The organism is Streptomyces sp. SCA2-17, assembly GCF_044336695.1.
The window spans coordinates 6,845,038-6,960,380 of the sequence record NZ_CP117521.1 but is presented as its reverse complement, the minus strand read 5'-3'; the positions used below and the strand labels follow the sequence as shown (position 1 = coordinate 6,960,380).

64 protein-coding genes and 2 pseudogenes (1 of these 66 running past the window's edge) are annotated in these 115,343 nt (G+C 70.3%); 29 read left to right on the top strand and 37 right to left on the bottom strand.

The annotated features are described in order from the left end of the window. Positions 1–426 precede the first annotated feature (426 nt). Together PS271_RS30785 and PS271_RS30780 are read right to left on the bottom strand one after the other, a co-directional pair. Complete coding sequence (locus PS271_RS30785) at positions 427–723, bottom strand: GlsB/YeaQ/YmgE family stress response membrane protein (RefSeq protein WP_398386447.1); 297 nt, start codon at positions 721–723, stop codon at positions 427–429. 974 nt (positions 724–1,697) lie between these two features. Continuing rightward, positions 1,698–1,970, bottom strand: coding sequence for a hypothetical protein (locus PS271_RS30780; protein WP_398386446.1), 273 nt, complete (start codon positions 1,968–1,970; stop codon positions 1,698–1,700). A gap of 694 nt (positions 1,971–2,664) precedes the next feature. Here PS271_RS30780 and PS271_RS30775 point away from each other — a divergent pair. From PS271_RS30775 to PS271_RS30765, 3 genes are all read left to right on the top strand, one after another. After that, entirely contained in the window at positions 2,665–3,363 is a 699-nt protein-coding gene (locus PS271_RS30775; RefSeq protein WP_398386445.1) for a 50S ribosomal protein L11 methyltransferase, read from the top strand. Positions 3,364–3,398: 35 nt separating this feature from the next. Then, positions 3,399–4,574, top strand: a complete 1,176-nt coding sequence (locus PS271_RS30770; RefSeq protein ID WP_398386444.1) for a cytochrome P450 — start codon at positions 3,399–3,401, stop codon at positions 4,572–4,574. A gap of 568 nt (positions 4,575–5,142) precedes the next feature. Continuing rightward, positions 5,143–5,859: a chitosanase gene (locus tag PS271_RS30765; protein WP_398386443.1), complete on the top strand. Its 717-nt coding sequence runs from the start codon at positions 5,143–5,145 to the stop codon at positions 5,857–5,859. A 106-nt stretch (positions 5,860–5,965) separates the two neighbouring features. Here the strand turns inward: PS271_RS30765 and PS271_RS30760 are convergent, their stop codons facing one another. Together PS271_RS30760 and PS271_RS30755 are read right to left on the bottom strand one after the other, a co-directional pair. Next, positions 5,966–6,952 (bottom strand): aldo/keto reductase, encoded by a 987-nt coding sequence (locus PS271_RS30760; RefSeq protein WP_398386441.1) that lies wholly within the window; start codon positions 6,950–6,952, stop codon positions 5,966–5,968. Positions 6,953–7,058: 106 nt separating this feature from the next. Beyond that, on the bottom strand, positions 7,059–7,325 hold the full coding sequence (locus PS271_RS30755) for a hypothetical protein (RefSeq protein WP_398386439.1): 267 nt from the start codon (positions 7,323–7,325) through the stop codon (positions 7,059–7,061). A gap of 299 nt (positions 7,326–7,624) precedes the next feature. Here PS271_RS30755 and PS271_RS30750 point away from each other — a divergent pair, with 299 nt between their 5' ends. Further along, a complete protein-coding gene (locus PS271_RS30750; RefSeq protein ID WP_398386437.1) occupies positions 7,625–8,248 on the top strand; it encodes a GNAT family N-acetyltransferase in 624 nt (207 codons plus the stop codon). Positions 8,249–8,644: 396 nt separating this feature from the next. Then, positions 8,645–8,830 carry a hypothetical protein gene (locus PS271_RS30745; protein WP_398386436.1) on the top strand — a complete coding sequence of 62 codons (186 nt, stop codon included), beginning with the start codon at positions 8,645–8,647 and terminating at the stop codon, positions 8,828–8,830. Between the two features lie 146 nt (positions 8,831–8,976). On the opposite strand, the gene PS271_RS30740 is transcribed toward PS271_RS30745, so the two are convergent. The 5 genes from PS271_RS30740 to PS271_RS30720 all read right to left on the bottom strand — a co-directional run bounded on the left by PS271_RS30740 (position 8,977) and on the right by PS271_RS30720 (position 14,756). Next, complete coding sequence (locus tag PS271_RS30740) at positions 8,977–9,468, bottom strand: hypothetical protein (RefSeq protein WP_398386434.1); 492 nt, start codon at positions 9,466–9,468, stop codon at positions 8,977–8,979. A 32-nt stretch (positions 9,469–9,500) separates the two neighbouring features. Next, positions 9,501–10,877 (bottom strand): xylan 1,4-beta-xylosidase, encoded by a 1,377-nt coding sequence (locus tag PS271_RS30735; protein WP_398387130.1) that lies wholly within the window; start codon positions 10,875–10,877, stop codon positions 9,501–9,503. Between the two features lie 81 nt (positions 10,878–10,958). After that, positions 10,959–11,525, bottom strand: a complete 567-nt coding sequence (locus tag PS271_RS30730; RefSeq protein ID WP_398386433.1) for a DUF4328 domain-containing protein — start codon at positions 11,523–11,525, stop codon at positions 10,959–10,961. 262 nt (positions 11,526–11,787) lie between these two features. Continuing rightward, entirely contained in the window at positions 11,788–13,287 is a 1,500-nt protein-coding gene (locus PS271_RS30725) for a transferase (RefSeq protein ID WP_398386432.1), read from the bottom strand. A gap of 140 nt (positions 13,288–13,427) precedes the next feature. Beyond that, a complete protein-coding gene (locus PS271_RS30720; RefSeq protein ID WP_398386431.1) occupies positions 13,428–14,756 on the bottom strand; it encodes a TolB family protein in 1,329 nt (442 codons plus the stop codon). A gap of 298 nt (positions 14,757–15,054) precedes the next feature. On the opposite strand from PS271_RS30720, the gene PS271_RS30715 reads away from it, so the two are divergent. Further along, entirely contained in the window at positions 15,055–15,798 is a 744-nt protein-coding gene (locus PS271_RS30715; RefSeq protein WP_398386429.1) for a hypothetical protein, read from the top strand. A gap of 177 nt (positions 15,799–15,975) precedes the next feature. On the opposite strand, the gene PS271_RS30710 is transcribed toward PS271_RS30715, so the two are convergent. From PS271_RS30710 to PS271_RS30685, 6 genes and pseudogenes are all read right to left on the bottom strand, one after another. Continuing rightward, positions 15,976–17,253 carry a M20 metallopeptidase family protein gene (locus PS271_RS30710; RefSeq protein ID WP_495656767.1) on the bottom strand — a complete coding sequence of 426 codons (1,278 nt, stop codon included), beginning with the start codon at positions 17,251–17,253 and terminating at the stop codon, positions 15,976–15,978. Positions 17,254–17,389: 136 nt separating this feature from the next. After that, positions 17,390–19,327 carry a molecular chaperone HtpG gene (htpG, locus tag PS271_RS30705; RefSeq protein ID WP_398386428.1) on the bottom strand — a complete coding sequence of 646 codons (1,938 nt, stop codon included), beginning with the start codon at positions 19,325–19,327 and terminating at the stop codon, positions 17,390–17,392. Positions 19,328–19,523: 196 nt separating this feature from the next. Next, positions 19,524–19,712 (bottom strand): annotated as a pseudogene (locus tag PS271_RS30700) (response regulator); the annotation flags it as partial. A gap of 156 nt (positions 19,713–19,868) precedes the next feature. After that, entirely contained in the window at positions 19,869–20,711 is an 843-nt protein-coding gene (locus PS271_RS30695; protein ID WP_398387127.1) for a thermonuclease family protein, read from the bottom strand. A gap of 268 nt (positions 20,712–20,979) precedes the next feature. Next, positions 20,980–21,281: pseudogene (locus PS271_RS30690) on the bottom strand (hypothetical protein). 84 nt (positions 21,282–21,365) lie between these two features. Continuing rightward, on the bottom strand, positions 21,366–22,415 hold the full coding sequence (locus tag PS271_RS30685) for an alpha/beta hydrolase (protein WP_398386427.1): 1,050 nt from the start codon (positions 22,413–22,415) through the stop codon (positions 21,366–21,368). 425 nt (positions 22,416–22,840) lie between these two features. Between PS271_RS30685 and PS271_RS30680 the strand changes: the two genes are divergently transcribed. From PS271_RS30680 to PS271_RS30670, 3 genes are read left to right on the top strand one after another with little or no spacing between them, the layout of a single operon-like run. Next, the gene (locus PS271_RS30680; RefSeq protein ID WP_398386426.1) at positions 22,841–22,969 is read left to right on the top strand and encodes a hypothetical protein; all 129 of its coding nucleotides are present in this window, start codon (positions 22,841–22,843) and stop codon (positions 22,967–22,969) included. After that, positions 22,966–24,330: an MFS transporter gene (locus tag PS271_RS30675; RefSeq protein WP_398386424.1), complete on the top strand. Its 1,365-nt coding sequence runs from the start codon at positions 22,966–22,968 to the stop codon at positions 24,328–24,330. Before PS271_RS30680 ends, PS271_RS30675 begins: the two co-directional genes overlap by 4 nt. Further along, positions 24,290–25,543 (top strand): ATP-grasp domain-containing protein, encoded by a 1,254-nt coding sequence (locus PS271_RS30670; RefSeq protein WP_398386423.1) that lies wholly within the window; start codon positions 24,290–24,292, stop codon positions 25,541–25,543. The genes PS271_RS30675 and PS271_RS30670 overlap by 41 nt, the downstream gene beginning before the upstream one ends. Before the next feature lie 345 nt (positions 25,544–25,888). On the opposite strand, the gene PS271_RS30665 is transcribed toward PS271_RS30670, so the two are convergent. The 4 genes from PS271_RS30665 to PS271_RS30650 form a co-directional block, all read right to left on the bottom strand. After that, positions 25,889–26,986, bottom strand: a complete 1,098-nt coding sequence (locus PS271_RS30665; RefSeq protein WP_398386421.1) for a DNA polymerase III subunit beta family protein — start codon at positions 26,984–26,986, stop codon at positions 25,889–25,891. Positions 26,987–27,054: 68 nt separating this feature from the next. Beyond that, a complete protein-coding gene (gene car, locus PS271_RS30660) occupies positions 27,055–30,738 on the bottom strand; it encodes a carboxylic acid reductase (RefSeq protein WP_398386419.1) in 3,684 nt (1,227 codons plus the stop codon). 115 nt (positions 30,739–30,853) lie between these two features. Then, positions 30,854–32,269, bottom strand: a complete 1,416-nt coding sequence (locus tag PS271_RS30655; protein WP_398386417.1) for an MFS transporter — start codon at positions 32,267–32,269, stop codon at positions 30,854–30,856. Positions 32,270–32,627: 358 nt separating this feature from the next. Continuing rightward, positions 32,628–33,587 (bottom strand): LysR family transcriptional regulator, encoded by a 960-nt coding sequence (locus tag PS271_RS30650; RefSeq protein WP_398386416.1) that lies wholly within the window; start codon positions 33,585–33,587, stop codon positions 32,628–32,630. A 198-nt stretch (positions 33,588–33,785) separates the two neighbouring features. On the opposite strand from PS271_RS30650, the gene nadC reads away from it, so the two are divergent. From nadC to PS271_RS30635, 3 genes are all read left to right on the top strand, one after another. Continuing rightward, positions 33,786–34,679, top strand: a complete 894-nt coding sequence (gene nadC, locus PS271_RS30645; protein ID WP_398386415.1) for a carboxylating nicotinate-nucleotide diphosphorylase — start codon at positions 33,786–33,788, stop codon at positions 34,677–34,679. After that, complete coding sequence (locus PS271_RS30640; protein WP_398386414.1) at positions 34,667–35,539, top strand: PhzF family phenazine biosynthesis protein; 873 nt, start codon at positions 34,667–34,669, stop codon at positions 35,537–35,539. Before nadC ends, PS271_RS30640 begins: the two co-directional genes overlap by 13 nt. 106 nt (positions 35,540–35,645) lie before the next feature. Next, positions 35,646–35,939, top strand: coding sequence for a DUF1330 domain-containing protein (locus PS271_RS30635; RefSeq protein WP_398386413.1), 294 nt, complete (start codon positions 35,646–35,648; stop codon positions 35,937–35,939). Between the two features lie 79 nt (positions 35,940–36,018). On the opposite strand, the gene PS271_RS30630 is transcribed toward PS271_RS30635, so the two are convergent. The 3 genes from PS271_RS30630 to PS271_RS30620 all read right to left on the bottom strand — a co-directional run bounded on the left by PS271_RS30630 (position 36,019) and on the right by PS271_RS30620 (position 38,523). Further along, a complete protein-coding gene (locus PS271_RS30630) occupies positions 36,019–36,936 on the bottom strand; it encodes a YwqG family protein (protein ID WP_398386412.1) in 918 nt (305 codons plus the stop codon). Between the two features lie 192 nt (positions 36,937–37,128). Continuing rightward, positions 37,129–37,644 (bottom strand): FHA domain-containing protein, encoded by a 516-nt coding sequence (locus PS271_RS30625; protein ID WP_435844880.1) that lies wholly within the window; start codon positions 37,642–37,644, stop codon positions 37,129–37,131. 201 nt (positions 37,645–37,845) lie between these two features. Next, entirely contained in the window at positions 37,846–38,523 is a 678-nt protein-coding gene (locus PS271_RS30620; protein WP_398386411.1) for a macro domain-containing protein, read from the bottom strand. Positions 38,524–38,704: 181 nt separating this feature from the next. Here PS271_RS30620 and PS271_RS30615 point away from each other — a divergent pair, with 181 nt between their 5' ends. After that, on the top strand, positions 38,705–40,342 hold the full coding sequence (locus PS271_RS30615; RefSeq protein WP_398386410.1) for an ADP-ribosyltransferase domain-containing protein: 1,638 nt from the start codon (positions 38,705–38,707) through the stop codon (positions 40,340–40,342). Between the two features lie 16 nt (positions 40,343–40,358). On the opposite strand, the gene PS271_RS30610 is transcribed toward PS271_RS30615, so the two are convergent. Beyond that, entirely contained in the window at positions 40,359–41,288 is a 930-nt protein-coding gene (locus tag PS271_RS30610; protein WP_398386409.1) for an NAD-dependent epimerase/dehydratase family protein, read from the bottom strand. Between the two features lie 198 nt (positions 41,289–41,486). Here PS271_RS30610 and PS271_RS30605 point away from each other — a divergent pair, with 198 nt between their 5' ends. From PS271_RS30605 to PS271_RS30585, 5 genes are all read left to right on the top strand, one after another. After that, on the top strand, positions 41,487–41,681 hold the full coding sequence (locus PS271_RS30605; protein ID WP_398386407.1) for a DUF1272 domain-containing protein: 195 nt from the start codon (positions 41,487–41,489) through the stop codon (positions 41,679–41,681). A gap of 219 nt (positions 41,682–41,900) precedes the next feature. Then, on the top strand, positions 41,901–42,128 hold the full coding sequence (locus PS271_RS30600; protein WP_398386405.1) for a hypothetical protein: 228 nt from the start codon (positions 41,901–41,903) through the stop codon (positions 42,126–42,128). 324 nt (positions 42,129–42,452) lie between these two features. Next, positions 42,453–43,250, top strand: a complete 798-nt coding sequence (locus PS271_RS30595) for an SDR family NAD(P)-dependent oxidoreductase (protein ID WP_398386404.1) — start codon at positions 42,453–42,455, stop codon at positions 43,248–43,250. A 335-nt stretch (positions 43,251–43,585) separates the two neighbouring features. Continuing rightward, positions 43,586–45,223, top strand: a complete 1,638-nt coding sequence (locus PS271_RS30590) for an ABC-F family ATP-binding cassette domain-containing protein (RefSeq protein WP_398386403.1) — start codon at positions 43,586–43,588, stop codon at positions 45,221–45,223. Positions 45,224–45,310: 87 nt separating this feature from the next. Next, positions 45,311–45,559: a hypothetical protein gene (locus tag PS271_RS30585; protein WP_398386402.1), complete on the top strand. Its 249-nt coding sequence runs from the start codon at positions 45,311–45,313 to the stop codon at positions 45,557–45,559. 68 nt (positions 45,560–45,627) lie between these two features. On the opposite strand, the gene PS271_RS30580 is transcribed toward PS271_RS30585, so the two are convergent. Both PS271_RS30580 and PS271_RS30575 read right to left on the bottom strand, forming a co-directional pair. Continuing rightward, positions 45,628–46,632 (bottom strand): SMP-30/gluconolactonase/LRE family protein, encoded by a 1,005-nt coding sequence (locus tag PS271_RS30580; protein WP_398386401.1) that lies wholly within the window; start codon positions 46,630–46,632, stop codon positions 45,628–45,630. After that, a complete protein-coding gene (locus tag PS271_RS30575; protein WP_398386399.1) occupies positions 46,629–47,273 on the bottom strand; it encodes a diguanylate cyclase in 645 nt (214 codons plus the stop codon). Before PS271_RS30575 ends, PS271_RS30580 begins: the two co-directional genes overlap by 4 nt. Positions 47,274–47,522: 249 nt before the next feature. Here PS271_RS30575 and PS271_RS30570 point away from each other — a divergent pair, with 249 nt between their 5' ends. Then, positions 47,523–48,188: an HhH-GDP family DNA glycosylase gene (locus PS271_RS30570; RefSeq protein ID WP_398386397.1), complete on the top strand. Its 666-nt coding sequence runs from the start codon at positions 47,523–47,525 to the stop codon at positions 48,186–48,188. Positions 48,189–48,359: 171 nt separating this feature from the next. Here PS271_RS30570 and PS271_RS30565 read toward each other — a convergent pair whose 3' ends face one another. Then, on the bottom strand, positions 48,360–48,941 hold the full coding sequence (locus tag PS271_RS30565) for a hemerythrin domain-containing protein (RefSeq protein WP_398387125.1): 582 nt from the start codon (positions 48,939–48,941) through the stop codon (positions 48,360–48,362). Positions 48,942–49,056: 115 nt separating this feature from the next. Beyond that, positions 49,057–49,629 (bottom strand): N-acetylmuramoyl-L-alanine amidase, encoded by a 573-nt coding sequence (locus PS271_RS30560; protein ID WP_398386395.1) that lies wholly within the window; start codon positions 49,627–49,629, stop codon positions 49,057–49,059. Positions 49,630–51,106: 1,477 nt separating this feature from the next. On the opposite strand from PS271_RS30560, the gene PS271_RS30555 reads away from it, so the two are divergent. The 4 genes from PS271_RS30555 to PS271_RS30540 all read left to right on the top strand — a co-directional run bounded on the left by PS271_RS30555 (position 51,107) and on the right by PS271_RS30540 (position 55,718). Then, entirely contained in the window at positions 51,107–51,322 is a 216-nt protein-coding gene (locus PS271_RS30555) for a ferredoxin (protein WP_398386393.1), read from the top strand. Then, on the top strand, positions 51,312–52,691 hold the full coding sequence (locus PS271_RS30550; protein ID WP_398386391.1) for an NAD(P)/FAD-dependent oxidoreductase: 1,380 nt from the start codon (positions 51,312–51,314) through the stop codon (positions 52,689–52,691). The genes PS271_RS30555 and PS271_RS30550 overlap by 11 nt, the downstream gene beginning before the upstream one ends. 29 nt (positions 52,692–52,720) lie before the next feature. Next, a complete protein-coding gene (locus PS271_RS30545; protein ID WP_398386390.1) occupies positions 52,721–53,953 on the top strand; it encodes a cytochrome P450 in 1,233 nt (410 codons plus the stop codon). Between the two features lie 838 nt (positions 53,954–54,791). Next, positions 54,792–55,718, top strand: a complete 927-nt coding sequence (locus PS271_RS30540) for a ParB/RepB/Spo0J family partition protein (RefSeq protein WP_495656766.1) — start codon at positions 54,792–54,794, stop codon at positions 55,716–55,718. Between the two features lie 347 nt (positions 55,719–56,065). On the opposite strand, the gene PS271_RS30535 is transcribed toward PS271_RS30540, so the two are convergent. Together PS271_RS30535 and PS271_RS30530 are read right to left on the bottom strand one after the other, a co-directional pair. Continuing rightward, complete coding sequence (locus PS271_RS30535) at positions 56,066–56,290, bottom strand: MbtH family protein (protein ID WP_398386387.1); 225 nt, start codon at positions 56,288–56,290, stop codon at positions 56,066–56,068. Positions 56,291–56,428: 138 nt separating this feature from the next. Continuing rightward, entirely contained in the window at positions 56,429–57,226 is a 798-nt protein-coding gene (locus PS271_RS30530) for an alpha/beta fold hydrolase (RefSeq protein ID WP_398386386.1), read from the bottom strand. A 396-nt stretch (positions 57,227–57,622) separates the two neighbouring features. Here PS271_RS30530 and PS271_RS30525 point away from each other — a divergent pair, with 396 nt between their 5' ends. Then, positions 57,623–59,506 carry an ABC transporter ATP-binding protein gene (locus tag PS271_RS30525; RefSeq protein ID WP_398386384.1) on the top strand — a complete coding sequence of 628 codons (1,884 nt, stop codon included), beginning with the start codon at positions 57,623–57,625 and terminating at the stop codon, positions 59,504–59,506. 56 nt (positions 59,507–59,562) lie between these two features. On the opposite strand, the gene PS271_RS30520 is transcribed toward PS271_RS30525, so the two are convergent. From PS271_RS30520 to PS271_RS30505, 4 genes are read right to left on the bottom strand one after another with little or no spacing between them, the layout of a single operon-like run. Then, positions 59,563–61,401 carry an FtsX-like permease family protein gene (locus PS271_RS30520; protein ID WP_398386382.1) on the bottom strand — a complete coding sequence of 613 codons (1,839 nt, stop codon included), beginning with the start codon at positions 61,399–61,401 and terminating at the stop codon, positions 59,563–59,565. 4 nt (positions 61,402–61,405) lie between these two features. Beyond that, a complete protein-coding gene (locus tag PS271_RS30515) occupies positions 61,406–62,152 on the bottom strand; it encodes an ABC transporter ATP-binding protein (RefSeq protein WP_398386380.1) in 747 nt (248 codons plus the stop codon). A gap of 49 nt (positions 62,153–62,201) precedes the next feature. Further along, positions 62,202–62,852 (bottom strand): LuxR C-terminal-related transcriptional regulator, encoded by a 651-nt coding sequence (locus PS271_RS30510; protein WP_398386378.1) that lies wholly within the window; start codon positions 62,850–62,852, stop codon positions 62,202–62,204. Continuing rightward, on the bottom strand, positions 62,840–64,078 hold the full coding sequence (locus PS271_RS30505) for a sensor histidine kinase (RefSeq protein ID WP_398386377.1): 1,239 nt from the start codon (positions 64,076–64,078) through the stop codon (positions 62,840–62,842). The genes PS271_RS30510 and PS271_RS30505 overlap by 13 nt, the downstream gene beginning before the upstream one ends. 278 nt (positions 64,079–64,356) lie before the next feature. On the opposite strand from PS271_RS30505, the gene PS271_RS30500 reads away from it, so the two are divergent. Next, complete coding sequence (locus PS271_RS30500; RefSeq protein ID WP_398386375.1) at positions 64,357–64,833, top strand: hypothetical protein; 477 nt, start codon at positions 64,357–64,359, stop codon at positions 64,831–64,833. Further along, positions 64,830–65,216 (top strand): hypothetical protein, encoded by a 387-nt coding sequence (locus PS271_RS30495; protein WP_398386374.1) that lies wholly within the window; start codon positions 64,830–64,832, stop codon positions 65,214–65,216. Before PS271_RS30500 ends, PS271_RS30495 begins: the two co-directional genes overlap by 4 nt. A gap of 59 nt (positions 65,217–65,275) precedes the next feature. Here PS271_RS30495 and PS271_RS30490 read toward each other — a convergent pair whose 3' ends face one another. Continuing rightward, positions 65,276–87,991, bottom strand: a complete 22,716-nt coding sequence (locus PS271_RS30490) for a non-ribosomal peptide synthase/polyketide synthase (protein WP_398386372.1) — start codon at positions 87,989–87,991, stop codon at positions 65,276–65,278. Continuing rightward, positions 87,991–110,313, bottom strand: coding sequence for a non-ribosomal peptide synthase/polyketide synthase (locus PS271_RS30485; protein WP_398386371.1), 22,323 nt, complete (start codon positions 110,311–110,313; stop codon positions 87,991–87,993). The genes PS271_RS30490 and PS271_RS30485 overlap by 1 nt, the downstream gene beginning before the upstream one ends. A 400-nt stretch (positions 110,314–110,713) precedes the next feature. Between PS271_RS30485 and PS271_RS30480 the strand changes: the two genes are divergently transcribed. Continuing rightward, entirely contained in the window at positions 110,714–112,300 is a 1,587-nt protein-coding gene (locus tag PS271_RS30480; RefSeq protein WP_398386370.1) for an MBL fold metallo-hydrolase, read from the top strand. 81 nt (positions 112,301–112,381) lie between these two features. Here the strand turns inward: PS271_RS30480 and PS271_RS30475 are convergent, their stop codons facing one another. Continuing rightward, positions 112,382–112,705 (bottom strand): hypothetical protein, encoded by a 324-nt coding sequence (locus PS271_RS30475; RefSeq protein ID WP_398386368.1) that lies wholly within the window; start codon positions 112,703–112,705, stop codon positions 112,382–112,384. Positions 112,706–112,934: 229 nt separating this feature from the next. On the opposite strand from PS271_RS30475, the gene PS271_RS30470 reads away from it, so the two are divergent. Continuing rightward, positions 112,935–113,390, top strand: coding sequence for a cobalamin B12-binding domain-containing protein (locus PS271_RS30470; RefSeq protein ID WP_398386367.1), 456 nt, complete (start codon positions 112,935–112,937; stop codon positions 113,388–113,390). Further along, positions 113,387–114,700, top strand: a complete 1,314-nt coding sequence (locus tag PS271_RS30465) for a methylaspartate mutase (RefSeq protein ID WP_398386366.1) — start codon at positions 113,387–113,389, stop codon at positions 114,698–114,700. The genes PS271_RS30470 and PS271_RS30465 overlap by 4 nt, the downstream gene beginning before the upstream one ends. Before the next feature lie 2 nt (positions 114,701–114,702). Here PS271_RS30465 and PS271_RS30460 read toward each other — a convergent pair whose 3' ends face one another. Then, on the bottom strand, positions 114,703–115,343 hold the 3' portion of the coding sequence (locus tag PS271_RS30460; RefSeq protein ID WP_398386365.1) for a thioesterase II family protein. 52 nt of this gene lie beyond the right edge of the window; the window shows 641 of its 693 coding nt (coding positions 53–693); the start codon falls outside the window, past its right edge — the gene reads right to left on this strand; its stop codon occupies positions 114,703–114,705.

Genomic DNA, 115,343 nt, shown 5'->3' with positions numbered 1-115,343 from the left:
CACCACGAACCCCCGCCTGCACGCCGCCATCACCGACGCCTACGCCCTGAACCGCCAGGCTATGGTTCAGCCGGGTCAGGTGACTTCCAGTGGGATGTGAAGGCGTTCAACCCGACCGGTTCGCCGGCGCAGCGGTTGCTCCCCCCCCTCTCCCGCGCACGCGGTGACGGGGCCTTCTTCCCTGTGTGCGCCGATCCGGCGCCGGGCCGACACAGTAGCCTCCACGACCTGGCGCCGGGCGGCAGAGTGCCGTTGCGCCCGGGCGGGACCAGCAGCCGGTTCGCGTGAGGTACGGCCGCTGCTGGGCGAGGTGTCCCGCGCCCAGCAGCGACACACGGACGCATCCGCACCCACTCGTGTCCGGGATGCCGGCTCACTTGCCCACCGCTGATCGTGACCGTGGTGGGGTACCCGAGTGTCGGGGCGTCACGCGTGGGAGCGACGACCGTAACCGTGGCGTCGGTGGTTCCGCCCGGCGAATACCCGGTAGAGGGCGAGAATGATGACGGAACCGACGACTGCGGCGATCCACGTCGACAAGTGGAAGAAGCCGTTGATCGATTCCACACCGAAAATCACCTTGCCGAGGAAGCCTCCCAGCAGGCCGCCGACGATGCCTATCAGCATCGTCACCAGCACGCCCCCAGGATCTTTGCCGGGCATGAGGGCTTTGGCGATCGCTCCGGCGAGCAGACCGATGATGATCCAGGCGAGGATGCCCATGACGCGTCCCTCCTTCGTCGGTAACTGATGAGGCGCTTTACCTGCCGCTTCGCCGTCAAACGGGCCGACCCTGGAAACGCCCCTTCGGTTCGCGTCGCCGCCAGGAACAGGACGGGGCCGGGGCCGAGCGGCTCCGTACCCGTTCGGACGCCAGCGCTGCCGCCGCTCGGCCGGACAGACCGTGCACATCATTGCCACCCGGAACAGTGCCGCACCCCGCCCGCATACGATCCGTCGCTCCCCGAGCACCTTGGATTTCCGCAGGTCCCTGGAAGTCGGCCCGTGGCTCATATGACCAGGACGGAGGGTGGGTGGGTGATCAGCGTGGAGGACCGGTCCGAGATCCGCGGTTGCACCGGGCCGAGAAGATGCCGGTCAGGGCGATCGCCAGGAAGCTGGGTATTGCCAGGAACACGGTGCGGCGGGCGTTGGCCGACGACGCGCCGCAGAAGTGCCGGCGGGCGCCGAAGGGCTCGATCGTCGATGCGGTCGAGCCGCAGACCGCGGACTGCTGGAACTGTGGCCGGATATGCCGGCAACGGTGACCGCCGAGCAGATCGGCTGGAGCCGGAGCATGACCGTATTCAAGGACCGCGTCCGAGAGTTGTGGCCGGCCCTTCCTGCCGGTGGTCCCGGCTTTGCGGACAGCCTATGAACCGGGTGAACTCGCCCAGTGCGACCTGTGGTTCCCGCCCGCGCAGATCCCGCTGGGCTCCGGCCGGGCCGGGTCCCTAACGGTGCTAGGGATGGTGGCCGGCTACTCGCGGTGGATTGCCGCCCGCATGCTGCCGTCGCGCAACGCTGCCGACCTGGTCGCGGGGCACTGGCGGCTGCTGACCAGGCTTGGCGCGGTGCCGACGGTGCTGGTCCGGGGCTACGAGGATGCCGTCGGTTCCTGGCGGCCCTCTCGAACACGCGCCGAGCCGTGTCCGGTGAATCAAGTGACCGACGAAGACGTGGCCCCGTCCATCCGGTCACTTCACCTCCACCGTCGCCTTCCACGGCGTGACGACGAGCGGGCAGAGGTGGCCCTGGTCCGCGCGGCAGTGCCGCTGGGCGCTGAGGGTGGCGGTGCCGTTCTTCACCGCGCGGAAGCGCGCGATGGCGCCGCCCTTGGGAGTCGTGGTGCCCGCGGTCCGGTGGAGCACGGCGGAATCGGTTGCCGGGACGCTCCAGGAGTAGGTGAGTCCATGCTCGCGATAGCCGGTGAGCGTGACCTCGATGTCGTCACCGGTGTGCGCGGACACGGTCCGGCCGTTGTCCGCGTTGGTGAGCGTGACACGCTCGGCCAGTGGGGCCCGGTCGGATGCCCGGCCTTGAGCAGCCGCTGGTGCCGCCGCGGCTGCCGTGACAGCAACCAGGGCCAGCCCCAAACCCCATGGAGCGGCAGACCACTTCCTTCCCACCACGACTCCCCCTATGGATCCCGCCAGGACCGGATGTCCCTCCCGACGTCAACAGCAGATCCATTCTTCCGGCCAGCTCGCATAGGGCAGCGGAGAGTCGGTTCACAACCACCCGATCGAGCCTATGGCACTCGATCCATCGGACACGGCCTGGGCCGTCGGCGCATCCGGTGCGGCGGCCTCTCGGCACCGCCCCCGTCCGCGTAGCGGTACATCGTGGCGCGGGCCCGGTCGGCCGCCGCGGTGAAGGCGTCCCCGAGGTGGCGCGGCCGCTCGGCCGTGAGATCGAGGGCTGGTCCCGGCTCAGCAGGTACTGACGGAACCGGCCGGGGCGGGTCGGCGGTCGGCGTCGCATCACCCGGGCGGGGGAGCGCTCGGGGCGCCCGGGGGGTGCGGGGGAGCCGGGACGCTTCGGCTCCCCCGGCGCATCCGTCGTCGTGAGCCCCCGGGCACCCATGACCGTGGCGTGAGCACGCGTAACCGAAGCACCCTTGAGTACCAGCCGAGCCCACACCGAGCAGGCGGTGCGTATTCCATGCATGAGGGTGCACCGGTCACAGCCCTTCAACGGCTCTTCCGTACGTCCGCGGACGTCTTGTGCCGGCATTACCTGCGCACGCGCAAAGAGTGCGTCACCGTCTCCGTCTGCGGGTTCGTCCTCAAGGTGCCCCCCACGGTGTTCCACCCTCGTGCGTTCCTCACCAGCCGCTTCTTCGCCGAGTTCATCGACGGCCTGGAGTTGCGCGCACAGCGCGTCGCCGACGTGGGGACCGGAACAGGGATCCTCGCGCTCGCCGCCGCCCGAGCCGGAGCCGAGAAGGTGATCGCTTCGGACATCAACCCCCACGCGGCGCGCGCAGCCGCCCACAACGCCGCGGCGAACGGCGCGGGCGCCCGTATCGCGGCCGTCTGCACGGATCTGCTCTCCGGGCTCGCCCCAAGACCTCAGTTCGACGTGATCGTCTCGAACCCGCCGTACTTCCCCGGCGAGCCGCTCGACCTCGCCGACAGGGGCTGGCGTGCGGGCCCCGGGTACCGGGACATCGCCGGCCTCTTCGGCCAGGCCCACAAACGCCTCACCGACCAGGGGCGTTTCTACGTCCTGTTCTCCACCCACGCGGATCTCGCCCGCCTGGGCACTCTCATCGAGCAGGCCGGTTTCCGGACCAAGAGCGTCGCACGGCGCTCCATTCCCTTCGAGACCTTCGTCATCTACCGGCTGGACCGCATCTGATTCGTTGAAGGCGAGGAGTAGTCCTGGACGAGCGTGTGTACCCGTTCCCCGCCAGCCCGTTCGCCGGCGAGCCCCCTGAGCTACCGGACAGGCCGGTCTTCCGGGCCAGGCTGCCGCGGGGCGATCTGGTGTGGGTCGTCACCGGCTACGAGGAAGTGCGCGCCGCACTCAACCACCCTCTGCTCGGCCGCGACCTCACGGCGCGCGACCCCCACATGGGTGTCGAGGCATCCATGACCACCGCCCTGCGCGACCGCACCCTCCTGCTGGACGGCCCGGCCCATACCCAGCTGCGCCGGCTGGCGGCCAAACCTCTGGCGGCCGGCCGGGTGGCCGGGCTGCGACCTCGCATCCGGACACTGGCCGGCCGTCTCCTGGACGACATCGAGGAGGCCGGACCTCCAGCGGATCTCGTGGCCCGGCTGGCCTTCCCCCTACCGTTGGCGGTGCTGTGTGACCTCCTGGGCATCCCCGCACGCGACGGCCCGGCGTTCCGCCGATGGGCCGAGCGTATGACCGCCATCGAGGCGGTCTCCGAGGAGGAGGTCCTCACCGCGCTCGCCGCAATGTTCGACTACCTGACCGAGCGTCTCCAGGACAAGCGCAAGCACCCCGGACAGGACCTCCTCAGCGCCTGGCTGACCGCCCAGGAAGCCGACGACCGGCTCACCGACGCGGAGATCGTCCAGCTCGCCTTCAGCGTCCTGTTCGCCGGGTACGAGTCCACCGCCGCCGCGATCGGCGCGTGCGTCTACGGCCTGCTGCGTCATCCCCGGCAACTCGGCCTCCTGCACGCCTCACCGGACCTGCTCCCCGACGCCGTACGCCAGCTCATGCGCACGCAGCTGGCCACGCCCTACTACCGCGTCCTGCTGGCACGCGGCGACTTCCGCCTCGCCGGGGTGAGCATCCGACGCGGCGATGGAGTGATGCCCCTGACCTGGGCCGCCCAGCGCGACTCCGTACGCTTCCCTGCCGCCGGCTCTCTCGACATCCGGCGCGGCGGAGGAAGCGCACCGGACTTCGTCTTCGGCCACGGACCTCATGCCTGCCTGGGCGCCTCACTGGCCGCCACCATGGTCGAGACGGCCCTGGCCGAACTGCTGCGCCGCCTACCGGGCCTGCACGCCGCGGCCCCGCTGGACACGCTCAGCTGGCACACCGACCGTTTCCCCGGCGGGGGCCTGCGCCACCTTCCCGTGCGCTGGTGACCAGCTGTATCGCATGGACCTCTGGACCTCGAACCACAGGAGGACGTCCGCGATGCCACCTTCCATGCCCGGCGGGGGCATGCCGGGCGCTGCCCCGGTACCGTCCCCCGGGGCACCCGGCATGGTGGCCACAGGTGGCCGGCAATGCGGGTACTCCACGGTGGCCCTCCTTCAGGCCTACGGTCCGGCCAGGCGGGCACCGGCCTCCGCCGACGTCCGCCAGTGTGAACCGCAGCCGCTCGGTCCGCTGACTACGCCACCGGGCCAGCCCCGGTATCCGCTCGACGAAGGTCCGCCGTTCGTTGCAACGATTGCCCACGCGGTTGACGCATGCGACGTGCTCCATCCCGGAGGCCGGGTTGTTTGCGGGGCGGCAGAGATGCCTGGCTAGGATGCCGGAGGGAGGTTTGCCTTGCACGCTCATCACCGCCTCATGCTGCGGACGGCTCTTTTCGCTCTGGCCGTCACCGCCGGAGCGGCCGCTTGCGGTGGTGGCGAGCCCGATACATCAGACACCAGCACCAGTCCCCGGCAGCCGGACAGCACCGCCTCCGCGAGGGCCTTCGGTATGACGGCCGATCAGCGACGCCGGGCCGACCAGTTGGTCAGTGTGTTCGAGAACGGCACACCGGAGATCCAATACGACTACGCCGAGGACCTCCACGACGGACGCGGTGTCACTGCCGGCCGAGCCGGCTTCACCACCGGTGACGGCGACGCGCTGAAGGTGATCCGTGCCTACACCCAGCAGGTCCCGGATAACCCACTGGCCCGCTTCGTCCCCGTTCTGGAACAGCAGGAGGACGGCGGCCCGGGCCCTGGCAGCCTGCCCGGGACGGACTACATCGCCGCCTGGAAGCAGGCGGCGAAGGACCCCCGGTTCCGGCACGTCCAAGATGAGCAGGTCGACGACCGCTACTACAAACCCGCGATGGACCAGGCCGACCGGCTCGGCCTGCGGACCGCCCTGGCCCGTGCCGAACTGTATGACGCCGCCATCCAGCACGGCACCGGCAACGACGGCGACGCCCTGCAGGCCCTCATCAAGCGCACCACCGACAAAGCCGGCGCTCCGGCCGAAGCCGGTGAGAAGAAGTGGCTCGACGCGTTCTTCGACGTGCGAACGGAGGACCTCAACCACCCGAAGAACCCGGAAACCGCCGAGGAGTGGCGGGAGTCGGTGGACCGGGTCAGCGCGATGCGCCGTATCGCCCGCACTGGCAACTACAGCCTCGACGGACCCTTCACCGTGACCGCATTCGGCTCCCGGCACACCGTCCGCTGATCCGCTTCCGACGCCAGGTCGGTCGCCAGTCGGTCGTCGCCACCGCCCGTCGTGGCGGTCCGGTCCACTCGTCCCGTCACAACGGTGGCAAGCGAGGCAGGCAGGGTCAGCCGTTGACGAAGGTGAGGCTCGTTGCGTCGTAGCGGGTACCCGCGATCTGCTCCGGCGGGGCGGCGGCCTCGATGGCGGCGAGGTCCTCGGGGGACAGCTCGACGGCCAGGGCCGCGAGGTTCTCTTCCAGGTAGCGCTGCCGCCGGGTGCCGGGGATGGGGACCACGTCGTCGCCCCGGTGCTGCACCCAGGCCAGGGCGAGCTGGCCGGCGGTGACTCCCTTCGCGTCGGCCAGCTCGTTCAGCTTCGCCACGATGGCCAGGTTCCGCTCGAGATTGCCGTCGGCGAAGCGCGGCTGGGTGCGTCGCACGTCGGTCTCCGCCAGTCCTTCGACCGAGTTGTAGCGGCCGGTCAGGAAGCCACGGCCGAGCGGGGAGAACGGGACCATGCCGATGCCCAGTTCCCGGCAGACCGGGGCGACCTCCGCCTCCAGGTCGCGCGTCCACAACGACCACTCGCTCTGCAGCGCGCTGATCGGGTGGACCGCGTGCGCGCGCCGGATGGTGCCCGCGCCGGCCTCGGACAGCCCGAGGTAACGGACCTTCCCGGCCCGTACCAGCTCGGCCATGGCACCGACCGTCTCCTCGATCGGCACCTGCGGGTCGACGCGGTGCTGGTAGTAGAGGTCGATGTGGTCGACGCCGAGCCGGCGCAGCGACGCATCGCAGGCCTGCCGTACGTAGGCGGCGTCGCCGCGGATGAGGGTGGGCTCGCCCAGGCGGTTGGCGAAGCCGAACTTCGTGGCCAGCACCACCTCGTCGTGGCGCCCGGCGACGGCCCGGCCGATCAGCTCTTCGTTGTGGCCGACGCCGTAGAAGTCGGAAGTGTCCCAGAAGGTCACCCCGAGGTCGAGGGCGTGGCGCAGTGTCGCGATCGACTGCGCGTCGTCCGTCGCGCCGTAGCCGTGGCTCATGCCCATGCATCCCAGGCCCTGGGCGGATACTGCCAGCTCGCCCAGGTACCGGGTGGGGATGGTGGTCATGGTGTTGCCTCCTGATCTCGGAAACCATCTGACCAGGACGCTAGGTGCTGGAGTGCGCTCAAGGTCAAATGAAGGCCGGGGACGGGAGGACCGGCTCAGTGCACGCTCACGTGCGGGCGGATGCACGTTTGGCACGCACGAACCTGGACGTATGCACCGCAAGTGCGGAACCAACGCCCCAGTAGAGCGCGGCGATTGAACTGTCGAACCAGAAGACTCCGGCTACCAGCACGGCTCCACACACCACCAGCACTGTCACCCCGGCACCGGTAAGAACGGCGACCACGTCCCGCCGAACCGGGTCCTTCACCTCGTAGGCGAAGCGGGCAACGAGTGCAAGGAAGCACACCGCAGCCCCCACATGCTCGACCAACCTCATATCGACAGCAACTCCCCTCTCAGACGGCCATCACTGAGGCCAGGCGCTACGCCCCGGTGACAGCCCGGCCGCCACCATCCGGACAACAAGCACCCAGCACACCAAGAACGCCCCAGAAACCAGCACGTCACGCACCGGCCTCACGCCCCACCGCGGGCGGCCTCCTCTCGGTCGAGCCGCGCTCAAAGGAGATGCCGTGCGCCTCAGCGGGACGTAATGTGCACTCCTGGCCGCTGACTATTACTTGGTCGTTGATTCGGCCACGGCTTCGGGAGGACTTGATGGTTGCGGACATGGTCAGGACCTGGGTGGCGGGCTGGGCTCTCTCACGGAGCACTCCCCCGCCGGTCGAGAAGCCCTGGGGGTTCTACGTCGAGGTCGCCGGCAACCCTGCCGAAGTGGGGCGCCATGTCCTCCCGGAGACCGAGGAGTTGTTGGTCCGCCGCGCCGCTGCCTCCGTAGTCGTGCCGCGGACCTGGATGAAGATGCCCGGGGAGCCGGAGGAGATCGAGCCCTGGCTGCCGGAGGGGTGGGTGGTGGCCCGGGAAGAGACCGGGCACCTGATGGCCGTTGACCTCGTAGCCACAGGCCCGGTCGCACCCGAGGGATACACGGCGACGGTGGAGACCATCGGTGCCGTCGTCCACGTCCGGGTGCTGGATGCTGCGGGCGAGCAGGCGGCCCAGGGACAACTGGCGATCCTCGGGGAAGCCGCGGTGGTGGACCGGGTGATCACCTCGGAGACCCACCGGCGGCGCGGGCTGGGCAAGTTCGTGATGGCTACGCTCGCCGACTGCGCCTCGGCCCGGGGCGCCGCGCTCGGCGTTCTCGGCGCGACCGACGACGGACGCGCCCTGTACGAGACGCTGGGCTGGAAGAAACACGCGACCATCGCGGAGTGCATTTACCGGCCCTGACTCCGGGTACGTGCCGCCTCAGCGAGTAAGTTGCGGGCCTGGTGTGCCCGCAACACGTACCCTCGCCGCACCCCCTCCCACCTGCGAATCCTCGTGCTAGGAGGAGGCCGGATCGCCCCTCGTTTCGGCGGCCCCCTGAGCTGGGCGAGGCGGCGTACTTCAGTGCAGGCCTGAACGTGTCGGCCGCGGTGCGGGTCCAGCAGTTCCCGCCCCCTCCGGAAGCCGTTGCCTCCGGTGACGGTACGTACGGCGCGCACGCACCGCTCATCGGGCCGTTCCGACGACGCAGCAAGCCGTTCTTCCGTTACACGGCGCCGGGGCCGTTCGGCGTCGCCGTCGAAGAGGCGCGGGAACATGCTCGCTGGGGTGCCGGCTGTCCCGCGAGGAACCGAAGCGGTGCGCGGCGCCGGTCCCGGCCCCGTGGCGTCGGCCCTCGATCCCGGCGGACTGGCCTGGCTGGCGGACAGGCAGGCGGGCGGCCTCGGTGCCGGCTACCGCTTCGTCCTGGTCGAAGGCGTGGATCCGGCTGAGCTCCCTGGGCGCATCGGTACTGACAGGGAGGGTTCCTGCACGAGCCCGTGACGCAACGGGATGTGGACGGATCCTCCTACAGCCCGGACGCTGATCGGACGGCTCGGCCGGCTGTCAGGGAGGGGACGGAGCGAGTCAGGGGGCCGGAGCCAGGAGCTACTCACGGAGGTTTCAGCCGGCGACCGCGCGATCCGTGCTCACCTCGTCGTGTCGGCCGGGTAGGCGTACACCCGGAGCGGATCGAGGTGCAGTTCGTAAGGGCCCATGCAATCGGCGGCCAGCGTGGCCACGAGGGTCCCGCACGGGCATGCCATGTTGCGGCCTCCGGTTCCGAGTGGTCCGCAGCAGCCCTGGTGGATGCCCAGGGGACTGGTCAGCCGCAGGCCGGGGACGTCCTCCGGGTGCACGATCGCGGAGTCCTTGGGACCTGCGGACACCATGCCGGTCATCTGGGGCGGCATGAGAAGAGCGCGGCTCTCCTGCACATCTACGGCCGGGGAATCCGGTGCCGCGAAGGGAGCGCCCCAAGGTTCGGGGTCGATGGCGTAGCTGCCGCGCGGGACCGTCGACGGCGCGGGCCGAGTCGTGCTGTCAGCGCTGGGGCTCACGGCGACATCGGGGACGGCCGGAAGTTTCCGCAGGTCCGGGGTGAGCTCGGCGCCGCACTTCGCGCAGTAGAAGACCGTCACACCGACAGTTGTATCCCACTCACACGGTCTGCTCAGCGTGTGAGCCAGCGTACTTCGTACGGGGCGAGGGACAGTGGCTGTCCGTCGACTTGGGCTGCTGCCTGGCGGCGTTCGGTGTTGACGACGAGTACGGCTGCGTCGTCGGCCAGGACCTGGATCCTGGTGCCCGGCTCCGTGGTGGCGTCCACATCTCGGAAGGCGGTGCCCGGGGGGAATTCGTGGGCGAAGCGGTTCAGGAGACGGGACATGGGGAGGCCTTGGCCGCCATCGCGGAGGTGGGTGCTGCTCCACAGGCAGCCCGGGCAGTCGTGTCCGGTCTGCTGCGGGTTCCAGTAGAAGGCGGCTGACGCGCCGCTCGCCGCCAGGTGCATCAGCGCGGTGGCCTGCACAGCGGTGCGGTGACGCTCGTGCCAGCCGTCACGGCCGCCGGGCCGGTAGTCTTCGGCAGGCGGTTCGACGTACCACTCGGCCCACCACACGGGAAGCCCGGTGACGTTCCTCAGCCAGCGGGTGACGTCGGCGAACTTCTCGGTGGCGGCGAACTCGTCGGGGATCGTCTCGTGGCCCTCGCGGGTGTAGCTGGACCCGTCGACAACGACGAAGTCGGCGCCTGCCTTGTGCCTGTTCCAGTAGTGGATGACGTCGGCGGAGCGCTGGTCGAGTTCGCCCCAGGGGCCGCGGAGTTCGGGCGAGCGGTCCTCCCGGTCGTCGGCGGGCGGGTCGTGGTCGGCCACTACGTAGGGGCCTCCGACCAGGTTGTCCGGGCTCTGTTTCTTCAGTTCCGCGTAGACGAGGTTGTACAGCTGGGTGTACCCCTCGTAGTTCCAGCGGCGCTTGCGCTCGTCGTAGAAGCCCTTCAGTTCGTTCCATACGAGGAAGTGCTTGATGTCGGGGTAACGGCGGGCGATCGTGCCTGCGAGCCGGGCGAAGTCACCGTAGTGCCGGCGGTCGGGAGCGGTCTCCAGGCGGGACCAGTCGGTACGTCCCTTCCGGCCGCCCTTCATCCAGTCGGGGGCGCCGCACAGGGTGAGGACGGGGGTGGCGCCGGTGGCTCGCATCAGGGCGACGCGCTCGTCGAGGGCTTCGAAGTCGTACCGCCCGGGCGCCGGTTCGGGGTTTTCCGCGCCCCAGCCCATGATGTGCTGGTTCTGCGGCTGGGGCCGGGCCGAGAGCAGGGCGCCCGCCTTGCGGGTGGCCTCCGGTTCGCCGTGGTCCGCGCTGTGCTGGGTGTGGGTGAAGCCCCAGCCCGGCTGGGCAGCCGGTGGTCGTCGGCCGGCCTTCGACGGGCCGCCGCCGCCCGGCTTGCCCGCGGCCGTCGCGAGCGGCAGGGCCGCGAGGGCCAGCGCGCCGCACACGCCGAGCAAGGGAAAGGAAGCCGGCCTCCGTCGCCGTAGCGCCGTACCGGACATCACCGACCATGCCGCGTCAAGTCGCCCCACGACATCCAATACTAGGCGCATAGCCTGGAATGCGTGCCCGTGCCGTCCCGCTCATACGGCCCTGTTCTGCCATGCGGTGATTCGTCTGATGATGAGGATGACCAGTGCGCCGGCCGCCACGTCCAGCGCCGTGAGGAGAGTGGACACGTTCGCGTTGCTCAGTACGTCCTGCTCGGTCTCCAGATGCGAGGCCAGACGCCACTGCACCGGCTTGACGAGGGTGGCGGCCACGAACATCGCCCACCAGGCGTTGACCAGGGTGGCGGGGGCAGGCCGCCGGGGAGCGCTGGTCTGCCAGATGTCCGACACGACCTGGTACGGGTACCACAGGTTGGCCACCGGGGCTATCCACGCGCCCACCACCCAGCCCCGGGAACGGCGGTGCGCAGCAAGGCCGCCCAGCAGTTCGGCGTTGATCCGCGCCCGCCACAGCCAGATCAGGAACGCCACGCCGGCCGCGATCCACGCCGGGAGCGTCGGCCAGGTCACCAGCGCCGAGAAGGAGTCGGCTGCGTCCAGGTCCGCCTCTGTCGCCGTACCGGCCAGGTAGTCGCGGATGACGAAGTAGTCGCGCCAGTTGGCCGCCGATACGAGTATCTCGCGCACGAGCTCCAGCAAGATCAATATTGTTGCGGTGGCGGCCGCGCCGGATACCGGTCTCTGCCGCTGCGTGGCGGCGCCGGCAGGTATTGCAGGGGTGCCTTGCTGCGGGCTGTCCATGGATCCTCCGAGAGAGTCAGGTCCTCTTCAGGTTGTCGAGGCGGACAAGGTTGTCGAGGTGGATGGGTGGATGGGCGGATGGGTGGATGAGGCGGACAAGTGCGAGCACGATCAGGAGTACGACACGGCGGCTGTGCCCGGGGGACGGGTTTCGGGGCGGCTACCAGAAGCCGGCGAGTTGCAGTGCCCGGTACGGCAGGGCCAAGGCCCCGAGCGCGAGGCATCCTTTGCCCAACGTGACCAGCATCCCCATGTCGGCTCGCATGATGACCGCCCGCCTGCGCACTCCCGCGGACGCCAAAGCCGACTTCATGGCGCGGGCCACGTGGCGCGTGGGCGTCATCACCGTCATGGGCACGAGAGACGCCTGGTAGGCGCGGCGCACCCGCCCGCCGCGCGGGGGCGTCGCGCCGGCAGCGGGCTCCACCGGGCACACGTGCGGCGTCCATCCGGGTCCGAAGGCGATGGCGGCAGAGATCCAGGGGTCGCCGTCGCCGGCCGGCGTCTCGCCCAGCCGGGAAGGTACTGGCAGGAGCTCGTCCAGCCGCTCGGCCACACCCGCCCTCCGGCCCGGCACCAGCAGGACCACCTTGTGCGCGGGGTGGCTGGAAACGGCCTGCTCGAGCTCCCACCACAGGCCCTCACCGAGGCCCACGCTCAACACGATGAGCTGGGACAGTTCCATCAGCCGGAGGATCACCGGCTGCCAGTCGTCGAGCGGCAGGTAGAACCGCGCCGCCCCCAGGCGCGGCAGCGGCTCCCCCGGCTTGCCCACCGCGATCACGGGGCCGAAAGCGCCCAGCACCACGGCGAGTTGCTCCTCCCGCGAATGGATGTTGAGGTTCGGCCCGTCGTCGACCTGCGCCGCGCTGTGGTCGTCGGCGAAGCTGCGCAGATAGAGCACGGGACGGCGGCCGTCGGCCGGCAGGGCGCGGACCGCGCCGCGCGCGGACCGCGGGCGCGAGTAGCGCAGGACCAGGAATCCCGCCCCCAGCGCGGCCAGTCCGCAAGGCAGGAGGAGCACTTGCGCCACCAGCGGCATCTTGTAGCCCTGTCGCTGGGCCATACTGACCGCGAAGAAGCCTGCTGTGAACAGGGCGTACCCGGCTCCGCTCGCCGCCACGAACACCGGCCGGCGCCACCGTGGCTGACGCGGGGCGAACCGGCCGACCACCTCGACGATCTCCGCGGCGCCGGCCTGACGGCGGTGCCGCAGCCACAGCGCCGGCGCGACGAGCGCTGCGGCGGCCACCGTCCACCACAGTGTGACCGTGCCCCACGAGCTGACGTCCCGGTCGAGCGCTGCCTGATCCCCTCCGACGTACGCGGTCAGGTTGCTTGCGCTGGCACGGGCGGCGTCGACCTCACCCTTCTCGGTGTGACGGACGGCGGCGGAGACCGCGTAGCGGCTGTCCCCTCGCGGGGCGTTGTCCTCGAACCAGGCCCCGGTCGCACGGATCTCAGCGTGCGCGGACGCGTCTCCCCCGGCGTAGCGGTTCAAGGCAGTGACGAAAGCGGCAGCCTGCTCCGGGGCGCCGCGGAAGTCGTCACGGTCCCGCAGTTCCGTGCCCAGGGAGATCGCCATGTGCAGCGCGATGTAGACGGTGACGACCGCGGCCGCCGTGATCAGCCGGGCGAACGCCCGTAATCCCGAGGACACCCCCAGTACCCCCCTGGCCCCCACCGGACGCCGATGTCATGTCCGGGTCAGGCATAGTATTACCATGGCGCACCGCGGGCCGTGGCCGGTTCCCAGGTACGCGAGAAGGATCGGCACGCGCTCCGCCGTAACCGCTCGGCTCACCGCAAGTGCCGGAGGAAGACGTCGTCTGCCCCATTGGTGTCCTTGGGCACGAGGTTGCCGGCCCCGCTGTCGAACACCACCGTGCGCCCGGACAGGTCGACGCCGAAGTTCAACGAGAACTCGTTCGCCTGAGTCCCGTCGGACGCGACATTGGCGCGCTCCGTCGCACCGGTCCGCAAGTCGCGCACGAAGACGTCCTCCTTGCCGTTGGTGTCACCCGGAACCAGGTTGGACGCACCGGACGTGAAGAACGCGTACCGGTTGTCGGCGCTCATGGCCACGCGCCCGTAGGACATGCCATTGGCCTCGGCCCCGTCGGCCGCCACGCTGAGCCGCCGGGTGACGCCCGTGCGGAGATCCGTGGCGAAGGCATCCGCGGTGCCGTTGGTGTCGCCGGCGACGATGTCGCTGTTGGCGCTCATGAACAGCGCGTAGCGCCCGTCCGGGCTCAGACCGATGTCAGTGAGAACCGCTACCTTCGATCCGGTGAGGGAGTGCGCGGCCAGTTCGGTGCGGCCGGTACGCAGCTCGTGCGCGTAGAACACGCGGGCCCGCGGCCGCGCCAGCAGATCCTTGTCGGCGCCGGCCTGCGGGACCAGGTTCGATGCCCTGCTCTTGAACCCGATGCGGCTTCCGTCCGCGCTGATCACCGGAGAGACGGACTCGCCGTCCCCCTGCGTGCCGTCGGAGGCGACGCTGACGCGTTTGACGGTCCCCCGCCACCGGTCCTTCACGAACACGTCCCGCGCGTTGTTGGTGTCCCCGGGCACCAGGTCGCTGCGAGTGGAGAGGAACGCGACATAGCGGCCGTCCGCGCTGATCGATGGTTCGCTGTTGTCGACGCGGACCTGCTTCGGAGCTCCGATGAGGATTTCGGTGCGCCTGGTCCAGCGGTCACGTACGTACACCTCGGTACTGCCGGTGGGGTTGCCACCCGGTACGAGGTTCGTCGCGTCCGAGCTGAAAACGACATACCGGCCGTTGCCGCTGAGCACCGCGTCCCACGTCGAGCCGTCGGCCGGCGTGCCGTCGGTGGCCACCGCGACCCGCTCGATCCTGCCGGTACGCAACTCCTTCACGAACGGGCCGCCCTTCCGGGAGTCGCCGGGGATCAGGTTGTCAGCCCCCGAGCTGAAGACGACCACGCGGCCATCGCCGCTGATCTTCCCCTGCCCCGACTCGCCGTTCGCCTCCGCGCCGTCGGCGGTGACGCTCACCCGCTCGGTCCGTGCCCGGTGCCCTTCCGTCGCGGCGGCCGCCGGCAGCACCGTCGCGCAGGTTCCTAAGACAGCCGCCACGACGGCCGTTCGTCTGAGATGGCGCATGCGACTCCCCTTGCCTGAGGCGATGGTGGCGTACGGGCCGGATGGTGGTGCACGAGCTGAAGGAAGCCAACAGCCTTGCGAGGCGCGTGGTCAACGAGGAGGAGCCGGCTCCGGCTCGCACCAGCCCTCGGTTTATTTCGCGCCTAAGAGGCTTGACGTTGAACAACTGGGCGTGTTTTTCTTTCAACGTCAAAAGATCTACCCCTGAAAGACCTTCGGGGGGTCCGCACAAGCCCTGCGCCCTGCGCCCTGCCCACGCGGCCCGACTGTTCCCACACGACTCACCTGAGGACCAGAAATGACGACAGCAGACCGTGGAAACCTGAAGCTCTCATACTCCGACGGCCGACCGGCCACCACCGGCATCGAGGCCGTCAACCGCGTACTGCGGGCGGTGGGCGTGCGCGTCAGCCGGATTCCCGTTCCCACGGAAGCCCACCCGATCCTGGAGGCATCCAAGGACCGGGCGCTCTCGGAGGAGGAAGGCACGGAACTGATGTCGCTGTTCAGCATGCACCGGGGGCAGTTGGTGGAGCAGATCGAGCTGGCCGGCCGCCGTCCGGAGACCCACGGCGGCGGGTTCCTGAACACCTCCGAGGCCGGCGTTCCCCCGTACCCGAAGGTGTACGACATGAAGGCGATGGACGCCGACGCCCTGCACGCCGTCCAGGCGCGCTTCGGCAGGCTCCACGTGAACAGCTCTGACCACGGCGTCGGCGTCGACGAAGTGATGACGGTCGTCTCCGGTGGCCCGTGGACGTGGTTCTACCGGTTGCCCGACGGCGTGATCGCCAAGCTGTCGGTGGGCGCGGTCGAGACCGGCGATCCGGCCTGGCGCCTGAGCTACCCCGGCCTGGGCCCCCACGGCGCCTTCCTCGACGCCGGGCACGGCTTGATCGTGGCCTACGTCCACGGCCCTGAGAAGTTCGTCATGCGCTACGAGGAACCGAGCGTGGACGGCGCACAGGTGCTGGGCACGAACCCGTGGATCGACTTCAGCGGCGACGCCCCGCGGCTGCTCGAGGAAGTGACGGCACACTGAGCTTGGCGTCCGGCGTCCGTAGACGTGACATAACAGACGCTCCGCGCCGGTCCGCTCACCATGCGATGACTATGATCCGGGCCGCGGAGGTATCCAAACCGGTGGGGCCCAAGGGGATTGAGTGAGCTGCCATGGGCAGCGTCCTACCACCGGCACGCGCTGCCTCCCTGCCAGCGCTTAGCCCGCCCCGCGTGAGCTGCCGGCGGCGCGCAGGAAGTCCTCGGCGACCGCGCAGTGCAGGGCGACTCCGGCGGCCAGCGCCTCCTCGTCGTAGAGGACACGGTCGGAGTGGTTGTCCGGGGCCGTACCCGGCACGCTGCCGGGTGGGCAGGCGCCCAGGAACACCATCGCGCCGGGCACGCGTTGGAGGACGTAGGAGAAGTCCTCGCCGCCCATCGTGGGGTGGGGGAGCTCGTGCACGCGGGAGGGGCCGAGGGCGGCAGCCGCCGCGTGGCGCACCACTGCTGTGAACGCGGGGTCGTTCTGCACGGTGGGGTAGCCCTCGGGGAGTTCGATGTCGGCGATCGTGCCATGGGCGGCGGCCACTCCCCCGGCCACGCGCGCGATGCCCTCGCGCACCGTGCGGCGGCTCGCCTCGGAGAGTGTGCGGTACGTGCCGGACAGCTCCGCCGTCTCCGGGATGACGTTGAACGCGCTTCCCGCCCGGACCGTGGTGATCGTCAGCACCGCGGGCTCGAAGATTCCGACGGTCCGGGTGATCATGGTCTGGAGGGCCTGGACGATCTCGCAGGCGACCGGGACCGGATCGAGTACCCGGTGCGGGCCGGCCGCGTGCCCGCTCCGGCCCCTGACGGTGATGCGTACCAGGTCGGCGGCGGCATACTGCGTGCCCGGCCGGACGTGAACGGTGCAGCTTTCGTTGCGGGCGTTGATGTGCAGGGCGAACGCCGCATCGACCGCCGTGCCGTCGGCCAGGGTGAGCAGCCCCTCCTCGATCATGGGGAGGGCCCCGCCGCCGGTCTCCTCGGCGGGCTGGAACATGAACACCACCCGCCCCGCCAGCCGGTCCCTGCGGGCGCTGAGCAGCCGCGCGGCGCCCGCGAGCATGGCCGTGTGGGCGTCATGACCGCATGCGTGCATGATCCCGGGCACTTGGGAGGCGAAGTCGAGGCCGGTGTTCTCCTGCTGCGGCAGGGCATCCATGTCCGCGCGGAGGAGCAGGGTCCGTCCGGGGCGCCCGGTGTCGAGCACGGCCACGACCGAGCTCAGCTGCCTGCCGAGCGTTACCGCCAGGCCCAGGCCGTCGATCGCCTCCAGTACCGCCTGCTGGGTACGGGGCAGGTGCGCGCCCGCTTCCGGAACGCGGTGGATACGGCGCCGCAGCGCCACGACATCGGGCAGCAGCTTCCGCGCCTCGGCCAGGAGACCGGAGTCCTGAGGGCCCTGGGAGTTCTGGGAGATCTGCCGGACAGAATCGTTTCCATCGATCGGCACGTGCGCCTCCACTACCTATGGGGCGTTCTCCAGTGCAGGATGCGGCAGCATTCGCCGCTGCTACGAGACCACAGCCGCGTCGGCGGCCTGTCCGCTTACCGTTCGGGACAGGCCGCCTGCGCCTAGCAGAGCCGCGTTACAGCGCGCGCTCCAGGCGGTCCGCCATCAGCTTGACGAAGCGGGCCGGTTCCTTCGGCTGGCCGCCCTCGGCGAGTACGGCCAGGCCGTGCAGGAGCTCGGCGGTCTCGGCGAGCTCCGCGTGGTCCTCGCGCTCCTTGTACGCCTGGTTGAGGCCCTTGACCAGCTGGTGGTCCGGGTTGAGTTCCAGGATGCGCTTGGCGGTGGGCACTTCCTGGCCCATCGCCCGGTACATGTTCTCCAGTGCCGGGGTCAGATCCTGCGCGTCGGAGACGACACAGGCCGGGGAGACGGTGAGGCGCGAGGAGAGACGTACCTCCTTGATGTCCGCGTCCAGCTGCTCCTTCATCCAGCCGAGCAGCCCGGCGTACTCCTCGGTCTGCTTCTCGCGCTCGCCGTCGGCAGCCTCCTCGTCCTTGGGGTCGAGGTCGATCTGCCCCTTGGCGACGGAGCGCAGCTTCTTGCCCTCGTACTCGCCGACGGCGTCGGCCCACACCTCGTCGACGGCGTCGGTGAGCAGCAGCACCTCGATGCCCCGCTCCCGGAAGGCCTCCATGTGCGGGGAGTTCTCGATGCTCTGCCGGGACTCGCCGGTCAGGTAGTAGATGTCGTCCTGCCCGTCCTTCATCCGCTCCACGTACTGCTTGAGCGTGGTCGGCTCGGTGTCGTGGTGCGTGGTCGCGAACGACGCTACGGCGAGGAGGGCGTCGCGGTTCTCCGGGTCGGTGACCAGGCCTTCCTTCAGGACGGTGCCGAACTCCCGCCAGAGCGTGGCGTAGCGGTCCTGGTCCTTGGCCATCATGTCCTTGACCGTGGACAGGACCTTCTTCGTGAGCCGTCGCCGCATCATCTCGATGTGGCGGTCCTGCTGGAGGATCTCGCGGGACACGTTCAGCGAGAGGTCCGCCGCGTCGACGACGCCCTTGACGAAGCGGAGGTACGGCGGCAGCAGCGCCTCGCAGTCGTCCATGATGAACACGCGCTTGACGTACAGCTGCACGCCGCGCTTGGCGTCCCGCGTGAACAGGTCGTGGGGGGCGTGGGCGGGCAGGAACAGCAGCGCCTGGTACTCGAAGGTGCCCTCCGCCTGGAGCCGGATCGTCTCCAGCGGGTCGCGCCAGTCGTGGCCGATGTGCTTGTACAGCTCGTGGTACTCGTCGTCGGACACCTCGTCGCGCGGGCGCGCCCAGAGGGCCTTCATGGAGTTGAGCGTCTCGGGTTCGGGGGTCTCGGCTTCGGCCGCCTCATCCCCCTCGCCCGCTGCGGCAGGGGCAGCGGCCGGGGACTCGGGCAGCATCCGGACGGGCCAGGTGATGAAGTCCGAGTACCGCTTGATGATCTCCCTGATCTTCCACGGGGAGGTGTAGTCGTGGAGCTGGTTCTCCGGGTCGGCCGGCTTGAGGTGGAGCGTGACCGAGGTGCCCTGCGGGGCGTCCTCGACCTTCTCCAGCGTGTACGTGCCCTCGCCGCGCGATGCCCAGCGGGTGCCCTCGCTCTCGCCCGCGCGCCGGGTCACCAGGGTGACCTCGTCCGCCACCATGAAGCCGGCGTAGAACCCGACGCCGAACTGGCCGATGAGCCCTTCCTCCCCGGCCGCGTCCTTGGCCTCCTTGAGCTCCTGGAGGAACTTCGCGGTGCCCGAGTTGGCGATCGTGCCGATCAGGCGTCCGACCTCGTCGTACGACATGCCGATACCGTTGTCCCGCACGGTGAGGGTGCGGGCCTCCTTGTCGACGGCGATGTCGATGTGCAGGTCGGACACGTCGGCGTCGAGCGAGTCGTCCCACAGCTTCTCGAGGCGTAGCTTGTCCAGCGCGTCGGAGGCGTTGGAGACGAGCTCCCTCAGGAAGACGTCTTTGTTTGAGTAGACCGAGTGGATCATCAGCTGGAGCAGCTGACGGGCCTCTACCTGAAACTCAAAAGCTTCGGCCGGCATGTTCGCGAATACCTCACAGGTCCTGTTGCCAGATCTGGATGGAAGACACTGTAAAACACCATGTCAGGACAGTGGCCGGGATGTGGGAGGGGTGGCTGGATCCGGACCCGCCGGCGCTGCCCGGCTCAGGGCTCGGGGACGGCCAGACCCGTCTGCCAGGCCCACGCCGCGATGCCGACGCGATTGGCGCTGCCGAGACACGGGTGAGGTGCGCGGCGCCGGGCCCCGCGAGGAGCCGGGTCAGCTCAAGGCCGTCGATGCCGGACATGCGGATGTCGGCGAGGACGACGTCCGGCCGCAGTCTGCGGGCGAGTTCGAGGGCGCCGGTGCCGTCGACGGCCTCACCGTGGCGACCGGACCGGTGGCGGCGGAGGAGAACCCTTCGACCAGGCCGGTCAGCCGGTCCACGCCCGGCAGGGGCTCGACGAGGGCTGCCTCGGAGCGGATGGCTCCGGATCCGTCCGCAGGGGCAGCGCCGGGCCCGTTCGTCCGGGCGGTCCCGGCTCCCTCCGTCCAGGCGGTGCCGGAACCGTCCGCGAAGTCACTTCTCGGTGAAGAGGAGTTCCTCGGAGGGATGCGTCATCCTCACGGTCTCACCGTTGGTGATCTCGACGACGTTGTGCAGGCCGGTTTGGAGGGGAGCCGACGTGTCGGAGGCCGAGGTATCGGCGGCCGACAAGATACGGAACTTGTCCGCAGCCCCGCCCAGGTACGCGGGGAAGCAGGCCAGCGAGGTGTTGCCGAGCGAGAGGTACTCCTTCAGCCGGCGGAACAGTTTCGGAAGGATCACCGCGTCATCGGTGATGGAGGACATCCCGGTGATCTTCGCGCCGGTGAGGGTCACGTCGCCCAGCGAACCGCTCGTGGTGTTCCACACGCCCTTACCGGGGTCGGCCTTCGCCTGCTGGACGGCCGCGGTCAGCTCGCCGCGCAGATCCGCGGGCAGACCCGCGTAGAACGTGGGATACGCCAAACCCTCCGTGAGCAGGTGGTGATTAGCCGTCTTCTTCAGAAGTCCCGTCTTCACCTCGATCTCGTAGCCGCTGGGCCCCGGCGGGGCGCCCCGGCCGATGAGTGCCACGCAGCGGCCGAAGACGTCGGTGCCCCGGGTGAGAAGGAAGCCCGGGACCGTATCAGGAGTGGCGGAGATGTTCTCGTGGCCATTGCTGGGATCGAGGGTGCGCCGGATGTCGCTGAAGCCGAGCCACGTCAGCAGCGCGTCGGTGGCGGCATCGCCGAACTTCCGTGGCTGACGTACCTCCGTCCCGTAACTCCCCGAGTAATGGGTCTCCAGCGCGTCGATGCCTTCGAGGCGTACATCGACGTGGCCGTCCCTCTCCGGCTCCAGTTTCTGGCGTCCGCGGACGAGCTTCCACTCGCCCACGTAATCCGGAATGAACGGGACGGTGTCCCCGTCAGGCCTGGTGCGGCCTGAAAGATGGAATGCCCCCTTGATCAGCAACATCGGCATAGCAAACCCCCATGAACGCCGGAACGCCGGAACAGGCCGCATACCTCGCCCAGTGCTTCGCCAAGAAGCACTTCGCCAAGCACCCGCAAGGCGGTCACACCGAGGAAAACCCGGTTCATTACCATGCTGCGACCGGCACGGCACGTTCGCCATCCGAGAACCGGGCCAGGAGCAGGGGGTCTCAGCTCACGGCGCGCTTCACGAGCTCGGCTATGCGCGCCTCCACCTCGGGCGTCACCGCCGTCAGGGCGAACCCGGCCGCCCACATGGGGTCCTCGTCGAGCTTCGCCTGGTCGCTGAATCCGAGCGTCGCGTAGCGCGCCTTGAACTTCTCTGCGCTCTGGAAGAAGCAGACGACCTTGCCGTCCAGCGCGTACGCGAACTGCGGCGCGCCGCCGCCTTCAGCTCCCGGGCGTGGTCTTTCATCGCGGCCCGCTCCTCGGCCGTGAACACCTCGAACGCGCTGTTTCCGGTGCTGCTCATGACGGAACTCCCCCTTGAGGACCTTGTGTGCCGAACCTTGAAAGGAACCCTAGCCCTGCCCACTGACATTCGACCGGCGTCTCCTCAGGTGCCGGGTCGGTGAGCCGCTCGCCCCTTCCTCGTGGCGTCCTGGGCAGGGAGACGTTGGAGCCAGCGGGTGCGGGCGTTCTGGGCGTCCTGGGTGAGGGCCGCTTGTGGGGCCAGGCTGTCGAAGCCGTGGTAGGCGCCGGGCCATACGTGCAGTTCGGCCTGGCCGCCGGACTGCCAGATCGCGTTGGCGTAGGCCACGTCCTCGTCCCGGAACATGTCGGCCGAGCCGACCTCGACGTAGGCCGGGGGGAGTCCGGAGAGGTCCGTGGCGCGGGAGGGGGCTGCGTAGGGCGGCAGGTCGGCAGTGCCGTAGCGCTCGCCCAGCAGGGCCTTCCAGGCGGTCGCGTTGGAGGTGAGGTCCCACGTGCCCAGGCCTGTCATCTGGTGGCTGGAGAAGGTGCTGTTGCGGTCGTCGAGCATGGGGCACAGCAGCAGTTGTCCCAGGGCGCGGGGACCGCCGCGGTCTCGGGCCAGGAGGGCGAGGGCCGCGGCGAGTCCGCCGCCGGCGCTCTTGCCTCCGATGACGATGCGGTCCGCGTCGATGTCCAGTTCGGCCGCGTGGCCGGCCGCCCAGGCCAGTCCGGCGTAGCAGTCCTCCAGGGGCTGCGGGTACTGCGCGTGCGGCGCCAGCCGGTACTCGACCGAGATGACGGCCAGTCCCAGCGGCAGGGCCCACTCGCGGAGCATCCGCGGAAGCACGGACCAGGCGTTTCCCATGATCATTGCGCCCCCGTGCATGTAGTACAGCAGCGGCAGCGGGCCGGCGAGCCCGGACGGTCGCGCGCTCACGAGCGTGACGTCCGGTCCGTCCGGCGGCCCCGGCACGCGAAGCTCCTCAACCTCGAAACGGCCGTCGGCGCGCAGGGCCTCGGTCGTCGGTCTGGGCCGGGTAGCAGCATCCCGCTCTTGCCGGGCCTGGAGGTTGTCCGGCGTGAGGGGCTCCCTGGGCTCCTTGCTACCGGGCCTCAAGGCATTCAGCACGGCGTCCAGTTCGGGGTCGAAAGGGGGCACCGCCTTGGGCTGCGAGGCGCGGCCGGCATTCATGATCCGTCCTCCGGTCGGACGGCCGGCCATCGTTCCTCGCAACCGTCGGCACAGCTCGCCTGTGCGTACGTGCGCCGGGAGAGTATTCGCTTGAAGCCCATACGGCGTAGCCAACCACACCGCCCGACGGCAACCACACCATCCGACGGCGCTCTCACCGCCCTCCGCACGCGGGCCCGGAACCTCCCGACGCTAGTTGGCCGTCGCCGCCGGCTCCACCCGTAAGGGCGTGATCATCTTCATAGGTCACAACCGCCGAACCGGGGGTAAAAAGAACGGACCGCTGGGTCCGTTTTTGTAGGTGCGGGTCGTCGTGACGTCGATGTCGGTACCGCACGAAGCAGGGGGCCGGCAGTGGTCGCTGGTTCGCGTTCGCTGGAGTCTTGGCCCCCTCGTGCGGTGCCCGGACCGTACGGAAGGCACACATGACAGACCATATCGTCACCCTGGGCTGGCACCGCAACGGCCTCCTCACCGGCAGCGCGGCGCCCTGTGTACGCGTGCCGCACGCCCTGGCTGCCGGCCGCGGGGAGTCCGTGCGGTGGTGCGCATGAAGCGATCCCGTACGGCTGAGGCCGGGGAGATCGCCGGCGACGGCCGTCCGCTGAGTTCCCGGCAGCTCACCGCGCTGGTGGTGGCGCGGGCGACGAGTTGCGCGGGCTTCTTCGCCGTGCTGCCCTACCTCGGGCTGTGGCTGGTGGACTCCCGCGGCCTGACCGGGGCCGACGCCGGCCTGGTGGTGGGCGCCTCGATCCTGGCGAACCGGGCCGGCGGGGTGCTGCTGGTGCCCCTGATCCACCGCCTGGGCCTCAAGGCCTCGGTCGGCGCCGGATATCTGGGGGCGGCCCTCGCGTTCGCCGTGCTCGGAGCGGGTCTGCGCCTGCCCGCCTACGGCTGGCTGGTGCTCGCCGCGCTGGCCGGACTGTCCCTGGCGATGGCGACAACGGCCATGAAGGCCCAGGTCGCGGCGTTCCCGCCCGATCAGCGGCTGCGCGGGTTCAGTTACCTCAACATGGCCGTCAACGCCGGTTCCGCGGTCGGACCGGTCATCGGCGGCGCCCTGCTGGAGTGGCACGCCGGCTGGCTGCCGCTCGCGGCGGCGGTACTCGACCTGGTGGCCCTGGCCGCGGTGCCCGCGCTGCCGGGCGCGTGGCGGGCCTCCGAGCCTGCGCGGCAGGCCACCGGCGACGACGGCGAGAAGGACCGGGGCCGGTGGCTGCCGCAGCGTCCCTTCGTGGCCTTCTCGCTGCTGGTGTGCGGCACGTGGGTGGCCTACGCGCAGGTCTTCGACGTCCTTCCCGCCTACCTCGGCGACGCCATCAGCACCCGCGACCTGGGACTGGTCTTCACCCTCAACGCCGTCCTGGTGGTGGCCTTGCAGGTGCCCGTGTCCGCGTTGTCCCGCCGGGTGCTGAGCCGCCCGCACGCAGGCTTCGGCCTCCTGTGCACCACGGCCAACGTGATCCTCGCCGCCGCAGTGCTGCTGTTCGCCTTCGGCCGCACGGGCGGCCTCGGGCTGATCCTCGCCGCCATGGTGCTCTTCACCCTGTCCGAACTGGTGTGGAGCCCCCTCTACGACGCCCAGGTGAGCGAGCGCCGCGGCAAGCTGTCCACCACAGCCGCGTACGCCCTCGCCGGCGTGGCATGGGGCGCCGCCGAATCGGCCGGCGCCTGGCTCGGCACGCTGCTGGTGGTCCGCCCCGGCGAGGCGGGAGTGCTGTCACCGGCGGCGGCACCGTACTGGGGTGCGGCCGCGCTCGCCCTGCTCACCGGTCTCGCCATGTCCTGGAGCGGCCGCCGTCGTACGCCCGGCACCCCGCTCAGCGGTCACGAAAGGAACTCCCCCTCCGATGACAACTCCCATAACAGCTCCCGTGACGACGCCCATGACGTGGATATGCCTGCTCGGCCCTAGCACCACCGGAGCCCGGGCCATCGCCCTGCACGGCCACCGGCCCGTCGTGCTCGCGTCGCCGGGCGAGGCGGTACCCCGCGAAGTCACGGCCCACGCCGAGCGCGTCGTCTTCTGCGACATCACCGACCACGACGCGGTCAGATCCGTCGTCGACCGCCTCACCGCGGAGCTCGGGCCGCCGCGCCTGGTCGTCTCCTTCACCGAACACGCCCAGGAGGTCAGCGCCCGCATCGCCACCGGCCTGGGGCTCACCTCCGTCTCCCCCGCGGCGGCCGCCCACGCCCGTGACAAGGCGGCCATGCGCCGCCTCCTCGCCGACACGCCCTACGCGTGGCCGTACGCGGCCGGTACCGCCGACGAGGTCGTCGCCGCGGTACGCGCCGAACCCGACGGCGTCTGCTGGATCGTCAAGCCGGCCGACGGGGCCGGGAGCGCCGGGGTTGCGGCGCTGGAGTCGTATGCGGACCTCGAAGGGTGGCACGCGAAGGTCACGGCCAGGCAGGGGCCCCGTACGCAGGGGACCTCCGGCGAACAAGCCGGCGCGGTCCGCTACATCGCCGAGCACGCCGCGACCGGCCCCGAGTACAGCGTCGAGGCGGTCAGTGCGGCCGGACGGCACACCGTTCTGGCCATCACCGCGAAGCAGACCACCGGCAGCCCTCGTTTCGTCGAGACCGGGCACGTCGTCCCCGCTCCCCTGCCGGAGGAGGACGGTGAACGGCTGAAGGAGGCGGTGCGCTGCGTCCTGGACCGGCTCGGCATCCGCCACGGCGCCAGCCACACCGAACTGCGGCTGGACCCGGTGCACGGTCCCGTCGTCATCGAGACGCACACCCGGGTCGGCGGGGACTGCATCCCCGAACTCGTCGCACTCGCCACGGGCCGGGATCAATACGACCACGCGATAGCGGCTCTGCTCGGCGCGGAGCCTGCGCAGCCCTCGGCCCCGGCCGCGCCGGCAGCGGCCATCAGCTTCGTCACGCCCCCTGCCCCGGGCACCCTCACCGGCCTCTCCCTCGCTCCCGCGCACGGCGTCCTTCGCTGGCAGTTCGACCAGATGCCGGGCGCCGACCTCGCCGAGCTCCGCAGTTCCTACGACCGCATCGGCTACGCGATCGCCCTCGGCGGGACCCCGGCGGAGGCGATGCGGACCGCGGCCGAGGCCACGGCCGGTGTCCAGCTCCACGTCGCTGCCCCTGCGCCCTCCCTCTGACGAGCCGCCCCTGCGCCCGTCCGGTCGCCCGGTCCCGTGACGGTCGCGGTGGGGCCACCCCGGCGAGCGCAGGGAGCAGCAGGTCCTGACCTAGCGAGCGAAGCCTAGGAGGAAGCCGGCGAGAGAAACTACCGGAAGGAGAAGGGGTGCCAGAAGCATGAACTCACCTTTCACGGAGGGTGGTTGTCACCGCTGATTGCCCATGCGGACGAGCCGTCACGCGCCGTGTCCCTCGTACGGGGCCGGACGTATCGTTCCCCCGCCTCCTTGTTCGGAGCCGATGCCGTGACCGGCGGCGGCGCCGGACGCCACGCGTCTTACGCTGCACGTATGTAAAGCCCCCTCTCACCCGTTCTCGTTCGCCGACGTGTCGTGAACCGGCATGACCAAGGTGGTGAAGCTTCCCTGGTCCGCGGAGCGGACGATCACGGGCTCGGACGGTGACGAGATTTCCAGCAGTACGTCGGGGCCGACGCCGGCGTCGAGCGCCGGCAGGAGGACTCCCGGGTCGAAGGCGATGCGCACCGGCGGGCCCGTGCAGATGGCGGAGAGTGCGGAGGGCACCGAGCCGCGTGTTGCGAAGGTGAGTTGCTGCTTGTCAGTGCGTAGGGGCAGCGGCCCGTCGTGTCCGCCGGCGGCGATCACCGTGCGCAGCGCGGTCCGGTCCGTGATGATGCGGTGCCGCGCGGCCGGCAGGTTGTCGAGGATCATGCGGTAGTCCGGGAACGTTCCGTCGGCGGTCGGAAGGTCGCGTACGGCCATGTCACTGTGCAGCCGTACGCCCTGCTCGTCCGCTTCGATGCGGATTTCCGGCATACGCAGGGCCCAGGACGCGGCCTTCTTCAGCTCCTCCGCTTCCACCAGGATGCGGCACGGGGCGCCCTCGACGGCTCCGGTAGAGGCAGGCCGCAGCGCGCGGACCGACAGGCGGTAGCGGTCCGTGGCGACGAGCCGGACTTCCTGGCGGTCGAGTTCGATCAGGACGCAGCCGAGTGCCGGAAACTCCTCCCGTGCGGGAGTGGTCGCCACCGACGGGGCGACCTGGCGTACGGCACTGGCGAGCTCCGCTCCGCCGAGCCGTACCGCGGCAGTACGGTGCACACCGCCCGGCAGGTCGCGGAGGATCTCCTCGATCGCGGAGCGGGCCGACGCCGCGGTCTCGCGCGCCCGTACGGCGTGCCCTTCCAGCACCTCGCGGGCTTCCTCGTCGAGGACCACCGAGGCGTCGGTGAGCGGCATTCCGGCCTCGCGCAGCCGCCGGACCAGGACCGCCCGGGGTTCCTGGTCCGCGGCGTAGTAGCGGTAGCCGGTCGCGTCGTCCACGTGGGCGGGGCGCAGCACGTCGCAGTCGTCGTAGAAGCGCAGGGCGCTGGGGGCCAGCCCGACCCGGCGTGCGAAGGCGCCTATGTTCATCAGCGCGTCAATCTCGTCCATCTCGTCCATGGCTGCGATTTTCGGCCTTCAAGCAGCTTGAAGGTCAAACCCCGGCGCCGCGCTGCTCGCTCACGTGGTCAGAGAAGGCCGAGCGCCTTCAAGTCCGCAACGCACTTGCCGATGAATTCCGCCGAGAGTGACGGTATGGCGCCTCCGCCGACACCGGAGTCGGCGACGGCAGTGATGAACCGTTCAGCGGGCACCATGGAGCTCGTTCTCGGCTCGGTCGGGCGGGCGTACGCGCGCATCAGGGGAAGCATCGACAGCCGGCGCTGGTGATCGGGAAGGCCTCTCAGAGCCGCCTCGAAGCGGACGCGCCACTGTTCGTAATCGTCGAACCGGGTGATCGGGTGGCCCGCGCGGATGAGCCAGTCGACGATCTCGTCCAGCGAGACGTCGTCGTCGTTGGTGTTGACGCTGTTGTACGTGACATAGCCGTCGCCGGAGCCGTAGCTGCCCTGGCTCCGCGCGCTGAGTGAGGCGATCGCTTCGGCTGTGAAGTCGACGGGCAGTCCGCTGTAGTGAGCGCGCCGGCGGTTGCCGTTCGCGTCGAGCCGGTGGAAAGAGCGCGGTGCCATGCCCGTCGCGACGACGCTGAGGATCAGCCGGGTGAACCGGTCGGGCAGGTTCAGCTGTCCGGGCAGGCGGCTGTGGGCGAGGATCATGTCGGGGCGGAACACCGTGACCGGCAGGCCTGTTCTGTCGTGCGCTTCCCGGAGGAGGACCTCGCCGGCCCACTTGCTGGTGGAGTAGCCGTTCGCGTCGGAGTCGTTCAGTTGCCGTACCGGGGAGGCTGTACGGACGTCGGCCGTCTCCTCGAGGAACATTCCGTCGGGCATCATCGCGGCCGCGATGGTCGACACGTAGGCGAATGTCTTCATCCGGTGGGTGAGCGCGAGCTCGATCAGCTCGGCTGTCGCGACGACGTTCGGCTCGAAGAGCCGGCTGTACGGGAGTACGTGGTTGACGAGGGCGGCGGAGTGCACGATCCGGTCGGTCCCGGTGGCCAGCCTGTCCCAGGTCGTGCGGTCGAGGCCGAGCTTCGGCGCGGACACGTCCGCGGCCAGGACCTCCAGGTGCTGTGCCGCGACGGCGTCGAACCAGTCGGTCCGGTCCGCGGCCGCGCCGCGCAGGCACTGGAGGACGCGGTGCGCGGCGGCCGCGTCGTCGGCGCCGCGGGCGAGGACGGTCAGGCGGGCGCCCGCAGCGGCGACGCGCTCCAGCCACTGGACGGCAAGGAACCTGCCGAGGTATCCCGTCGCTCCGGTGAGCAGGACGTTGCCGGTCGCCGGCGGATCGGTACGGTCCGGTGCCTTGGGTTCCCGAAGTGTCTGCGGCGCCCGCGCCAGGACCTGCTCGCCGAGGAACCGGTCGAGGGTCAGGTCACCCGCCCTCACCTCGGTGGATCCGCGACCGTGCACCGACGCGAAGGTGGGACGGGACGTGACGGCCGTTCCTGGTGCCGCGCCGAGGGTGAGGCGGTCCGCGATGCCGGCGAGCGTCGACGTGGGGCTCAGGACGGCCTGGACCGGGACCTCGGTGTCGAATATCTGCTCAAGGACCGTCGAGAAGGCGAGCGCTGACAGGGAGTCGCCGCCCAGGTCGGTGAAGGCGGCCTCCGGCACGACCGTCGACGCGGGGTGTCCGAGGGTGATCTGGACCGCGGCGAGGACCGCGTCCAGCGGCTCAGCGCTCCGGCCGGCGGCCCGCAGTGCCGCGATCCGCCCGGCCCTGCCGTCGGCGATGTCCGCGTACCGCTGCTCCAGCTGTGCGCCGTAGCGCTCCTTGAGGGCGGGGCGCAGGAGCTTGCCGACCCCCGACAGGAGACCGTTCTCGATCGTGAAGGGCTGCGGTTCGAGGATGACGTCGTACGGGACCTCGTACGAGGCGAGGCCGGCGTCGCGGGCGAGCTCGTGCATCGAGTCGAGGATCCTTGCGCGGGCCGCGGCATCGTCGTCCGGCCCCGGCCCCGGCCCCAGCCCCAGCCCCAGCCCCGGCCCCGGCTGCTCCCGGTCCGTGACGACCACCGCCAGCAGGAACGCCTGCTCACTGCTCCCGTAGACGTAGATCTGCGAGATGTACGGGCTGGTGGCGTACAGCGCCTCCAGCTTGGACACGGCGACGAACTCCCCCTGGGAGAGCTTCACGACGTTGTTGATCCGGTCGACGTAGACCAGCCGGTCGGGTGCGAGCTCGGCGACCACGTCACCGGTCTTGTAGTAGCCGTCCTCGTCGAAGGCGCGTGCGGTGACCTCGGGCTGCTTGTAGTAGCCCTGCACCAGCCCGGCCGACTTCAGGCGGAGCTCGCCCCGGGGGTGCGGCTTGTCGGTGGCGAAGTATCCGAGCTCCGGCACGTCCACCAGCCGGTAGTCGATCACCGGGGGTCGGCGCACCTGCTGGTCGACGACGACCGGCCGGGTCGTCTCCGTCGACCCGTAGCAGTCGACGACCTTCGTGCCGAGGACCGAGGCCATGAACGTGTGCATCTGCGACGACAGCGGCGCGCTGCCGCACAGGGCGCTGACGATCCGGCCGCCGAGCATGTCGTCGCGTACCCGGGTGAGGGCGGTGGCTTCGGCGTCCGCTCGGGCGAGGCCGGTACGGGAGAGGCTGCCTGTACGAGAGAGGCGGTCGGCTTCGAGGAGGTACCGCTGGTGGACCATGTCGCAGATCCTGGGGACCAGGCTCAGCACCGTGGGACGCGCCAGGCCGATGTCGTCGAACAGCGTCGACATGTCGCTGCGCGCCGTGAAGAAGCCGATGCCGCCGGAGGCGAGGCCGGAGATCAGCCGGGCGCGGCCGTTGACGTGGCTCATGGGCATGTAGTGCAGGACGATCGTCGGCACCGGCCTGTCACTGCCCGGTGCGGCGTTCGGCATGCCGGCGCGGCTGTTCTGCCACATCCGCGTGATCATGGATGCGGTGTACATCGCGCCTTTGGGAGCGCCGGTGCTTCCGGAGGTGTAGATCAGGCCGGCCAGGCGGTCCGGGTCGCGGTCGTCATGGGGTTCCAGGGCGGGCAGTTGCCGGCCGCGGCTCAGCTCCTCCTGGAGCGACACGACGGGTGCTCGCCCGCTCAGCTTGTCGGCAGCTGTCCGTAGAGTTTCGCGGTGGTCGTCCAGGCGCGGGTCGTAGTCGAAGACGACGAGGCGTTCGATGGAGTCGGTGGCCAGGACGGCCTCGGCCGCGGCGTCGAGCGACGCGAGGCCGGCCGCGAGGATCCGCGGCTCCGTTTCGGTGAGGATGGGCGCCAGTCTCGCTGCGGACCATCCCGTGGGCAGCGGGACCGACACCGCGCCCAGGTACATGCAGGCGAGGTCGATCGTGGCGTAGTCGGTGCTGGTGAATCCGAGCACCCCGATGAAGTCGCCGGCGCGCAGGCCGCCCGGTACGCAGCCGGCCCAGGCGGCGGCGAGGCTGCCCACCTGCTGCCACAGTTCGGCGTACGTCACGGTCTCGAAGTGCGGGAGGAGTTCGGCGGTGCGGCGGCCGGTGACGGGGTCTTCGACAATGCGCTCGGCTCTCCGTCCGAGCGCCGGGCGGTCGGCATAACCGCTCATGGCGGCCGAGATGGTCCCGATGAGACTGCCGTCGGCGCGGCCGACAGCCTCGACAACGCTCGGCGACGGGGCGGCGCGGGCGAATTCGGGGTCGCCGGTGTGGAGTGCGTCGATGCGGGAGGCGATGGCGCGGTGCGCTTCGTACACGGACTGGTGCTCAGACGGGTGCCCGGAGTGCTGCTCAGCGTGGTGCTCGTTCATGCATGTCCTCCGTGGGTGAGGGAGCCGGCGCTTCGGGGCACCGGCCGCGCGGACGTCGCGGTGGCCTTGCTCTCGCTGCTCTCGCCTCTCTTGCCTCCCTTGCTTCCTTCTCTTGCTACGTGGTCCGAGGGGCTGCTGGAGCGGACTTCTGAGCGACCTGCTTCCGGCCTGCCAGGCCGATGGCCACCGCCATCAGCACGTACGCCGCCACGGCCGCGAGCGCCGGTGCGACGATGCTGTCCCCGGACTGGAGACCACCGAGCAGGGCGATGCCGATCGTGGTTCCCGACTGCCGGGCCGCCGACAGCAGCCCGCTGGCGATCGCCGAGCGGTGCGGCGGGGCCGAAGCCATGACCAGGGAGATCTGGGGGACGGTCGCGAGGCCGAAGCCGAGTCCGATGAAGACGAGCCCGATGCAGGTGCCGATCGGGGCCTGACTGCCCAGGAAGACGAGCAGCAGCCCGCCGGCCAGTGACAGGGCGACCGCGGTGACCAGAACCCGCAGGGGGCTGTGCTTGGCGTTGACGCGCCCCGCGACCAGGGGCATGAACGTGATCGGCAGCGCGGACGGCAGGAAGCACAGGCCGGTGGTGACCGGTCCGTAGCCGCGCACCTGCTGGAGGAAGACGCTGATGGAGAACACCAGGCCGTAGTAGCCGAGGAAGAGCAGGAGGCCCACCATGACGAAATTGCCGAATCCCGGGGCCCGGCGCAGGTCCTTCGGAATCATGGGGAATGCGTAGGTGCGCTGTCTGACGACGAATGCGGCGAGCGCTACGAGGGCGGTCACGTATGCCGCTACGGGCAGGGGCCGGGTCCATCCCAGTTCGCGGCCTTCGGTAAGCGCCAGCGCGACGCTTCCGAGGAAGACGATGCCGAGGAGCTGGCCGGCGATGTCCTGGCGCTCTTTCTTCGTCTCGGGTTCGCCGCGGGGCATGTGACGTGCCGACAGCCACAGGATGGCCAGGACGACCGGTATGTTGACGAGGAAAATGCTTCGCCAGCCGACCGCGGAGACGAGGGCGCCCCCGAGAACGGGACCGAATGCGACCGGGCTTCCGGCGACCGTCGCCCAGATGGCGATGGCTTTGGCTCGCTTGCCCGGGTCCTTGTAGGTGTCGGTGATCAGCACCAGGGTGGCGGGCACGAGCAGGACCGCACCGAGTCCTTGCAGGACCCGGGTGGCGACGAGTACGGAACCATTGGGCGCGACTCCGCAGAGCACGGATGCCAGCCCGAATACGCCGATGCCGATGCGGAACGCGGGGACGGAGCCGAATCGTCCGACCGCCGCGGCTCCGGCGAGCACGAGGCTCGCGAGAACGATGACGTACGCGTCGACGACGAGCTGCATCGTCGCCAGGCTCGCGTGCAGGCTGGAGCGCATCGCCGGAATCGCGACGTTGACGATGCTGATGTCGATGACGAGCATTCCGTAGCCGAGGCAGGCAACTACCAGGACGCGCCGGGGCCTTACGGGGGCATCTCTCGCGTTCGGCGTTCGGCTGTCGAGACTGGTCGAGTTCGTCATGATGCGGCCATTTCGCAGAGACAGTGGGCCTATTGATCTTGTTGCGGAAGCGTATGCACGGCGGTACTGGCGGCGTCAACCACCGAGTCATGAGGCGGACCGAATACGACCGATAAGTTCAACTCGAGGTCCTGGCATATCGGATCCTCTGATTCCATTCGGAGGCTGGTGCTCCACCAATTGGGGGGGGAGGTCACGACGCATGCCGCAACGTACAAAGAGAAGGCCGACCGCCATGAGAATCCGCACTGTCCAAAGATCCTCACGTCAAGCACGTCAGGCGCCCCGAGGTCGGCGATCTCACGCTGGTCATCGAGGTCGTGTGATTCGGCGACGACGGCCAGCGGATGACGGCCTATCAGGCTGAGCCCAGCAGCGCCGACGAGGTGGCGCTCGGGGAGCTCGCCGCGCGCTGACCGGGGCCACCGATGCCGCCGTCATCAGATGACCGGCCGCCCGAGCGAGCCAACAACCCCGCCCAAGAACTGCCGCCAAGAGTGACCAGGACGAAGCGTTCGCGCGGCGGGTCGGACGCGAACGGTCGCCATGCCATCCCGGTGTCCGCCGTGACGGCGCTCCGGGCTCGCAGAGTGATCAGGTTCTGGCTGTTGCGCAGGTGGTGGCGGTACAAGGCCCGGCTGTGCGCGTCGGCGGTACGTAGCCGTGGCGACCAGCCGTGGCCGGCGAGGTGGCCCAGGACGCCTTCGGTGAAGTGCGGGTTGCGCTCGGTCGGGAACCACAGCAGTTCCTGGCCCGCGAGGTCGTCCCAGGACAGGGCCGCGTGGTCGGCCAGCGGGTGGTCGGGGCGCAGCAGCACGCCGAGCGGCTCGTCGGCCAGGGTCAGCATGGCCAGGTCGTCGATGTCGTGGAAGACGCGCATCACCCCGAAGGCCAGGGTGCCGGTCCGCAACAGGTTGAGCTGCTGCCCGGAGTCGGCCTCGGCGAACTCGACGTCCAGGGATCCGTCTTCGGCCAGGACCCGCTCGACCCGCGCCAGCAGGTGCTCCGGAACGGTGCCGCAGACCCCTATGTGCACCGGAGAGCGCGCGTCGCGCGCCTGCACCAGCGACGACTCGATCTCGGCCAGGGCACGACCGGCGCTCGCGTACAGGATCCGGCCGCCCTCGGTCAGCTCCATCCCCTTGGGCCTGCGGTGGAACAGCTTGGCCCCGACCCGGCGTTCAAGGGCGCTGATCTGCTGGCTCAGGCTGGGCTGCGCGATCCGCAGCACCCGTGCGGCCTCCGTCATCGTGCCCTCCTCGGCGACGGCGACGAAGTAGCGGAGATGACGAAGTTCGACGCCTTGGTGGTCGTGCATGTCCGCTCCCTGCTCTCGCGATAGGTCCGAGCCTATGGGATGGCCTCGTGGGCCTATTGGCGTGGATCGGACCGCGTGGGTTTAGCTGGGGCCGAACCATCGGTCCGGTCCTGTTGAACGGAGCAACACGTCATGGACGATCCCTCTCCACGGCCTCGTCGGTACGATGATCAATCTCTGAGAGGTGAGGAACCACCCATGAAGATCGCCGATTTCCCCGCGTCGGCGGCGCGGGCCAGTGTGGCCGCCGCCGTGACGGAGGACAGGGCCGCCGACGACATCACCACCTTGTGGAGCGTCCCGGCCGATCTGATCGCCACCGCCGAGATCAGCACCCGCCGGCCCGGTGTCGCCGCCGGACTGCCCGTGGTCCACGAAGTCTTCGCCCAGACCGACCCGGAGGTCGAGGTGGAGACTCTGGTCGCGGACGGCGAGCGGGTGCAGGCCGGGGACGTCCTGGTGCGGCTGACCGGACCGGCTCGCAGCCTGATCACCGCCGAGCGCACGGTGCTGAACTTCCTCCAGCGCCTGTGCGGCATCGCCACGGTCACCGACGGCTTCGTCCAAGCCGTGGCCGGAACCCCGGCGCGGATCCTGGACACCCGCAAGACCGCCCCGGGGCTGCGGGCGCTGGACAAGTACGCCGTCACCGTGGGCGGTGGCAGCAACCACCGGCTCACCCTGGCGGCGATGGTCCTGCTGAAGGAGAACCACATCACCGCCGCGGGCGGGGTGACCGCGGCGATCCACGCGATCCGGAAGGGAATGGCCGATTCCGGGATGAGCGTGCCGATCGACGTCGAAGTGCAGACCGTCGCGCAGGCCCGCGAAGCCATGGAAGCGGGAGCCGGCTGGCTCATGCTCGACAACATGGAGGTGGACGACATCGAAGAAGTGATGCGCATGAGGGCCGGCCGTTCCGGCGGTTCGGAGATCCTCCTGGAGGCCTCCGGCAACGTCACCCTGGACCGGGTTCGCGCCCTTGCCGATGCCGGCGTCGACCTCATCTCGATCGGCGCCCTGACGCACAGCGCGCCCGCGCTCGACCTGACGATGCTGATCACGATGGACGCGGTGCCATGCCCGAGGTGACGATCATCGATGCGTGCCGGCGGCTGGGCCAGGGCGGCAGTCCGACCGCCGTTCTCGACGACGCGCCCTTCACCGATGCCGAGCGACGGCGCATCCCTGCGGCGACAGGCACCTCGCACGCGGTCTTCATCGCTGCGGTGGACGGCGAGGATCAGGCTCGGCCGTCGTACCGGCTCCGGTTCTTCACCAGCGAAGGCGAGTTGCCCGCCTGCGGTCACGGCACGGTCGCCGCACTGGCGCTGCTTGCTCTGCGCCACAGCGGCGACGCCGATTACCGGGCCGCGCTGCACACCACAGGTCGCGTATTCGAAGGCTGGGCGAAGCGAGAACACGACGGCCTGACGGCCACTTTCGACCCGGGCCCGATCAGCCTGCGGGAGGCCGGGGAACCCGAACTCCGGGCCATCGCGACCGCCCTCGGCCTGACGAGCAAAGACCTTCCCGACGGCGCCTGCGTGGCCTCACCCGGCCGGCCACGGCTCCTGATACCCGTGCGATCGCGCACCGTGCTGGCCGAACTCCGTCCGGACTTCACGGCGCTGCGCCATGCCTGTGACCGCTACGGACTGCTGGGCTGCTACGCCTACTCGATCCCCGATGCGGGCGGCCGGGCGGCGGCCCGGATGTTCGCCCCGTCGATCGGCGTCCCCGAGGATGCCGCCAACGCCAACAGCACCGCATGCCTGGCCGCGTATCTCGCCGATCAGGGCGTCACCGGCATCGCGGTCGACATGGGCGATCACCTCGGCCACCCGTCCACGATCATCGCCAACGCACAACGCAGCGCGTCCGGCACCCTGATCCGCCTGGGCGGCGCCGCAGGAATCGCGCGCGCCGTCCGCATTCCCCGGCTCGGCTGACACGAAGGCGACTCGCGGTGGCCGGCAGACCAGCGAGGACGGCCGCGACGCTCCTCCGAGACCAACCCGTACACCAGATGCACTCATCCCCACACTGGAGGTTTCCATGCCCAAGGGCTACTGGGTCAGCGTCTACCGCACCATTTCAGACCCTGAGAAGCTGGCTGCTTACGACGAGCTGGCCCCTCTGGCCGTCGAGCCCGGGGGCGGCCGGACCCTCGTCTGCGGCGGTCGGGTCGTGGCGTATGACGCCGGAATCGCCGAGCGCACCGTCCTGGTCGAGTTCGACAGCTTCGAGCAGGCCGTCGCGGCGCGCGAGAGCGCGGCCTACCAGGAGGCGCTGGTCGCCCTCTCCGAGGGCGTCGAGCGCGACTTCCGCATCGTCGAAGGCCTCGACTGACCGAGGTCCGGTCGGATGCCACCGTCCCGCCGCAGGTGGAATCACACGTCCAGGTGACTACTTGCCGGGCGGCCGGCGTTCAGCAGTCGTAGCGGTACGAGAAAGGCATGCCGGGGCAGGTGGGGCAGGTGGGGCAGACGAAGAAGTACATGCCACCGAGGCCGCCCATCTCCATGCCGTGACCGATGGCGTCGAAGACCGCGGGGTCGGCCTCGGTCCGCCACGACGGCTCCTGGCCGTCGGCCCGGTGCTCATCGAGGGGGAGCCACCGTCCGTAGCCCGGTTCGGTGGCGGTGATGCTCAGGAGGTGTTCCATGCGCCGGCCGCAGGCACAGTCCGGCCAGTTGGGCGGCTGGGTCCATCCCGGGTAGCCGCCGACCTTGCTCTGGATGGTGGTGGCGACGTCCCAGTACGAAGAGCCGAGTCTCTCCTCGAACGCCTCGAAGCGTCCCTCCAGAGTCTGAGAGAGGCCCGGAGGCATGTCCCAGTTCGGGTACTCCACCGCCTTGGTCGGCGAGACCGTGGACGGCTGGGGCACGAACTCCTCTTCGTACTCGTACGGCCGCGGCGGCTCCGTCAGTATCCCCGCTCCTGCCGCGGTGATCTCGTGTTCGCTGCGCCAGTACAGCTCCGGCCGTGCGGCCGGCACGTCCCCTTCGTGGATCAACGGGCACCACAGGATCTGCAGGACGTCCCGGCCCGGCGGGAACAGCAGCTCGGGCACGTCCCGCGCATACAACTGCGCGACGGGCACCATCGCCACGGGCTCCGGCCCGACCACGTCGACAGGCTTGCGCAGCGGCTTCCAGTGATCCGGCTCGGAGCACGTGGGCCACGACTCGTCGGCCGGCCACAGCAGCGGGCCGCCGATGGAACTGTCGTACACGCCCGGGGCCCCGCTGCGGGGGTACAGCAAGGTGGTCTCCCGGGCGAGACCGGCGAGCTCGGGTATGAGCTCCTCCACGTTGCAGGGAGCCGGAGGAAGTCTGCGGGCCATGATGTGCTGGTGCTCCTGGTTCGGACGGCATCGTCCTGTGTGTCGCTGCCGTCGGATGTTTCGATGATCGATCGTGGTGCGGCCCGGGCGGAGGCCGGCACCTGGTACCTGGTGCCTGGCGATAAAGGGCGGTGGCAGGCCGCCCTCTGCCTACGGCCTCTCCTGCCGGATCGGCAACGGATCAGCACATCGTCAGACCGACAGACGGTAGCCCAGGTCACCGAAGGCCACGTGGTCGCCGGGGCCGACGCGTACGGAGCCGGCGATGCGCAGGCCGTTGACGTACGTGCCGTTGCGGGAGCCGAGGTCCGTCAGACGCCAGCCGTGGTCGAGCCAGCGGAGTTCCGCGTGCCGGCGGGAGACCGTGTCGTCCGCGAGGCGCAGGTCGGAGACCGGGGCCCGGCCGATGGTCAGCGGCTTCGTGCCGGGCTCGGGGAGCCGGAGGCCGGGGAGTCGCGCGCCGCGCCATGCTCCGCGCACACCGGCTCCGAAGGAGGACAGGCGGCCCACCATCCGCAGGACGAAGTCCGAGAACCGCCCGCGGGCAGGGAGGTCGGCCATGGCGAGCTCGATCTCGGCACTGGTGCGGGCGGTCAGGACGAGGTCCATGCGACGCATGAACGTGTCGTGGGAAAGCCTGCCGTCGCCGGTGCCGTCGCGCAGGATCGCCAGGGCCCGCTCCCGGTCGGCCTCGGAAGGCCGTGTCACGCGCGTACGGAACTCAGAAGACGCCATAAAGGTGATTCTCGGGTTCTCGGACCGCCCTGTCCACAACATCATTGACTCGCCCACCACCCAGCGGCCATCGAGCCGCGCCAACGGCCCTAAAGACATGGCCGTTTCCCTCATCCGCTGATGGAAACTCAGGCACTCCGTCCTCCCTCCCCCCCCCGGGGCCGGGCGCCTCGGTCAGCGGCGCGACGTGGTGCGCCGCGGCGGCGCGATGCGTACCGGCTTTTCTTCGGGCGCGTTCTCGATGTCGTCGAGCTGGGCGACGATCGTGTTCCGCAGGTCGTCGTAGTCATCGAAGCGGTAGTCGTGGAACAGCGTGTAGCCCGTCCACATCAGGTTGGCGCACACCCGGGCCGGCACCCGGCCGGTCTGCGCGCCCATGCCGACCAGGGCCACCGACTCGATGCTGCCCGGCGCCTCCTCGTTGCGCCGGTGGATCGCCTGGAACGCGGCGGCGCACGCCAGGGCCACGTTCAGGGTCTCGCTGACGTTCTCCGAGGAGTGTTCCATCGTGGGCGTCGATATCAGGAACTTCGGATTGACCGCTCCGGACGGAACGCACACGGCGCTTCCCACCGGAAGGCTTCCCTCGTACTGATCCCGGATCGCCCGCTGCACGCGCAATTGGATGCCCGCTCCGAGATACCGCTTGATGGCCGCGTCGACACCGCCGTCCATCCGGCCCCGGGAGTTGGTCGGGGTGACCCAGGCGTCGGCCTTCTCATCGATGATCGAGCCCTTGCGGATCTCGATCCCGGGGGTGCCGGCGAACGCCGCCCGCCACGCCTCCACCACCGACGCGTTGAGGTCGGTCAGCACCACCTTCAGCGACGACTGCGCACGGTCCATGGTCATGCTCCACTCCGATCGGGAATACGGCCCATCAATCGTCGATGACGCTACCGCGCCCCACTGACAAGGGCGTTCCGGCCGGGGGCCGCTGTCAGACCCGCTCGGTATAACAGTCGGGTCCAGCACAGCTGTGAGGTCCGTCGGGCATCCGACGGGCTCCCACGAACCCCGGAGTTCCGTCACCATGAGCGATGCCCACCTCCCCTCGACGCCCGCCACGCCCGACCCGAGCGACCCGCTGGCCCTCGCCGAGCTGTTCAAGGGCGGCGGTGAGCCGTGGCTTCCGCTGCTGAAGCCGGTCATCGAGGCGCAGCCGGACGCGGCCGCGTTCATCGGTCCGGGCCGCGCCCCGGAGGTCGTCCCCGTCCGCGAACTGACCTTCCAGGCGCTCAAGCCCAACCCGCCGCACAAGTGGAAGGTCGTCGTCTTCGGTCAGAACCCGTACCCGCGGCCGGAGAGCGCGACCGGCATCGCCATGTTCGACAACACCTTCCACGACTGGAAGGACAGCCAGTTCGGCAGGGTCGTCAGCATCCGCTGCATCATCAAGGCGGCGGCGATGTGGAAGTACGGCATACCCAAGAAGACTCCGATCGCCGACGTTCGCGCGCTGCTGAAGGAGCAGGAGACCGTCCAGCCGCCGGAGTGGTTCCAGGCGATGCTCACGCAGGGCGTCCTGCTGCTGAACTCCGCGCTCACCGCCAGCAGCAGCGGAGGCAGGGGTGCCGATGCCGATCTGCACTCCGCGTTCTGGCGTCCGGTCGCCGAGCGGATCGTCGAGGAGATCCTCAAGGCCAAGCAGAACGCCGGCGAAGAGGACCGCGGTGTCGTCTTCGCGTGGTGGGGAGCCCACGCACGCAGCCTCAAGAAGGTCGTCCTCCGGCTCCAGGAGAAGTACCCGGACGTCGAGGTCCGGCACATCGACCACCCCAACCCCGCCGCGCAGGGCGACATTTTCTGTGAAGGCGAGCATTTCGGCGTCGTGAACGCGGCCCTCGCATCACTGGGCGCCGACGAGATCGACTGGCTGCCGAGCAAGGGGTGGAACCAGCGCGCGGCGGAGGACGGCCGGGCGGACGGCGGTGTCGCCGCACGCATGGGTGCCTTCATCGCCTCCACGATGGAACTGCACCAGCTGTACCTCGACCGGCTCGCCGGCGTAAAGGACGAGGGGCTCGCCCTCCCCGCGATCACCGGTGTGTTCGACACCCCGCTCATGGGCTTCCGCGATGCCGCCGCACCGGTCGCCGAGCTGCTGTCCGGACTCAACCGGCATGTCTTGCTGTCGCATGAATTCGGCAAGAGGCGGGCGGACGAGGCGGCACGCAACGGCAACCTGGACGCCGATGCGATCGCCGCCCTCCACCTCTATACGTGCGAGTCCGCGTTCTACCGGGAGATCAACGCCGTCCTGCGCTCCCCGGACCGGGCCAGGGTCGTGCCGTACCTGCCGTACCTGCGGCTGCTGTTCTCGGCGGTGTCGAGGCTTCCCGCCCGTACGGAGCCGCTGTGGCGCGGTGTGGCGCTGGACCTGCGGGCGCAGTACCCGCTCGGCCGGACCGTGACCTGGTGGGGTGTGTCCTCGTGCACGTCCAAGCTCGGCGTGGCACGGGGCTTCCTCGGCAGCCGCGGCAAGCGGATGCTCTTCGAGGTGACCCCCGCCCGCGCGGTGGGCATCCGCAACTTCTCCGCGTTCACGGACGAGGAGGAATTCATCCTCCCGCCGGGCACGCAGTTCAAGGTGACGGACGTGACGACCGAGCGCAGTGGTTTGTGCACGGTGAAGCTGACCGAGCTGGAAGAGCAGACCTTGGTGTCCTGAGCGGGGTCGGGGACCGCTAGGGTCGCTTACGCCACCAGTCCACCGTCGCCCTGACCTGCTCGTCCACGGCGGTGGCTCGTACGGCGAACTCGGCTTCGTACGCGCTCGAGTCGACGACGAAGGGACGGTCGAACTGGTAGCGGATCTCCCTCAGTTCGCGGATCAGCGGGGAGAACACCGACGCGAGGCCCAGCGCGGCCGGGGAGATTTTACGCACCGCGACCGGTCCCGTTCCGGATCGGGCGGCAAGGCGGTCCACCATCTCGCGGGTGGACAGCGCGGGCGCCGTCGGGACGTGCCAGGCCCTCCCCCACGCGCGCTCCTCGCCCGCGACCTCGGCCAGGGCCCTGGCCACGTCGGGAAGGTAGGTCCAGCTGTGCGGGGCGTCCGGATCACCGAGCGCGGAGACGGGCTTGCCGCGCAGCAGGCGTGGCATGACCCGGGCAGCCAGGTGCCCGCCGTCGGTGACGCCGGGGCCGAAGAAGTCCGAGGCCCGTACCTCGACGGCCTTGATGCGGCCCTGCTCGTGCAGCGCCTGTGCCTGCTCCCAGACCGTGGCGCGCACCCGTCCCTTGGTGCCCTTCGCCGCGAGGGGAAGGTTTTCGGTCATGGGACCGTCCACCGGGCCGTAGCCGTAGAGGTTGCCCAGCATCACCAGGACGGCGCCGGTCGCCTCGGCCGCCGCGCAGAGCGAGCCGGCCAGGGGCGGCCAGTCGGCCGCCCAGCGGTGGTAGGGCGGTGCGGCGCAGCTGTAGATCGCGGCCGCGCCCTGCGACACCTCGATCAGCTGCTTGCTGTCCGTCGCGTCCAGCGCGACGTGCTCGATGCCGGGTTCCGGGCTCCGGCCTGACTTGGTGACGACCCGTACCGCATGGCCTTTCTCGGCCAGCAGCCGAGCGGTGGCCGCCCCGGCGGCCCCGAATCCCACAACCACATAAAGACTCACCTGCGCACACTAGCGCGAGCGTGCCCTGTTCCTGATTCCTGGTGCCCGGTATGCCGCCCCTGCCCCTGCTGGCCCGATCTTGCGCAAAGCTGGCCCCGCCGACGCTTTTCGGCCAAGGCCCCTCTGCCAAGAATGACTCCGACCTCATCCGTTGCCGGCGATCAGGCAGCGGATGCCCTTACCCGCCGAGGAGTAGCCATGGCCCTGGAAATGCGCGACCGCTGCGAACGATGTGAGAGCGCCGTGCTGATGGCGGACTCGCCCGCCCGCATCTGCTCGCACGAGTGCACGTTCTGCGTACCGTGCAGCGATGCCATGAACGACGTGTGCCCCAACTGCGGCGGCGAACTCGTGGCACGCCCCCGCCGCATTCCGGCCCCTGCCACACCATAAGCGACGGGGCGCGCGGCACCGCCTTCGTCCTCATCACCCCCGTCCCACAGGGGCGAAACTCCTCGATGGCCCCTCCACTCAATCGAGTGGAGGGGCCACGCAGGTTGCGCGGCCGCCTGCGTTCCGTTCTCACCGCCACGACGGCTTCCCTGACCGTGCTCTTCACCTTGGCGGTGGCCGTCTCCGCGGCACTGCTCGCCCAGCGGCCGGGTGGGCACGATGGCCACTGCCTGCGGGGCCATCACCGAGGTCGTCGCCTGGTGTTCGCTGGTCGCGCTGCTCACGACGGCCCGGGGCACGGTCCGGCCCACCATGCCCCGCGACCTCCCTCCGGAGCTGCGGCTGCCCCTGGAAGCCCCGTTCCAGTACACGGGCGCGCTGCTCATTCCGTTCTCTTCGCCCTCACGGGGCTCTCCGACCGGCGAAGTCTTCACGGCCATGCTCTGACCGCGCTTCTGGCCACGGCATCCGTCGATCCCCTGGTACGAGCTCTCACCGCCCAATCCTCCGCCAGGCACGCGTATCTGCCTGCGCAGGCGGCCGCCCCTGAGCGGTCGGCGAACGCCAGTGGTGAGCGGGTCACGCGAACCTCCCCGGATGAGCCGGCCCGTTGAGTTGAGTTCAGTCGAATTCAACGGAAATACGCCATTCCTCCCGCCGGAACGACCTGATTCGGACGGATCCGGCTGCTGAGACGCATGTCCGTTCACCTGCACAGGCCTTGTCGATCACAGTGGCACGTACGCACAACCGTACGAAGGGAATGACGACATGACGACGTACCAGCAGCCCGCTCCGCTGTCCTTCACCGCCGACCGACTCGCGGGCCAGGTGATCCTGGTGACCGGGGCGTCCAGCGGCATCGGTGCCGCCGCGGTCCGCCGGTTCGCCGCCGAGGGCGCACACGTCGCGGCAGCCGCCCGCCGCGAGGACCGGCTCACCGCGCTGGCCGGCGAACTCAAGCGGGAAGGGCACGACGTGCTGCCCCTGCGGTGCGACGTGACCGACGAGCATTCCATGGCGGCGGCCGTCGACGAGACGGTACGGGTCTTCGGACGGATCGACGGGGCGTTCAACAACGCCGGTGTGCCGGGGGCCGGCAAACGGCTGCACGAGGTGGACACGGCGCACTTCGACAAGGTCGTCGCGACCCATCTGCGCGGATCGTTCCTGTCGATGAAGTACGAGATCCCGGCCATGCTGGACACGGCCGGCGGCGGCTCGATCGTGCTCTGCTCGTCGACCGCCGGTCTCGCGGGGAGCGCCTACGCGAGCGACTACTCGGCCGCCAAGTTCGCCCTCGCCGGCCTGCTGAAGAGCGCGGCCCTCGACTACGCGCGCGACGGCATCCGGATCAACGCCGTCGCCCCGGGCCTGACCCGCTCGGAAATGCTGGATAACTGGCTGACGACCGACGAAGCACGCGCCGAGCAGGCGTCGCACTTCCCGATGAACGGCATAGCCGACCCGGATGACATGGCGCGCGCCGCGCTCTTCCTGCTCTCCGACGAATCCCGGTGGACCACCGGCACCGTCCTGGCCTGCGACGGCGGCCTCACGGCCGGCTAGCCGGCAGCCGGTGGTGGCGTCGCGAGTGGAACTTAATTACGTTGACGCCGCCACCACCTCCCCTCTACGTTGCATAACGCCCTGTTGTCGTCGATCGGAGTAGGACGTTGCTCGTCTGAGGTCTTGAGCCACCGCGCTACGCAGCAGCGCCTTAACGCCGCCGCTGCCCGCGTTCCGTGTGCGACCTCGACGCATTGAGCCGTCCCCCTCCCGCCGATGCAGGGATTCCCTTTCCTGCCTCTCGTCGGTTCTGGTCGCCCTGCGGTGCTCGCCCCCGCCCCGGCGTTGTCCCCGGACACCTTTCCAGCGACGATTACGACGATTACGAGGCCCACTTGTCTACTTCTCCTGCTTTCATCACCTGCTCATCGCTCTCCTACACCTGGCCGGACGGCACGACCGTCTTCGACGGCCTTCAGGTCGCCTTCGGGCCCGGGAAAACCGGCCTCATCGGCCTCAACGGCTCGGGAAAGTCGACCCTGGTGAAGCTGATCACCGGAGAGCTCACTCCCGCCGAGGGCTCGGTGCGCGTCGCCGGCGAGATCGGGTACCTGCCGCAGAACACCACGCTCGACACCTCGCTCCGCGTCGAGGACGTCCTCGGCATTGCCGCCACCCGCGCCGCCCTGCACGCCATCGAGGCGGGCGACGTCCGCGAGGAGCACTTCGCTGCGGTCGGCGACGACTGGGACGTCGAGGAGCGCGCCACGGCGACGCTCGCCGGGCTGGGCCTGGGCGGCATCGGTCTGGACCGCACCATCGGCGAGGTGTCGGGCGGGGAGTCGGTCCTGCTGCGCCTGGCCGCGCTGCTGCTGCGCCGTCCCGACGTGCTCCTGCTGGACGAGCCGACCAACAACCTCGACCTGTCCGCGCGCCGGCGCCTGTACGCGGTTGTCGAGGCCTGGTCCGGCGTCATGGTCGTGGTCAGCCACGACCGTGAGCTCCTCGACCGGGTCGACCAGATCGCCGAACTGCGGGCGGGCGAGGTCTCCTGGTACGGAGGCAACTTCTCGGCGTACGAGGAGGCCCTCGCCGCCGAACAGGACGCGGCCGAACGGCTGGTGCGGGTCGCCGAGTCCGACCTGCGCAAGCAGAAGCGCGAACTGGCGGACGCCCAGGTCAAGCTCGCCCGCCGCAAGCGGTACGGCCAGAAGATGTGGGACAGCAAGCGCGAGCCCAAGATCGTCATGGGCGAGCGCAAGCGCCAGGCCCAGGCCTCCGCGGGCAAGCACCGCATCATGCACGAGGAGAAGCTGGCCGAGGCGAAGGAGCGGCTCGGCAAGGCGGAGGAGGCCGTGCGCGACGACGACGAGATCCGCGTCGACCTCCCCCACACGGCAGTGCCGCACGGCCGCTCCGTCCTCGCGCTGCGCGATCTCCACCTGAAGTACGGGGCACGGGTCGACGGCGAGTTCGAGCTGCGCGGCCCCGAGAGGATCGCCCTCATCGGCCGCAACGGCGCGGGCAAGACGACGCTCCTGCGGACGATCGCCGGCGAGCTGGAGGCGCTCTCCGGGGAGGCCGTGGTGCACGTGCCTCTGCGGTTCCTGCCGCAGCGCCTCGACGTGCTCGACGAGGAGCTGACGGTCGCCGGCAACGTGGCGCGTTTCGCACCCGGCGCCACCGGCAACCGGATCAGGGCCCAGCTGGCCCGGTTCCTGTTCAAGGGGGCACGGGCTGACCAGAACGCCGGGACCTTGTCGGGCGGAGAGCGCTTCCGGGCCGCTCTGGCGGCCCTGATGCTCGCCGAGCCCGCCCCGCAGCTGCTGATGCTGGACGAACCGACGAACAACCTGGACATGGCAAGCATCCGCCAGCTCGCCACGGCCCTGGATTCGTACGAAGGCGCACTGATCGTGGCCAGCCACGACATCCGCTTTCTGGAATCCATCGCTATTACGCGCTGGCTGCGACTGGACGGCGAACTTCAGGACACGTCGGCCGAGGAGGTGCGGGCGGAAATGGCTACGTAAATTCCCATTCGGCGGACCGCGGTGTTTGCAGCAGGCGTGTACGGCAACGCGGGAGGGGAAACCACCGCCACTGCGAAAGGGGCCCCCGTGGTCGCCGTCGCTCTCCTCCTGCCCCCTTTGATGTTGTGCGTGGTGCTCGCCCTGGGCCGCTACGAGGAACGAATGCTGAGCGGCTCCGCGGCCGAACGCCCTGAACAGGCCCCGCGCCGCCGCCTGCGAGCCGTCCCCGGGCTTTCCGGTGAGGGGCCCGCCTCGCGTCAGGAGCCGGCCCCGCCGGCCGGCCGGGCGCCGTCCGCCGGGCCGTTCGCCAGGGGCAGGGGCAAGCACGCCGCCTGAGCAGTTCCGTGCAGGTGGGTCCGTACGGGTGTATGCGTACGGACCCGCCTGCACGGCTTCTCCCCGGCTCAGGCCGGCGAGGGCGGGAGTTCGCACAGGGCGATGCCCGGCTCCAGCAGGCTGCCGAGTACGAGGGTGCCTTCGTGTTCGTACACGCTGGTGATCATCCTGTAGCCGGTGCCGTGCCGTCCCAGGTCGTGGGTGATGCGACCGCCGGCGTCGACGCCGATGAGGCGCGCGACACGGCGTGGGGGCACACGCAGGCGGGCCGCCGCGGCAGCCGCGCCGCGCCGTACGGCCGCGGGCGCGCGGTGGAGCCATTCGAGGGGCGCCGTGCGGGGCGCGGCCAGGGCGGTCCAGAGGGTCCCGTCGGCGCTGCGGGAGAGGTTGTCGGGGAAGCCCGGCAGATCGCCGGTCAGGGTGTCACGCGCGCCTGACCGGGGGCCGGTGAGCCGGAGGCGGATGAGCCGGTACGCGCCGGTTTCGGCCACGGCGACGTAGGACTCGTCGGCCGACAGGGCCACCCCGTTCGCGAACTGGAGATCGTCGAGGAGCACCTCGGGTTCACGCTCGCCCGGCCGGAGGCGCAGCAGCCGGCCGGTGCCGGAGTGCTCGACGATGTCGGCCTGCCAGTCGCCCAGCCCGTACCGCAGGCTGGAGGCGGTGAAGTAGAGGGTGCCGTCCGCGGCGGCGGTCACGTTGCTGCAGAACTTCAGGGGGGTGCCCGCCACCGAGTCCACGAGCACCTCGGTCCGGGCTCGCGTCGCCCCTCCGTCCCCAGGAGTGATGCGGAGCAGCCCCCGTTCCGCGTCGCAGACGAGGATCCGGCCGTCGGGCAGTGTCTCCAGTCCGAGCGGCCTGCCGCCCGTCCGGGCGATCTCCTCGACCCGCGCGCCGCTGCGCGGGCCGGGCAGGGTGATCCGCCGGATCCGGCCGTCGCCGGTGCCGGTGAGCACCCGCCCGGCGTCATCGACGACGACGTCCTCCGGCCCCGTTCCCCCGATGCGGAGCATGCGCAGGGGCGGCAGCGGCCGGAGCGGCGTAGCACGGGCGGCAGTGGCTGGGCGCCTCATGAAGCCTCCGGCTTACGCCGGGCGCGGAGGCACCGGGAGAACTCCTCGGCGTACGGGAGGATCACCCCGGCACAGATCACCGCGCCGAGCCCGGCGAGGTACTTCGCGGACAGCGGCCTGTCCTTGGGCATGAGGGCCCAGTCCTGGGCGCCCGGCCCGCCGCGCAGCGCCGCGCGGACCTCGTCGGCGTGCAGGCAGGCGGTGAACGCCATTGCCGACAGGGGCAGCACTTCCAGGAAGCTGTGGATGTGCTGCTCCACGGGGCGCACTTCGCGCTCCGCCGTGGCCAGGCTGACGTCGTAGAGGGCCGTGGCGCCGTGGGCGACGGCGGCCCCTCCCATCACGGAGAGGACGAGCGGGTTGATCCTGGCCAGGAGTCCCATCGCGACGGGGATACCGGCCTCGGTCATCATCAGCGCGTGGACGGCGGATTCCTTCACGCCGCTCGTGTGCTCGATGCGGGTCTTCTTGTGCATCCACCAGTCGGCGACCGCGGGGACGACCCACAGCGGGAGCGCCCCGTAGAGCAGGAAGCGCCGGTTGGCGTCCTCGACGGTGGTGGAGCGGGCCGGGACGGAGAGGTCGCGTCCGCGGCGCCAGTGCTGCCAGGTGCGGACGAAGGTCGTGCCGGAGCGAGCCATGGAAGCCTCCGGGGAGAAGAGGGTCGGGCGAAACGGCGGACCGGCCGCGGTGCCGGTCGGGTGCCGTGGGCGGCGGTGCGCGGTATGACGATCAGACCGCCACACGCGTATACGTCTACCCCCTCGTCCCCTGCTATGCAGCCGCGCGCGGAGAACGGCCGAATCATGTGATCAGGGGCGAAGCCGGCTAGGGGCGAAGCCGGCTGCGGATGCCGTGCGGGGCCGGGCCCGTCAGGACACACTCGTTCCATGGGCACCAGCAACAAGCGGATCGCGGCCACGCTGCTGCGGATGTACGGGCGGACGTACGCCGAGGAGGCGGGCATCCGGCTGCGGGACACCCCGCAACCGCTGTACCGGCTCCTCGTGCTGGCCTCCCTGCTCAGCGCGCGGATCCGGGCGTCCGTCGCGGTTGACGCCGCCCGCTGTCTGGCGAAGGCCGGGATGAAGGATCCGCGGCGGATGGCCGGGGCGACCTGGCAGCAGCGTGTGGACGCGCTGGGCGAGGGCGGCTACCGCCGCTACGACGAGCGCACCGCCACCCAGCTCGGCGACGGCGCGCAACTGCTCCTCGACCGTTACGGGGGCGACGTCCGGCGGATGCGTGAGGAGGCGGACGGCGATCCGAAGCGGCTGCGGAAGCTGTTGCAGGAGCTCCCGGGGCTCGGGCCGGCGGGGGTGGCCATCTTCCTGCGGGAAGTGCAGGGCGTGTGGCCGGAGGTGCATCCGTGTTTCGACGGCAAGGCCGGTGAGGGCGCCGCACGCCTGGGCTTGCCGAGCACTCCCGGGGCGCTGGCACGGCTGGTCGGGCGCGAGGACGCTCCGGCGTTCGCGGCCGCGCTGGTGAGGGCCGCGCTGGACAAGGAGATCGCCGGTGAGGTGAAGGAAGCCGCCCGTGCCGGGAAGGGGGACTGACCGGCAGGGCGGCTTCGCGTGAGGCGGTGAAGTCACCGCGGGAGGCGGCCGGCGGGCCGAGGTCGGCGACCAGCCGGTCGGAGCGGTCCGGGCAGCCGGCCCGGACGGGCCGGCGGTGCGGCCTGCCGGGCAACCCGCCGCAGCGTGCGCCCGGCGGCGGCCGCCCGGGGCTCAGGTCCGGCCCAGCGCCTTGCGCATCGCGTCACGGGCGCGGTCCGCCACGGCAGCCGGGGGGCCGAGCAGGGCGTTCCCGGTAAGGGACTCCGTCCCCGGGTGCGGGCGGGTGGGCGCGACGGCTTCCGCCGCGCGCACGGCCTTGGCGAGTGCCTGCAGCCGGGCGGGGTCGCCCGCCTCCAGCAGACGGGTGAACTCGTAGGTTTCCTCGGCCCGCGCGTGGGCGCGCACGGAGTCGCGCAGGGAGGTGAACTCCTCCACGAAGGCGGGGCCGTCGGGGTCCATGTGCTCCAGGCGCTTCAGGCTCCGCTTGGCCTCGTTCTCTTCCTTGAGCCGGTCGGCCACTACGTGCTCGCCGCCGTCGGCGGCCTGCCGGGCGTACGGGTGAACGACCTCTTCCTCGGCCGTCTCGTGCACCGCGAGCAGGTGGACGAGCTGCCGGAAGGCATGCCGCCGCTCCTCTCCGGTGCGCTCCAGCACGTCGTCGAGCAGGGTCCGGATCTGCTCGTGCTGATTCATCAGCAGCGCCACGACGTCGTTGCTCTCCGGCCGCTGGCCGGCGGTGTCCGTGTACCCCATGGTGTCCTCCTCGGGGATGTCGGTCGTATGCGTCGGCACGGTCGTGCGCGTACCCCGGGCCGTGGCCCTGACACACCGAAGACTCCGCCGAAGGCCCTGCCGAAGGGACTCGGGGTCAGGTCCGGAGGCTGAGACCGGCCCAGAACTCGGCGACTTCGGCCCAGGGGAAGAGCGGTCCGGGGTCGATGCGGCGGTGCACCTGCACCTCGGGGCGGTCGGCGGCCGGGACCAGGGCCGTGTCGAGATCGCTGTGCCGGTGGAGGTCGGTGAGGCGGGGGCAGTCCGTGCGGAGGGTCGTCAGGACGTCCATGAGGGACTGCACCTGTGCGGGCGGGAACGGCTCCGTCGGGGTCTGGTGGCCGGCGTCGAACCACCGGGGGTACCGCCCGCGGTTGATCAGCTCGATGCCGATCGACGGGGTGTTGTGTCCCTGGACGTGCTGTGCGACGCGTTCGAGCGGGACGAGCTGATGCACCGTACCGTCGCGGTCGATGTACAGGTGCCCGCACACGCCGCGCCCGCTCTCGCTCTCCCGCGCCGTCTTCTCGGCTTCCAGCAATGCCTCGTCGAAGCCGGGGAGTTCGGTGGCGTGCAGCACCACCGTGGTGATGGCGTCGAGACGGCGCTCGGGCAGCCGGTGATACCAGCTGACGAGGTGGTCACAGCCGTAACGTCCCATGAGGCCCATGGGATCCGACTGTACGCGGCTGTACGTGGCGGCCTACCGGTTTCGCCGGGTGGCCGAGCGTGGCCGCAGCAGGGCCGCTGCCAGCACGGCCGGGACGGTGAGCAGCAGGGTGAGCTCGACCATCGACACGCCGCCGACCTTCTTCTGGCCGATGGATTTGATGGCGTTTCGGTAGACGGGACGGCGGTTTGCCGGTGCCTGCGGGCGGGCGGGGGGCTTCGGGGCCGTTGCCGGAGGCGGCGGGGCAGGGGCGGGGGCGGGTGGCGGGGCGGGAGCCGGCGGCGCGTTGACGACAGGTGCCGGGGGCGGCGGGAGTTGGGCCGGGGGCGCGGGGGCGGGAGCCGGAGGCGCAGGAGGAGGTGCCGGAGCCGGGGGCGCCGGGGCCGGGGGGACCGCCGGCGGCGGGGCGGGTGCGGGCGGCGGTGGAGCGGGAGGTGCGGGCGGGGCAGGCGGAGCGGGAGCAGGTGCGCCGGGCGCGGGCGGGGGTGGAGGCGCGGGGGCGGGCGGGGCCGGCGGTGCGGGAGCGGGCGGGGCCGGCGGTGCGGGAGCGGGTGGCGCGGGGGCAGGGGCCGGTGGGGCAGGAGCCGGGGCTCCCGGCGCGGGCGGGGCAGGAGGGGCGGGAGCGGGAGCACCGGGCGCGGGGGCGCCGGGCCCGGGCGGTACGGGCGCAGGCGGGGCAGGCGGCGCGGGCGCGGGTGGCGGGGCGGGAGCCGGGGGTGCGGGGGGCGCCGGAGCCGGCGGAGCAGGGGCGGGTGGGGCAGGCGCCGGTGGGGCGGGGGCTGGCGGGGCGGGAGCCGGTGCGCCGGGGCCGGGTGGCGCGGGGGCGGCCGGCGGCGTGTTGCGGCACTTCAGCCACACCTCCGCCTCCACTGTTGCGAGCACCTGCGCGGTGACGTCCAGGCACCCCCTGCCGTTGTCGGTCACCTCCGCCTGTGCGGCGCCGCCCAGTGCGTTCACCTTGGCGTGCGACGGCGGATGCGGCGGCAGCAGGCTCGGGAGGTTGTGCAGGAGGGCGTTCACCGAGGTGTTGCCCACCACGGCATGCGCGCCGCCGTCGTCCGCCGCGGCCGCGCCCGTCACCGTGAGGACGACGGCCGTGGCCAGTAGCGCTGCGTACCCTGTTCTCCGCTCCCACCCCATCACGCGGAACAGCCTGCACGCCCCCTCAGTAGGGCCGCCCGCGCTTCCCCAAGGTTCGTCCGATAGGCGGAAAACCACGCCTTCACACCCTCCCGAGGTTTGCGCGCCGACTCACGCGCCCGACTCGCCCGGACCCTCCCTGCCCCGAGCCGGTCGCGGGCCACCGTCAGTGTCCTCGGCGTCCGCCTCGTCGCTGCCGGGGCTCGTCTGTTCGTCCGCTGCCATGGTCATTCGCTATACGCGACGGGCCCGTACCCCGGATGGAGCAGCATCGCCCCGCGCCGCCGCCCGCGGGGGCTTAAGACAGAGGTGACGTACGGGCGCCGGGAGGAGCCGCATGCAGATCGTGGTCGATCTCAACCGATGCCAGGGCTACGCGCAGTGCGTGTTCCTCGCCCCGCAGGTGTTCGAACTGCACGGCGAAGAGGCGCTGCTGTACGTCCCGGCCGTCCCCGACGGCCAGGAGGAGCGCGTGCGGCAGGCCGTGGCGGCATGTCCGGTGCAGGCCATCACGGCCGGGGAGCAGGCGGGCGGCGGCTCCGGTGCCCGGTGAGGCGAGCGGCGGACGGCGCGACGGGCGGATCGTCATCGTGGGGGCGTCACTGGCCGGGCTGCGGGCCGCCGAGACGCTCCGGGACGAGGGGTTCGAGGGCGAGCTGACCCTGGTCGGGGACGAGCCGCAGCTCCCCTACGACCGGCCGCCGCTGTCCAAGCTCGTGCTGCTCGGGAAGGCGGGGGCCAAGGACTGCGGGCTGCCGGGCCGGCGGCCGATCGACGCGCAGTGGCGGCTGGGTGTGCCCGCCTCCGGGGTCGACGCCACCGGGAAGAGCGTGGTGCTCGCCGATGGCGAGCGCCTGCCCTTCGACCGGCTGCTGATCGCCACCGGCACCCGCGCCCGTCCCTGGCCCGTGCCGAGCGAGGCCGCGCTGGAAGGAGTCTTCACGCTCCGTACCAGCGACGACGCGGGCCGCCTCGTCGCGGCCCTGGACGCGGGGCCGGGCCGGGTGCTGGTCATCGGCGCCGGCTTCACCGGCTCCGAGGTGGCATCGGCCTGCCGGGAACGCGGCCTCGAAGTGACCGTCGCCGAGCGTGGCCGGGCGCCTCTGATCGGTGCGCTGGGCGGAACGGTCGGGGACTGGGCGACCCGGCTGCAGCGCGCGCACGGGGTCGACCTGCGCTGCGGGGTCACCGTCACCGCGCTGACGAGTTCGGGGGGCCGGCTCACGGGTGCCGAGTTCTCCGACGGGAGCCGGATCGAGGCCGACGTCGCCGTGGTCTGCCTGGGCGCGGTCCGCAACACCGAGTGGCTCGCCGACTCCGGCCTCGCGGCGGGCCCGCGGGGCGTGGCCTGCGACGCGGGGTGCCGGGTGTTCACCATGTACGGGATCGTCACGGACGACGTGTTCGTCGCCGGTGACGTGGCCCGCTTCCCGCACCCGCTGTTCGAATACCAGCTGATCGCCCTGGAGCACTGGGGCAACGCCGTCGCCCAGGCGGAGATCGCCGCCCACAACATGATCGCGCCCGGCCCGCTCCGCCGGCCCCACCTGGCCGTGCCGTCGTTCTGGTCCGGCCAGTTCGGTCTCAACATCAAGTCCGTGGGCGTGCCCACCTTCTCCGACCAGGTGGTGATCGCCCAGGGCTCGCCCGAGGAGCGCCGCCTGGTCGCGGTCTACGGCTACCGCGGGCGTATCACCGCGGCGGTGACCGTCAACCGGGCCAAGTGGCTGGAGCACTACCGGCGCCTGATCGAGACCGCCGCCCCCTTCCCGCCCGGCCCCGGCGCCGCCGACCAGCTCGCGGACCTCGAACCCGTCCCCTCCGACGTGCCCGACCCGCGGGTCCTCACCCACGGCCCGACCGTCGCCCTCACCGGCCACGTCCCGGACCGCCGCCTGACCCTGGTCCGGCCCGGCGGCTGACGCCGCTCGCTCCCCGAAGGGATCCGTGCATGCCCGCCGACGCCCCCTCCGCCGACACCCTCTTCAGGCGCATCACCGACTACGCGAACCGCGCCGACCCGTACCCGCTCTACGCCGAACTCCGCGAGCACAAGATCGCCCGGCAGGAGGACGGGAAGTACCTGGTGGGCACGTACGACGAGATCGCCGCGCTGCTGCACGACCCGCGCGTCAGCTCGGACCTCCGCAACCGCACCGAGCCCGACCCCGCCATCATGCCGCCGCCGGAAGGGCTGCCGCCCGCCTTCATCGGGCGCGACGACCCCGAGCACGACCGCCTCAGGCGGCTGACCATGCGGCCCTTCGGCCCGCCCCACTCCCCCGGCCGCATCGACGCGCTGCGCGGCGACATCTCCCGCATCGCCGGGCAGCTCGCGGAAGGGCTGCGGGGCAGGGACAGCTTCGACCTCGTCGACGACTTCGCCTTCCCGCTGCCCGTCACCGTCATCTGCGACCTGCTCGGCGTACCGTCCGAGGACATCCCCCAGGTCCACACCTGGGCGGACACGGTCGTCTCCGGGCTCGACTTCACTCCCGGCGAGGACCCGGGAGCGCGCCGGCAAGCCGCCTACGAAGCGCGGTCGGCGATGGGTCAGTACCTCGGCGAGCTCGCCGAGAAGCGGCGTCACAGCCCCACCGGCGACATGCTCTCCGCCCTGGCCAACGAGGACGGCCCGGAGGGCGCGCTCACGCAGCAGGAGCTGATGGTCACCACCGTTCTGCTGCTGATCGCCGGGCATGAGACCACGGTCAACCTCATCACCAACGGCATGCTCACGCTGTTGCGCAACCCCGAGGCACTGGAACGGCTGCGCGCCGAGCCGCACCTGATGCCCGGTGCCGTGGAGGAGCTGCTGCGCTACGAGCCTCCCGTGCAGTTCCTGCCGCAGCGCACGCCGCTGGCCGACATCGAGGTCGCCGGCGTCACCCTTCCCAAGGGCGTGCCGCTGGTCCTCGTCCTCGCCTCGGGCAGCCGCGACCCCCTGCGCTTCCCCGACCCCGACCGCTTCGACCCCGCCCGCGGGGACAACCAGCACTTCGGCTTCGGCAGCGGCATCCACAACTGCTTCGGCGCGCCCCTCGCCCGTCTGGAGACGCAGATCGCCCTCACGACCCTGATCAGCCTCCTGGACAGCCCCCGGCTGCTGAAGGACCCGCCGGAGTACCGCAACAGCCCTGTCCTGCGCGGGCCGCGGCATCTGCTCCTCGGCCAACGTGCGTGAGGACGTAATGGAGCGAGAACTCCTCTCCGCGTGGAACTCGGCGAACTCTCCGTCGGCCAGGCGCTCCCGGCCGGCATTGCTCACGCTGCAGAGACTTGCAAGAAATGCGTCACGCGCCCTGCGACTGCCCTGCAGATTCCGGACTTTGACGAATCCTAGCCGTGTCCGGCTTGCCGGCTGCCGTTCGCTCCACCCGACACAAGCCTGTCGAGTTGTCATGATCAAACCGGCTGCACTTTACTGAGCCATTAATGACTTTTGACGATTTATTGAGCTTCCTTGTGAACTCGTTCCACACGCGCCACAGACCTCACACTCCCGACGTGCACGCGACTGTACGGCCCTACAGCACCAGACCAGATTCAGCCACCTCCGGCCCGGTTCATGCGGCGTAACGCCTGCCGCACTCCTGTGAGGATTTCCCCTTACGACGCCTCGACAGGGGCACGGCGCTCATATGAACATGTGCACACCTCCACTCCGCCTGTGAGAGGGAAGGAGACGACTGCGCCGTGCCGATTGCCCTGTATCGCGCCGAGGCCGATCCTCTGGGGAAGTGGTTATGGCGGAAGAGACACCCGTCACCCTACGGCGTCCAGTCCGTGAAATACGTCAGAAATCCTGCGGAAAACCAAGGTCACGAGTATCGACACAAGAGGGTCATGAATTGCGTCAGTCAGATGCTGGAGTGTTGACTCTAGCTCCCCTTGGAGCAATCAGCCGTTCGCTCAGTGCGTCCACGCCCGTTGAAGCCGGCGAGCCGAAAACATTCTCCGTTCCCATCTCGGCGCTCCTGCCTGGTGAGTATCCCCGCACGCAGGGCCCGGACCCCGAACATGTGGCGCGATTGACCGAAGTCGACGGACCGCTGCCGCCGATTCTCGTCCGCCGGACCGACATGGGCATCATCGACGGAATGCACCGCCTCCTCGCCGCCTTCGCCCGGGGACAAGAAACCATTGAGGTGGAATTCTTCGATGGTTCCGCGGAGGACGCCTTCCTTCGTGCGGTCGAAGCTAACATCGCGCACGGTCTGCCGCTCTCGCAGGCCGACCGCCGGGCTGCCGCCACGCGAATCATCGTTTCCCATCCGCAGCTGTCGGACCGAGCGATCGCACGAGCCTCGGGTTTGGGAGCCAAAGCCATCGCCTCCCTACGGCGCCGTTCAACTGTCGCCGGAGCTCAGTCGAACGCACGTGTCGGTCGCGATGGCCGGGTACGCCCGCTGAGCAGCGTGGAGGGCAGGTGGCGTGCTGCCCAGGTGATGTCGGACAACCCACAGCTGTCCTTGCGCGAGGTCGCGCGCATAGCCGGCATCTCACCGGCCACGGCGAGCGACGTTCGCAAACGCATCCAGGCCGGTCAGTTGCCGTCGGCGCGAAGGCCGGAAGGGGCCGCGTACGCCCTCGCCGACCGTCACGGGGCGTCCACGACTACGACCGTCGACGGAGACGACGACTCGGTACCGGCCTTACCCCAGGACGGCCGCCGCAGCCACGAACGCAGAACCCGGCCTGCACCGCCGGACCCCGGCACACTCCTCGCGAAGTTGCTGCGGGACCCGTCGCTACGCCTCAAGGAAGAGGGACGTCATCTGCTACGGCTGCTCCAGCAGAACGCGGCGGCGGACTGGGTGGACCTCACTGCTGCCGTACCCCCGCACTGCGGTGCGCTGGTGGGAAGCCTCGCACGCCAGTACGCGGCGACCTGGTTGGAGTTCGCACAACGTCTGGACGATCGCGACCAGCTCGCTCCGGGGCGATGAACGGATGACTTGCCTCGGCTTCGGCTACGGGGGCTCGGTGCCGACGCGGCGCAGGCTGCCCTACCGGCTCGTGGTGGACGCCGAGGGGCCTCCTGACCAGTCGGAGGAGGTTCGTACAGAGTGACTACGCGTTCCTCCAACACACAGCGCGTTGGGCGTCGGTACTGTGAACGCCCAATGCGCTGTTTCTCCGCCTGGTTGCAGGGTCGGTCACCGCGCCCTGGCAGGCACAATGCCATGAGCGGGTCGGTCCGACAGGCCGGGGCGGGCTCGCCCGGTCCGCCTGTCACGGACAAGCCGGCCTCAAGCCTCAGCGGCGGCCGTGGGCAGCGCCGTTCCGCCAGCCCCTATCGGTTCGCCGCGTCCTTGGCCATCGCCTCCACCAAGCTCTTGGGCCGCATGTCAGTCCACACGGACTCGATGTAGTCCAGGCATTCCTGGCGGCCGGCCTGGCCGAAGACCGTCTTCCAGCCGCCCGGGACGTCAGCGAAGACCGGCCAGAGCGAATACTGCTCCTCTTCGTTCATCAGGACCAGGAACTGTGCCTGCTCGTCGTCGAATGGATTCGCCACAGTGGGTTTCCTTTCAGTTCCGCGAATTGCCGTGAACATCGCTGTCATGTGTTCAACCGCTTCATCACGCTTGTTGAACGGGCTGCGGAGGATCAGCGGCCCGACTGCCTGATGCGGTCCGTCCGCCACTCGCTCGGTTCAGTACTTGTCGAAGAATTCGATGATCGCTGCGTTGACCTCGTCCGGACGCTCCAGAAATCCCAGGTGCCCGCAGGCGGCGAACTCCCGGTAGTCGCAGTCCGGGATCGCCCGGGCCACTTCGGCACCCAGGTGCGGCGGGGTGACGCGGTCGTCGGCGAAGGAGACGACACGGCACGGCACCTTGATGCCGCGCAGCGCCGCACGCCGGTCCTGGTCGCTCGAAATCCATGCCTGCGCGCCGGCCGGTTTGCCGGCGGTCATCTCGAACAGGTCCAGCCACGCCGCAACGGCGGCGTCGTCGTTGAGGGTGGCCGGGGACAGCATCTGCTGGAGTTCGCTGACCGCAGCGCACACCGGCGGCAACTGAAGGCCGGTGACGGCCAGTTCGCGGTCGGCACGGCTCAGAGCCCTGCGGAACGCGTCAGCGCGGGCCCGGGTGGCCAGCAGGACCGCGGCGCGCACCAGCTCGGGCCGTGCCAGCGCGATCTCCTGGGCGACCATCGCGCCCATCGAGGTCCCGACGATGCGGCAGGGCCCCAGGCTCAGCGCTTCGATGACGCCGACCGTGTCGGCGACCATGTCGTTCATCGAGTACCGGCCGGGCGGGGCGTCGGAAGAGGGCATGTCGCGATTGTCGAAGATGATGGTCTCATAACCGGCGCGGTGCAGCGCCGGGGTCTGATGCGTGGTCCACACCCGGCCGGCCGCCCCCGTACCCATGATCATCAGGACCGGCTCGCCCCGCCCTGAGCGCTCGTACGCCAGGCGGACCCCGTTGACGGCGACCAGCGGCATGGCTTCTCCGAATTCTGGAACGCGCCGGCGTCCGGCCGGCGGAGCGGATGGGTCGGGTGACCGCCTGGCACAGCGGTGCGCACATCGTCGGACGCACGCCGGGCGCGGGCGGGATTCGCGCCGTTCGACCGGCGTTCGCGGAAGTTCCGGACATTCCGCTCCGCCCCGGCACAGCGCCACTATGGCCTGTCACGGCGCAGCGCATCAATACTCGGATCCGGCCGGGCCCGTCGGTGTCCAGAGGACGGCGCCGCTGTTCGAGTGCGGCGCGGGACCAGTTGAACGCCGCCTTCTGTCAAGGAGCCAGTATCCGATGAGAGCACCCGTCCCCGCCCCGTCGCCGGACCGACAGCGGGCGCGCCCATGTCGCTAGGCACTTTCCAGATGCGGCCGCGCATGGATTTGCCACTGACCCGGGAGAAGGTCCGTCCGGGTACGTTCCGCAGGATCCTGCCCTACGCCGCGCGCTATCGTTGGTCTCTGATCCTGCTCGTCGTGGTCACCGCCGTCGACGCCGCCATCACTGCGGCGAACCCCCTGGTGCTCAAGCTGCTCATCGACCACGGCATCGCACCGCGCCAGTCAGGAGTGATCATCGGCTGGGCGGTGACGCTGGCCGCGCTGGCGCTGGTGGACGCGGCGGCCGTCTACACCCAGGCGTGGCTCTCCGGCCGGGTCGGCGAGGGATTGGTGTTCGACCTGCGCACCCGGGTCTTCGACCACGTGCAGCGGCAGCCGCTGGCGTTCTTCGGACGGGCCCAGACCGGCGCGCTGGTGAGTCGGCTCAACTCGGACGTGGCCGGGGCACAGCAAGTCGTCGGCACGGTGCTGACGACGACCGTGTCCACGGTTCTGACCATCGTGTTCACCCTGGCGACGATGTTGTATCTGTCCTGGCAGCTGTGCCTGGTGATGCTGGTGCTGCTGCCCGTCTTCTTCGGCCCGGGCAAGGTCATCTCCCGCCGGATCCAGCGCCTGGCCCGCCAGGAGATGGAGCTGCGCTCCGACATCAGTGCCCTGATGAACGAGCGCTTCGACGTCGCGGGCGCCACGCTCGTCAAACTCTACGGCTGCACCGACCGGGAGTCCGGGCAGTTCGCCGACCGTGCGGCCCGGGTCCGTGACGTCGCGGTACGCACCGGCGTGGTCTCGCGGATCTTCGTAGTCGTCATCGGGCTGCTCGTCGCCCTCACTTCGGCGGTGGTCTACGGTGTCGGCGGCTTGCTGGTGGTGGACGGCGTGGCCGGGATCGGCACGCTGGTCGCGATGACGACACTGCTGCTGCGCTTCTACGCGCCGTTGAACCAGCTGACGAGTCTGCAGGTGGGCATCGCCTCGGCGCTGGTCAGCTTCGAGCGGGTATTCGAGGTGCTCGACCTGCCGTCGCTGATCGCCGAGCGGCCCGGCGCACTCGCGCTGCCCGAGGCCGGCGCGGACCTGGCGGCGGACGTGGAGTTCGAAAGCGTCCGGTTCCGGTATCCGGTGGCCGACGAGGTGTCGCTGGCCTCGCTGGAACCCGTCGCCCGTGCGACGCGCACCGAGTCCGGCGCACCCGGCTGGGTCCTGACCGATGTGAGCTTCCGCGTGCCGGCCGGGCAGATGGTCGCTCTGGTGGGGCCGTCGGGGGCGGGGAAGACCACCATCACCCAGCTGGTGCCGCGGCTGTACGACGCAACTGCGGGAACCGTACGGGTCGGCGGGCACGACGTGCGCGACCTCACGCTGGCCTCGCTAGGGCGCGCGATCGGCGTCGTGACGCAGGACTCGCACATGTTCCACGACACGATCCGTGCCAACCTCCTGTACGCCCGGCCCGAGGCGAGCGAGGAGGAGGTCGAGGCGGCCTGCCGCGCAGCACACATCTGGGACACGATCTCGGCGCTGCCCGAGGGCCTGGACACGGTGGTGGGCGAGCGCGGGCACCGGCTCTCCGGCGGCGAAAAGCAGCGCGTGGCCCTGGCACGGCTGCTGCTGAAGGCACCCCCGGTCGTGGTGCTCGATGAGGCTACCGCGCACTTGGACACCGAGTCCGAGCTGGCGATCCAGCGTGCGCTGGCCGAAGTGCTGGCCGGACGGACCTCCCTGGTGATCGCCCACCGGCTGTCCACGATCCGCGCCGCTGATCAGATCATGGTCGTCGACGGGGGCCGGATCCGCGAGCACGGCACGCACACGGAGCTGCTCGCGGCGGGCGGACTCTACGCCGATCTGTACCGCGCCCAGTTCGCCGGGGAAGACGTCGCGGAGCCCGCCATCGGCGCTCCGGCCGCAGAGGCCTGACACCGAACGCATGAGCCGTGGGGTCGTCGTACGGCCCCACGGCGCTTCAGCCTTGCTCAGACGGCCTCTGCCTGGAGGACCTCGGCCACCGGCCGGCGCGCCCCGACCCGGGCCGGGAACGCGGTCAGCAGTGAGATCAGCACGATCGTCCCGAGCACCACGGCGGTCAGCACGACCGGGCCCGGCAGCTGCGACGGACCGCCATTGCTCACACCGCCGTAGAGCACGATGCCGCCGGGGACGCCCAGCACGGCACCGACGGACACCGGGATCGCCTGCGCGCAGACCAGACCGGCCGCGACCTGGCGCGCGTCGGCGCCGAGCGCACGGGCCACCGCCGAGGAGCGGCGCGCGTCGAGCACCGTCGCCCAGACGATGAAGACGGCGTTGACCGAGGCCAGCAGGCCGATCATGACCGTGATCACCAGCATGGTCTGGCCGATCCGGTCGGCCAGCGGGTTGCTCAGGGCGTCGGGACCGGAGAACTGCTGGGACGCGATGCGCAGGTGGGCCGTCAGGACCGCGACGATGCCACTGACCGTGACGGCGACGCTCGCTGCGGCGAGCGCCGCTCGCCGCGGCCGCCGGGCCACCAGGCGCAGACCGAGCAGCATCGGCACCGGAAGCCGCCTGGACAGCGCGATCAGCAGGCCACGGCGCTTCGGCGCCCGCGCCGCGTTCGCCAGCGCCTGTACGGTGCTGGTCCGCGCGGCCCGCACGGCCGGGAAGAAGGTCGCGACGATCGCCACGGCCAGTGTCGCGGCGACCACGACCGCCGCTTCGACCGCGGTGACCGGCGGCCGCCCTGAGCCGCCGAGCAGGCCCGCGGTGTCACCGGTCAGCTCGGGCGCCACGAGCGCGCCGACACCGATACCGGCCCCGGCCGCGACCAGCGCGACAACCACGTACTCGGCCAGCAGCACCATCGCGACCAGCCGTGGTGTCCCGCCGGCGGCCTTGAGCAGCCCGACCCGGCGCGTCTGGTCGGCCATGCGGCCGCCGACCAGTACCGCCACGCTCGCGACGGCGAGCAGGGTGAGCAGCGAACTGCCGACGAGGAGGTCCGCGCGCACCATGTCAGTCGTCCGGGCATCCCGGTGCCGGACGGCCGGCCAGTCCTCGGCACTGAGCAGAGCCTTGCCCGACGCCGGCCACTGCGTCATCATCTCGTCGGCGAAGGCCGACGCGGAGCCGGGGTTCGCGAGCTTGAGGTTCATCAGGTAGTACAACGGGTTCTGCGTGCTCGCCAGCGCCTGGGCATCGGCCCGCGTGGCCCAGATCAGACCGCTGTTGTCCCGCTCGGGCTTGCCCGCGGACAGCTCGCAACCGCCCAGGCAGGCCGCCGGGAACGGGGCGATGGCGGCACTCACCGCGAGGCCGGAGACCCTGTACTCCTTACCGGCGACCGTGATCCGGTCGCCGGCGCCGACACCGAGCGCGCGGGCCAGTGCGGCCTCCATGACCACCGAGCCGTCCCGGCCGATCCAGCGGCCGGCGGTCAGCTTCGGCTGGTCCACCGCCGCCGGATCTGCGTCCCGGCCCAGCACCTGCACACCAGTCGAACGGCCGTGCGCCCGCACGACACCCCATGTCGAGGGATACGGGCCGCTGCGGGCGGTGACGCCGGGCCGCTGCGCGACCGAGGTGAGCGCGGTGAGCTCGTCGTCCGTGATCACCGGGGCGCTCTCCTTGCCGTACAGACGCAGCACCACGTCCGGGCCGGCCGTGGCGGCCTTGGTCCGCTCGTAGGGCTGCCCGGTCGCGTCGCGCAGCGCCAGGCCCAGGGTCATGGTTGCGCTCGCGGCTGTGATGACCAGCAGCAGCAAGACCGCTTCCGTGCGGCGGCGGCGCAGGTCCCGGAAGGCGAGTCGCAGGGTGAGTCGAAGCCGTCCCATGTCCTCAGGCCTTCCGGTCGGCGATCGCAGCGAACCGGTTGCCGCCCACGCCGGTGGCCCGGGTCTCCTCCGCGATCCTGCCGTCGCGCAGGGCGACGGCCCGGTCCGCGGTCGCAGCGATCCGCGGGTCGTGGGTGACGATCACCAGCGTCTGCCCGGCTTCGCGCAGACCGTCGAAGAGACGGAGCACCTCGGTGGTCGCCTGGCTGTCCAGGTTGCCGGTGGGCTCGTCGGCCAGTACCAGAGCCGGCTCGTTCATCAGGGCCCTGGCGATCGCGACGCGCTGACGCTGGCCACCGGACAGCGCCGAGGGCACATGGCGGGCCCGGTCCGCGAGTCCGACCTGTTGCAGCAGACCGGTCGCGCGCTTGCGGGCCTTGCGGGGCGAGCGGCCCGCGAGCAGGGCCGGCAGCTCCACGTTCTCCACCGCCGTCAGCTCGTCCATGAGCTGGAAGGCCTGGAACACGAACCCGATGGTCCCGCAGCGGAATTTGGCCAGCGCGCGCTCTCCGAGCCTGTCCACGCGCTTGCCGTCAATCGTGATCTCGCCGCCACCTGCCCGGTCCAGCCCGCCGAGCAGTTGCAGCAGCGTGGACTTGCCGCATCCGCTGGGCCCCGTCACCGCGACGGTCTCTCCGGCGGCGATGTCGATGTCGACGCCGTGTAACGCATGGACCGCCCCGCCCCCCGATCCGTACTGTTTGGTGAGCCCTCGGGCACTCAGCAGCGTGCCGTCTTTCACTGTGCTCACTTGAGTCCTCTCTCCTTGTCGGTAACAACTGTCGTTCTGTGCCGGCCGGTCAGGTCGGAGAAGCGCTGAGGAAGCGCAGCACCGCGAGAACGCGGCGGTGGTCGGCATCGGCTGCGGGCAGGTCGAGCTTCGCGAAGATGTTGTTGATGTGCTTGGCCACCGCACTCTCGCTGACTACCAGCGCTTCGGCGATGCCGGTGTTGGAACGCCCCTCGGCCATCAGACCGAGCACCTCCCGTTCGCGCGGGGTCAGCCGTTCCAGCGGATCGCTGTGACGTCGCAGCAGCAGCTGGGCGACGACTTGCGGATCCAGCGCTGTGCCCCCGTCCATCACCCGCCGCACTGCCGCCACGAACTCCCGGACATCGGCAACCCGCTGCTTGAGCAGGTAGCCCACACCGCTGGTGTTGGCTGCCAGCAGGTCGGCCGCGTACCTCTCTTCCACGTACTGCGAGAGCAGTACCACCGCCGTCTGCGGCCACTGCCGGCGGATCACCAGTGCGGCGCGCACCCCCTCGTCGGTGAAGCCCGGCGGCATGCGGACATCGACCAAGGCGAGTTCGGGGCGGTGCTCCTCGACCGCCACCAGCAGCGCTTCCGCGTCACCGACTTCGGCGGCGGTCCGGATACCGCCCATCTCCAGAACCTTGACCAGGCCGATCCGCAGCAGTACGGAGTCCTCGGCGATCACTGCTCGCACGGCAGCTCCGCGGCGACGGTGGTCGGTCCCCCGACGGGGCTGCTGACCCGGAAAGTGCCGTCGACGGAGCCTACGCGCTTGGCCAGCCCGCTCAGTCCCGTACCGGCGGAGGCGTCGGCGCCACCCAGCCCGTCGTCGGTGACATTCACCCGCAGCACTTTCCCCACCCGTTTGACGGTCACCTCCGCACGCGTTGCGCGGGCGTGCTTGGTCGCGTTGGTCAGTGCCTCGGAGACGACGAAGTACGCGACCGACTCCACCGTGGGCGCCATCCGCTCCTCGATGTCGACCCGCAGGCGCACCGGCATGGGCACCCGGGCGGCCAGCCCGGACAACGCCGCATCCAGCCCACGGTCTTCGAGGACGGCCGGATGCAGCCCGCGTACCAGGTCGTTGAGTTCGCTTATGGTCTCCTTCGCCTCGCGGTGTGCTCCTTCTATCACCTCGCGGGCCTCATCCGGCAGATCTTTGAGCGTGGCCACGGCCAGGCCCAGGTTGACCGCCAGGGAGACCAGCCGCTGCTGGGTGCCGTCGTGCAGGTCACGTTCGATGCGGCGGCGCTCGTTGTCGACGGCTTCGATCAGGTCGGTGCGGCTCTCGGCCAGGTGCTCGACACGCTGCTGAAGCTGCTGGGCCCGGCTGGGCCCGAGCAGCGCGGGCGCGAGCCTTATCTCGGCCCGGGCCGCCACCCCTGCTATCCAGGGCGCGGCGCCCAGCAGCGCGAGGCCCCCCACGGTGCAGTACAGCTGCGTCGTGTAGTCGAAGAAGTCCAGGCGTATCCGCACCGGCAGCGCCCAGGCCCACCCGTATGCGGTGGCGCTCGCCAGGCCCGCGGTCCCTGCCACGAGCACCAGCAGCTCCAGCGCGGCCAGGAGCGGGCCGAGCAGAAGGTGATATCCGACCTGACGCCAGGTCTGGACCGAGGACAGCCATCGCACCGTGACCGCCGGCGACCACCGTTCCGGAGTCGCCCCTGGCCGGGGGACGTCCACTCCGAGGTGCGCTCGATAGCGGAGCCGTTGAACGGCCGTCAGCACCGGGACTCCGAGGAGGATGAGGACGAACGACGTGGGGAGCAGGATCCAGTTCTGCGTCTTCGCGACGATGGCCACCCCCCACATCCACAACGGCGCCAGGGCAAGGTGCAGCGGGACACCGACCGCCAGGAAGCCGGTGTCCCGCCGCGCCCGGAGGGAAGCGCGCCGCAGAGCCGGAGGAATCTTCATGGCTCGACGGTAGGACACCGGATGAGGGCGTGCCATGCACCGTGTATCCGGATCAATGGTGAAGCTAGTACCACCCCAAGTCGGGCCCCTGCGTTACCGACTTGGGCGCGCGTCGCAGGAAGACTTGTCCACGTCACTCACTCCAAGCCTGCCTTCGGGAGGAGACACGTCCCATGGCCCTAGTCGATTCGGCAATCTGCCGCGGTCCGGACCTTCCGGCCGCCGTCATTGCGGATGTGATCTCCTTCCCGCGCGCCACTGAATCCCGGGAGCAAAGGGTGAGCGTCCGGACGCGGCGGCTCGGCATGGCGTTGATCGGCTCGGGCATCGCCATGGTGCCCTGGCTGCTGGCGCTGGTCATATCGCTGCCCGGCATGCCCAGCGTCCAGCACTGGCCGATCGCATGGATGGCTCTGGATGCACTGGAGGCGCTGGGGTTGACCGCCACCGGAGTACTGCTGCTGCGCCGGGACCCCCGGCGTCTGCTCACCGCGGCGGCAACCGGCGCACTGCTGATCGCCGATGCCTGGTTCGACGTCACCACCTCGGCCCCCGGCTCCGAACTCGCCCAAGCGATCGCGATGGCCCTGGGCGCGGAACTACCGATGGCGGCCCTGTGCGCCGTGCTGGCCGCGCGCTCCCTCCCGCACCGGAATCCACGGCCGGTGCCGACCACCCCGGCTCTGCCCGCCCGACGTCACCGCGGGTGCGGCTTCGAGTCTCCCCGCCCACACCCGAGGAAGAGCTTCCGATGACCGAGCGTCCCCGAACTCCAGCCGACCCCCTGACGTTCCCCGGCACGGCTTCACCGCGCCCCAAGCCGGTCAAAGCCCCGGAAGGCGACAGCAACAAGGGGGCCGTCGTGGACCTGTTCGTCGAACGGCTCGGGGACCGGATCGACGACCGCGTCGCCGAATCGTTCGACGAGCTGTACGCCGAACGACTGGCCGGCCCTCTCCAGCGGGCCGTAACCCGCGAACGCAGGACCGAGCTCACCGTCGTGATCACCTCGCTGGTCCTCGGCACGCTCGCAACGATCTTCGCCTCCGGTGGGGCCACCGTGCCCTTGATTCTCTGGGCAGGGCTGGTGGTCCTCAACTCCGCCTACTTCTTCCGCCCTCGTCGTCCCCGCTGCTGACCGTCCCGCGTGGCGCAGCCCGGCCGGGCAAGAGGGCCGGGCTCGCCGTGGCGAATCCGTCACGCTCCACCCTGCAGCCAGTTCTCGATCGCCTCCCACGACTGCGCCAGCCGCGCCGGCGTCATCATCTCGGCGTGGGTGCAGTCCAGGCGGACATCGGCGATCTCCCCAGCGACGTACGGCCTCCAGGCCGCAACCGGCTCCGCGCCCCCGGCTTTGTCCCGGGTCGAGGTGACGAGCAGCATGTCACCGTCGAACTCAGGGAACTCATGGGCAGCGAGGATCCGTTGGTTGTTCGCCAGGACCCGGGCCATCACTTCGACCTCGTCGTCGTGGAGCACCGGCAGGGCGCGATCGCGTGCGGCCCGCGCGTGCTCCCGGGCGAGGGCCTGCCGGCGATCCGCCTCCTCCTGCGTTTCCGGTGTGCCGTCGGCCGTCTCCTGCGGCCTTGGGTAGGTGTCCATGACGACCAGAACCACCTGGTTCCCTGCGGCCCGGAGCTGCACCGCCATCTCGTGGACGACGACTCCGCCGAACGACCACCCCAGAATGTGGTAGGGGCCTGATTCCTGGACAGATTTGAGCTGCCGCACGTACGCGCAAGCCATCTCGCGGACGGAGTCTACGAGCCCGCCGTCGGGATCCAGGCCGGGGTCCTGCAGGCCGTACAGCGGCCGCCCCTCGGGGACGATCCGCGCCAGCGGCATGTAGCCCCAGCTCATACCACCCGCAGGGTGGACGCAGAAGAACGGCGCTTCGGTTCCGCCGGTCCGGATGGGCAGGAGCACGCCGAGCGCGTCCTTCAGGGCCGGCATCGCCAGCCGCTCGACGAGCGCCGCCGGTGTCGGGGCTTCGTAGAGGGTGCGCAGCGCGAGCCGGACGCCCCAGCCACGCAGCCTCTCCACGAGCGCCACCGCGAGCATCGAGTGCCCCCCGAGCTCGAAGAAGCTGTCCTGAACACCCACGCGGGCCAGACCCAGGACGTCGGCGAACGCCGCGCAGAGCACTTCTTCGACGCGGGTCTCGGCGTCCTGGCCGGATGCCGGAGAGAACACGGGCGCCGGCAGGGCCCGGCGATCCGTTTTGCCGTGGACGGTCAGCGGAAGGGCGTCGAGGACGACAACCGCCGCGGGGACCATGTGGCCGGGCAGGCGTTCGGCCAGGAACGCGCGCAGGCCGGTCGGCAGTACGGCGCCGGCGTCCGTGTCGCCGCGCGTCACGACATAGGCGACCAGTCGCTTGTCCCCGGGAGCGTCCTCCCGGACCACGGCAGTGGCCTGCGACACCGCTGGATGCGCGGTGAGCGCCGCCTCCACCTCACCGAGCTCGATGCGGAAGCCGCGGATCTTCACTTGGTCGTCGGCGCGGCCGAGGAACACCAGGTGCCCGTCCGCCGTCCGCGACACGAGGTCCCCGGTCCGGTACATCCGTGAGCCGTCGGCCGCGAAGGGATCCGCCACGAACCGTTCCGCGGTGAGCCCGGGGCGGTCGAGGTAGCCGCGGGCCAGCAAGGCACCGTCGACGTACAGCTCGCCCGTTGCCCCTGTGGGTACCGGGCACAGCCGGTCGTCGAGCACGAACAGGCGGGTGTTGTCCAGTGGGGAGCCCAGGTGCGGGGGCTCTTCGGGGGCCAGGGTTCCGGTCATCGACGCCGTCGAGGTGGTCTCGCTCGGGCCATAGGCGTTGATCAGCCGACGTCCCGGCGCCCACCTGGCCACCTGCTCCGCGGGAAGCGCTTCGCCGCCGGAGACCAGCGTCAACACCGTGGGCAGCGAGCCCGGATCAAGCGCCGCCAGCGCCGCCGGCGGCAGTTCGGCGTAGGTCACTCCGGTCCGCGCGACCAGCTCGGCCAGGCCGGCGCCGACCAGGTCCGCCCGGCCCGCGGCCACCACCAGGGCAGCGCCGGAATACCAGGCCGTCGTCATGTCCGAGACCGAGACGTCGAAGCCGATCGAGGCGAACTGCAGCACGCGGTCGTCGGCGCCGAGTCCGAACCGGCGCGTCTGCGAAGCTGCGAAGTGCGCCAACGCACCGTGCGGCACCACGACGCCCTTCGGCCGTCCGGTCGAGCCCGACGTGTAGATCACATAGGCCGGGTGGGCCGGATGGAGCGCGGGCCGTGGTGGCTGTGTCCGGGACGCGGCGATCTCGGCGCCGGTCGCCGGGTCGTCGAGCACGAGGACAGTGCCGGCATCGACCGGCAGGCCGGTCACGGTGGCCCGGGCCGCCAGTACCACGGCGGGAGCGGCATCGGCGATGAGGAACGCGGTCCGCTCGGCGGGGTAGTCGGGGTCGAGCGGAAGGTACGCCGCACCGGTCTTCCAGATCCCCAGGACCGCGGTGTAGAGGTCCGTACCGCGCGGCAGGTACAGCGCCACCAGTGTCTCCGGGCCGACCCCCCGCGCGGCCAACAGGTTCGCCAGCCGGTTTGCGCGGACGTCCAGGCCGGCGTAGGTGAGCGCGTCGTCTCCGTCGATCAGCGCCAAGGCGTCGGGAATCCGGGCCGCGCGGTCGGCGAACATCGCCGGCGCGGTGGTCGGCGCCACCTCCAGTGCGGTGTCGTTCCAGGCATGCAGCAGCCGGTCGTGTTCGGCATCGTCCAGGACCTTGACGTCAGCGAACGGTGTGTCCGGATCGTGCTCGAGCGCGTCGACCAGGTCACGGGCCGCGTTGCTCATCAGGAAGCCGACGTAGGCCGGGTCGACCGGACCGGCCGCGTGGACCGTGATACCGAAGGCCGTGCCCAGGTCGTCGACCGACACCGTCAGCGGGTAGTTGGAGGCGTCCTGGGAGTAGAGCTGCCGGACGCCGGAGGGCCCGTGTGCCTCTGCTTCCCGGGGTTGCGGGGCCTCGCTGTGGCGGTAGTTGAAGAGCGAGGTGAACAGCGGCGCGGGTGCTGCGACTCCACTGGCCTGCTGTGCGAGGGTCAACGGGGCGTGCTCGTGGGCCAGGAGGTCGGCGAGCTGCCCCTGCATCGCCGTCACCGCATCGGCCACGGCTTCCGCGCCGATCCGGGCCCGGACCGGGAGCGTGTTCAGGAACATGCCCGGCATGCGGTCGGCCCCGGATCCGGCGTTCATGCGGCCGAACAGAACGGTGCCGAAGACGACGTCGTCGCGTCCTGACACCCCGGCGAGGACGCGCGCCCACGCGAGATGGAAGAGCGTAGCCGGTGACACGCCGCGGGAACGGGCCTGGTCACGAAGGCGCTGCGCCAGGACGTCGGACAGGGCCAGATGGGAGTGGCTGATGCCCGACCCGTCGCGGAGGACGTCTGTCAGGCCGAATGGTGCGGTGGTCTCGGTGACATCACCCAGTAACCCCGCGAAGTAACGCTCATGCTCCTCACGCGGAACACCCAGCCGGGCATGCCCGACAAACTCCCGGAAAGGAACAGGCTCAGGCAACCCATCACCCTCACCCCGCACAATCGCACCGACCTCGGACAACGCCACATCCCAGCCCGTGTGATCCTGCAACAAATGATGCATCTGCAACAACGCAAGCCAAGAACCCGAACCATCCGGATCAGCAGCCACCGTCACCCGAACCAGCGGAGCACACTCCAGCTCCAACCTCGAACCAGCCGCAACCAACAACTGCCCGACAAGATCCGGCCCCGACTCCAGACTCACCTCAACAACCGGCACCACCGCACGACGCCACACCACCTGCACCGGCTCGGACAACCCCTCCCACACCACCCCCGTCCGATAAATATCATGCCGGTCCACCACCTGCTGCAACGCAGCAAGCACCGCCTCCAACCGGTCACGCGAATCCACCCGCACCACCGTCGGCTGAACATAAGCATCAGCAGTACCGTCATGCACCGACAACACATGATGAAAAAGCATGCCCTCCTGAAGCGGCGCCAGCGGATAAATATCCGCAACATTCCCCGCGCCCCCACCCACCTTCCCCACAATCCGGTCCACATCCGCCTGCGACAACTCCACCAGCGTCAGCATCTCCGGCCTGATCCGATCAGCACCCACAGGGATCAGATTCGGCGGCACCTCAACCCGGGGAACCCCCGCCACCCCCGCAACACCCGCCGGAGTCCCAGACGTAAACAAAGCCCGCACACTGACCAGCACACCCCGCGACCGCAACTTCTCCACCAACGACACAGCCAGCAACGAATGCCCGCCAAGAGCAAAGAAATCATCATCCACACCAACACCCGGCACACCCAGAACCTCAGCAAACGCCGAACACAAAACCTCCTCCACCACCGAAGACGGACCACGACCACCGGACACCTCGTACCCGGGTACAGGCAAAGCCTCACGATCAAGCTTCCCGTTCACCGTCAGCGGCAACGCCTCCACAACCACCACCACGGACGGCACCATGTAATCCGGCAGACGCTCCGACACGAACGCCCGCACCGACGCACCGGCATCAACGTCCTCGGACACCACGTAGGCGACGAGCCGCCTGTCCCCCGGAGCATCCTCGCGCACCACCACGACAGCCTGCGACACCCGCGGATGCGCAGCGACCGCCGACTGCACCTCCCCCAACTCGATCCGGAAACCCCGGATCTTCACCTGATCATCCACACGACCGGCGAACACCAACACACCGCCCGCCGCCCAACGGACCACATCCCCGGTCCGGTACAGCCTGCTCCCCTTCGGGCCGAACGGGTCCGCGACGAACCGCTCCGACGTCAGACCGGGGCGGCCGAGGTACCCGCGCGCCAGCTGCGGCCCGGCGATGTAGAGCTCGCCGGGCACGCCCGTCGCGACCGGCCGCAGCCTCTCGTCCAGCACATAGGCGCGCATGTTCGCCATGGGGCGCCCGATCGGAACGGCGCCGGAGCCGGCGTCGGCCGGGCCGGCCTGGTGGTCGGTGCAGCCCACCGTGGTCTCGGTCGGGCCGTAGTGGTTCACGATCTCCACGCCCGGCAGTCGCGAGCGCCACCGGCCGAGCACCGCGCCGGACAGGGCCTCGCCACCGATCATCAGACGGCCGGTGGGCAGCACCTCGGGCGGAAGCTGCTCCAGTACCGGCAGGTGCGACGGGGTCAGCTTCAGGAACGCGAGCCGCGACCCGGCCAGCAACCGTGGCAGTGTCTCGTCCAGGGGAGCCGCGACGATCCTGCCGCCCGAGGTCAGGCCGCCGAACAGACCGGTCACGCCGGCATCGAAGGACAGCGAGGCGTGCAGCAGGCTGGAATCGGCGATCTCCGGGTACGCGCGACGGCTCCAGCCCGCGTAGTTCGCCAAGCCTTCGTGCGTGACCACCACGCCCTTGGGGGCACCGGTCGAGCCGGAAGTGTAGATGACGTAGGCGGGATGCATCGCGGAGATCGGGACCGCGAGGTCGCCGGTGGCCATGGCTGCCAGTTCCGCCATCGTCTCCGGGTCGTCGAGGACGACAGTGGCGATGGCGGTGTCGGGCAGGCCGGGCCGCGTTCCCTGATCGGTGAGCAGCAGGGCGGGGTCCGCGTCGGCAAGCATGTACGAGATGCGCTCGGCCGGGTAACCGGGGTCGACGGGGACATACACAGCGCCGGCCTTGAGTACCCCGAGCAGGGCCACCACCTGTGTGACCCCACCCGGCAGGCTCAGTCCGACGAGGTCCTCAGCGCCCACACCGCGCGCGAGCAGGAACCGGGCCAGCCGGTTCGCCGCCGCGTTCAGCTCCCCGTACGACAGGGACGATGCTCCGTCGACGACGGCGACCGCCTCAGGATGCTGCGTGGCCTGCCGCTCAAACAGGTCCACGACCAGTCCGTCGGACACTTGCGCCCTGGTGTCGTTCCACGAGTACAGGATCACCTCGCGCTCGATCTCGTCGGGCACGGGCATCGCGCTCACCGGAAGTGTGGGGTCCGCACAGACCGCGGTGAGGACACGGACGAGGCGCTGGGCCAGCAGGTCCGCCGACGCCCGGTCGAACAGGTCCGCCGCCACCGTGATGCCGCCGGCGAGGCCGACCGCGGTCCCGTCCGCGTCGAACACCTCGGACACGGTCACGTTCAGGTCGAACTTGGCGGGAGCCCCGCCGACGCCGATGCCCGAGGCGTTCAGGCTCGGCACGTCGAGGTCCACGCGTTCCGTGTTCTGCATGCTGAGCATGGTCTGGAACAGGGGGTGCCGGGCCATCGAGCGGGTCGGGGCGAGAGCCTCGACCAGGTATTCGAACGGCATGTCCTGGTGCGCGTACGCCGCCAGACTCGTCTCACGGACCCGCTCCAGCAACTCCACGAAGGTCGGATCACCGGACACATCCGTACGCAGCACCAGCGTATTGACGAAGAAACCGACCAGATCGTCCAGCGCCTCGTCCATACGCCCCGCAACCGGCGTACCGATCGGGATATCAGTACCCGCCCCCAACCGGCACAACAACGACACCAACGCCGCCTGCACCACCATGAACAGCGTCACACCACGAGCGCGCGCCAGGGCCTTGAGGTTCTGATGGGTCTCGGCCGGAACGGCGAGTGACGCCGTGTGTCCTCGATGAGTGGGCTCCGCCGGTCGGGGCCGGTCCGTCGGCAGTTCCAGTTCTTCCCGTGCCCCGGCCAGGGCGTCGCGCCAGTAGGCGAGTTGCTCGGAGAGCAGACTGTCGGGGTCGTCGTCCGAGCCGAGCACTTCCCGCTGCCACAGCGCGTAGTCCGCATACTGGACCGGGAGCGGTTCCCAGTCGGGAGCGACACCGCCGGATCGTGCAGCGTATGCCGTGGATATGTCGCGCGCCAGAGGTGCCATGGACCAGCCGTCGATCGCGATGTGGTGCACGATGAGCAGGAGCACGTGGTCCTGCTGTGCCACCTCGAAGAGGTGCGCCCTGATCGGGATCTCGGTCGAGAGGTCGAAGACCCGGTCGGTCGCGCCGACGATCAGCGCCGGAAGCCGCTCCTCGGTCGTCGACACCACGGGCAGGTCGAACGCGATGTCGTGGGTCGTGAGCGTCCGCTGGAAAGGGACACCGTCGATCACCGGGAACACGGTCCGTAGGACCTCGTGCCGTTCCAGGACGTCGCCGAGCGCTACCCGCAACGCATCCGCGTCAATCTCACCGGAGAGCCGGACCGCGGCGGGGCTCAGGTAGGTGGTACTCGGTCCCTCCATCTGTGCCAGGAGCCACAGTCGCTGTTGCGCGAACGACAGCGGAACCCGTTCCGGGCGCTCACGCGCGGTCAGTGCGCCCCGCGCCGCGCCGGCCAGCGGCAGCCGAGCAGCCAGGACGGCCGGCGTCGGGGCCTCGAACACCGTACGCACCGGGACTTCGACACCGAGCACCGTACGGATGCGACTCACCAGACGCGTCGCCAGCAACGAATGGCCGCCGAGAGCAAAGAAGTCATCGTCGACCCCTACCCCCTCCAAGCCGAGCACGGTGGCGAACGCCGAGCACAGCAACTCCTCCTCGAGTGTGGACGGACCACGACCGCCGGACGCCTCGTACCCGGGTACGGGCAAAGCCTTGCGATCAAGCTTCCCGTTCACCGTCAGCGGCAACGCCTCCAGCACCACCACGGACGGCACCATGTAATCCGGCAGACGCTCCGACACAAACGCCCGCACCGACGCACCGGCATCAACGTCCTCGGACACCACGTAGGCGACGAGCCGCCTGTCTCCCGGAGCATCCTCACGCACCACCACGACAGCCTGCGACACCGCGGGATGCGCAGCGACCGCCGACTGCACCTCCCCCAACTCGATCCGGAAACCCCGGATCTTCACCTGATCATCCACACGACCGGCGAACACCAACACACCGTCCGCCGTCCAACGGACCACATCCCCGGTCCGATAGAACCGCGAACCATCACCGGCGAACGGGTCGGCAACGAACCGCTCGGCGGTCAGGCCCGGACGGTTCAGATAGCCGCGGGCCACACCGATCCCCGCCACATACAACTCCCCCGCCACACCCGCCGGCACCGGACTCAACCGGTCGTCCAGCACATAAGCCCGCATGTTCGCGATCGGCGGCCCGATCGCCACCCGCGCCGCGCCCGGAACACACCGCCACACCGCCGCATCCACCGTCGTCTCGGTCGGCCCATAACTGTTGAACAACACACGGCCATCAGCGGACCACCGCGCCATCAACTCCACCGACAACGCCTCACCACCGGCGTCGATCTGCACCGACGGACGCACCGCCCTCGGTGACAGCGTCGCCAGCACCGACGGCGGCATCGCCGCATGCGTCACCTGCCGCGCCGCCAACACCTCGGCGAACAGCTCACTGCCCCGCCGGTCGGCCGGGACCACGACCAGTGCCGCGCCCGACGTCAGCACCGCCGACCAGTCCGAGCAGAACTGGTCGAAACCTGCCGACGCGAACTGCGCCAGACGATGACCGGGAGCAAGGCCGTACCGGCGCCGCACCACCGCGGCCAGATTGGCGAACCCTGCGTGCGGCACCACCACCCCCTTCGGTGTGCCCGTCGATCCTGATGTGTAGACGACGTAGGCGGGATGCTCGGGGAGGACAGCGACTGCCGGATCCGTTGTGGGCAGCGTGGCGTCACTCGGAACTTCCGCAAGATCCGATGTCGTCAGTACGCACAGGGGTGCCGCATCGCGCAGGAGGTAATCCGTCCGCTCCGCAGGATGATCCGGATCGATCGACACGAACGCCGCCCCGGACTTCAACACCCCCAGAACCGCGACATACACACCAGCCCCCCGCGGCAGCGAGAAACCCACCACGGACTCCGGACCAGCACCACGAGCAATCAACCAATGCGCCAACCGGTTCGCCCGCGCATTCAACTCGCCATAGGTCACCACCACCCCCTCATCAATCACCGCCACAGCATCAGGAACCCGGACAGCCAGCCCCGCAAACACCTCCGGCACCAGCACAGCAGAGACATCCACCGCCGTGTCGTTCCACGAACGGACCATCCGCTCACGCTCCGGCTCGGCGAGCACCGGAACGGCGTGCACGGGAAGCGAAGGGGCGAGCGCAACCGCTTCCAGCACACGGACGAGCCGTTGAGTCAACAAGTCGGCCGACGCCGGGTCGAACAGGTCCGCTGCGAGCGTCATCGAGCAGCGCAGTCCCCGGGCCGCGCCCCCATCATCGAAGATCTCGGATACACCCACGCTCACATCGAACTGCGCCGGAGCGTCGCCCGACCCGACCCCGGACACGGCCAATCCCGGCAGGTCCAGGCTCGAGCGTCCGGTGTTCTGCATGGTCAGCATGGTCTGGAACAACGGATGCCGCGACATCGACCGAGCCGGAGAAAGAGCATCCACCAGATACTCGAACGGCACGTCCTGGTGCGCGTACGCCGCCAGACTCGTCTCACGGACCCGCTCCAGCAACTCCACGAAGGTCGGATCACCGGACACATCCGTCCGCAGCACCAGCGTATTGACGAAGAAACCGACCAGATCGTCCAGCGCCTCGTCCATACGCCCCGCAACCGGCGTACCGATCGGGATATCAGTACCCGCCCCCAACCGGCACAACAACGACACCAACGCCGCCTGCACCACCATGAACAGCGTCACACCATGCGTGCGACTCAATGAGGCGAGGCCCCGATATGCCTCGGCGGACACGTCCAACGTCGCCGTGTGTCCGCGATAGCCGGGCAGAGCAGGGCGTGGGCGGTCTGTCGGAAGGTCCAGCTCCTCAGGCGCACCGGCCAGCGCTTCACGCCAGTACCCGAGCTGCTGCGCGAGCAGACTCCCGGGATCGTCCTCGGAACCCAGCAGGTCCCGCTGCCACAGTGCGTAATCCGCGTACTGGACCGGCAGCGGTTCCCAATCGGGGGCCTCCCCGCCGCACCGCGCGGCGTAGGCTGCCGACAGATCACGCGCCAGCGGCGCCAGTGACCAGCCATCGGTGGCTATGTGATGCACCGACAGCAGGAGGACGTGGTCCTGGGGGCCCGCCTCGAACAGGCGTACCCTGATCGGGACCTCCGCTGCCAGGTCAAAGGGGTCGCCGGCCGCCTCGGCCAGACGCCGAGGCAGCTCTCCCTCGGCGACGGCGGTCACCGGCAGCTCGAAAGCCGTCTCTTCGACCGGCAGAACCCGCTGGTACGGGATGCCGTCGACCGCCGGGAACACCGTCCGCAGCACCTCGTGCCGAGCGATGACGTCCAGCAGCGCCTCGTATAACGCGTCCGTGTCGAGGCGGCCGGACAGGTGCACTGCGACCGGACTGAGATAGGTGGTGCTCGATCCTTCGAACTGTGCAAGGAACCACAGCCGCTGTTGTGCGAACGACAGCGGAACCCGTTCCGGGCGCTCACGCGCGGTCAGTGCGCCCCGCGCCGCGCCGGCCAGCGGCAGCCGAGCAGCCAGGACGGCCGGCGTCGGGGCCTCGAACACCGTACGCACCGGGATTTCGACACCGAGCACCGTACGGATGCGACTCACCAGACGCGTCGCCAGCAACGAATGGCCGCCGAGAGCAAAGAAGTCATCGTCAACCCCCGCCCTCTCCAAGCCGAGCACGGTGGCGAACGCCGAGCACAGCAACTCCTCGACCAGCGTCGCCGGGGCACGATCGGTGACCTGCGCCGCGAAGTCCGGAGCGGGCAGGGCTTCGTGGTCGAGCTTCCCCTGGACCGTTATCGGCAGCGCGTCCAGCACCACGACCGCCGACGGAACCATGTGGTCGGGCAGGCGGTCGGCGACGAAGGAGCGCAGCTCGACCGGCGCCTCCGCGAGATCGGACACGATGTACGCGACGAGTCGCCTGTCCCCCGGACTGTCCTCGCGCACCACCACGACAGCCTGTGACACCCGCGGATGCGCCAGGACCGCCGCCCGGACCTCGCCCAGCTCGATCCGGAAACCCCGGATCTTCACCTGATCGTCCACGCGGCCGACGAACACCAGGTTCCCGTCCACGGTCCAGCGGACTATGTCGCCGGTCCGGTACAGCCGCTCCCCGGCCGGGCCGAAGGGATCAGCCACGAACCGCTCGGCCGTCAACGCCGGACGGCCGAGGTAGCCGCGAGCCAGCTGGACGCCCGCGACATACAGCTCGCCCGCGACCCCGACCGGCACCGGCCGCAACCGGTCATCGAGCACATACACCCGCGTGTTCGCATTCGGCTTACCGATGTGCACAGCATCGCCGAGCGCCAACGGCTGCGACATCGAGACACACACCGTGTACTCCGTCGGGCCATAGGCGTTGAGCAACCGGCGTCCTGGAGCCCACCGCGCCACCTGTTCCGCCGACAGCGCCTCCCCCGCCGACACCACGGTTCTCAGCGCGGCGAGCGACGCCGGGTCGGATGCCGCCAGCACCACTGGCGGCAGGGTCGCGCAGGTCACCCCGCCGTGCACGACGACGCCCGCCAGGCCCGGTCCGGCCAAATCCTCGCGCCCGGCACCGACCACTAGTGCGGCACCCGACGACAGGGCCACCGCGATCTCCGACACCGAGGCGTCGAACCCGGCCGACGCGAACTGCAGCACCCGGTCTCCGGCCCCGACCCCGAACCGCTCAGCCTGGGCCGGCGCCAGGTTCACCAAGCCTCCGTGCGCGACCGCCACGCCCTTCGGGCGGCCCGTCGAGCCGGAGGTGTACATGACGTAGGCCAGTTGTTCCGCCCGGACCGGCCTGTCAAGTCCCGTCACCGGCATGGCATCGATCAACAAGGCATTCCCCGGATCGTCCAGGCCGACGAGCCGGGTCCGTCCCGCGGGCAGGTCCGCCAGCAGTTCGCCGGTACCCACGACGACGGCCACACCGCTGTCGGACAGCATGAACGCCAGCCGCTCGGCCGGATACTCCGGATCCAGCGGCAGATAGGCACCGCCGGCCTTCCACACCGCCAGCACCGCCACGAGCAGCCCCGCCCCACGCGGCAGGCAGAGCCCGACCACGGTCTCGGCCCCTACGCCCTGCGCGGCCAGGAACTGCGCCAGCCGGTTGGCACGGGCGTCAAGTTCAGCGTAGGTGAGGCACTCGTCTCCCTCGACAACCGCCACAGCATCGGGACCCTGCGAAACCCGGGCCCCGATGGGTGCCAGGACCGAAGTACCGTCCGCCGCCGATGCCGTCGCGGTGTCGTTCCAGGTGTGCAGGAGCTGCTCCCGCTCCGCCTCGTCCAGCACCGGAAGCTCGCTGACCCGAGTGGCCGGGTGCCGCGCCACCGTCCGGAGAACGCGCGCCAGACGGCTCGCGAACGCCGGCGCGAAGGGCTCGTCGAACAGGTCGGCCGACACCGTCACGGAACCGAGCAGCCCGGCCGGCTCACCCTCGCCGTCAAAGACCTCTCGAACGGTCAGGTTCACGTCCTGCTTGGCGGTCTCCTCCTCGCCCACCGTCCCGGTGGGCCTCAGGCCCGCCAGTTCCAGGCCGGCGCGTTCGGTGTTCTGCAGCGTCAAGCGCACCTGGAACAGCGGGTGCCGCGCTGTCGACCGGGAGGGTGACAACGCCTCGACCAGGTAGTCGAACGGGACGTCCTGGTTGGCGAACGCCGACAGGCTCGCCTCGCGGACCCGCTCCAGCAGCTCGGCGAAGGCCGGATCGCCGGACACGTCAGTGCGCAGCACCAGCGTATTGACGAAGAAACCGACCAGCCCGTCGAGCGCCTCGTCGGTCCGGCCGGCGACCGGCGAACCGACAGGGATGTCGTCGCCCGCACCGAGCCGCGACAACAGCGCCGCGAGTGCGGCCTGGACGACCATGAACATGGTCACGCCATGCTCGCGGACCAGGGAGGCAAGCCCCTGGCAGACGGTAGCGGACACCTCGAAACGCGCGCTGTGGCCGATGTGGCTCGGCACTGCAGGGCGTGGGCGGTCGGTCGGCAGCTCCAGTTCTTCGGAAGCACCGGCCAGTGCCTCCCGCCAGTAGGCGAGCTGTCGCGAGAGCACGCTGTCCGGGTCGTCGGCGGAGCCGAGCAGTTCCCGTTGCCACAGTGTGTAGTCGGCGTACTGGACCGGCAACGGCTCCCAGTCCGGAGCCACGCCCGCGCACCGCGCCTCGTAAGCACGCGAGAGGTCCCGAGCCAGCGGCGCCATCGACCAGCCGTCGGTGGCAACGTGGTGCACGGCCAGGGCCAGCACGTGGTCCTGCTCGTTCAGGCGAAGCACCTGCCCGCGGATCGGGACCTCGGACGACAGGTCGAACGGCGCGTCGGTCATCTCGGCGACCAGCTCGGGCATCCGCTCCTCGGAAGCGGCCACGAGCGGGAGGTCGAACCCCGCCTCCTCGACGGTGAGCACACGCTGGTACGGGACGCCGTCGACCGCCGGAAGGATCGTGCGCAGCACCTCGTGGCGTGCCATGACATCGCGGAACGCCGCCTGCAGCGCCGCGAAGTCGATCTCGCCCGACAGGCGCACCGAGATCGGGTTCACGTACACGGTGCTGGAACTTTCGAGCTGTGCGAGGAACCACAGGCGCTGCTGGGCGAACGACAGCGGGATCCGTTCCGGGCGCGGCTGCGGTACCGGACCGGTCCGCGCCGTGTGCGCCGGCTGCACGCGGGAGGCGAGAGCGGCCGGGGTCGGCGCGTCGAAGACTTCCCGGATGCCCACCTCGACGTCGAGGGCCGTGCGGATGCGGCTCAGCAGGCGGACGGCGAGGAGCGAGTGGCCCCCCAGGGCGAAGAAGTCGTCGTCCGCGCCGACCCGCGGCAGCCCGAGAACCTGGGCGAAGGCGGCGCACAGGAGTTCCTCGGTGCGGGTCGAGGGACCGCGTCCGGTGACGGCGGAGGCGAAGTCAGGGGCCGGCAGGGCTCTGCGATCAAGCTTTCCGTGAGGTGTCAGCGGCAGCGCGTCGAGGACGACCACCGCCGAGGGCACCATGTAGTGCGGGAGGCGGTCGGCCGTCCAGGAGCGCACAGCGACGGGCAGGTCCCCCGCGGATGCGGAGTCACTCGCGACGACGTAGGCGACCAGGCGTCGCTCGCCAGGGATGTCCTCGCGGACGACGACAGCGGCTTGCGACACCAGCGGATGCGCGCCCACCGCCGCCCGGACCTCACCGGGCTCGATGCGGAACCCTCGCAGCTTGACCTGGTCGTCGGCGCGGCCGACGACCTCCAGGCGGCCGTCCGCGTGGCTGCGCACGAGGTCCCCCGTGCGGTACATGCGCGAGCCGTCGGCGGCGAGTGGATCGGCCACGAAGCGCTCGGCGGTGAGGTGCGGGCGGTTCCGGTAGCCGCGGGCCACCTGTGCTCCTGCCACGTACAGCTCGCCGACGACACCGGCCGGGACCGGGCGGAGCCGGTTGTCCAGCACGATCATGCGGGTGTTCGCGGCGGGCCGGCCGTCCGCGGCGACCTGGACCGTGGTCTCGGTCGGACCGTACAGATCGACCAGCGGCACACCCCACTCCGACACGATCCGCTCCGCCACCACAGCAGGCAACAACTCACCACCGCAGAACAACCGCCGCAACGACCCACACCCCATACCGGCCGGCACCTCCGCCAGCACCGACGGCACGAACTGCGCCACGGTCACCCCATGCCGGCCCGCATACTCCATCAGCAACCGCAGATCCCCGACCACCTCCCGCGGCGCCACACACACCACCGCACCCGAAGCCAACGGATGCCACAACTCCCACACCGAGGCATCGAACGCCAAAGACGTACGCCCCAGCATCACCTCACCAGCACCACACGGATACTCAGCCGCCAACCACCCCAGCTGATTCACAAGATTCCCATGCGTAACCGCCACACCCTTAGGCACACCCGTCGAACCAGACGTATAGATCACATAGGCGGCGTTCTCCGGCCGGACCTCCACAGCCGGGTTCGTCTCCGGCAGCGACCGCGGAAGCGCGCCGCCGGTCCACACCACACGCGGCCCGGCCTCCGCCAGAATGGTGGAGATCCGCTCCTGCGGATAACTCGGATCCAGCGGCAGATACGCGCCGCCGGCCTTCCATGCCGCCAGCATGGCGGCCACCGCATCGGCTCCGCGCGGCATCAGCACGGCAACGACGTCCTCAGTGCCCACACCCTGCGCGATCAAATGGTGCGCCAGACGATTGGCACGCGCGTTCAGCTCCGCATAGGTGACCACAGCATCACCATCGATCACCGCAACCGCATCAGGAGTCCGTAACGCCCACGCCTCGAACAGCACCGGCGCGATCACGTCCGGCAGGACCCGTACGGTGTCGTTCCAGGTGCTCTGAAGCCGGTCGAGCTCTGCGCCTCCGAGGATTTCGATGTCGGCGAGCCTCGTCCGCGGGGCCCGGTCGAGGGCGTCGGCCAGTTGGGCCACGGCAGTGTTCAGCAGAGCGCAGACCAGGGCCGGCTCGACCGGCTCGATCACCTGGACCGTGATACCGAAGGCCGTGCCCAGGTCATCGACCGACACCGTCAGCGGGTAGTTGGTAACGTCCCGGCCATAGAGCTGCTGAACGCCGGTGTCACGGCCGCCGCCCGGTCCGCGCTCGGCGGGGTTGGTGCTGTGGCGGTAGTTGAAGAGCGAGGTGAACAACGGCGCGGGTGCTGCGACTCCACTGGCCTGCTGTGCGAGCGTCAACGGGGCGTGCTCGTGGGCCAGAAGGCCGGCCAGCTGCCCCTGCATCGCGGGCACGGAGGTGGCGACGTCCGCGGCCCCTACGTCGACCCGGACCGGGAGCGTGTTCAGGAACATGCCCGGCATGCGGTCGGCCCCGGATCCGGCGTTCATGCGGCCGAACAGAACAGTGCCGAAGACGACGTCGTCGCGTCCTGACACCCCGGCGAGGACGCGCGCCCACGCGAGATGGAAGAGCGTAGCCGGTGAGACACCCATGTGGCGCGAGCGCTCACGGATGCGCTCCGCAAGGTCGCTGTCCACGAGGAGCAGTTCCTGACGCGTCTGCGACCCGTCGCGGAGGACGTCTGTCAGGCCGAATGGTGCGGTGGTCTCGGTGACATCACCCAGTAACCCCGCGAAGTAACGCTCATGCTCCTCACGCGGAACACCCAACCGGGCATGCCCGACAAACTCCCGGAAAGGCACAGGCTCAGGCAACCCATCACCCTCACCCCGCACAATCGCACCGACCTCGGACAACGCCACATCCCAGCCCGTGTGATCCTGCAACAAATGATGCATCTGCAACAACGCAAGCCAAGAACCCGAACCATCCGGATCAGCAGCCACCGTCACCCGAACCAGCGGAGCACACTCCAGCTCCAACCTCGAACCAGCCGCAACCAACAACTGCCCGACAAGATCCGGCCCCGACTCCAGACTCACCTCAACAACCGGCACCACCGCACGACGCCACACCACCTGCACCGGCTCGGACAACCCCTCCCACACCACCCCCGTCCGATAAATATCATGCCGGTCCACCACCTGCTGCAACGCAGCAAGCACCGCCTCCAACCGGTCACGCGAATCCACCCGCACCACCGTCGGCTGAACATAAGCATCAGCAGTGCCATCATGCACCGACAACACATGATGAAAAAGCATGCCCTCCTGAAGCGGCGCCAGCGGATAAATATCCGCAACATTCCCCGCGCCCCCACCCACCTTCCCCACAACCCGGTCCACATCCGCCTGCGACAACTCCACCAGCGTCAGCATCTCCGGCCTGATCCGATCAGCACCCACAGGAATCAGATTCGGCGGCACCTCAACCCGGGGAACCCCCGCCACCCCCGCAACCCCCGCCGGAGTCCCAGACGTAAACAAAGCCCGCACACTGACCAGCACACCCCGCGACCGCAACTTCTCCACCAACGACACAGCCAGCAACGAATGCCCGCCAAGAGCAAAGAAATCATCATCCACACCAACACCCGGCACACCCAGAACCTCAGCAAACGCCGAACACAAAACCTCCTCCACCACCGAAGACGGACCACGACCACCGGACACCTCATATCCAGGTACAGGCAAAGCCTTGCGATCAAGCTTCCCGTTCACCGTCAGCGGCAACGCCTCCAGCACCACCACCACGGACGGCACCATGTAATCCGGCAGACGCCCGGCGACGAAAGAACGCACGTCGGCCGGTGCCCCGGCGAGGTCGGAGACGATGTACGCGACGAGCCGCCTGTCCCCCGGACTGTCCTCGCGCACCACCACGACAGCCTGCGACACCGCGGGATGCGCAGCGACCGTCGCCTGCACCTCCCCCAACTCGATCCGGAAACCCCGGATCTTCACCTGATCATCCACACGACCGGCGAACACCAACACACCGTCCGCCGTCCAACGGACCACATCCCCGGTCCGATAGAACCGCGAACCATCACCGGCGAACGGGTCGGCAACGAACCGCTCGGCGGTCAGGCCCGGACGGTTCAGATAGCCGCGGGCCACACCGATCCCCGCCACATACAACTCCCCCGCCACACCCGCCGGCACCGGACTCAACCGGTCGTCCAGCACATAAGCCCGCATGTTCGCGATCGGCGGCCCGATCGCCACCCGCGCCGCGCCCGGAACACACCGCCACACCGCCGCATCCACCGTCGTCTCGGTCGGCCCATAACTGTTGAACAACACACGGCCATCAGCGGACCACCGCGCCATCAACTCCACCGACAACGCCTCACCACCGGCGTCCAGCACCACCTCCGCCCGTACGGTGTCAGTCGTGAGCGTCGCCAGCACAGCGGGCGGGATCGGCGCGTGCGTGACCTGCTGCCGTGCCAGCAGCCCACCGAACAGCTCCCCGCCGCGCTGGTCAGCGGGGACCACGACCAGTGCCGCGCCCGACGTCAGCACCGCCGACCAGTCCGAGCAGAACTGGTCGAAACCTGCCGACGCGAACTGCGCCAGACGATGACCGGGAGCAAGGCCGTACCGGCGCCGTACCACCGCGGCCAGATTCGCAAATCCTGCGTGCGGCACCACGACGCCCTTGGGCGCACCGGTCGAACCGGAGGTGTAGATGACGTATGCGGGATGCGCGGGCGACACCGACACGACCGGCTCCGAAGCGGGCAGGGCAGCATCCCATGCCAACGCGATATCAGCTTCTGTCAGTACGCACAGGGGTGCCGCATCGCGCAGGAGGTAATCCGTCCGCTCCGCCGGATGATCCGGATCGATCGACACGAACGCCGCCCCGGACTTCAACACCCCCAGAACCGCAACATACACACCAGCCCCCCGCGGCAGCGAGAAACCCACCACGGACTCCGGACCAGCACCACGAGCAATCAACCAATGCGCCAACCGGTTCGCCCGCGCATTCAACTCGCCATAGGTCACCACCACATCCTCATCAATCACCGCCACAGCATCAGGAACCCGGACAGCCAGCCCCGCAAACACCTCCGGCACCAGCACAGCAGAGACATCCACCGCCGTGTCGTTCCACGAACGGACCATCCGCTCACGCTCCGGCTCGGCGAGCACCGGAACGGCGTGCACCCGGATCGACGGATCGGCAGCCACCTCCTCCAGCACCCGTACCAGGCGTCGCCCGAGCGCTTCCGCCGACTCGGGGTCGAACAGGTCCGCCGCGACCGTCACCGAGCAGCGCAGCCCGGTCGCCGCTCCACCGGCGTCGAAGACCTCCGATACCGCGACGCTCACGTCGAACTGCGCCGCGGCCTCTCCGGCGGGGAGGCCCGTGGCTTCGAGGCCCGGCAGGTCCAGGCTCGAGCGTCCGGTGTTCTGCATGGTCAGCATGGTCTGGAACAACGGATGCCGCGACATCGACCGAGCCGGAGAAAGAGCATCCACCAGATACTCGAACGGCACGTCCTGGTGCGCATACGCCGCCAGACTCGTCTCACGGACCCGCTCCAGCAACTCCACGAAGGTCGGATCACCGGACACATCCGTACGCAGCACCAGCGTATTGACGAAGAAACCCACCAGATCGTCCAGCGCCTCGTCCATACGCCCCGCAACCGGCGTACCGATCGGGATATCAGTACCCGCCCCCAACCGGCACAACAACGACACCAACGCCGCCTGCACCACCATGAACAGCGTCACACCACGAGCGCGCGCGATCACGACAAGCGCCTGGTACGTCTCGGCCGGCACCTCGAGCCCGATCGTGTGGCCCCGGTAGCTCGGCAGTGGCGGGCGGGGGCGGTCGGTGGGCAGGTCCAGCTCCTCAGGCGCACCGGCCAGCGCTTCACGCCAGTACCCGAGCTGCTGCGCGAGCAGACTCCCGGGATCGTCCTCGGAACCCAGCAGGTCCCGCTGCCAGATCGCGTAGTCGGCGTACTGGACCGGCGAGGGCTCCCAGTCCGGAGCATTGCCGCGGGACCGCGCTGCGTAGGCCGTGGACAGGTCCTTGGCCAGCGGAGCCGTCGACCAGCCGTCGGTAGCGATGTGATGCACCGCGAGCATGAGGACGTGGTCCTGATGTCCGAGGCGAAACAGCCGGCCCCGGATGGGGATCTCGCGGGAGAGTTCGAAGGCGCCACCGGCCACCCCGGCCATCAGAAGCCGTAGCTCTGTGTCGGTCGTGTCGACCACCGGAAGCTCGAACCCGGTTTCCTCGGCCGCCAGGACTCGCTGATGCGGGGCGCCGTCCACGACCGGGAACACCGTCCGCAGCACCTCGTGGCGCGCCAGGACGTCGCCGATCGCCGCACGCATCGCCTCGGCGTCGATATCGCCGGTGAGCCGCACGGCGATCGAGTTCACGTACGTGGTGCTCGGCCCCTCGAGCTGCGCCAGGAACCACAGCCGCTGCTGCGCGAACGACAGCGGCACCCGCTCCGGGCGCGTCTGCCGGACCAGACGTGTCCGCACCGCACCGGCCATGGGCAGGCGCTCTGCCAGCCCGGCCGGAGTCGGCGCCTCGAAGACCGTGCGCAGTGCGAGCTCCGCGCCGAGCACCGTGCGGATCCGGCTGAGCAGCCGGACCGCAAGCAGGGAGTGCCCGCCGAGCGCGAAGAAATCGTCGTCGACACCGACCCGCTCCACCCCCAGCACCTCGGCGAACGCCGCGCAGACCAGCTCTTCTCCGGGCGTCGACGGACCGCGGCCTTCGCGGACCCCGTATTCCGGGGCGGGCAGGGCCTTGCGGTCAACCTTCCCGTTGACCGTCAGCGGCAGCGCGTCCAGCACCACGACCGCCGACGGGACCATATAGCCCGGTAGGCGGTCGGCCGCGAAGGACCGGACGGAAGCTGCCGCGTCGGCAGCTGCGGACACGACGTAGGCGACCAGGCGCTTGTCTCCCGGGACGTCCTCGCGAACGAGCGCAGTGGCCTGGGAGACTTCGGGATGCGCGGCCACCGCCGCCTGGACTTCGCCGAGTTCGATCCGGAAGCCCCGCAGCTTCACCTGGTCGTCGACGCGACCGACGAACACCAGCTTCCCGTCCACGGTCCAGCGAACCGTGTCTCCGGTCCGGTACAGCCGCTCCCCGGCCGGGCCGAAGGGGTCGGCGACGAACCTGGTCGCGGTCAGGCCGGGCCGGTTGAGATATCCGCGGGCCAGCTGCGGTCCGGCGACATAGAGCTCACCGGGCACTCCGGCCGGCACCGGGCGCAGCCGGCCGTCCAGAACGTAGGCGCGCATGTTGGGCATGGGCCGGCCGATAGGGACCGTGCCGGTCGCGGCGTCGGCGGCAGCGGTCACGTGGCTGGTGCAGGCGATCGTGGCCTCGGTGGGGCCGTAGTGGTTCACGATCGCGGCACCGGCCAGCCTGGACTGCCACCGGCCGAGTACGGCACCCGGCAGTGCTTCCCCGCCGACCATCAGGCGACCGGTCGGCAGCACCTCCGGCGGCAGCTGCTCCAGCAGTGGAAGGTGCGAGGGCGTCACCTTCAGCAAGGCCAGGCGCGATCCGGCCAGGATATGCGGCAGCCGGTCGTCCAGGGCCGCCGCCACGATCCGGCCGCCGGAAGTCAGGCTCCCGAACAGGCAGGTGTTCCCTCCGTCGAACGACAGCGTCGCGTGCAGCAGGCTCGAGTCGGCCACCTCGGGACAGGCGCGGCGGCACCAGTCGGCGTAGTTGGCCAGCCCCTCGTGCGTGACGACGACCCCTTTGGGCGCTCCGGTCGAGCCGGAGGTGTACATCACATAGGCCGGGTGTGCCGGGGACACCCGGACCGGCATGTTGCCGGCGTCCAGCCCGGCGAGTTCGGCGACCACGTCCGGATCGTCCAGCGCCACCGCCGCACACGCGGAGGCAGGCAGGTTCTCCAGGGTCTGTCGATCAGTGAGGAGCAGCACCGGAGCCGCGTCGGCCAGCATCGAGGAGATGCGGTCGGCCGGATGGCCGGAGTCGATCGGCACATACGCCGCCCCGGCCTTCAAGACGCCGAGCACGGCCACGACCTGCAGCACGCCGCGCGCCAGGCTCAGCGCGACCGGCGACTCGGGGCCGACGCCACGCGCGAGGAGGTGGCGCGCCACTTGGTTCGCGGCAGCGTTCAGCTCCGCATACGTCAGCGCCGAGGCCTCGTCCAGGACGCCGACCGCATCAGGGGTGCGTGCCGCCTGTTCCTCGAACATTTCCGTGACCGACCCGCCGGCCGGGTCGGCGGCCGTGTCGTTCCAGTCGCGGAGAATCAGGCCCTGCTCGGTCTCGTCCAGCACCGGGATGTCGGGCACCCGGATCGTGGGGTCCGCGACCACCGCTTCCAGGACCTGTGCCAGACGCCGCGCGATCACTTCGGCCGAGGCCGGATCGAACAGGTCCGCCGCGACCATCACCGAGCCGCGCAGCCGAGGGGGTCCGCCGGCGGCGTCGAAGACCTCGGACACGGTCACGTTCAGGTCGAACTTCGCCAGGCCCTCATCCGAGCCGAGGCCCGAGGCGTCCAGACCGGACAGCTCCAGCCCGGCACGTCCGGTGTTCTGCATGGTCAGCATGGTCTGGAACAGCGGATGCCGTGACATCGACCGGACCGGAGCCAACGCCTCGACGAGATACTCGAACGGCATGTCCTGGTGCGCATACGCGGACAGGCTCGTCTCGCGGACCCGCTCCAGCAGCTCGGCGAAGGTCGGATCGCCGGACACGTCCGTCCGCAGGACCAGGGTATTGACGAAGAAACCGACCAGGTCGTCCAGCGCCTCGTCGAGGCGGCCGGCGACCGGCGTGCCGATCGGGATGTCGTCGCCCGCGCCGAGCCTGGACAGCAGCGCCGCGAGTGCGGCCTGGACGACCATGAACACGGTCACGCCGCGCTCGCGGACCAGGGAGGCAAGCCCCTGGCAGGTGGCGGCCGACACCTCCAGACTCGCGCTGTAGCCGACATGACTCGGCTCGGCGGGACGGGAACGGTCGGTCGGCAGCGCCAGCTCCTCCGGCGCTCCGGAAAGAGCCTCGCGCCAGTACGCGAGTTGCTGGGACAGCAGGCTTTCCGGGTCGTCCGGCGAGCCGAGCAGTTCCCGTTGCCACAGTGTGTAGTCGGCGTACTGGACCGGCAGCGGCTCCCAGTCCGGAGGCACGCCCGCGCACCGCGCCTCGTAAGCGCGCGAGAGGTCGCGGGCCAGCGGCGCGATCGACCAGCCGTCGGTGGCGATGTGGTGCAGCACCAACAGCAGTACGTGGTCCTGCGGGCCCGTTTCGAAGAGGTGGGCCCGGATCGGGATCTCCACGGTCAGATCGAAAGGCCGCCCGGCGGCCTCGGCAAGCAGTCCGGGCAGTTCGGCCTCGGATGCCGTGTCGGCCGGCAGGGCGAAATCGACGTCCTCCACTTTCAGTACACGCTGGCGTGGGACGGAGTCGACCGCCGGGAACACGGTCCGCAGCACCTCGTGCCGTTCCAGGACGTCCAGCAGCGCCGAGCGCATCGCCGCCGCGTCGACGCCACCGGACAGGCGCACGGCGACCGGGTTCACATAGGTCGTGCTCGGGCCTTCGAGCTGCGCCAGGAACCACAACCGCTGCTGTGCGAACGACAACGGAATCATCAGGAGTCCTCCCGCTTGGTCCGGGGCCGCAGCCGTGGCCGCGCTCTTGTCGTCTCATCGAGCCGGCCTGCCAGGCCCGCGGCGGTCGGCGCCTCGAAGACAGTCCGCATCGGGACCTCGGCGCCCAGCACGGTGCGGATACGGCTCACCAGCCGCGTGGCGAGCAGGGAATGGCCACCGAGTGCGAAGAAGCTGTCGTCCACGCCGACCTTTCGCAGCCCGAGGACCTCGGCGAACACCTCGCACAGTGCCCGCTCAGCGGGGGTCGCCGGCTCGCGGTCCTTGACACAGGACGCGTAGTCGGGCGCAGGCAGGGCCTTGCGATCCAGCTTCCCGTTCACCGTGCGTGGCAAGGCATCCACCGCCACCACCGCCGAGGGCACCATGTACTCCGGCAACCGCTCGGAAACAAACGCCCGCACCGAAGCACCAGCAGCACCGGACACCACATAGGCGATCAGACGCCTGTCCCCCGGAACGTCCTCACGCACCACCACAGCCGCCTGCGACACCGCGGGATGCCCGGCCACCGCCGCTTGTACTTCGCCGAGTTCGATCCGGAACCCACGGAGCTTCACCTGCTCATCCGCGCGACCGGCGCATACCAATGTGCCGTCGGCCGTCCGACGGGCGAGGTCGCCGGACCGGTACAGCCGTGAGCCGTCCGCGGCGAACGGATCGGCGACAAACCGCTCAGCCGTCATACCTGCACGACCCGGATAGCCGCGTGCCAGCTGGGCACCGCCGATGTAGACCTCGCCGATTGCGCCCGGCGGCACCGGCTGCATGAACTCGTCGAGGACATGGATGCGGGTGTTCGCGGCGGGTCGGCCGTCCGCGGCGACCTGGACCGTGGTCTCGGTCGGACCGTACAGATCGACCAGCGGCACACCCCACTCCGACACGATCCGCTCCGCCACCACAGCAGGCAACAACTCACCACCGCAGAACAACCGCCGCAACGACCCACACCCCATACCGGCCGGCACCTCCGCCAGCACCGACGGCACGAACTGCGCCACGGTCACCCCATGCCGACCCGCATACTCCATCAGCAACCGCAGATCCCCGACCACCTCCCGCGGCGCCACACACACCACCGCACCCGAAGCCAACGGATGCCACAACTCCCACACCGAGGCATCGAACGCCAAAGACGTACGCCCCAGCATCACCTCACCAGCACCACACGGATACTCAGCCGCCAACCACCCCAGCTGATTCACAAGATTCCCATGCGTAACCGCCACACCCTTCGGAGCGCCGGTCGAACCAGACGTATAAATCACATAGGCCAGGCTGTCCGGGTGCACGGGGACGCCCGGGTCAGTCGCGGGTGTCCGGGCAAGCTCGGCCCGCGTGGCGGTGTCGTCGAGCAGCACCACTTCCCGAGCACTCAGCGGGCCGGCCGTCGCTGTCCGGGTGATGGTGACGAGAACATCGGCACCGCTGTCGGCAAGCACGAAGGCCAGGCGATCAACCGGATCATCCGCATCCATCGGCAGATACGCCGCCCCCGCCTTCCACACCGCCAGGACCGCCACCACCATGCCGATCCCCCGCGGCAGACACAGCCCCACCACATCCCCCACACCCACACCACGCCCCACCAACAACCGCGCCAAACGATTCGCCCGCACCTCCAACTCGCCATAAGAGACCACAGAATCCCCGCACACCACCGCAACAGCATCCGGAGTGCGCACCGCCCACTGCGCAACCATCTCGTGCACAACAAGCGCCGGAGTCTCCATACCGGTGTCATTCCAGTCCCGCAGGATCCGAAGACGCTCAACCGCATCGAGGACACTGACCGCGCTCAGCCGTACCGGCGTCTCGGCCTCCAGCGCGGCTACGAGGCCCTCGGCCGTGGTCGCCATCAGCGCGCAGATCCGCGCCGACCCGTCCGCCTGCGCCACGCTGGACGAGATGACGAACGCCTCCCCGGTGTCGTCGACTGCGACGTCCAGTGGGTAGTTCGTGGCCTGGCTGTCGCGCAGCCGCTGCACGCCCTCCGGCGCGCTTCCGGAGCCGGGCGCCGCCACCGGGCCGCGGCCGTGACGGAAGTTGAACAGCGAGGTGAACAGCGGAGCCGGGGCCGCTACACCGCCGGCCTGCTGGGCGAGCGCGAGCGAAGCGTGTTCATGGACGAGTAACTCGGCCAGCTGTGCCTGCATCGCGGCCACGGCGTCCGCCACCGTGGGTCCGCCGACGCGGACCCGCACCGGCAACGTATTCATGAAGGGCCCGGGCACGCGGGCGGCGCCTGCTCCGCCGTTCATGCGGCCCAGCAGCACGGTCCCGAAGACGACGTCCCCGCGTCCTGACACCGCTGCCAGCACCCGCGCCCATGCCAGGTGGAACACGGTCGCGGGGGCGACGCCCAACCGCCGGGACTGTTCGCGCACCCGGGCCGAGAGGGCAGCGCCCAGGACCAGGTGCGAGCGGTCGACCCGCGCCGCGTCGCGGTGCGTGTCCAGCAGACCGAACGGCGCCGTGGTCTCAGTGACGTCACCGAGCAGGCCGGCGAAATAGCGCTCGTGTTCCTCGCGTGAGACGCCCAGTCGGGCGTGTGCCACGAAGTCCCGGAACGGCAGCGGCTCGGCGAGCCTGTCGGCCTCGCCGTCCACGATCGCCCGCAGCTCCGCCAGGACCAGATCCCAGCCGGTGTGGTCCTGCAACAGATGGTGCATCTGGAGCAGCGCCAGCCAGCGGCCCGAGCCGTCGGGCGCCTGAGCCACCGTCGCGCGCACCAGCGGCGCGTGGTCCAGGGCCATGTACGAGCCTGCCGCGGCGAGCAGCTGCGCCACCGGCTCCGGTCCGGCGTCGAGCACGGCCTCGGCGATCGGAATCGTCGCCGACCGCCATACCACCTGCACCGGTTCCGGCAGGTCCTGAAGGACGATGCCCGTGCGGTAGATGTCGTGCCGGTCCACCACCTGCTGGAACGCGGCCAGCACGCGGTCGAGCTGCTCGCGGGAGTCGAATTCCGCGAAGGTCGACACCAGATAGATGTCCCGGCCGCCGGCGTGGTCCGCCAGCATATGGTGGAAGACCATGCCCTCCTGGAGCGGCGCCAGCGGATAGATGTCAGCGATGTTGGCCGCGCCGCCGTCCACCCGCTCGCAGATCAGATCCAGCTGCTCCTGTGCCAGGTCGGCCAGCGTCACCATGTCCGGGGTGATGCGGTCGGCACCCTCTGGGATCAGGTTCGGCGGCACCTGCGCGCCCGGGGCACCGGCCACGGCGGCGATCCCGGCCGGCGTGGGCGAGGTGAACAGGGCCTTGACGCTCACCGGGACCCCGCGCGAGCGCAGGCTCTCCACCAGTGACATCGCCAGCAGCGAGTGGCCACCCAGCGCGAAGAAGTCGTCGTCCACGCCCACCGAGGGCACACCGAGCACCTCGGCGAACGCGTCGCACAGGATCTCCTCGACCACCGTGGACGGACCACGGCGGGCAGCCGCCGCGTGCTCGGGCTCCGGCAGGGCTTTGCGGTCCAGCTTCCCGTTGGCCGTCAGCGGCAGCGCGGCCATGACGACGACTGCGGACGGCACCATGTGTTCCGGCAGGCGCTCGGCCACCGAAGCGCGCACCGTGCCGGGCAGTCCGGCGGTGTCGGCGGCGCCTGCGGGCACTACGTACGCCACGAGCCGCTTGGCCCCCGGCGTGTCCTCCCGCGCAACCACCGCGGCCTGCGACACACCGGGCAGCCCGGCGACGACGTCGCGGACCTCGCCCGGCTCGATCCGGAAGCCGCGGATCTTCACCTGGTCATCGGCCCGGCCGGCGAATTCCAGCTGCCCGTCCGCGGAGCAGCGCGCCAGGTCCCCGGTCCGGTAGAGCCGCGAGCCGTCGGCGGCGAAGGGATCGGCGACGAACCGCTCGGCGGTCAGCCCAGGACGTCCACGATAGCCACGCGCCACCTGTACGCCACCGATGTAGACCTCGCCGGGCACCCCCGGCGGCACCGGTTGCAGATAGCCGTCGAGCACGCGGACGCGTGAGTCGCCGATGGGCACGCCGATCCCCGGGACGCGGCCGGCGCCGGCGGTCACCGCGCCGGCCGTGACCATGACCGTAGCCTCGGTCGGGCCGTAGGTGTTCACCAGCGTCCGGTCGGGGCTCCAGGCGTCCGCGGTCCGGGCGGACATCGCCTCGGCACCCAGCAACAGCGTCCCGAGATGCGGGAAGTCACCGGGGTCCAGGACGTCGAGGAGCGACGGCACCCAGCTGGCCGCGCGGGCGCCGGACTCGCGGGCCAGCACTGCCAGCGCGCCGGGCTCCAGCCGTCGGCGGGCCGGGGTGACGACCAGCGTCCCGCCGCCGGCCAGGGTGACCGCGATGTCGAACACCGAGGCGTCGAAGCCGAGGGAGGCGAACTGCAGGACCGGGTCTCCGCTCGCGACGCGCAGGACCGGACCGAAGGAAGAGGCCAGATGCACGACGCTGCGGTGTGCGACCTGCACGCCCTTGGGCACGCCTGTCGAACCGGAGGTGTAGAGCACGTAGGCCAGGCCGTCCGAACGCACCGTGATGCGGGGCTCGGTGGCGGGCAACGCGGCGAGTTCGGCCGAGGTGGCCGGGTCGTCGAGCAGCACTACGTCGTGCGCGGTCAGCCCGGCGGCCGTGGCCGCATGGCCGACGAGGACAGCCGCGCCGCTGTCGGCGAGCATGAACGCGAGGCGATCGACGGGATACTCCGGATCCAGCGGGAGATACGCCGCTCCGGCCTTCCACACCGCCAGGATCGCCACCACCATGTCGATCCCCCGCGGCAGGCACAGCCCGACCACGTCCTCCGCGCCCGCGCCTCGCGCCGCCAGGAGCCGGGCGATACGGTTCGCCCGCGTCTCCAGCTCGCCATAGGTGATCGCGGAATCTTCGCAGACGACTGCGAGCACGTCGGCGGCGTGCTCGGCCCGGACCCCGATCAGGTCGTGGACTCCGGTCGGCGTGCGCCGTATCGCGGCACCCTGCGAACCCGCGCCGCCGTCCAGGATCGCGATCCGGTGCAGCGGGGTCTCGGGCGCCTGCTCCAGCGCCGAGACCAGGCTACCGACCGCGGTGTGCATCAGGGCGCAGACCTGCTCCGGGTCGGCCGGTGCCTGCGCCCCGACCGCGAAGAGGAATCCGTCGCCGGTGTCGTTGACCGCCACATCCAGTGGATAGTTGGTGTGACGGCGCGAGTAGACCAGTTCGACGCCGTCCAGCCGGGGCCGGCGCTCGCCCGGGCCGCGGTCGTGCCGGAAGTTGAAAATCGACGTGAACAGCGGGGCCGGGGCCGTGACGCCGCTGACCCGCTGGGCCAGAGCGAGCGGCGCGTGCTCGTGGACGTGCAGGCGGGCCAGCTGCTCCTGGATCGCGGACACCGCGGAGGCCGCGCTCAGGACACTGACCTTGACCCTCAGCGGCAGGGTGTTCATAAAGGGCCCGGCCACCCGGTCGGCTCCTGCGCCGGCGTTCATGCGGCCGAACAGCACGGTGCCGAACACCACGTCGTCCCGGCCGGAGACGGAGGCCAGGACGCGCGCCCAGGCCACGTGGAACAGCGTCGCCGGGGAGACGCCGAGCGTGGCGGCGCGCTCGCGGAGCCGGGCCGACAGGCCGGCTCCCAGCGGCAGCCGGTGCTCCGAGGCCAGCGAGCCGTCGGCGTGCGCGTCGGTCAGGCCGTAGGGCGCGGTGGTCTCCGTGACGTCGCCCAGCAGCTCGGCGAAGTAGCGTTCGTGCTCCTCGCGCGGGACGGCGGTGCGGGCGATGGCCACGAAGTCGCGGAAGGGCCTCGGTTCGGGCAGCAGGTGCTCCTCGCCGCGCACCAGGATGTCGAGCTCGTCGAGCACCACCTCCCAGCCGGTGTGGTCCTGCAGCAGATGGTGCATCTGGAGCAGGGCCAGCCAGCGGCCCGAGCCGTCGGGGTGCGCGGCGGTGACGGCGCGCAGCAGAGGGGCCCGGCCGAGGTCCATGCGGGGAGCGGCGTGGGCGAGTAGCCGGCGGAGCGTGCCGGAGCCGGTGCCGGCGTCTCCGGGCAGGACGGTCTGCGTCAGCGGGAGCCCGGCCCGGCGCAGCACGATCTGAAGGGGCTCGGGCAGGCCCTCCCACAGGACCGCGGTGCGATAGACGTCGTGCCGGTCGATGATCTGCTGCAGCGCGCGCAGGGTGGCTTCGAGCCGCTCGCGCGACGCGAATCCGACCACGGTCGACGACAGGTAGACGTCACCGACGCCGTCCTCGGCGGTCAGCAGATGGTGGAAGAGCATGCCTTCCTGCAGCGGCGCCAGTGGGTAGACGTCGGCGATGTTCGCCGCGCCGCCCTCGACCCGTGCGGCGATCCGGTCGAGCTGCTCCTGGGTGAGGTCGGCCAGCGTCACCATGTCCGGGGTGATCCGCGCGGCACCCTCGGGGATCAGGTTCGGCTCCGCCTCCGCCCGCGGAGTTCCCGCTGCCGCTGCGATCCCCGCCGGCGTCGGTGCCGTGAACAGAGCCTTGACGCTCACCGCCACTCCTCGCCTGCGGAGCTTCTCCACCAGCGACATCGCCAGCAGCGAGTGGCCACCGTGCTCGAAGAAGTTGTCGTGCGCCCCCACCCGCTCCAGGCCCAGCACCTCGGCGAACGCCGAGCAGAGGATCTCCTCGACCACCGTCACCGGGCCCCGGCCGGCCTGCTCCGCGGCGGCGGGACCGGGCTCCGGCAGGGCCTTTCGGTCGATCTTGCCGTTCGACGTGGTGGGCATCGCATCGAGCACGACCACCGTCGCGGGCACCATGTGGCCGGGCAGCCGCTCGGCGGCGTAGGAACGGAGCTCCGCGGCGAAGGCGTCCGGGCCGGCGCCCGGCGTCCCGCCGTCCGGGACGGCATAGGCGACGAGCCGGTGGTCGCCGCCGTCCGGCCGGGCGACCACGGCCGCCAGGCGCACCTCCGGGTGTGCCGCGAGTACGGCCTCGACCTCGCCGGGCTCGACCCGGAACCCGCGGATCTTCACCTGGTGGTCGGTACGGCCGGCGAACACCAGCAGGCCGTCCGCCGACCACTTCACCCCGTCGCCGGTCCGGTACAGCCGTGAACCGTCGGCGGCGAACGGGTTGGCGACGAACCGCTGTGCGGTCAGGTCCGGGCGGTGTACATAGCCGCGGGCCAGGCCCGTGCCGGCGACGTAGAGCTCTCCGACGACTCCCGGCGGCACCGGCCGCAGCCGGTCGTCGAGCACGTACATCGGGGAGTTGGGCGCGGGGGTGCCGAGCGGCACCACCCCGGCTACCGGAGGCGTCTCGCGCAGCTGTGCGGTGACCACGGCGATGGTGGTCTCCGTCGGGCCGTAGTGGTTCGCCACCACGCGCGTGCCGGAGACCGCGAGCGCCTCGGCTGCGAGCTCGGGTGTGACCACTTCTCCGCCGAGCAGCACGGCCCGGGTCGGCCGCAACAGGCGCTCCATGCCGACCGCCGATGCCAGGGCGCGCAAGTGGGAGGGGGTCACCTTGAAGCAGTCGATGTCGCGGCTCGCCAGGTAGTCGGCGACGGCCGCGGCGTCGGTCACCTGGTCCTGTGCCAGCAGATGGACCTGTCCGCCGGTGGCCAGGGCGGTGAAGACGATGGTGTTGGCGAAGTCGGTGACCATCGCCTGCATCAGGACCGCCCGGCTGTCCGGCCTGCCCCACCCGATGCGCGGCGGCACGACGGCGACGTAGTCGGCCAGGCTCGCGTGCGTGACCTGCACGCCCTTCGGCCGGCCGGTGGAGCCGGACGTGTAGATCACGTAGGCGGGGTGCGCGGGCCGCAGCGGCGCGGTGCGGTCCGCGTCGGTGAGGTCCTGCGGCCGGGCCGCCGCGATGTGCGCGGCGAGCCCGGGAGCGTCCAGGACGAGTACCGGGCGGTCCGCGCCGGCCCGTGCCGTGTCCGCCAGCGCCTCCGTGGTCAGGACGCACGTGGTCCGTGCGTCGTCGAACACGAACGCGATGCGGTCGGCGGGGAAGTCCGGGTCCACGGCGCTGTACGCGGCCCCGGCCTTGAGCACCGCCAGCACACCGGTGATCAACTCGGTCCCGCGCGGCAGGCACAGGCCCACGACGGCCTCCGGGCCGACTCCGTGGCCCGCGAGCACGCGGGCCAGCCGGTTGGCGCGCGCGTTCAGCTCGGCGTAGGTGACGGTCTCGTCGGCGCACACGACGGCCACGGCGTCCGGGACGTCCGCGGCCTGTCGCTCGAACTGCGGGACCAGCAAGCCCGGGGCCGCGGCCGGCCCCGGCTGCCAGGCGCGGGTCACGCGGTCCAGTTCCCCGTCCTCGAGGACCGGTATCCGGCTGAGCCGCGTGGCCGGATCCCGCGACACGGCTTCGAAGACCCGCTCCAAGCGCCGGGCGAACGTGCGCGCCGACTCCTCATCGAACAGATCCGCGGACAACGTGACCTCGCCACGCAGTCCGGCCGGGACGCCGCCGGCGCCGGGGACCTCGCCGGCATTGACGTAGAGGTCGAACTTCGCCGCGGTGGTGCCGGCGCGCTCGACGGCGGCCCGCACGCCCGGCAGGTCGAGCACGGCGTCGCCGGTGTTGTGCATGGCGAGCATGACCTGGAACAGCGGGTGCCGCGCCAGCGAACGGGCGGGCGCGAGCGTCTCCACCAAATGCTCGAAGGGCACCTCCTGGTGCGCCATGGCGCCCACGGCTGTCTGCCGGACCCGCGCCAGCAGCTCGGCGAACTCGGGGTCACCGGAGGCTTCGGTGCGCAGCACCAGGGTGTTGACGAAGAAGCCGACCAGATCGTCCAGCGCCTCGTCGGTGCGGCCGGCCACCACGGACCCGATCGGGATGTCGGTGCCCACGCCCAGGCGCGCCAGCAGCATCGTCAAAGCTGCCTGCAGGGCCATGAACACGGTCGCGCCGTGGGTGCGGACATGCGCGGCGAGGCGTCCGTGGGCCTCTGGCGACAAGGTCCACACCGCGCTGTGACCGACGTGGCTCGCGACCGCAGGCCGTGCACGATCGGCCGGCAGGGCAAGCTCTTCCGGAGCGCCGGCGAGGGTCTGCCGCCAGTAGTCGAGCTGCCCGGCGAGCATGCTGTCCGGTTCGTCCTCGGAACCCAGCATCTCGCGCTGCCACAGGGCGTAGTCCGCGTACTGGACGGGCAGGGGTGCCCAGTCCGGTGCCGCCCCGCGAAGCCGAGCCGTGTACGCCTGCGACAGATCGCGCGCCAGCGGCGCCATCGACCAGCCGTCCGTGGCGATGTGATGCGCCACCAGCGCCAGCACGTGCTCGTCGGCGGCCAGGCGGAAGAGCCGGGCCCGCACCGGGATGTCGCAGGCCAGGTCGAAGGACCGCTCGGCGACCTCCGCCAGCAGTGCGGGCAGGTCGTGCTCGGACGCAGTGACCACCGGCACCGACAGGCCGGTCTCCGCCGGTGACAGGATCCGCTGATACGGCACGCCGTCGGTCGCCGGGAATACGGTCCGCAGGACCTCGTGCCGCTCGACGACGTCCCGGAGCGCCGCCTCGAACGCAGCCGCGTCGAGTCCGCCGGTCAACCGCAGCACCATCGGATTCACATAGGTGGTGCTCGGGCCTTCCATCTGTGCCAGGAACCACAGGCGCTGCTGCGCGAAGGACAGCGGCACCCGCTCCGGACGCTCACGCGCCGTCAGCGGAGCCCGCGCCGGACCCGCCGTCCGGGCCTGGAGGTGCTCGGCCAGGGCCGCCGGGGTGGGGGCCTCGAAGACGTGGCGGATCTCCAGCTCGACGCCCAGCGCCGACCGGACCCGGCTCAACAGCCTCACCGCGAGCAGCGAGTGCCCGCCGAGGTCGAAGAAGTCGTCGTCGGCGCCGACCCGCGCCAGGCCGAGTACGACCGCGAAGGCGTCGCACAGCGCGCGTTCGGTCGGCGTTGCGGGCTCCCGGTCGGCTGAGCCGGTCGCTCGCTCGGGGTCCGGCAGGGCCCCGCGGTCAAGCTTGCCGTTCGCGGCCAGCGGCAGCGCCGCCAGCACGACCACGGCCGACGGCACCATGTGCTCCGGCAGCAGCCCGGCGACGTATGCGCGCACGGCCGCGGCCAGCGTGCCGCCGGCGTCCTCGTCCCGGCCGTCGGCCGCGACGACGTACGCGACCAGCCGACGCTCGCCCGCGGCGTCCGCGCGCGCGACCACCACGACCTGGCGCACGAGGGAATGCCCGGAAATCACCGCCTGGACCTCGCCGGGCTCCACCCGGTAGCCGCGGATCTTCACTTGGTCGTCGGAGCGGCCGACGAACACGAGGTTGCCGTCCGCGGCGCGGCGCACCACGTCTCCGGTGCGGTACAGCCGCGAGCCGTCGGCCGCGAACGGGTCGGCGACGAACCGCTCGGCGGTCAGGCCCGGACGGCCCAGGTAGCCGCGGGCCACCCCGGCTCCGGCAACGTAGAGCTCTCCGGCCACGCCGACGGGCACCGGCCGCAGCCGGTCGTCGAGCACGTGCAGCCGGACGTTGCCGATGGGTGCGCCCATGGGGACCGGCCCGTCGGCCGACAGCTCGGGAGCGAGCCGGAGGGTGGCCACGCCGATGGTGGTCTCGGTGGGCCCGTAATGGTTGGCGACCACGCGGCCGTCCGCGGCTGCCAACAAGGCGGTGACCAGATCCGGGGCTGCTGCCTCGCCGCCCAGTACCAGCGTCCGCCGGGGCAGGAAGCGTTCGGGGGAGCCGTCGGCGGTCAGCGCGGCGAGGTGCGACGGCGTCACCTTGACGACGTCGATCCGGTGCTCCGCCAGGTACGCGGCCAGCCCCGCCGGATCGGTCGCCAGGTCCTCGTCCGGCACGTGCAGCGCGCCGCCCGTGGCCAGCGCCGTGAAGATCAGGGTGTTGCCGAAGTCGGTCACCGCCGGCTGCAGGAGGGCGTGGCGCTCCCCCGGCGCGCCGACGCCGAGCCGGCCCGGGGCGGTGGCGACGTAGTTCGCCAGACCCGCGTGCGTGACCACTACGCCCTTGGGCCGGCCGGTGGAGCCCGATGTGTAGATGACGTAGGCCGCCTGGCCGGGCAGAACGCGCGTCCCGGGGTCGGTGGCAGGCATGGAGGCGATGAGGAGCGCGGTGTGCGGATCGTCGACGGCCACTTGGCGGACCCGGCCCGCGGGCAGGTCGCTCAGTGCGTCGTCGGTTCCGACGACCACCGGGACGCCGCTGTCGGCGAGGATGTAGGCCAGCCGGTCGACCGGCTGCGCCGGATCGATGGGCAGATAGGCCCCGCCGGCCTTCCAGACCGCGAGGATCGCGAGCGCGGTGTCCACCCCGCGCGGCAGGCACAGGCCCACGACCGATTCCCGGCTGACGCCCTGCGCCTTCAGGTAATGCGCCAAGCGGTTGGCACGCTCGCCGAGCTCGCCGTAGGTGAGAGTGACCTGGGCGCCGACCACGGCGACCGCCTGCGGATCCCGCGCCACCTGCGCGGCGACCAGCTCCGGAACCGGGATGCCGGGCACCGTGACGGCGGTGTCGTTCCATGCCTCGAGCCGGCCACCCTCCTCATCGTCGAGCAGCGGAATCTCACTCACCCGCAGCTCGGGCTCCGCGGCCACGGCTTCGAGCACCCGGCTCAGGCGGCGTGCGAACAGCTCCGCGGACGCGAGGTCGAACATGTCCGCGGTGAGCGTCACCACGCCGTGCAGTCCGGCGGGGCCGCCGTCCGCGTCGAAGCTCTCGGCCAGCGCCACACCGACGTCGAAGCGTGCGGCCAGCGCGGTGTTCGGGATCACCTCGACGCCCAGGCCGGGCAGGTCGAGGTGTGCCTCGGCGGTGTTCTGCAGAGCCAGGTTGACCTGGAAGAGGGGGTGCCGGGACAGCGACCGCGCCGGGGCCAACGCGCTGACCAGGTGCTCGATCGGGACGTCCTGGTGCGCCAGCGCGGCCAGGCTCGTCTCGCGGACCCGCTCGGCCAGCTCGGCGAACGTCGGGTCGCCGGACGTGTCGGTGCGCAACACCACGGTGTTGACGAAGAAACCGACCAGGTCGTCCAGCGCCTCGTCGAGGCGGCCGGCGGCCGGCGAGCCGATGGGAATGTCGTCACCCGCGCCCAGCCGGGTCAGCAGCAGTGCCAGCGCCCCCTGGAGGAGCATGAACAGCGTCACGCCTCGAGCGCGCGCGGTCTCGGCCAGGGCTCGGTGTGCCTCGGCGCACACGTGCACCAGCGCCGTGTAACCGCGGTGTCCGGCAACGGCGGGCCGGGGCCGGTCAACGGGCAGTGCCAGCTCCTCCGGCGACCCGGCCAGCACCTCGCGCCAGTGGTCCACCTGACGCGACAGCAGGCTGACCGGGTCGGCCTCAGAGCCCAGCCGCTCTCGCTGCCACAGCGTGTAGTCGGCGTACTGCACCGGCAGAGGGGACCAGGCAGGTGCAGTGCCCTGACGCCGGGCGGCATAGGCGAGTGACAGGTCCCGCATGAGCGGCGTCATCGACCAACCGTCGCCGGCGATGTGGTGAAGGACTGCCAGGAGCACGTGGTCGTCCGGAGCGAGGGCGAACAGCCGGGCGCGCAGAGGCACTTCGGCGGCCAGGTCGAACGGCTGGGCGGAAGCCTCGGTGACGGCCGCGGCCAGTTCCTGCTCGGCGACCGGCTCGGCCCTCAGATCCCAGGCGAGCTCCGCCGGCTCCAGGATGTGCTGATACGGCTCGTCGTCACCGACGGGGTAGACCGTGCGCAGCACCTCGTGCCGGGCCAGCACGTCGCGGAACGCGGCAGTCAGCGCCGCTGTGTCCAGCGGGCCGGTCAGCCGCAGCGCGATCGGGTTGACGTAGGTGGTGCTCGGGCCCTCGAGACGGTCGAGGAACCACAGGCGGCGCTGGGAGAACGACAGCGGCACGCGGTCCGGCCGTGGTCCGGCTACGGGTCGGGCCCTGCCGGAGGCGGCCTGCGCCAGGCGGGTCGCGAGCAGCGCCGGAGTCGGTGCCTCGAAGACAGAGCGGACCGGGAGTTCGGCTCCTAGAACGGTGCGGATGCGGCTGACCAGCCGGGTGGCCAGGAGCGAGTGGCCGCCGACGGCGAAGAAGTCGTCGTCGGGCCCGACCGGACCGGATCCCAGGATTTCAGCGAACACCACACACAGAGCCGCCTCCAGCTCGGTGACCGCAGCACGACCGGAACCAGCGGACAACTCCGGAACGGGCAGAGCCTCACGATCCAGCTTGCCATTGACCGTCAACGGCAAACACTCCACAACCACCACAACCGACGGCACCAGATAATCCGGAAGACGCCCGGCAACAAAACCACGCACCGAAACAGCCACATCAGCGGCATCAGCGTCATCAACGGCATCGTCACACACCACATAGGCAACCAGACGCCTATCGCCCGGCACATCCTCACGCACCACCACAGCCGCCCGAGACACCAGCGGATGCGCCAGCACCACCGCCTGCACCTCACCCGGCTCGATCCGAAAACCACGGATCTTCACCTGATCATCCACCCGGCCGGCAAACACCAGCACACCATCGCCACCCCACTTCGCCCGGTCCCCCGAGCGATACAACCGCCCCCCACCACCCAACGGATCAGCAACAAACCGCTCAGCCGTCAGCCCCGCACGCCCCCGATAACCCCGCGCCAGCTGAACACCACCGATATAAACCTCACCCACCACACCCACAGGCACCGGCTGCAAAAACTCATCCAGCACATAAACCCGCGAATTACCCATCGGCACACCGATCCCCGGCGGCCGCCCCACACCAGGACCGACAACAGTCGAAGTGACCATCACCGTGGCCTCCGTCGGCCCATACGTATTCACCAACCGCCGACCAGCAGCCCAACCCCGCGCCGTCGCCACCCCCAGCGCCTCCGCACCCGACAACACCGTCGACAACCCCGGAAACACCCCAGGACTCAACACATCAAGCAACGACGGAACAACACTCGCAGAACGCACCCCGCCACACACCACCACCCCACTCAGCACCTCAACATCAGCACGCTCAGCCTCCGTCACCACCACCAACGTGCCACCAGCACACAGCGTCACCACCACATCAAACACAGACGCATCAAAAACAAACGAAGCAAACTGCAACACACAAACCCCGGACCCCACACCCAACACCGGCGCAAACACCACCGCCAGATTCACCACACCCCGATGCGCAACCTCCACACCCTTCGGCACACCCGTCGAACCAGACGTATAAATCACATAAGCCAGACTGTCCGGGTACACGGCGACGCCCGGATCAGTCAGCGGCAGCACAGCCAGTTCAGCCGTCGTATTCATGTCATCAAGCAGCAGAGTCGTACAGGCTGTCAGGCCGGCGAGCGGGGTCTCACCACGACAGCGGCCGGCATCACCGAGGTCCGCGATGAGGCCGGAGACCGTCGCGCTGTGCCCAAGAAGGAACTTGGCGCCGCTGTCGGTCAGCATGAACACCGACCGCTCCGCGGGGAAGCCGGCATCGAGCGGCAGATACGCCGCCCCCGCCTTCCACACCGCCAGGACCGCCACCACCACGTCGATTCCCCGCGGCAGACACAGCCCCACCACATCCCCCACACCCACACCACGGCCCACCAGCAACCGCGCCAAACGATTCGCCCGCACCTCCAACTCGCCATAAGAGACCACAGAATCCCCGCACACCACCGCGACAGCGTCGGGGGTGCTCTCGGCCTGCATCGCTATCAGGTCGGGGACACACCTGACTGCGGGCACCTCAACGGCGGTGTCGTTCCAACGCCGCAGCACCACGTCCCGTTCGTCCTCGTCAAGCACTGCCAGCGCACCGATCCGCACCGCAGGCTCCCGGGCCATCAGCTCCAGCACCCGCAGCAGGCGCCGGGCGAACGACTGCGCCGACTCCGGGTCGAACAGGTCGGCCGCGACCCGGACCGTCAGGGTCCGCTCGACCAGGCTCACATCGATGTCGAAGCGCGACGCAGGCCCGCCGGTGGCGAGTTGCTCCACCTCGAGTCCCGGCAGCTCCAGCACCGCCGGAGCGGTGTTGTGCACGGTCAGCATCACCTGGAACAGCGGGTGCCGTGCCAGCGACCTGGCCGGGGCCAGTACCTCGACCAGCCGCTCGAAGGGGACGTCCTGACGGTCCAAGGCGTCCAGCCCGGTCCGGCGGACCCGGTCGAGCAGCTCGGCGACGGTGGGGTTGCCCGAGACATCGGTGCGCAGCACCAGGGTGTTGACGAAGAAACCGACCAGGTCCTCGACCGCAGCATCGGTACGCCCTGCCACCGCCGCACCGATCGGGATGTCGGTCCCGGCACCGAGCCGCGCCAGCAACAACGCGAGACCCGCCTGCACCGCCATGAACAGCGTCACGCCGCGGCCGCGCGCCAGATCCGCAAGGCTGCGGAACGCCTCCTCCGAGAATTCCACGGCGACCGTGTGGGCGTCAGGTCCCGCGACCGCGGGGCGCCGGCGATCGGTCGGCAGATCCAGCTCCTCCGGTGCACCGGCCAGGACCTCGCTCCAGTAAGCGATCTGCGAAGAGATGTCGCTGCCCGGATCGTCCTCCGAGCCCAGGAGCTTCCGCTGCCACAGCGCAAAGTCCGCGTACTGCACGGGAAGCGCGGCCCACCGCGGCGGGCCACCCGCGGCCCGCGCTGTGTAAGCCGCGGACAGATCGCGCGCCAAGGGCGCCATCGACCAGCCGTCGGTGGCGATGTGGTGCACGATCAGCACCATGACGTGCTCGCGCGCGCCGAGCCGCAGCAGCCGGGCCGCGAGCGGTGGCTCGGCGGACAGGTCGAAGGTGTGCGCGGCTGCCTCGGTCAGCAGCGCGGGAAGCTCCGTCTCGGAGGCGTCGAGCAGGGGCATGTCGAACCCGGATTCCGTGACCGGCAAGACCCGCTGGTACGGCACGCCGTCGACGGCCGGGTACACGGTCCGCAGCACCTCGTGCCGCTCGACCACGTCGAGCACGGCGAGTTGGAGTGCCGAGACGTCCAACTCGCCGGTGACGCGCATGGCGATGGGGTTCACATAGGTGGTGCTGCGGCCTTCGAGCTGAGCCAGGAACCACAGACGCTGCTGCGCGAACGACAGCGGCACCCGCTCCGGACGTTCCTGTGGGATCAGCGCGGCCGCTCGAGCCGCGCCCGCCGCCGTGAGCTGCGCCGCCAGGCCGGCCGGGGTCGGCTTCTCGAACAACGTCCGGACCGGGAGTTCGGCTCCTAGAACGGTGCGGATGCGGCTGACCAGCCGGGTGGCCAGGAGCGAGTGGCCGCCGACGGCGAAGAAGTCGTCGTCGGGCCCGACCGGACCGGATCCCAGGATTTCAGCGAACACCACACACAGAGCCGCCTCCAGCTCGGTGACCGCAGCACGACCGGAACCAGCGGACAACTCCGGAACGGGCAGAGCCTCACGATCCAGCTTGCCATTGACCGTCAACGGCAAACACTCCACAACCACCACAACCGACGGCACCAGATAATCCGGAAGACGCCCGGCAACAAAACCACGCACCGAAACAGCCACATCAGCGGCATCAGCGTCATCAACGGCATCGTCACACACCACATAGGCAACCAGACGCCTATCGCCCGGCACATCCTCACGCACCACCACAGCCGCCCGAGACACCAGCGGATGCGCCAGCACCACCGCCTGCACCTCACCCGGCTCGATCCGAAAACCACGGATCTTCACCTGATCATCCACCCGGCCGGCAAACACCAGCACACCATCGCCACCCCACTTCGCCCGGTCCCCCGAGCGATACAACCGCCCCCCACCACCCAACGGATCAGCAACAAACCGCTCAGCCGTCAGCCCCGCACGCCCCCGATAACCCCGCGCCAGCTGAACACCACCGATATAAACCTCACCCACCACACCCACAGGCACCGGCTGCAAAAACTCATCCAGCACATAAACCCGCGAATTACCCATCGGCACACCGATCCCCGGCGGCCGCCCCACACCAGGACCGACAACAGTCGAAGTGACCATCACCGTGGCCTCCGTCGGCCCATACGTATTCACCAACCGCCGACCAGCAGCCCAACCCCGCGCCGTCGCCACCCCCAGCGCCTCCGCACCCGACAACACCGTCGACAACCCCGGAAACACCCCAGGACTCAACACATCAAGCAACGACGGAACAACACTCGCAGAACGCACCCCGCCACACACCACCACCCCACTCAGCACCTCAACATCAGCACGCTCAGCCTCCGTCACCACCACCAACGTGCCACCAGCACACAGCGTCACCACCACATCAAACACAGACGCATCAAAAACAAACGAAGCAAACTGCAACACACAAACCCCGGACCCCACACCCAACACCGGCGCAAACACCACCGCCAGATTCACCACACCCCGATGCGCAACCTCCACACCCTTCGGCACACCCGTCGAACCAGACGTATAAATCACATAAGCCAGACTGTCCGGGTACACGGCGACGCCCGGATCAGTCGCGGGTGTCCGGGCAAGCTCGGCCCGCGTGGCGGTGTCGTCGAGCAGCACCACTTCCCGAGCACTCAGCGGGGCGGCCGACGTTGTCCGGGTGATGGTGACGAGGACATCGGCACCGCTGTCGGCAAGCACGAAGGCCAGGCGATCAACCGGATCATCCGCATCCATCGGCAGATACGCCGCCCCCGCCTTCCACACCGCCAGGACCGCCACCACCATGCCGATTCCCCGCGGCAGACACAGCCCCACCACATCCCCCACACCCACACCACGCCCCACCAACAACCGCGCCAAACGATTCGCCCGCACCTCCAACTCGCCATAAGAGACCACAGAATCCCCGCACACCACCGCAACAGCATCCGGAGTGCGCACCGCCCACTGCGCAACCATCTCGTGCACAACAAGCGCCGGAGTCTCCATACCGGTGTCATTCCAGTCCCGCAGGATCCGAAGACGCTCAGCCGCATCGAGGACGGGCAGGTCGCTGACCCTGGCCTCGGCGTCCCTGCCGAGGGCTTCAAGGACGCGGACCAGCCGTTCCGCAAGTTCCTCGGCGGCGGAGGGGGCGAAGATGTCCGTGTCGACGGTCAGCGTGCCGGACAGTCCGGCCGGGGTTCCGTCGGCGGCGAAGGACTCGGAGAGCGTGATGCCGATGTCCATGCCCGCCGAGCGGGGTGCCGTGGGCACCAGGGCGGTGTGCAGTCCGGTCAGGCACAGCGAGGCCGGGGCAGTGTTCTGGAACGCGAGCAGGACCTGATACAGCGGCTGCCGGGTCGCGGAGCGTGCCGGGGCCAGCGCGTCCACGAGGCGGTCGAACGGCACGTCCTGGTGGGCGAACGCGCCAAGGCTCGTCTCGCGGACCCGGTCGAGCAGCTCGGCGACGGTGGGGTTGCCCGAGACATCGGTGCGCAGCACCAGGGTGTTGACGAAGAAACCGACCAGGTCCTCGACCGCAGCATCGGTACGCCCTGCCACCGCCGCACCGATCGGGATGTCGGTCCCGGCACCGAGCCGCGCCAGCAACAACGCGAGACCCGCCTGCACCGCCATGAACGGCGTGGCGCCGCGGCCGCGCGCCAGTTCGACGAGCCGCTGGTGCGCCTCGGCCGGCAACTCGACGACGGCGCCGTGATGGCCCCCGCTCTGCACGGCGGGACGAGGCCGGTCGGTCGGTAGGGTCAGTTCCTGCGGTGCCGCGGCCAGAGCGCCGCGCCAGTACTCGATCTGACGGGAGATCAGACTGTCGGGATCATCCGGGTCGCCGAGGAGCTCTCGCTGCCATAGTGCGAAGTCCGCGTACTGCACCGGCAGAGGCGTCCAGTCCGGGGCCTCACCTCGCCGCCGGGCGTCGTAGGCCAATCCCACATCGCGCATCAGCGGCGCCACGGACCAGCCGTCCATGGCGATGTGGTGCAGCACCAGCACGAGGGCGTGCTCGTCCTCGGCGAACGCGAAGAGCCGGGCGCGCAACGGTGCGTCCACGGCCAGATCGAAGGCCCGCCCCGCGACCTCGGCGATCAGGGCCGGAAGGTCCGTCTCGTCCGCCGGGACCACGGGCAGCGTGAAGCGGAGGTCCGCGACGCCGAGCACACGCTGGAACGGCACGCCGTCCACCGTCGGGAACACGGTGCGAAGGGTCTCATGCCGGGCCAGGACGTCGACGAGCGCGGCTTCCAGGGCCGCCGTGTCCAGGTCGCCGGACAGACGCAGCGCGACCGGCGCGTTGTACCCGGATCCCGCGCCTTCCAACTGGGCGAGGAACCACGAACGATGCTGTCCGAACGACAGCGGAATGTGTTCCGGACGCGGGCCCGGCACCAGCGGCGGGCGCGCCTCGGCGGCGGGAGCCAGCCGCTGGGCGAGTCCGGCCACGGTCGGCGCCTCGAAGACATCGCGGATGCCGATCTCGGTCCGCAGGACCGTACGGATCCGGCCCACCAGCCGGGTCACCAGCAGCGAGTGTCCGCCGAAGGCGAAGAAGTCGTCGTCCGCGCCGATCGACGGCAGCCCCAGCACCCCGGCGAACAAGGAACAGAGCGCGTCTTCGACAGGCCCTTCCGGAGAGCGGCCTGCGGGCCGGAACACCGGCTCCGGCAGGGCCCTGCGGTCCGGCTTCCCGCTCGGGGTCAGAGGCAGCACCTCAAGCTCCATCACGGTGGCGGGGACCATGTAGCCGGGCAGACGCGCCGCGACGAAACCGCGCACGGCCGCGGACAGCGGTTCGTCATCACCGCCGGTCTCGGCACCGGGCACCACGTACGCCACCAGACGCTTGGTCCCGTCGGGGCTTTCGGAGGCGACGACCGCGGCCTGCGACACCCGGGGATGCGCGGCCACGACGGCCTCGACCTCACCGGGCTCGATGCGGAAGCCCCGGATCTTCACCTGGTCGTCGGTGCGGCCGAGGCATTCCACGTTCCCGTCGGGCCGGAGGCGCACCAGGTCACCGGTGCGGTACAACCGCGAGCCGTCGGTGGCGAACGGATCGGCGACGAAACGCTGCGCGGTCAGGTCTGCGCGACCGAGGTAGCCGCGAGCCAATTGGTCGCCGGCAACGTGCAGCTCGCCGGCCACACCGACCGGTACCGGGCGCAGGAACTCGTCGAGCACCAGCACGCGGGTGCGCGCGAGCGGGCCACCGATGTGCGGCACCTGGTCCGGCGTCAGGTCCTGGGACATCGTCACACACACCGTGCACTCGGTGGGCCCGTAGGCATTCACCATGCGGCGTCCCGGCGCCCACCGCGCCACAAGCTCCGCGCTCAACGCCTCGCCGGCGGCCCACAGGGCCCGGACCGAGGGCAGTGCACCGGGCTCGATCGACGCGAGCACCGCCGGCGGGAGCGTAACGTGCGTCACCCGCTGCCGCGTGACGAAGTCGGCCAGCGCGGAGCCGGCCGCCGACCCGCGATCCGGCACGGGGACCAGCGCCGCCCCGGCGCACAGCGCCATCGTCAGCTCCCACACCGACGCGTCGAAGCCGGGAGAGGAGAACTGCAGCACGCGATCCGTCGGCGCCACGCCGATGTGTTCCGCCCGCCCGGCCACCATGGCCGCAAGGCCGGCGTGGGTCAGCTGCACCCCCTTCGGCACGCCCGTGGAACCGGACGTGTAGATCACATAGGCCGTCTGATCCGGCCGGACGTCGGTGCGCGTGGCGTCCGCCGGCAGCGCAGCGATCGCTCGCGCGGTTGCCGGGACGTCCAGGCCGATGATCCGGGCCCCGTGCGCGGGCAGTCCTCGAAGCGTCTCGCCAGTGACGACCACCGCGACCGCCTTGCTGTCGGCAAGGAGGTATCCCAGGCGTTCGCCGGGACTGTCCGGGTCCAGCGGCAGGAACGCGCCACCGGCCTTCCACACCGCGAGGACTGCCGTCACCAGTTCCGCGCCGCGCGGCAGGCACAGACCGACCAGGGTCTCCGGGCCGACGCCCTGCCCCCTCAGGTACTGCGCCAGTCGGCTCGCCCGGGCGTTCAGCTCGGCGTATGTGAGGCTTTCCCGCCCGTCGGACACCGCCACGGAATCCTCGTCCGCGCGCGCCTCGATGAGGCACAGCGGGACGGGCGCCGTGCCCGACGGCTTCGGGCCGGCCCCGCGGGCCAGTCGCTCTGCGAGGACGAACGCGGGCTCGACGGCACCGGCGACTCGGTCCGCGGAGTCGGCCGCCGTCAACCAGCGCAGGACACTGCGGAATTCCCCGGCCAGGCCGCGCACGGCTTCCTCCCCGTACTGCACGGGGTTGGCATCGACGGCCACGGCGAACCCGTCGGCGCCGGAGCCCTCGAAGACGCTGATCCGCTGGTCGTCCACCGGGCCGCTGGGCAGGGTGTGCGCGGTGGCTGTGCAGTCGCCGAACCGCAGGCCCGCGTCCAGCGGCATGATGTTGACGATCAACGGGTACAAGGCCTGTTCCCCGGTCAGATGCAGGTCCCTGCGGATGTCCTCCATCCGGTAGCGCTGGTGCCGGAAGGCTCCGCGCACCGCCTGCGCCGCACTGCGGGTCAATTCCTCGGCGGTCAGGTGGGCGGCGACCGTGATGCGGACCGGCAGGACGTTCGTCGTCATGCCGACCAGCGCGCGGTGCCGGCTCATGCGACCCGCTACCGGCACGCCGACCACCACGTCGTCGCCGCGGCTGATCCGGCGCAGGTACAGGGCCGCGGCGGCCACCACCAGCTCGGCGACGCTCACGCCCCAGCGCTCGGCCGCCTCTCGCAACGCCCCGGAGACCGTGTGCCCCACCTGCTCCTCGTACCGGACCGGCGCCTGCGTCGCCCGGCGCAGCGGCCGCCCGCTCGGACTGGCCGCCCCGGGCGCGGCCGCCAGCACCGCGCGCCAGTACGCGCGGTCGCGCGCGAACTGCGCCGACTCGCGATAGGCACGGTCGGCATCGATCAGCTCGCTGACGGAGCGCGGCTCGCCGGCCTCCAGCAGGCTTCCGGCGGCCAGGGCGGAATAGGCGCGCGCAAGCCTGGCGGCGACGGTCGCGGCGCCGCGGCCGTCAACGGCGATGTGGTGGACGCGCTGGAACCACAGGTGACAGTCGTCCGCGACCTTGATCAGAGCGTGTGCGAACAACGGCCCGCGTGCGAGGTCGAAGCCGCGGCGCAGTTCCGCGCGCATCCACTGCCCGGCAACCACGTCCGGCTCGGACTCGCCGCTGAAGTCCACGACTTCCAGGGCCCAGCCGTCGCATTTCTCAGCGTACTGCCGCGGTCCCCCGATGTCTTCCGTGAACCGGAGGTGGAAGGCGTCGGTGGTGGAGACCGTGTACCGCAATGCCTTCTCGAACAAGCTGGTTTCCAGGGCGCCGCGGACACGCACATACGACCCGATGGAGTGGACGGTGCCCTGAGGGTCAAGCTGCTGGGCGAACCAGAGGCCGAGCTGACCCACCATCAGTTCCCGGCTTGTACCGATGGAATCGGACATCCCTGTGCTCCTCGATCGCGTAGCGGGGACGGTCCTGTCCGCGTGCCGGCGCGCGGGCAGCAGGGCGCTTCACGACCGTCGAAGGGTTCGGGCACGACCGGGTCCGGCGATCACGCGTCGGCCTGAGCTCATCATGCGGCGGCGGCTCCGCAGGGGTCCACCACACCATGGCCGGTACCGCCGCACTCGAGCGCGGACGGTCCTGTTCAACCGCTGCCTTGCCACAGTTGAACGCGCCTCGCCGGCGATCGCGCATGCTCTCGCCGGACGCCAAGAATGCTTCTTGCTGCGCATTCCAGCCTCATGCGATGGTGGGCGGCGCACGACGAGAAGCGTCGCCGCATATCCCGACATTCTCCGGCCCTCCCCTCAAGACATCATCCACGACAAGGGGTCGACGATGGAAGACGAGCCAAAATATCTCCGGTCCAAAGCGATTGTTGAGCCACTGGTCGACGGGTTCTACGCCTGGCTCCATACGGTCGCGCCGGCGCAGGCGGCGCTGAATCTCTCGTCATTGCAGGTTCCGCTCTTGGAGTCGTATCTGCAGTCACCGCAGGTGCACATCACGGCGAGCAGGAATCCTGCGCTACGCGGCGGATTCTTCATCAATATCGGAGAGGACAGGACCGAAGAGGTCCGCGACCTGCTCGCGGGGATCAAACGCGATCGCGCCGGCATGCTGCGCTTCGCCTCGGCGATCGCCGAGGCCGAGGAGGTCGTGCGGCAGAACGCGACCGGGTTCGACCTGACGCCGTTGTACCTCAAGCTCCCCGCCGAGCTGTCCGGGCTCGTCGAGCTGGCTTACGACACGAACAACCAGCCCACGATGCGGTTCATGGAGCCGCTGCTGTACGCGAGCAGCGCCTACACCGAGGACCGCCAGTCGGTGCAGCTGTCGCTGGAGCCCGGCGTCGAGCGGCCGTTCATCCTGAGCACGCCCCGCCTGGCCTCCGACCCCGGCGTGCTGGACCTGCGGATCCCCTTCCGGCACGACGGCCTCACCGAGCTGTTCCGGGCTCGTGTGCACCCCACCACCATCGGCAGGCTGCGCGAAGCGCTCGGCCTGGACGACACGCAGGCCGCGAAGCTGTCCGGGTTGCTCGCCGATGCGCCGGACCTGGCCGGGGACCGCCACGTCAGCGCCGGCGGACGGATCCGCTATTTCGGCCATGCCTGCCTGGTCCTGCAGACCCCTGAGGTCTGCGTCGTCACCGACCCCTTCATCAGTGCGGACTCCGATGCGGCCGACCGCTACACCCTGCGGGACCTGCCGGACCACATCGACGCGGTCCTGATCACGCACGGCCACCAGGACCACATCGTCCTGGAGACGCTGCTCCAGCTGCGCGGCCGGGTGGACACGGTCGTCGTGCCACGGTCCTCGCGGGGGAACCTGTGCGACCCGTCGCTCGCGCTCTACCTGCAGCACGTGGGCCTGCCGGTCACGGAGGTCGACGACTTCTCCGAGATCGACCTGCCCGGCTGCAGGATCACCGCCACGCCGTTCCTCGGCGAACACGCGGACCTGGATATCCGGGCCAAGTCGACGTTCTGCGTCCGGTTCGCCGGGCGCACGGTGTTCGTCGGCGCCGACTCCTCCGGCATCGACCCCGGCCTGTACCGGTACATCCGCGACCGCGTCGGCCGTGTCGACATCGCCTTCCTCGGCATGGAGTGCGCCGGCGCCCCACTGACCTGGCTGTACCAGGCGCTGCTCACGCGCCCGGTCACCAAGCGCATGAGCGACTCGCGGACGCTGTCCGGCTCCAACGCCGAGCAGGCGGCCGCAATCATGACGGAGCTGGGTGCCCGGGAGGCTCACGTCTACGCGATGGGCGAGGAGCCGTGGCTGGGGCACGTCATGGCGACCAGCTACAACGACGACTCCTTCCAGCTCAAGCAGATCGACGAGTTCATGGCCTGGTGCAGGGGACGGGAGATCCCGGCCGGCCACCTGTACGGTCGGCGCGAGTGGCGCTGGTAGTCCGCCGTACTCCGTACAGGGCACCACCAATGGAGTTCCCGGCCTCATCAGGCCGGCAACTCCATTGTTCGCGACTACGCGTCAGGCGACCGGCACCAAGCGGCCGGTGCCGTTGAGCGTCGCCAGATCCAGGTCGGCTACGCAACGCACCGCGTCGCCGTTGAGCGTGAGTGTGCCCTCGACATGCAGCGTGCCGACGCCGTTGGCGTAGTCGGCCCGTCCGGCGTCGGTGGCCGCCGGGTCAAGCCGCACACCCAGATCGGTCCCGCCTCGAGTCCCGGTGAACTTGATGCTCACGTGCTGGAATTCCTCTACGCGCCTGCGCAGCTCTTCGACAGAAGGATCCGGGCCACCCAGGGTCACCGGGTGGTCGCCTTCACTCAAACGCCGGGTCAGCTCGTTCACGACCAGTTTCTCCTTCGATTCTGATGACGCAGTATCGGCGGCAGCAATGTACTGGAGGTGTCTTCCGGATGCCCAGTAGGATATCCGGAAGGACCGTACGGCCATTCGGCCGCGGGCAGGAGGGGAATGGGCCGTGCCTTTTAACCGCCCCACCTATCGAGAATCGCACTCCCACCGCCGAAGGGGTATCGGCGCGCAGTCACGGGGAATGCAGTGCGCCGAATCGGCCGTGACCGCCACGGCACGTGGGGCGGCTCCGGACCGGGTCGCACTGGACGTCGTGGTCACCGGTACTGCATCCGACGCCCACACATGGAATCTCGTCTACCTCCAACTGGTCCTGGAGGAACTCGGCCACCGGGTGACCAACCTCGGTGCGACGGTGCCGGTCGCCCTGTTGGTGGACCACTGCCGCGCGCACCGGCCGGACCTGGTCGTGGTCAGTAGCGTCAACGGGCACGGCGCCATGGACGGCAGGGAGTTGATCGCCGCCCTGCGCGCGGTCTCCGAGCTGCGCGACACCCCTGTGGTGATCGGCGGCAAGCTCGGCATCGGCGGCCCGGAGGACCGGCACCACCCCGGCGATCTGCTGCGTGCCGGATTCGACGCGGTGTTCGTGGACGGCGTGCAGCCGACCGTATTCCAGTCCTACCTCAAGTCCCTTTCCGCCGGAGAACGACGGTGACCCTGGAACGTGCCACGACCGGCCCTCTCCGTCCGTCCGGGACCACCGCCTCCTTCGGCAGCCGAATCCGCCGCGCGCGGCAGCAGGGCGAGCTCGTCGTACAGGCCAGGATGGGCATGAGCGACCCGGCTTGGATGCGCGAAGGGCTGCTCGCCGTCAAGCGGGCACACGCCACGACGGTCGGGACCGTCACCGTGGACAGTTTCACCCGGCTCGGGGACCTGGCCGCGGCCCGGCGCGCCGTCGCCGCGGGCGACGAACTCAACGGCTATCCCATCGCCACCCACTCCGCCGGCGTCACCCGCGCGATGCTCTCCGGGATCGTGGACGCGGGCTTCCCGGTCCAGGTCCGACACGGCTCCGCCGCCCCGCGCGAGATCTTCGCGGGTCTCATCCGAGCCGGGCTGAACGCCACCGAGGGCGGGCCGGTCTCCTACTCCCTGCCCTACGGCCGCACACCGCTGCGCGAATCCGTACGGAACTGGCGGGAGTGCTGCCTGTTGCTGGCCGGCATGCGCTCGGCATCCGCCGAACCCCACCTGGAGACCTTCGGCGGCTGCATGCTGGGACAGATGTGCCCGCCGGGCCTGCTCGTCGCTCTCAGCATCCTTGAGGGGCTGTTCTTCCGCGACCACGGGCTGCGGGACATCTCGCTGAGCTACGCACAGCAGGGCCACCGCGGCGACGATGAGGAAGCGGTCAGAGCCCTGCGGGCCCTGGCCACGGAGCTGCTGCCCGATGTCGACTGGCACATCGTGGTCTACACGTACATGGGCGTCTACCCGCGCACCCCGGAGGGCTGCAACCTGCTCCTGGGTGCGGCCGCCGACCTGGCCGCCGCCACCGGCGCCGAGCGCCTCGTCGTGAAGACCACGGCCGAAGCCCACCGCCTGCCCACGATCGCGGAGAGTGTGGCCGCACTCGAGCATGCCGCGCGGCGCTCCCCGCCCACCGCAACTGCTCCAGCACGTCAGGACACGGAGATCCTCACCGAGGCACGCGCACTGATCGCGACGGTGCTGGAGCTGGCTCCGGATGTCGGCGACGCTCTCGCTCTCGCCTTCGAGCGCGGCTACCTGGACGTTCCCTACTGTCTGCACCCGGACAACGCCGGACGGTCACGCAGTTACCTCGACGAGCACGGCCGGGTCCGCTGGGCCGAGACGGGGGCGATGCCGATCCGGGCCGGGATCCCGCGGCAGCGCCGCCAGGTCGACTCCGCGGGGTTTCTCAGCTCCCTGACGCATCTGGCACGCCGGTTCGACGAGCTCGCGCTGGACGCGGGCCGCCGGCGCGTGCTGAACACTTGAGGTCAGACGGCACGCGCGGCGCACGACTCGCCCAGCACCGCGAAGAAGTGGTCGCTGCGGCCGGGGAAGAAGTGGTCGCCGCCGAGGATCTCGAACCGGAAGGCGGTCGTCGTCTGCGCCTTCCACTCGGCGACGGCCCTCACCGGCACCAGCCGGTCGCCGGTGGCCGCCATGGCCACGATGGGTGTGTCCAGCGCGGGCTCGTCGGTGTACCGGTAGTCGCGGCAGACCGCGACGTCGGCACGGAGCGCCGGCAGGATCAGCCGCATCATGCGCGGGTGGGCCAGCAGCTTTTCGGCGGTGCCACCCATACGGTGCAGGAAGGCGACCTCGTCCTCTTCTCCGTACGCGACCACGGGCAACTGTGGCGCCGGGGCGCCGAGGACGACCAGCAGCTCCGGCGCCGGGGCGCCGGAGCGGCGCAGGAGGCGCACCGTCTCGAAGGCGGCCAGGGCCCCGAAGCTGTGGCCGAGCAGCGCGTAGCCGCTCGGCGCGGCGGTGTCGATGTGCGACGAGATCTCGGAGACCAGGGCCGCCATGTCGGCGATCGGCTCCTCGGCGAGCCGGGTCTCGCGGCCCGGCAGCCGGATCGGGCGGACGTCGACGCCCCCCGGGAGCCGGGCGCCCCAGCCACGGTACGCCA

Bases quoted from the DNA above. Each gene is read 5' to 3' on its own strand.
- PS271_RS30785 (WP_398386447.1), bottom strand. From the start codon at position 723: ATGGGCATCCTCGCCTGGATCATCATCGGTCTGCTCGCCGGAGCGATC.
- PS271_RS30775 (WP_398386445.1), top strand. From the start codon at position 2,665: ATGCATGAGGGTGCACCGGTCACAGCCCTTCAACGGCTCTTCCGTACG.
- PS271_RS30765 (WP_398386443.1), top strand. From the start codon at position 5,143: ATGACGGCCGATCAGCGACGCCGGGCCGACCAGTTGGTCAGTGTGTTC.
- PS271_RS30760 (WP_398386441.1), bottom strand. From the start codon at position 6,952: ATGACCACCATCCCCACCCGGTACCTGGGCGAGCTGGCAGTATCCGCC.
- PS271_RS30750 (WP_398386437.1), top strand. From the start codon at position 7,625: ATGGTCAGGACCTGGGTGGCGGGCTGGGCTCTCTCACGGAGCACTCCC.
- PS271_RS30735 (WP_398387130.1), bottom strand. From the start codon at position 10,877: ATGTCCGGTACGGCGCTACGGCGACGGAGGCCGGCTTCCTTTCCCTTG.
- PS271_RS30720 (WP_398386431.1), bottom strand. From the start codon at position 14,756: ATGCGCCATCTCAGACGAACGGCCGTCGTGGCGGCTGTCTTAGGAACC.
- PS271_RS30715 (WP_398386429.1), top strand. From the start codon at position 15,055: ATGACGACAGCAGACCGTGGAAACCTGAAGCTCTCATACTCCGACGGC.
- htpG (WP_398386428.1), bottom strand. From the start codon at position 19,327: ATGCCGGCCGAAGCTTTTGAGTTTCAGGTAGAGGCCCGTCAGCTGCTC.
- PS271_RS30685 (WP_398386427.1), bottom strand. From the start codon at position 22,415: ATGAATGCCGGCCGCGCCTCGCAGCCCAAGGCGGTGCCCCCTTTCGAC.
- PS271_RS30680 (WP_398386426.1), top strand. From the start codon at position 22,841: ATGACAGACCATATCGTCACCCTGGGCTGGCACCGCAACGGCCTCCTC.
- PS271_RS30675 (WP_398386424.1), top strand. From the start codon at position 22,966: ATGAAGCGATCCCGTACGGCTGAGGCCGGGGAGATCGCCGGCGACGGC.
- PS271_RS30665 (WP_398386421.1), bottom strand. From the start codon at position 26,986: ATGGACGAGATGGACGAGATTGACGCGCTGATGAACATAGGCGCCTTC.
- car (WP_398386419.1), bottom strand. From the start codon at position 30,738: ATGAACGAGCACCACGCTGAGCAGCACTCCGGGCACCCGTCTGAGCAC.
- PS271_RS30655 (WP_398386417.1), bottom strand. From the start codon at position 32,269: ATGACGAACTCGACCAGTCTCGACAGCCGAACGCCGAACGCGAGAGAT.
- PS271_RS30650 (WP_398386416.1), bottom strand. From the start codon at position 33,587: ATGCACGACCACCAAGGCGTCGAACTTCGTCATCTCCGCTACTTCGTC.
- nadC (WP_398386415.1), top strand. From the start codon at position 33,786: ATGAAGATCGCCGATTTCCCCGCGTCGGCGGCGCGGGCCAGTGTGGCC.
- PS271_RS30640 (WP_398386414.1), top strand. From the start codon at position 34,667: ATGCCCGAGGTGACGATCATCGATGCGTGCCGGCGGCTGGGCCAGGGC.
- PS271_RS30635 (WP_398386413.1), top strand. From the start codon at position 35,646: ATGCCCAAGGGCTACTGGGTCAGCGTCTACCGCACCATTTCAGACCCT.
- PS271_RS30630 (WP_398386412.1), bottom strand. From the start codon at position 36,936: ATGGCCCGCAGACTTCCTCCGGCTCCCTGCAACGTGGAGGAGCTCATA.
- PS271_RS30620 (WP_398386411.1), bottom strand. From the start codon at position 38,523: ATGACCATGGACCGTGCGCAGTCGTCGCTGAAGGTGGTGCTGACCGAC.
- PS271_RS30615 (WP_398386410.1), top strand. From the start codon at position 38,705: ATGAGCGATGCCCACCTCCCCTCGACGCCCGCCACGCCCGACCCGAGC.
- PS271_RS30605 (WP_398386407.1), top strand. From the start codon at position 41,487: ATGGCCCTGGAAATGCGCGACCGCTGCGAACGATGTGAGAGCGCCGTG.
- PS271_RS30600 (WP_398386405.1), top strand. From the start codon at position 41,901: ATGGCCACTGCCTGCGGGGCCATCACCGAGGTCGTCGCCTGGTGTTCG.
- PS271_RS30595 (WP_398386404.1), top strand. From the start codon at position 42,453: ATGACGACGTACCAGCAGCCCGCTCCGCTGTCCTTCACCGCCGACCGA.
- PS271_RS30580 (WP_398386401.1), bottom strand. From the start codon at position 46,632: ATGAGGCGCCCAGCCACTGCCGCCCGTGCTACGCCGCTCCGGCCGCTG.
- PS271_RS30575 (WP_398386399.1), bottom strand. From the start codon at position 47,273: ATGGCTCGCTCCGGCACGACCTTCGTCCGCACCTGGCAGCACTGGCGC.
- PS271_RS30570 (WP_398386397.1), top strand. From the start codon at position 47,523: ATGGGCACCAGCAACAAGCGGATCGCGGCCACGCTGCTGCGGATGTAC.
- PS271_RS30565 (WP_398387125.1), bottom strand. From the start codon at position 48,941: ATGGGGTACACGGACACCGCCGGCCAGCGGCCGGAGAGCAACGACGTC.
- PS271_RS30560 (WP_398386395.1), bottom strand. From the start codon at position 49,629: ATGGGCCTCATGGGACGTTACGGCTGTGACCACCTCGTCAGCTGGTAT.
- PS271_RS30555 (WP_398386393.1), top strand. From the start codon at position 51,107: ATGCAGATCGTGGTCGATCTCAACCGATGCCAGGGCTACGCGCAGTGC.
- PS271_RS30545 (WP_398386390.1), top strand. From the start codon at position 52,721: ATGCCCGCCGACGCCCCCTCCGCCGACACCCTCTTCAGGCGCATCACC.
- PS271_RS30530 (WP_398386386.1), bottom strand. From the start codon at position 57,226: ATGCCGCTGGTCGCCGTCAACGGGGTCCGCCTGGCGTACGAGCGCTCA.
- PS271_RS30525 (WP_398386384.1), top strand. From the start codon at position 57,623: ATGGATTTGCCACTGACCCGGGAGAAGGTCCGTCCGGGTACGTTCCGC.
- PS271_RS30520 (WP_398386382.1), bottom strand. From the start codon at position 61,401: ATGGGACGGCTTCGACTCACCCTGCGACTCGCCTTCCGGGACCTGCGC.
- PS271_RS30505 (WP_398386377.1), bottom strand. From the start codon at position 64,078: ATGAAGATTCCTCCGGCTCTGCGGCGCGCTTCCCTCCGGGCGCGGCGG.
- PS271_RS30495 (WP_398386374.1), top strand. From the start codon at position 64,830: ATGACCGAGCGTCCCCGAACTCCAGCCGACCCCCTGACGTTCCCCGGC.
- PS271_RS30490 (WP_398386372.1), bottom strand. From the start codon at position 87,991: ATGATTCCGTTGTCGTTCGCACAGCAGCGGTTGTGGTTCCTGGCGCAG.
- PS271_RS30485 (WP_398386371.1), bottom strand. From the start codon at position 110,313: ATGTCCGATTCCATCGGTACAAGCCGGGAACTGATGGTGGGTCAGCTC.
- PS271_RS30480 (WP_398386370.1), top strand. From the start codon at position 110,714: ATGGAAGACGAGCCAAAATATCTCCGGTCCAAAGCGATTGTTGAGCCA.